The following is a 113,266-nucleotide window of genomic DNA, read 5'->3' on the forward strand; positions in this document are numbered from 1 at the left end:
AGCGGTGAGACCGCCCAACTAGCAAGCGGCCAAACCGCCCAACTGCCCGGCGCGACCATTCCGCTCCCCTTCCCGCCCCTGGCGCAACCCCCCGGCACCGCGATCATCGTGGGCATCCGCCCCCAACATGTCACCATCGCCGATGACCAAGACCCAACCGCCCTAAAACTCCAAATCGACCTCGTCGAACCCCTCGGCTCCGAAACCCTGATCCACGGCCACCTCCCCGATAACACCCCATTCGCCGTGCGGGTGCCATCCAACCCATCCCTGCTCACCCTAACCGAATGCCACGTGCGCCTCCCCCCCAACAATCTGCACCTTTTCGACGCCACGCACGGCAAAGCACTCTCTCGCCGCGCCACCCCCTAACGTCGCGCATCCGTCTTGGCTTTTGGATTATACGGCCCAAACGGCAAGCCCGTCGCCCGATTATAGAACAAGAATGCATTCGCCTGCGTTGCAGCAATCCGCCCCTGCACCGATTCCTTGCTGAGCATTTGCGACAAAGCCGCGCTAATCAACATCGCAAGCAGCGAGCTATCAGCACCCTGATTCGGGTCGTACGCATAGTCGATGCTACCTTTCCACAATAACGCCCCAGTCTTGGCGTCAACCAATCGGCTCGTCACATCAACAACCAGCACCGACTGCAAAATCTGATATTTCTGTCCAAAATGATTGATCGTCGTATAGAGCACCGCATCCGGGTGAAACACGGAATTCAATTTGCTCAGCTTGATCGCCTGAATCTGCGTGCCATTGGTCTCGCCATTCGCCCGCAAATAATGATCAACCAGCCAAACCGGAAACACATAATACCCCTCTTCAGCGAGAGGCCTTGTCACCGTTGATAAATAAACATCCCGCGCCTTAACATCGACGCTGTGATTGATCGGCGGCAACACCAAAATCGAGGTCGGCGGATGCGCCTGATACGCCGTATAATCATAGGGTTTAGACGCACAGCCGCTGAGCGCCAAAATTGACAGCAGCATCGCCGCGCCGATCATATACCACCGGCTCATGAATTGCCTCCCGCCCCAGACTGTGTCGTTGGCTGTGTCGTTGGCTGTGAAGCTGGCTCTGTCGCTGGCTGCTGAGGCTGCATTTTCGCCAATAGCCGGTCCATCAACGGCGCGGATGATGGATAAAGCTGCTTCTCCAATCGAAATTGCGCCGCGGCCTGCGCCATATCCCCCGCCTGATACTGCAAATAACCGAGTTCCGCATGTTCACCCGGCGGCACCCGCATACCCATCGACGCCGCCACCCGAATATTATTAGTCAAGTTGGTGATGGCCTCACTTGGATTCATACCACCGGGATTGGCATGCAACTTATACAAAACCGCCTGAGAATTGCCCCAATAATATAACGGCTTCGGCGGCGTGCAGCCCGCTAACAACCCAGCCCCGACCATGGCCGTCGCCATCGTCAACCACCGCCCCCGCACCGCCATAACTCTCACCTTATCGCTGCGGTCGCACGGGAGACCAAGCCCCGTTCAACATCCCCACCGTCAATTTATCAATCGCCTGCTCAATCGCCAGATTCAAAACCTTGCCGTTAATGATCGAATCATAGCCCGATGACCCGCCAAAACCCAGCAATTCCCGATTGCTCAGCGCGTACTCCCCCGCCCCTTGCACCGAATACAGCACTTGCGAGGTTCGCACATCCACAACATTCAAATCCACCTTCGCATAGACGGTCTGCGTCTTGCCCGCTCCCAAAATCCCATAGAGCTCCTGGTCACCCGTGGTCCTGCGGCCAAAATCAGTGATCGCCCCGGTAATCACCACCTGCGCGCCCTGCAACGCCTGACGCCGATGCCGCATCGCCGCCTCGCGCTGCAACTGCGCCATATTATTGCGATCAACCACATTAAACCGATTAGTCTCTTCCAAATCGGTCTCTAAAATCGCCTTCGCCTGATCGCCCAACACATCGCCATCACTGAAAATGCCAGTGCCATAGGTCGATTGATTGTCAAAACTCCCCAAAGCCACCGTATAGCGCGGCCCCGAATACCCCGTGCCCGCCATACTCACCCGCGACGGCTGCACCACCTGATGCGTCTCCGTCGCACACCCACTCACCAACAAAACCCCTAAAACCAACGCCCCGCGCGCAACCAACGTCCCGCGCGCAACCAACGCCCCGCGCGCAACCAATGTCATTTTGTCCCGGCAATCCATCAAACGCTCCCCATCAACGATCTAAAAATTTTCGCGCCGCACCGAACTCTATGTAGTCGTAATAACATACCAAAAAGTTAACGGACAGTCGTAAAAGAATCAACTTTTATTTCGCTCCTTTTTTCCCCTTTCGCACCCCCCTGCTCCTATGCCATGTTAGAGAAATGGAGCAGACCACTAACCCCCTCGCACAGAGTCTCGCCGACCGCTTCACCACCATCGCGCGCATGCTCCGCAAAACCCTCGGCGCCCCCGACTACGCCCGCTTTAATCTTTCGCTCAAGTGGGCCGTCTGGCACCGTATTTCTTTTCTCTCCCTCCGCTTCCGCGCCCTCGCCTGCAATCCCCGCCCCATCCGCGAACGGAAACCCGGCGCGAAAACTCAAACCGCGCCCGAACCCGCAGAAGCACCAGCACCAACCTCTCCAACCGGAGCAAAAAGGCGCGAAATTCCGGCGCAAAAAGGCTGGCTGTTGCAAACCTTCCCCGGCCATCACATCCCCTACGTCCGGGGTCATCTGATCCGCTTCCTCGAAGACCCTGGCTTGTCGCTCCTCCACAGCGAAAACCCACGCATCGGTCGCGTGCTACGCCCAATCTGCCACATGCTGGCAATTCCGCTGCCCAATTACCTTAAATTACCGCGCAAACCCCGCCCACCTCGCCCCAAATCAGCTCCCAAACCAGCGCGGCGGAGCGAAAAACCGGAGCCGTCATTTTACGACTATATGCTGGCAAAATATCCTGCTCCGCCGCCACGCCCCACGCTGCCCGGCCACATCTACGCACCCCCCGTCCGCGCAAAAATCAACTTCGAGCGCTAGGCGCGAAATTGCGACCTAATCGTTGCGTTTACATAACAAATAAATTCAACCGCCCTTCGGATTGGCCAAAAACTCATGCGCAGCGGGGTCCGGTCCAGGCGGCGGCGTCCAATTCGCCGGGGCGCCATCCGCCCCACCCGCGCCAGGACCAAATGGCGGTAGTTTTAACCCATGTGCCTTCATAAAGTCATAACATTTTAGTTTATAATAGTACCCCCAACTGTCAGGCGGCGGAAATGCACCGGCCTTACCCTTAAATAGATCAGGAAATGTCACAGGTTCATCAGGATAATCAAACTTGGCACCAAGCTGCAACATTTTCAAAACAACGTCCCAATCAACAGCCTCCGCTGCATATAATATCGCGGGTGACCCACCTTTCATGTCCCACCCACCAAAAGGTCGGCCCGCCATCCAATTCCCACCCTGATCAGGCGGTTGCGCACTGGCCCCACGAACGTTCAGATCAGCGCCATACTTCACCAACAACTCCAAGCCTGCGAAATCACGGTCGGCCAAGAAATGCTCAATCACAAACGAACCTCGGGGCGAAAACGTATTCGCATCACCCCCATGCGCCAACACCATCGGCAAAGGCTGCGGATCACGGGAAAACGCCCGCACCGCCAACGTCACCGCATTATCCCCACCCCGATCCCGCAAATTCGGATCAGCCCCCGCCTTCAATAACGCCTCAACAGCCCGATTCCGAAACTGCGCAACCGCATATTCCAAAATCGTCCCCCCCACCTCTCGCTCCCGCGCATTCACCGAAGCCCCATGCGCCAACGCCGCCGCAATCGCAGGTGGACTATCCGCATCCACCGCAAGCTGCAACGCAACATCCGAACCCTGAAAGTAAAGATTATTGGCCATGGCCGATCCTGGATGAGCAAAATTCACAGAAATCACTGCCAATACAACCAATGTCAGCCAGCGGATAAAACCCAATCCGGCCAAAAGCCTCACCGGCTCGCGCCAGGCGGTGGCCATTTTTTTTCTGCCCGAAGCACCACCACCTCCTTCGGCGGTGGTGGTGGCCATGGAAATCCAGCGCGTTTCAACCGCTCAATAACATCCGCCAAAGCGCGTCCCTGCGCGCTATCCGGTGCCACATGACTAAATTTCGCCGATAAACCAAGCGTGCCGCCCACGTCATCCGTTGCCCATAATGAGGCACCCCGATCCAACAAATACAGCACCATTTCCCAATTGTTCGTATCAGCCGCCGCTTCCGTGATCGGCTCACCAAGGCTATTGCGCGCGTTGATATCCGCTTTATGTTCCAACAATAAATCAACCGCACCACGTTGATTGAGCAGCACGGCGTTATACAAAGCGGTCTCGCCGCCAGCGCGGCCATTCGGATCAGCCCCCGCCTGCAACAACATCCGTGCGATCGTCAAATCACCCGCCATCACCGCCGTATAAAGTGGCGCATTGCCAGCCGCCCCATTCGGGTTCGCGCCAGCCCGGAGCAAAGCCGCAACTTCATCAGGGCGCAGCCGCGCCACCGCAATCAATAATGCCGTAATCCCATCCGGCGATGCCGTGTTGATCCCCTCCGGCAACCCTTTCGCCAACATCACCGCCCGATCAATTTCCCCCGCCGCAACCGCATCAGCAAACTGCCGCGCCGGTCCCGCTGGAAAATGATCCAAATCCAGAACAACCGGCCCATTGCGAACATACCGCGTCATTCTCACAATCCTTTCAAACCTTAACTTACCACTAGCCTGACCGCGCACCGCCGAAAGCGGAGCGATCAGCCACGACCACAAAAGTGGCCGACGTTTCACGTGCAACCCAACTCTCGTTGTTTGGCCCTAATCCCATTTTGCACCCACGGCATTTTATGGCGGTCAATCGGACTATACTTTGCTAACCCCGTTGTTCCGGCCGGCGGGTCCGCCGGCAGCACATAATGATGACCCGCAGCGGGCGGCAGAAGTTTGTTGCCTCGGATCAGCTTGATCGCCGCTAACAATGGTCCAAGAACAGGAACCATTCCGAGCGCAATGATTGGATGAGATTGGACCGCGTTAAGCACTTCCCCCGCGACATGGTAGGCCGTGATCTTACTCGTCGCCTGTGCAAAGCTCTCGTTCAGAGATCCTTGCATGGTAACACAGATAATGACAGCAAAAAGCCCCAGCAACACACCGCGCCATGGTGAAAAATATCCACCAGCACGGCCAATTGCCCCCCGTCCCCGATCAAGCCCCTTGCTCACCCAACCGCTCCTATGCCATGTTAGAGCCACGAAGATCTTTACTAACAAGCCCGAACCACATCTCGCATGGTCACTTTATCCCCGATCCTCCGGCTCAAAATCAGCTTTCGGCACAGGAGTCACAATATCAATAACATCAACGCTGCACCCAAATTCGGTTTACCCCGCCTTCGGATTGGCCAAAAACTCATGCGCAAACGGGTCCGGTCCAGGCGGCGGCGTCCAATTCGCCGACGCACCATCCGCCCCACCCGCACCAGGACCAAATGGCGGTAGTTTCAACCCATGCGCCTTCATAAATTCATAACATTTGAGCTTGTAGTAATAAAGCCAACTGTCAGGCGGCGGAAATGTTGCGCCGTTGCCCCGATACATGTCAGTAAAAGTTATCGGCTCGTCGGGATAATCAAATTTTGCTCCCAGCTGCAACATCTTCAAAACCACGTCCCAATAATCCGCGCTTGCTAGGTCCAATATCTCAGGTGGCCCCCCTTTCATGTCCCACCCGCCAAAGGGTCGTTCCGCCATCCAATTCCCGCCCTGATCAGGCGGTTGCGCGCTTGGCTGGCGCACATTCAGATCAGCGCCATACTTCACCAACAACTCCAAGCCCGCGAAATTACGGTCCGTCAAGAAATGGTCAATCACATACGAACCTCGCGGCGAAAACGTATTCGCATCACCTCCATGCGCCAACACCATCGGCAAAAGCTGTGGATCACGGGAAAACGCCCGCACCGCCAATGTCACCGCATTATCCCCATCCCGATCCCGCAAATTCGGGTCAGCCCCCGCCTGCAATAACGCCCCAACCGCCCGATTGCGAAACTGCGCAACCGCATATTCCAAAATCGTCCCCCCCACCTCCCGCTCCCGCGCATTCACCGAAGCCCCATGCGCCAACGCCGCCGCAATCGCAGGTGGACTATCCGCATCCACCGCAAGCTGCAACGCAACATCCGAACCCTGAAAGTAAATATTATGGGCCATGGCCGATCCTTGCGAGGCAACACAGATAAAGACAGCAAAAAGCCCCAGCAACACACCGCGCCATGGTGAAAAATATCCACCAGCACGGCCAATTGCCCCCCGTCCCCGATCAAGCCCCTTGCTCACCCAACCGCTCCTATGCCATGTTAGAGCCACGAAGACCGTTACTAACAAACCCGAACCACACCTCGCATGGTCACTTTATCCCCGATCCTCCGGCTCAAAATCAGCTTTCGGCAGAGGAGTCACAATATCAATGACATCAACGCTGCACCCAAATTCGGTTTATCCCGCCTTCGGATTGGCCAAAAACTCATGCGCAGCGGGGTCCGGTCCAGGCGGCGGCGTCCAATTCGCCGGGGCGCCATCCGCCCCACCCGCGCCAGGACCAAATGGCGGTAGTTTTAACCCATGTGCCTTCATAAAGTCGTAACACTTTAGTTTATAATAGTACCCCCAACTGTCAGGCGGCGGAAACGCACCGGCCTTACCCTTAAATAGATCCGGAAATGTCACAGGTTCATCAGGATAATCAAATTTTGCTCCCAGCTGCAACATCTTCAGCACCACGTCCCAATCACCGGCACGTGCAGCGTATAATATCTCAGGCGGACCCCCTTTCATGTCCCACCCGCCAAAGGGTCGTTCCGCCATCCAATTCCCACCTTGATCAGGCGGTTGCGCGCTTGGTTGGCGCACATTCAGATCAGCGCCATACTTCACTAACAACTCCAAGCCTGCGAAATTACGATCAGTCAAAAAATGACCAATCACATACTCCCCTCGGGGCGAAAACGTATTCGCATCACCCCCATGCGCCAACACCATCGGCAAAAGCTGCGGATCACGGGAAAACGCCCGCACCGCCAGCGTCACCGCATTATCCCCACCCCGATCCCGCAAATTCGGATCAGCCCCCGCCTTCAATAACGCCTCAACAGCCCGATTCCGAAACTGCGCAACCGCATATTCCAAAATCGTTCCCCCCACCTCTCGCTCCCGCGCATTCACCGAAGCCCCATGCGCCAACGCCGCCGCAATCGCAGGTGGACTATCCGCATCCACCGCAAGCTGCAACGCAACATCCGAACCCTGAAAGTAAATATTATTGGCCATGGCCGATCCTTGCGAGCTAACACAAATAAAAACAACAAGAAGCCCCAGCAACACACCGCGCCATCGCGGCAAGCCTGCAACAAAACGGTCGATCATCCGCATGATTGCATAAACCTTTGCAGTTTGCTTCGGTCCTTTTTAACAACGTTTTCCATCGGAGCCACAACATTGCTAATTTGATGTTGCGCCAAATGCCCCAGACTAGGCCCCTTGTCACCCGCACCCAAAAGCCGCCCCATGAGCGACATTGAATGCGGGATTGTATTGAAGCTTCCAGCACGAACCGGCGGAAATAATGATTTCGCATTTGGGTCATCCGCGAATTTCTGCATTATACCTTGCAGTTGTTGTAAAAAACCTGATCGTGCCTCTTGAAAAACTTGATTATCTTTGGCCACCTCCAGATAATTCGTATTGACGCCAAGCGCGTCAGCCGAATTCAAATCATCCTCTAGGATTGCCGACTGCGGATTTAAATAATTGATTTGGATCGGCGATCCACCCAGGAAAAATTTCTCAAGGGGTGAAACGTTCCCTGACAATTGGTTGTACAGATACGTCATGTTATCCAAATTCGCTTCATGCCCCGTCGTGTCATTCATCATCGTCAAAAAATCGCCTTGTGCACTGAAGGCTGTTGTTCTTGATTCAAGATTAGACATGGCATTCATTGGAAGAAACTGCGCCCAGGAATCAGATATTCCGGCACTATTGAAAACATTAACGATCGAATCAGGCGATGATAGACCACCGACTTGCGCTAAGCCACCACCTTTTGAGTAACCCGCGATATCAAAATCGGTGTTGGCGCTATGTAACGTCTTGGTCAAAGTTTCCATTGCCTTATATTGGGGTGTCTCCTCTCCTAATCCATTGTCAATGTTTGTTCTCCAATCAACCAATGAATGAGGTTCAGTATCGCGAGGAACTAAAATGAGCTTGCCGGTCGCTTGATCGCGAAATAATGCCGCTCGAAATCCGGATTTGTCATCGCGCAGCATCTTATTGGTAATCGTGCCTGGCGGTAATCCAAGTGCAGCATTCAGCGCCGCCGCATCTAACGGCATCCGCTCCAGACATGGGCCCACGGGCGTCTCTTTCGCGCCATCCGGCGAAGAATCGCCCAACGCGTTCATATTCTGCGCAGCGCGTGCCGAGGGTAATGCGTTTGAATAGGTTTGAAACTCGTTCGCGGTCTGGCCAATCGATGCCGCCTGTTCCTGACAGCGCGAGGGGCGCGCCCCCGGATGCTCCCGTTGTTGCGCCAGCAAATCATCAGCGCGCAGCCTCGCCGCTTTAGCCAGCTCATCATCCTTCGCCTTGGCATCGGCGCAAGCCTTCGGACATTCTTGAACCGGCTGGCTGGGAGCAAACGGCCACATTAGAGATCAAATTCCGAGAACCGCAGCATCCCAGACTCCTCAATCGCAACTTTCATCGGATAATCCGGTTGAGCCGCTCCAAGGCAGCGTGCGATCAGCTCATCCGTGGTATGACCATCCGTCTTCAAAAATCCCGCATCAAACAGCAACCCATATGTCAGCGTAATCACAACAAGATATTCCGGCAACTCGCGCAATTTGGGCCAGATCCGATCCCAAATTGACGCGGCAGCGTCTCGACGTTCCAAAAACGCCCTGAACTCAGGGCGCCGACCCCGCTCCAATAAAAATGCGAGTAGGCGGGAAAATAAATCAGCACGGGTAAAGGCTTCATATAAGCTGGGCGAAATCTGCATTTCACTCCGCGCCGGCACCTCAACCCCTTGAGGCCGATCCCACGCAATGCTCCGTCCCTCCGGCGACTCGCCATAGAAGGTGCGGATCGGGCCGAATAATCGGGCCTGCTCCAACGGCGTGCTATTCTTGATAAAAGTTTCCAGCACCCGCGGGTCCCAAAACCGGAACAGCACCAGCCTCCCATCAGGCAAGCGTACCCGCAGCAAGGTTTTCAAATGCAAGCGCAAAGCCTGCATCCCCACATCGCCCCGGCAGGCAATGCCATAGCTTTTGCCCCGCCCATTCTGCCGCCACCAATCCAGCAACAGGCCCGGCTGTGGCATCGCCATCACATGGGGGGAGGCCCGCCGCACCGCATCGGCCAATTCACCGCCGAACAAACATTGCGCATCCGGCGCCAGCACCGTCATCGTGTCGAACACAATCGGGTCGCGCGCCGGGTCGAGCACCGCGAACAAATCATTCGGCAAAGACCGATTAAAGGTATTATCAACCAGCATGGCAAATCGCGCAGAACGGCTTACCCAGCGCCGCCGCTTCGGTCAGCACTGCCGCCTGGGCTGCGCCATCGCCCGCACTGCCCAACTCCCCCATCGATGCCGCTGACCCGGTGCCGATCAACACGGTTGGGCACCCCAACGCAATCACCCCGCCATGCGCGGTTTGATCGCCCATTCGCGCCGCCTGCAACCCATTGATCAACACGGTCGGCGAACCCATCACAATCGTATCGGGCGGGCCAACGCAAGTGACGGTATCGCTCACCCGCGCCGCAGGCAGGCCCCCAATCAACACATTCGGCGAACCCAGAATGATCGGCCCGCCCACATGCGGCACCGGCCCGTCCGCCGCCGGGCATGTGTGCAAATCGGTAATCCGCGCTGCTGGCTTCTCGCCGGCCATATATCAACCCTCGATCAAAACGGCTCTTCCGCGCCCGGCGGCACCGGCACGTGAAACGCCTTGATGGTCATCGAAATCAACCCGTAATACCCTAAAATCCCCACCAGCTCGACCGTGCCGGCCACTCCCAACGCCGTCACTGCACGCTGATAAACCGGGTCGGACACCGCCCTCGTCTCCCATAATTCCCGCGCCAAATCATAAACCGCTTGCGACGCCTCATCGGCGAAATGCACCTTCTCTCCCGCTTTCATCGCCGCAATCGCTGCCGCACTCACCCCGGCTGCCTGCGCGATCGGGGCATGAACATGCCATTCAAACCCGGCGCGCCAATAAGCTCCGGTTACCAAAATCGCCAATTCTGACAAAGCCGGCGGCAGTGACGTGCCGAACCGGCAAAACGCCCCCAAAGCCTGCGCCCGCTCGGCCAATTCTGCACTCTGCAACCAAACCGCGAGCGGCCCTTCCACAATTTTGCGCGGGCCCGCCAAAATCGCTTCATAGGCAGCGCGCTGCTGCGGGTTCATCGCTTCAGGCGCCAGGGTCGGCACCCGTGGTTGCACGGCGCTCAATGCCGGAAATGCCGCATGCCGGTGAACACCATGGCGATCCCGGCTTTATCCGCCGCCGCAATCACCTCCGCATCCCGGATCGACCCACCCGGCTGAATAACCGCCGTGGCCCCTGCCGCAATCGCCGCTTCCAGCCCATCGGCAAACGGGAAAAACGCGTCCGAGGCGACGACCGACCCGGCAATGGCGTCCCCACCTTTCAGCGCTGCAATTTTCGAACTATCCACCCGGCTCATCTGCCCCGCACCAATTCCTGTTGTCGCCCCCGCCTTGGCGTAAATAATTGCATTCGATTTAACATGTTTTGCTACCGTAAAAGCAAATAGTAAATCATTAAGTTCGGCGTTGCTCGGCGCGCGTTGAGTGACCACCCGCAAATCCTCACGCCGCACCCGGCCAGTATCGCGGTTTTGGGCCAAAAATCCGCCCGCGACCGAGCGGATCATCACGCCCCCTGAAGCCGGGTCAGGCAAGCCGCCCGTCAATAACAGGCGCAAATTTTTCTTGCGCGCCAAAATCTCGACCGCCGCCGGCTCGGCATCCGGCGCGATGATCACTTCGGAGAAAATCTCAGCCATCAACGCCGCCGCCGCCGCATCAAGCGTGCGGTTCACCGCGATGATCCCGCCAAACGCGCTGACCGGATCACAGGCCAGAGCCTGCTCCCAGGCATGCGCCAAGTCACGCCCCATCGCCACACCGCACGGATTGGCATGTTTGACGATCACCACAGCCGGGTGGCTCAATTCGGCAACGCATTCGAAAGCCGCGTCAGTATCATTGATATTATTATAGGATAATTCTTTGCCCTGCACCTGCCGGGCCGTAGCCACACCGAACCGCGCACCATCGGCATAGAAGGCCGCCTGCTGATGCGGGTTCTCACCGTAGCGCAAATCCTGCTTTTTCACGCCCGCCACCGCGAGCCGTGCGGGGAAAATCTCGCCGGATTGCTGCGCAAACCATGCCGCAATCGCCGCATCATAGGCTGCCGTGCGGGCAAAGGCCGCCGCCGCCCAGGCCTGACGCTGCGCCAGCGACGTCCCACCATCGTTGAGGGTTTCGATCAGCCCGGCATATTGCGCCGGATCGGTGAGTACGCCGACGAAATCATGATTTTTTGCCGCCGCGCGGATCAAGGCCGGGCCGCCAATATCGATATTCTCCACGCAATCGGCAAAATCGGCCCCTTTCGCGACGGTCGCTTCGAACGGGTATAAATTGACCACCAGCAGATCGATCGGCTTGATCCGATGCGCGGCCATTTGCGCGACATGGGTTGGGTCATCCCGGCGCCCGAGCAGGCCGCCGTGAATTTGCGGGACCAGGGTTTTGACCCGGCCATCCAATATTTCAGGAAAGCCGGTAAAATCGGCGACCTCGACCACCGCGATCCCGGCGTCGCGCAACGCCCGCGCAGACCCGCCGGTTGAGAGAATTTCCACGCCCCGCGCCGTGAGCGCCTGCGCCAACGGCACTAGGCCGTTTTTGTCGGACACTGAAATCAAGGCGCGCCGGATTGCCAAAAGATCGTTCATCACCCGCTCCTATACCGAACCCACCCCACCGATTAGGGCGTTACCGCGACAGCCGATACCGCATTCGCCGGTGATCCGTGAATGATTTTGGTGCTGATCAGCAAATACACCACGGCCTTGTGGTCAGGATCGACAAAGCGATAAAGGTCGAAATGTTTGACCAGGAGCGATGCCGAAATCGAGCCGATTTGCTGGCGACGGGGCATATTGGCCGACAATTGCACTGGCCCGGTGGCAACACAGGACAAGCCGAATTTCGAGGGGTCGGTTGCGACTCCCAAACTGCCTTTGATCCCGCCGGTTTTGGCAAAGCTGGCATAGCACGCGACGTTCGGTAGCTTCGGATCATCCAGCCGCTCGACCACCACTTTATTATTGGCCCCCAGCAGCCGAAATTCGGTGGATGCCGCGCCAATCCGCGTCTGCGCCTGGGCGACCCCCGCCATCAGCGTGGCTCCCAGCAGCAATCCTGTCAGCATGGTTTTCATTCGCCGTTCTCCTGTTCGATCAAGCGTTGATAAAGCCTCAAGGTCTGCGTGCAAATCTCGGTCTCCGAAAAATTCGACAGCACCCGCGCACGCCCGGCACTGCCCATCCGTGTGCGCAAATCGGCATCGCCAATCAGCCGCGCCAAGGCACCTGCGAGTGCGGCTTCGTCCTGTGCTGGGACCAACAATCCGGTTTCCCCATCGATCACCGCTTCGCGGCAACCCGTCACGTTGGTGGCTACGCAGGGTAGGCCACTAGCCATCGCTTCGAGCAAAAATTTTGGCATACCCTCACGATAGGAGGGCAGGCAGGCAATATCGCATGATGCGAGCAAGCCCGCCATATCACCCACCGGGCCGAGCCAGCGCACGGGCGCCGCACCGCGTAATTCGGCCTCGCTCAGGGCGGCTGGGTTGCCGGGATCCGGCGCGCCGGCCAGCAGGAAATTGGCGGCGACCCCTTGCGCATGCAGTAATTTTGCCGCTGCGATGAATTCGCGGACCCCTTTATCGCGCAGCATGCGCGCACCGAGCACCACCTGCACCACTTTGTTGGACCGGGGTTGAGGCGTAAACTGGGTGATATCAACGCCGGCCCCGCGGATCAGCACCGTCTGCGCGGGCGCGATGGCACCGGCGGCGATCATTGCGGTGCGATCCTCGTCATTCTCGAACACGGCAACCGCGCCGCGCGCACCAATGGACGCGCGCAAGGCGATGCCAACAAAAGGCCGCAACAGCCGTGCTTTCAGCGTTGGCGAGGAAAACACAAAACCTTGGCCAACAGGCGCATTCACCACGCGGCGCAGCTTGGCGAGCCGAGCCGCGAGACTGCCCAGCAGAATTGGCTTGAGGGCGACATGATGCACAATATCAGGCTTGAGGGCGCGATAATGCCGCACGATGCTGCGCAGCAGCCGGAATTCCGCCAACGGGTTCAGCCGGGCGCGCACAAAATCGACGCCGATCACCGTGAAACCATCCGCGCGCAAGGACGACGAGGCGGCGCTCGCGGTGCGGGTGAGAACACTCACCCGCCATCCGGCAGCCTGGGCGGCGCGGGCGCGGGCGCGAAAATGCGAGGCAAAAAACCAATCCTCGCCGATTAAAAACACGATATGGCGCCCGGCAGGTTTAGGGTTGGCTGTCACGCACCGACCCGGTCTGCCAGCGCCACGCATCGCGGCACATATCTTCAATGCTGAACCGCGCCCGCCAGCCGAGAATTTCGGCGGCCAAACCTGGATCGGCATAGCATTCCGCCACATCGCCGGCGCGGCGCGGCGCAATCCGATAGGGCACTTTAACGCCGGTGGTCCGCTCGAAGGCGGAGATCATATCGAATACAGAATAACCTGTGCCAGTGCCCAAATTGACCGTCAACGCACCATCCTGGCGGAGCACATGGGCGATGGCGGCCACATGCGCCTCGGCCAGATCCATGATGTGAATGAAATCGCGCACCCCGGAGCCATCATGCGTGGGGTAATCATTGCCAAAGACCGCCAACTCGGCGCGCTGGCCAGCGGCAACTTGGCACAGGAACGGCATCAGATTGGCCGGCACGCCGCGCGGGTCCTCGCCGATCAGGGCAGAGGGATGCGCGCCGACCGGATTGAAATAGCGCAGCACGGCGGCGGAGCGCAGCGTGCGGGTGCGCACCAGATCCGTGATCATCCCCTCCATCACCAGCTTGGTGCGACCATAAACGTTGGTAACGCGCAACGGGGCTGTCTCGGTGATCGGGCACTGATCGGGCGCGCCGTAGACGGTGGCAGAGGAGGAAAACACCAGCCGCTCAATGCCTACACGGCGCATTGCCGCGAGCAGCCGCACCGTGCCGACGATATTGGTATCGTAATAAAGCAGCGGTTCCGCCTCGCTCTCGCCGACGGCCTTTTTGGCGGCGAAATGGATCACCGCGTCGATCTCGAACGCGGCGAGGCCTGCGCTCAGCGCCGCCTCATCGCGAATATCCACCTCGATCACCGGCAAGGTCACGCCGGTCAGCCGACGCAAGCGCTCAGGCACATCTCGCGCGGCGTTGGAAAAATCATCAAGCAGCACAACATCATAGCCGCGTTCAAGCAAGGCCACAGCCGTATGCGAGCCGATGAACCCTGCCCCGCCGGTCAATAAAATTCGCGCCATGCCCACACCTATTTCATGATCAATAACGCGCTGCTATCCGGCGTTAGCCCACTTTGGTCAACGCCCATTTCACCTGCTGCGCGCCATCGACCATGCCGGTGAGCACTAATTGCTCGGCCCGGCGCGGTTCCACGCCACCGAAATAAACGCTTTCCTCGATGCTGAGCGCCGCACCATCGGCGCGAAACCGCCAGCCTTGGCCACTTGGCAGGCGCAGCAGCGCACTGCCGCTATCTTGCTGCAAGCTGACCGTGACCGAGGGGTGCAAATGAAACCGCAAGCTGTATGGCTGGCCTTCATCAGCCTCGATGGCGTCTTCGCCGCGCACATCCTCGCCGCTTTCAGCGAGATAGAGACGGCGGCGATGCAGGGCGCCGAACAGGCCGCGCCAGCCATCATGGCTAAGTTCGAGCCAATGCGCGCCATTGGCCTCTTGGCGCTGCGCATCGACCTGGGTGGGGCGGCGACCCAAGCCGTTTGCCGTGAGTTCGGAGGAGGAGACGTCCGCGATCACCAAGGTGGAATGCGCGGCGGTGGCACGCAGCGCATCGTGCCATTCGCCGGCGGATGCCGGTGCGGCCCCGCAATTGACCACCACGCGCTCACGCCCGACCGAAAATTCGAATGACAGCGTGCCGGCATGAGCCAGCCGATCCGCACCCGATGGCGCAGGAACCCCGGCATCGACGATGATGACGCTTTTGCCGGCAGCGAGTCGGTGAAATCCGCTCACCGGCAAGGCATTGGAGCTGCGCCCGGTGCGCCCCGCCTGGCTGAGCACCAGATCGATCAAATTGGGCCAATCCTCGCGCGAGCCGTTGAACAGCGCCAAGCCACCATCGCCATGGCGCAGGGCGCGCAGGGCGACGGCCATACGTTCGATGGCGCCGGGCAAAGCGGCGGGGGCTTCGGCGCGGCCCGCTTGCAGCAAGGCGCGGATCTCGGTCAAATCCTGCAAGGCTTGTAAATGTGCCGCCGGGCTGCGTTCGACATGACCGCCATCGGCCAAGACTTGGCGTTCGATTTCCGGCGGTAAAAACCGCAAGGCGCGGGGCAAAAACACCGCATGTTCCGGCATCGCGACCGAGGCGGCGATCAGGCCTTTGAGCGCGGTTAATCCTGAACCATCGCGTGCTTCGGCGGGCAAGGCAGCGGCGAGGGCGCGCGCATCCGCGACCAGCCGCGCCATCATTGATTGGCGAAACACATCATCGGCAGAGGCTGCGAAGAAATCGTAATGGCCGAGCCAGGACGCCAAGCGCGCCCCGGTGACCGCTGGTTTCATGGCCCGCTCCGGCAACGACCCGCACTCGATCCAATCGGTGATCAAGGCCCGCGCTCGCGCCCGTGCGGCATCGGTGCCAAGCGCGCGCAAATCGCGCAGCCAGGTGAAGCCGTGAACATGATCGAGCAGCAAAACACTGCCAAGGGCATCAGCAAAGCTGCCGGGCACCAGGCGGCGTGCGGCGCCTCGATAATCGATATCGCCTTTGAGCAAGCGGGCGCCGTGGCCGGGATCACCAGGCCAGGGATCGCGGATTGATAAGGAGGGTGCGTCGGGGATGGCTGGCCCGCGCAATCCAGCGAATCGCGCGACCCATTCGCGGGGGCCGCTCATCGGTGGCGCTCCGCGCTGAATGACAGTCGCTTGGGCCGTCGCGTGCGATTAGGGTTCATCCGGTAGGCCATGGCGCATCTTAGAGGAGCGAATCGCTTCACCACAAGCGCCGCGGCGCAGCTTGTTGCGCGGGCTGGTTGGCCGCCGTTCAGCCTTGCCGGTGCTTTGCGTAAAAAACTATTGCAATCGATTGCAAACCCGTCTACCGATACTGGCAGCTGAGCAATTGCTGAGAGGCGTTAGTCAAAACGCACCAGATTCGACAGGGAGAGAACAATGATCCGCCATCGCGCACTATCACCGCACGCACCTTCGCTTTTTGTAACGACGGCGCTGGTCGCCACCATGTTGAGCTTCGCCTGCGCGCAAGCCCAAACCACCCAACCGGGCAATGCAACGGCCCCGGCCCAGGCTGCGAAATCGACCAAGCCCGCTGGAACCCAAGCGGGAAGCCAGACTGCAACCCACGCTGCAACGAATGTCAATCCGCTCAATCTGAGTGCGATCGTGGTCACCGGCACCGCCCATCATGTGACGGAAATGCAGTCCAGCGTGTCGGTGAGCACGCTAGGGGCAACGCAGATTAGGCGCACGGGGGCCAATTCGGCGACGGCGGTGTTGCGCAACGTGCCGGGCATTCACACAGAATCCTCTGGCGGCGAGGGCAATGCCAACGTCACTGCGCGCGGTTTGCCGATTTCGGCCGGCGGTACACGCTATGTGCAGTTTCAGGAAAATGGTTTGCCGGTCTTGCAATTTGGTGATCTCGACTTCGCCACACCGGATAGTTTCGTGCGCATCGATGGCCTGCTGAGCCGCGTGCAGGTGGTTCGGGGTGGCTCCTCCTCGGTGTTTGCGACCAACGCGCCGGGCGGCATTATCAATTTCATTGATCGCACCGGTCGCGATCAGAATGGCAGCGTTTCGGTGACGAGTGGGCTTGGCTTTGATGAACGCCGGGTCGATTTCAATTATGGCGGGCCGATTGATGCCAATGATCGCGCGGAAATCGCTGGTTTTTATCATGTCGGCACCGGCAACCGCACGTCCGGCTTGCAAGTGTTCAATGGTGGCCAGATCCATGGCAATTTCACCCATGATTTTTCCGGCGGCTTCATTCGGTTCCGCTTCAAATATCTGAATGATCAAACACCGACCTATCTGCCGGTGCCGGTGAGCACGGTGAATGGCCAGATTGTGCCGCTGCCGGGCATCGATCCGCGCTTTGCCAGTTTTTACTCGTCCAATCTTGGCTCGGACGTGACGTTGACGCCCTCGAACGGGCGTGCGGCGACCAATTTTGCGACCGGATTGTCAACCAAGACCAAATCGATTGGGTTTGAACTGCGCAAGACGTTTGATAACGGGTTTCGCGTGGATGATAATTTCGATTTTGCTGCAAATTCTGGGAATTTCTTGGGGATTTATCCGAGCGGCAACTCGATTGCCTTGACCGGCGCGACCTATGCGGACGGCCCGAATGCCGGTTTGCCGTTCACGGGTGCGGCGTTCCCGGCCGTGGTGTTCGATACCAAATTGAACAATCTCAATTTGCTCGCGAATAATCTGCAGGTTTCGCGTAACATCGCGACCGGCGGCTTTGGCACATTGACACCGAATGTCGGTTTCTATGCCTCCCAGCAGCGTGTTTTTGAAACCTGGAACTTCAACAGCTATATTTTCCAGGCGACGCAGAATAATCCAGCGTTGATCAACAGCACCACCTCGATCGGCGGTATCGGCAGCGGGTTTGGCGGCTGTTGCGAGCGGGTGATTAATAACACCTACGTCACCACCGCACCTTATGCTGACCTTGGCTGGCAGATTGGCCATTTCAATTTCGATGGCGGCATCCGCTACGATATGCAATCGGCCTCAGGCTATTATAATTTTGGCACATTGGGGCCGAACGGCGCGTTCTACACGCCGGCAAACCAGCAGCCGGTGAATTATAAAGTTCACCATCTGTCCTATTCGTTTGGCGGCAATTATGAGTTTGATCGTCATTTGTCGGTGTTTGCCCGGATTAGTAATGGTGTGTCGTTCAACGGTGACCGGTTGATTTCAGCGCCGAATAGTTCGCTGGATGGCACGGTGCCGATCCCGATCAATGTGGTGAAGCAATATGAAGGTGGCGTGAAATTCCGTCAGGATAATTTCAGCAGCTTCGTGACCTTGTTCAACGCCGATACTGCCGAATCGAACTATGATCTGACCACGCAAGTATCTTCGACCAATACCTATCGCGCCTATGGTGCCGAAGTTGATCTGGGATATTCCTACCACAATCTGACGATCAGCGGCAGCGCGACCTATACCCATGCGCGGATCACCAAGACCAATATTGCTGACACGCTCGGGCGGATTCCGCAGCGCCAAGCCAATTGGATTTTCCAAATCTCGCCGACCTATTACTATCATCACCTGACAGTGGGCGCGAATATCGACGGCACGACGTCATCCTATGGCGATAACCAGAATACCATCGTGATGCCTGGTTATGTGTTGTTTGGGGCGTTCTTGAATTACCAAATCACGCCGAAACTCTCGTTGTTGATCACTGGCAATAATCTTGCCAATGCCATCGCCTATACGGAGTTTGACAATATCAGCCCCGGTGTGGCCACGGCGGCGCGCGCTGCCAATGGCCGGACGGTCAAGGCCACGCTGCGCTACAAGTTCGATTAATGATGGCGTCCCGCCCGAGCGATCGGGCGGGATTTTTCAGGCCGGCAGCGCTGACGAGGCTCTGATCATCAGCGTTGTGGGCAATTCCACAGAATTCACGGCCTCGCCTTCGATCAGGCGAAATAATAGATCAACCATGGTGCGCGCACCCAAAGCGATGTCCTGACGCACGGTTGATAAAGCGGGCGTGTAGGCAGCCGCCACCATGATATCGTCAAATCCGACCACGGCAACATCGTGCGGCACTTTCAGGCCGTGCTGATCGAGCGCCCGGATCGCGGCAATCGCCACGATATCCGAGGCGGCGAACACCGCATCGATGGCGCGGTCACGATCGAGAAATCCGGAAATGGCAGCGAACGCCCCCTGCCGGTCAAATGGCACGGGCAGCAGCAAATCGGGCGCGACCGACAGGCCCGCCTCGTTCAAGGCCTGGCAATAGCCTTGATAGCGGGCGGCGACTTCGGGCAATTGCCGATTACCGAGGAATGCGATGCGCCGATGGCCACAGGCCAGCAAATGGCGCACCGCCGCTGCGGCACCACCCACATTGTCCGAGCCCACCGTGATGTAGCGATTATCGGGCTGGCGCGCGCCCCAGACCACCAAAGGTTGGTAATGCTGCGCCAATTCATTGATCAGATCATGTTGCGTGCTCTGACCGATCAGCAGCACACCATCGGTGCGGCCCTCGCGCAGCAGGTCGGTCAGCATGCGCGGCACGTCTGAGCGGATTTTGCGCAGCAACAAATCATAGCCCCGATTGCTCAACTCGTCCGCGAGATTGCCGAGCATTTCCAGAAAGAACGGATCGGCAATGCCCTGCTCGGATTCGTGCGAGAGCGGAAACACCACACTGATGGTTCCGGTGCGCGATAGCCGCAGATTGCGCGCCCGTTGATCGATACTGTAACTATGGCTCGCGGCGATGTCCTCGATCCGCTTGCGTGTGGCTGCGTTGACCAGCTTACTGCCGGCTAGAGCCCGCGACACGGTGGATTCCGAAACCCCCGCGAGCATTGCGATATCGGCCATTTTGACCTGGCCACCGACATCGCCCAATATCCCCGGATTCAATTCCGGTTCGGCGGCGAGCACGCGTTTTGATCTCTGGTTGGGCAATCCGTGATCCAATTCTGGTAAAAGCGAAGGCTTGCTCCGCGATGAACCATTAAGCGGTCATAACCGATCCATTCGCGACTGGGCAAGCGGGCCTAAGCGGGCGGCGCTCTTGCTGGGAAGCTGGGTCGCTGGCACGGTGCCGCGATCAACAGCGAGCTGGCCGGTGATTCGACCTGAACAGTAGGGAGGGCGCACTTGCAATCGATTGCAGTCGTGTTAAACCCTGGATTAGCGAGGATAGTCACGTAACGACCGGGCGAATAATGGGCTTGGATCAAGCCGGGTCGCGCCAAAACAAGGGGGAACGACGAGGGCATGATGCAGGAAGACGCCAAACCGGTTTTATCGATCTGGCGGATTATCCTGATGAATGTCGGTTTCTTTGGCATCCAGTTCAGTTTTGGCCTCCAACAAGGCAATATGGGGCCGATTTACAGCTATCTCGGCGCCAGCGAAGCCGCCCTGCCCTTGCTACAATTGGCGGGGCCGGTGACCGGATTGGTGCTGCAGCCGATCATCGGTGCGATGAGCGATCGGACGATTTCCCGGTTTGGCCGACGCGTTCCCTATTTTTTAATCGGCGCGGTTTTGTGTACCATCGGGCTGTTCGCGATGCCCTATAGCCCCGCCCTCTGGGTGGCGGCGGTGCTGCTATGGCTGCTGGATTCGGCGAATAATATCACGATGGAGCCCTATCGGGCGTATGTCAGTGATCGATTGAACCCACGCCAGCGCACGGCTGGGTTTTTGACCCAAGGTGCGTTTACCGGGTTGGCGCAGACCCTGGCATACATTGCGCCCACCGCTCTGGTGCTGCTGGGCATGCATCGTAACGCGCTGAGTGCCAATGGCATTCCCGCGATTACCCGTGCGGCGTTTGTGATCGGCGCGGTGATCTCGATCACGTCAATTTTATGCTCGGTGCTCACCGTGCCAGAACTCAAATCCAACGCCGCCGACATTACCGCGATCCGCGCGCAAAAGCCGGGCGTGCGGGCGACCTTGGCGGAAATCATCAGCGCCATGCGCGCCATGCCGGGGCCGATGCGGCAAATGGCTGTGATGAGCCTGTTTCAATGGTATGCGATGATGGCTTATTGGAGTTACGTGATTTATTCGATCGCACAGTCGGTTTACCATACGTCCGCGCCGGCGTCGGCGGGGTTTCGTGCGGCGGTGCTGACCAATGGGCAGATTGGGGCCTGGTATAATTTGATCGCGTTTGTGGCAGCGTTTTTGATGATGCCGCTTAGCCGCCGGTTCGGGGCGCGCCTATTGCACGCGGTCAGTTTGACCGCTTGTGCGATCTCGATGCTGACCATTCCGCTGATTGGCGATAAATCGATGTTATTCATCGCGGTGATGGGCATTGGCCTTGGTTGGGCAAGCATGATGGGCAACCCGTATATCATGCTGGCCAACTGCATTCCGCCGGCGCGCACCGGCGTGTATATGGGCATATTCAATATGTTCATCGTGGTGCCGATGCTGATCTTTGGCTTGACCATGCCGTTGATTTTTCATCCGCTGCTCGGGGGTGATCCGCGCAACGTGCTGCTGTTAGCGGGCGCGTTGATGCTGCTCGCCACACTCGCCACGCTGCGGATTCGCACGACTGCGCCGACAATTTTGCCGCTCCAACAATCGGATCATCATGCTGTCTAACATTGCTACAGCGCATACCAGCGCCATCACGCCGCCGCCCACTGAATGGTCCGGCGCAATCATTGCCCGCATCAAGCCCGATCCGGCGCGCACCGCGCCGATCATCAACGCAATCGATGCGCAGCCGATTTTACCCGATCTTGACGTGTGGGACATGTGGCCGCTCGCCACCGCCGATGGCACCGCGGCGGCAATTGCCACCATCGCGGGGACCGGCACGCTTTGGTTTGCGTTGGCGGCGCCAAAATGCCCCGACCCGATTGACCGGCACGGGCTTGCGCGCATCCGCCTGCTTTGGCGCGTGGCCGGAACCTGGCATGATGCTGGCAACGCACTGCCCGATTTATGGGCGCCGGGTAGCCGCGAATGGTCAGGCTCGGCCTTGCTTGATGCGGATGGGGTGACGGTGCATTTATTCTTCACGGCGGCGGGCACACGCGGTGAAGCGATTCTGACGGTGCAGCAACGGTTATTTCAGACCAAAGGCCAGCTCAATCGCACCGATACTGTGCCGCGCATTGATGATTGGCAGCCGGCGCGGGAAATTGTGGTGGCGGATGATGACATTTATTTGCGCGTGCCTGCGGAGCCGGGATTACCTGGTCACATCAAGGCTTTTCGTGATCCTGGGATTTTTTGCAATCCCGCCGATGGAAAAACCTATTTGGTCTTCGCAGCCAGCATCAAGGCCGAAAGCCATCGCGCTTGCGGCGCGGTAGGCCTCGCAGTGGCGCGCGATGCCAGCCTGGAGCACTGGGATTTACTGGCGCCGATTGTCACTGCGATTGGTGTGACCGATGAGCTGGAGCGCCCGCATTTGCTGTTTCGCGCCGGGCGATTTTATCTGTTCTGGTCCACGCAAAATCAGGTTTTTGCGCAGGGCGGCCCCGCAGGGCCGACCGGGCTTTATGGCATGGTGGCCGAGCAGATTTTCGGCCCCTATTGTCCGCTGAATGGCGACTCCCTAGTTATAGCGAACCCGGCGGCGGAAAAATTGCAGGCCTATAGCTGGTGGGTTTTGGGCGATGGCTCGGTGATCAGCTTCATCGATTATTGGGGTCTGCAAGGCCGTTCGCTCGCGGATCATCCTGCGTTGATCCGCAGCCAGTTCGGCGGCGTGCCTGCTCCGGTGTTGCAATTGCGCATCGAGGGGGAATCCGCCGTTCTCGACCAACCCGACTAACCGCCTGCGGAGCAAAAAATGAATTTTACTCAGCCGATCATTGATGATTTTGACTATATCGTGTTCGGTGGCACGGGTGATTTGGCACGGCGCAAGCTGCTGCCGGCCTTGTATCATCGCGATGCCGATGGACAAGTGCCCGCTGCCTCGCGGATCATTGGGTCGGCGCGCGCGGAACTGACGCGCCAGCAATTTCAAACTTTGGTGGAAAATAGCCTGACCGAGTTTGTCGGCGCACAAGCGCTCGACCCGGCATCGCTCACCCGGTTTCTGGAGCGGCTGCATTACGTGTCGTGCGATGCCACGGCTGAGCGTGGTTGGGCTGAGCTTGCCACATTGCTCAACACCGCGCCGCGCAAAGTGCGTATTTTCTATCTGGCCACGGCACCGGAGCTCTATGGGGCGATTGCCGATACGATCAAAAATTACCAGTTAAATACACCCGAAACCCGCATCGTGCTCGAAAAGCCGATTGGTCATGATCTCGCCTCGGCGCGCGAGATTAATGATCGGGTCGGGGCGGTGTTTGATGAGCGCAATATTTTTCGCATCGATCATTATTTGGGCAAAGAGACCGTGCAAAACCTGCTGGTGCTGCGTTTTGCCAACTCGCTGTTTGAGCCGGTGTGGAACCATAATGGCATTGACCATGTGCAAATCACCGTCGCTGAGACCGTGGGCGTTGAAGATCGCGGCGGGTATTACGATCATACCGGTGCGCTGCGTGATATGATCCAAAACCATCTGATGCAACTGCTTTGCCTCGTCGCGATGGAACCGCCCGCATCGCTGGACCGCGAATCGGTGCGCGATGAAAAGATCAAGGTGTTGCATGCGCTCGCGCCGATTACGGCTGCGGATATCGCGACCAAAACCGTGCGCGGGCAATATCGTGCCGGGGCGATCAATGGCAGCCCGGTGCGCGCCTATGCCGATGAGCATGATATTGCGCCTAACTCCAGCATCGAAACATTTGCCGCCCTCAAGGTCGAGGTGAAAAACTGGCGCTGGGCGGGGGTGCCGTTTTATTTGCGCTCGGGCAAGCGGCTACCTGAGAAATTATCGGAAATCGTGATCCAGTTCAAACCGGTGCCCTACTGGATTTTCCCGACCGGGTCGGATCAGGCGCAGCCTAATCGGTTGGTGATCCGGGTGCAGCCGAACGAGCATATCCGGCTGCATCTATGGACCAAGGAACCTGGCCCCGGCGGCCTGCGGCTGCGCAACGCGCCGCTCAATCTTAGCTTCGCCGAGACCTTCAAGGAGCATTTGCCCGATGCCTATGAGCGGCTGCTGATGGATGTGGTGCGCGGCAACGCCACCTTGTTCATGCGCCGCGATGAGGTGGAAGCCGCGTGGCAATGGACCGAGACCATTTTGGACGGGTGGAAAAATGCCGGGGATCGGCCCCGGCTCTACACGGCGGGCACCTGGGGCCCGACGGAGGCAATCGCGATGATTGTGCGGGATAATCGAAGCTGGTTTGATGAACAGGCTGGCGAGCCGATCCAATCATGATTATGGTATCAAAATGTTAGGGCGTTACCCTATCGCGGAGGCTGAGCATGGTGCTTGATCCGATTGCCCGTGTAACTGATCGCATTCGTGCGCGCAGCGCTGCCAGCCGCAGCGCCTATCTGGCCCGCATCGAAGCCTTGATTGCGCGCGGTGTGCATCGCGAGGCGGTAGGCTGCGCCAACCTCGCCCACGCGATTGCTGGATGCGCCAAGGCGGATCAGGATGATTTGAAACAAGGCGAAAAACCGAATATCGCCATTGTCACCGCGTATAACGACATGCTCTCGGCGCATCAGCCGTTTGAGGTTTATCCGGCGCTGATCAAAGACGCGATCCGTGCTGCGGGTGGCGTGGCGCAGGTGGCGGGTGGGGTGCCAGCGATGTGCGATGGCGTGACCCAAGGCCGCGAGGGCATGGAGTTGTCGTTGTTTTCACGCGATGTGATTGCCATGGCGACCGCCATTGCCCTGTCGCATGACGTGTTCGATGGTGCTTTGCTGCTCGGCGTGTGCGATAAAATTGTGCCGGGTTTGGTGATCGCGGCGCTGAGCTTTGGTCATTTACCGGCTATTTTTGTGCCCGCCGGCCCGATGCCGTCTGGCCTGTCGAACGGTGAGAAATCGCGCATTCGCCAGCTTTACGCCACCGGCGAGGCCAGCCGCGCCGAATTGCTGGACGCGGAAGTGGCGGCGTATCACGCGCCGGGAACCTGCACATTTTACGGCACCGCGAATTCCAATCAGATGCTGATGGAAATCATGGGGCTGCATTTGCCGGGCGCCTCGTTCGTCAACCCCAACACCGCGCTGCGCACCGCCCTCACCCAAGCCGCCGCCGCACGGATCCTCACCATTACCGCACGGGGCAATGAATTCACGCCGGTTGGCCTGATGATCGATGAACGCTCGATCGTGAATGGCATGATCGGCCTGCTCGCCACCGGCGGCTCGACCAATCATACCATCCATTTGATCGCCATGGCCCGCGCCGCCGGGATTCACATTACCTGGCAGGATTTTTCGGATTTGTCCGATCATATTCCGTTGCTGACGCGCATCTATCCGAACGGGTCGGCGGATGTGAACCAGTTTCAAGCCGCGGGCGGCATGGCGGTGCTGATGGCCACGCTGCTCGATCATCGCCTGTTGCATGGCGATGCGCGCACCGTGTGGAGCGATGAGGGGCTCAACGCCTATCGTCAGCGCCCGACGCTGGTTGATGGTGCGCTCCGCTGGGTGGCAGGCCCGGCTGAAAGCTTGGATACCGGCATTCTGCGCCCTGCCGACGCGCCGTTCAGTGCCGATGGCGGCTTGAAAATCATGCGCGGCTTGTTAGGCGAGGCGGTGGCGAAAATTTCCGCCGTCAAAGCCGAGCACCGCCTTGTTGAAGCGCCGGCGCGGGTGTTTCGCAGTCAGGAAGCAATGCAGGCCGCGTTCAAGGCGGGCGAGCTGCATCGCGACGTGGTCGTGGTGGTGACCCATCAGGGGCCGCAGGCCAATGGCATGCCAGAATTACACAAGCTGACGCCGCCGCTCAGCGTGTTGCAGGACCTTGGCTTTCGGGTTGCACTGGTGACCGATGGCCGCATGTCCGGCGCGTCGGGTAAAATCCCCGCCGCCATCCATGTGACGCCGGAAGCGAGCCTCGGTGGCCCGATAGCCCGACTGCGCGATGGCGATATCATTCGGGTTGATTGCACCACCGGCACCCTCACGGCTTTGGTTGATCCCGCCGAATTTGCCGCGCGGGCGCTGCCGGAGATTGACCTGTCCGCTTCCCATAGCGGGCTGGGTCGTGAATTATTCAGCAGTTTTCGCCAGGCTGTCAGCGGCGCCGCATCGGGCGCGAGTGTGTTCGCATGACCCAACAAGCCCGGCTCGCTGATTATCTCGCACTGGCACCGGTGGTGCCGGTGGTGGTTATTGATGATGCGATCCACGCGATCAGCCTAGCGGAAGCCCTGCTCGCGGGCGGGATTGGCATTATAGAGGTGACTATGCGCACCGAGGCGGCGCTGCCCGCCATCGCCGCGATGGTGCGTGCGGTGCCGCGCATGGTGGTGGGTGCCGGCACCATTCTCACGCCCAGCCAGTATGAACAAGCCTGTGCCGCAGGGGCGCAATTCATCGTCGCCCCTGGCGGCACGGCGCCGCTACTGGCCGCAGCATCGCAGAGCAAAATTCCGTTTTTGCCGGGCGCTGCCACGCCGAGCGAGGTCATGACGCTGCGCGATGCCGGGTTTTTGCTTCAGAAATTCTTTCCCGCTGAGCCAGCCGGCGGCATTCCGATGCTCAAGGCACTGGCCGCACCGCTCCCGGACGTGCGGTTCTGCCCAACCGGCGGCATTTCGCTGAGCAATGCAAGCGATTATCTCGCACTGGGCAATATTGCCTGCGTCGGCGGCTCCTGGCTGACACCAAGCGCCCTAGTTCGCGCCCAAAACTGGACGCGGATCAGTGAACTCGCCGCGCAAGCCGCCCAATTGCGACAGAGTCCCCCCCCAAGCTAATTTTGCGCTCCCTCGCGCTGGACGCGTGCGTTTTTGCTCCGTCACGCTGGATGCGTGCGTTTTTTCTCCGCCGCGCTGGAGCGGGTGCGATTAATCGTCGCGCTGGATGCGCTCCTGGCGCTCATGGCGTTCTTGGGCTTCGATCGACAAGGTGGCGATGGGGCGTGCCATCAGGCGGCGCAGGCCGATTGGCTCGCCAGTTTCCTCGCAATAGCCATAGTGCCCGGAATCGAGGCGACCGAGCGCTTGATCAATCTTGCCGATCAACTTGCGGGCGCGATCACGCGTGCGCAGCTCCAACGCCCGGTCGGTCTCCACGCTGGCGCGATCCGTTACGTCCGCCTCATGAATCCCGCCTTCGGACAAGCTGGCCAAGGTGCCGTTTGCCTCCATCAGCAAATCGCTCCGCCAGCGCAGCAAACGCTGCCGGAAGAACTCGACTTGCATCGGATTCATATAATCTTCGTCATCACTCGGCATATAGTCAGGTGCTAAAGTAACCAACATGAACGCCAATCCTCCGACTTGCGCGGCAGGGAGACACACTGCCAGCGCTATCTGACGCGGCTTATAGCGATGCCCTGTTGATCAGCCAAGCCACTTCCAACGCTCTTCATCATCCGGTCATGATTTTTCCAATAAAGCGGCTTGCACGCAACGCCGCCGCGCCAGCTCCACCTGCGCGCGCAGTTTGATTTCTGCCAAAATCGGTACCAAAGCCGGATCAGCCGGCGCGCTCATCGCCGCCAGCGCCTGATCGAGCGCGCTCAACCGCACCCCCAGCGCGCCATGAGCCTCGTCTAGCAAAGCCAACTGGATCGATTCCAGCGCGCTCAAAACCTGCTCGCCGCCCTGCCGCGCCAACCGATCACGCAGCACCGGGGAGGCATCATCCTGGAGCGCCAGCACGCCCCCCAGCCCTAACGGCGCCACGTTCGCCGTGGCAGCACCGGCGATTGGCGCCATCTGGAACCCCCCGACCGGACGCGCCCCCCGCACCATACCCAAGCGAACCCGCTCCGCCGCCCGCACGCCGCTGATCATACTCATCGCCGTTCACCCATTAAAATTTGCCGTTATCGCGAACACCGGTCGATTTTATCGGTAAATTGTTAACTTTTCCCTGCCATAACCCGATTCATGCGAACGATTTTTTTCTCCCGCTTGGTGCGCTGGCTGGCTCTGGTCCCGAGGCTGACGCTGGCTCTGCTCCTGCTCGCGTCGATTATCGGCGCAGCGCAGGCGCAGGTGCGGATCAAGGACATCACCGATATTCAAGGCATCCGCAACAACCAACTCGTCGGCTACGGGCTGGTTGTCGGGCTGAACGGCACCGGCGATTCGCTCAATAATTCCATTTTCACCAAGCAATCGCTGATCGGCATGCTTGAGCGGCTCGGCGTCAACACCCAAGACCAAGCGGCTTCGCTGCAAACCAAAGACGTGGCAGCGGTGATGGTCACCGCCAATCTGCCCGCCTTCACCCATAGCGGCGAGCAGATCGATGTGACGGTTTCGGCGCTGGGCGATGCGAAAAATCTCACCGGCGGCACCTTGCTGGTCACGCCGCTTTTGGGGGCGGATGGGCAGGTTTACGCGGTTGCCCAAGGCTCGCTGGTGACCGGCGCGATTGCCGCGCAAGGTGCCAATGCCTCCTTTACCCAAGGCGTGCCGACAGTGGGGCGGATTACCAATGGCGCTATCGTTGAGCGTTCGGTGAATTTTAATCTTGCCGGCGAAACGTCACCGAAACTGGAGCTGCGAAACCCTGATTTCAACACCGCCGCCCGCATTGCGCGGGCGATCAATCACCAGCTTGGCGGCGGCGTTGCCACGGTCGATGACCCGCGCACCATCACGCTCGCGCTCCCGAAAGGCGAGGTAGTGACTGATCTGACGGCCATTGAGGAGCTACGCGTCAAGCCATCAACCCCGGCGACGGTGGTGGTTGATGAGTCGACCGGCACAATCGTCATGGGTGCCGATGTGCGGATCAGCACGGTCGCCATCGCGCAAGGTGATCTGACGGTGCGCGTCACCAATACGCCAGAAGTCAGTCAGCCCAATGCGTTTGGTGCCGGCAAAACCGTGACGACCGCCCAAACATCAATCTCAGTCAGCAAAGGCAAAGGAAAACGCATGGATATTCTCACCGGCAGTGTGAGCCTGCGCGAGTTGGTCGCGGGGCTCAATTCGCTGGGCGTGGCGCCGCACGACATGATCGGCATTTTGCAGGCGATCAAGGCGGATGGTGCCTTGCAAGCCAAGCTGGTGGTCGAATGATCAAACCCATCGCTGCAGCGCTCAACCGGCTCCAGGCCCCGGCGCAAACCCCGCAAGCCATTCACGCCGAAGCCAAAAAATTTGAAGCGATGGCGATTGCACAGTTCCTCAAGCCAATGTTTCAAACCATGGGCCATGCCGAAGCGCCTTTTGGCGCGGGCAAACAATTTCAGGCGTTTCAGCCGATTTTTCTGCAAGCGGTGGCAAGCGATATGGAGGCGCGCGGCGGACTTGGCCTCGCGCCCGCGATTGAAGCCTCACTCACGGAATCGGCCCAACCCTCCCATCCCAAACCCTAGATCAAGGCTGCCGCAATGACCCACCCTGCTCTGCACGCCCTCACCACGAGCGCCACCACCTTGACCGCCTGCCTCAATCAAGAAACTGCCGCCGTGGCTTTGCAGAATTGGGCTGCGATGAATGATGCACTGGAGGCGAAACGTGAGGCGATTCGCCATTTTGAGCTGGCCTGGGCGGCGGCGGCACGTTGTACCGGGTTCGATCAAGCGCAATTGGCGCGCACACTTCGCCCGCTATGGGATCAGCTTGATCGGGCGATCACCGATAATCGCGACGGGTTGGCACGGGCAATCTCCGCGCAGGATGCCGTCATTGCCACGGTGCTCCACGCGCTGGATGAAGATCCCAGCTTCACGACCTATGGCAGCCCACAGAATAAGCCAGTTCGGGCGGTTGCACTGACCACACGCGCGTAAATTTTGCCTCTCGCGCTGGATAGTGGCAAGGCAGATTTATGCATGTTACGCTCGTCACCGAAGCCCCGTTCATCGCCGTCTCCGGCGCGTCCTTTTATCATCGCCGGATGCTGGCCGCATTTGAGCAGGCTGGCGATGACATCGAGATCATCGCGTTGGATCAGCCGGCACCGCCTGATCTCGCCGAAACAATCACCCCGGGCGCCTCGATTCTGGTTGAAGGCAGCGGGCTGCGTTGGCTCGGCGAGAGCATCGCACCCTTGCAGGCACGCGGGGCTTGCGTGCTGATCCATCATCCCAGCGCGCTTGAACCTGGCACGCCCGAGCCGGAGCGCACGGCGCTGAAGGCGCTGGAGCGTCATAGTCTGCCGGGTTTCCGTCGGGTGATCGCGGCGAGCGCGCCGATTGCCGAACGGCTTGCCCATGAATTCTGCGTCGATCCGGATCAGATCTGCGTGATCACCCCCGGCACGGACCGCCAGCCACGCCGCATGCTCGATCCCGCCCGTCCGGATGGCAGCCCCTGCACCGTGTTGAGCCTGGGCACTTTTGCACCGCGCAAAGGTCACGAGATTTTGCTACAGGCCCTCGCGACGCTCGCGGATTTGGACTGGCATCTGATCCTGGCGGGCGCTCCGCGCGACGCGGCTTACCATGCGCGCATTCTTGACCTGATCGATACGCTCGGTCTCGGCGCGCGGGTTTCGCTCCGCCCCGCCCTCGCTGGTGCCGACCTCGATGCGGCCTGGGCGCAAGCCGATCTATTCGCCTTGGCCACGCGCTTTGAAGGTTTTGGCATGGCGATTGCCGAGGCCATGGCGCGTGGCTTGCCCATTGCCATCACCAATGGCGGTGCGGCTGGCAGCCTGGTGCCCGCCGCCTGCGGCATCATCGCGCCGGTCGATGACGTCGCCCAATATGGCAAGGCGCTGCGCCGATTGGTCTTCAGCCCGTCGCTGCGCGCCGAGCTTGGTGCGCATGCCTACGCGCATAGCCAAGCATTGCCCGATTGGCCCCATCAGGCGGCGCTCCTGCGTGCGGCGCTGATCTGATCAGCCGACATGTTATTGCGCAATCAAGCGGCGTTCGCTAATTCTATGTGGAAATTCGGAGCAAAACCATGAGTTTTAAAGTTGCCGTCGTCGGCGCGACCGGTGCCGTGGGCCGCGAAATGCTGAAAACGCTGGCTGAGCGGAATTTTCCGGTCAGAGAAGTCGTGGCCTTGGCTTCGCCGCGATCAGCGGGTCAAATGGTCAGCTTTGGCGATGATCAGGTGCTCACCGTCAAGAATCTTGAAACTTTTGACTTCACCGGCACTGATTTCGCCCTGTTTTCGCCCGGCGCGGCCATTTCGGCGATCCATGCGCCACGCGCCGCCGCCAGCGGATGCATCGTGATTGATAACACCAGCCATTTTCGGATGGACCCGGATGTACCGCTCGTCGTGCCCGAAGTGAACCCTGAGGCGCTGGATAAATTCTTCGCCCGCGCCAATTGGCGCCGGATCATCGCCAATCCGAATTGCTCGACCATTCAGATGGTGGTGGCCTTAAAACCCCTCCATACCCGGTTCACGGTCAAGCGGGTGGTGGTTGCGACCTATCAATCCGTCTCCGGCGCCGGCAAAGAGGGTATGGATGAGCTGGAACGCTCGACCAAGGCCACCTATGTCAATGATTATAACAAGCCCGAGATCTTTACCAAGCCGATCGCGTTCAACGTCATCCCGCATATCGATCATTTCATGGATGATGGCGCGACCAAAGAAGAGTGGAAAATGGCGGTCGAGACCCGCAAAATCCTCGATCCTGATATCGCTGTGATCGCGACCTGCGTGCGGGTGCCGGTCTTTATCGGCCATGCCGAGGCGGTTCATGTCGAATTCGCGCGCTCCGCCCCGCTGGAGGCCGCACGCAGCGCGCTGCGCGGTGCGCCCGGCGTGATCCTGTTCGATGAGCGTGATGATGGCGGTTATATCACCCCGGCCGAATCGCAAGGTGAGGACGCGGTTTATGTCTCGCGGCTGCGGGTGGACCCCACCGTTGAGCATGGGCTCGCTTTCTGGTGCGTGTCCGATAATTTGCGCAAAGGGGCGGCTCTGAACGCTGTTCAAATCGCGGAAACATTGCTTGAACGCGGTTTGTTGATTAAGCGCGCCGCGTGAGCGCACCTGCGGCCACCGACCAGATCGCGGCGTGATCCTGCCAAAGACCGGTCTCGGTCGCGGTGCAAAAAACATGCATCGAGCCGCCCAGCACGTGATCGCGCAGGGCAGCTTGGCGGGTGTGATCCAAATGCACGAATGGTTCATCGAGCAATAAAACCGGCGGCGTGCCGCGCCAATCGCGCACCAATTCGGCGTGAAACAGAATAATCGCCACCAGCATCGCCCGCTGCTCGCCGGTCGAGGCCAGAGCGGCCGGCGCGCCGCGCGCATCCGCGATCGACAAATCAGCACGCTGCGGCGAAATCGGCGTATGGCCTGGTCCGCGCGTCGAGGCTAGGCGCGCCCGCAGCCGATCTTCCACCTCGACCGCCGGATGAGCGGCGAGCAAGCTGCCGATTTCGCACAGCAAATCGAGCCGAGCCGGCGGAAAAGCCGCCATCGCTGCGCGTGGTGCCATTGCTGCATTCAGCCGGGCGATCAGATCCAGCCGAGACGCCGTCATCGCGACCGCATGACGCGCCATCGAATCTTCCAAAATGCCGCACCAAACCGGATCGAACCGCCCCTGCTCAAGTAAACGGTTACGATTGGCCGCCGCCGCCTCGAACGCTGCCACCTGGCGGGCATGGCCTGGCTCCAGCGCCAAGGTCAGTCGATCCAAAAACCGCCGACGCGCCGACGCGCCCTCGGTAAATAGCCGGTCCATTTGCGGGGTTAGCCACACGGCGCTGAACAAGGACGCCGCTTCGGCGCTGGATACCGCTTGGCCGTCCACGAAGAATTTCCGGCGTTCGCGCTCGCCGGTGCCAACCGTGCTGGTCAGCTCGAGCTGCTCAGCCGGGCGATCCTGCGCGGTTATGGCGCCGGCCAGAGCAAAGCCGCCACCAGCATCCGGGGCGCGGCGCGCCAAATCGGCGAATTTCGCGCCGCGCAAGCCACGCCCGGGGGCGAGCAGCGAAATCGCCTCCAACAAATTGGTTTTGCCGGCACCATTCGGCCCGACCAGCACATTGACCCGCGCCTCAATCGTCCAGTCCAGCGCGGCGTAAGAGCGAAAATGGACGAGCCGCAACGCCGCCAGATGGGTCAATGCTGCATCACACCCGCGTCATGCGCGTATCATACGCGCATGGGCATCAGCACGAATACCGCACTTAAATCACCCGCATCGCGCACCAAGGTCGGTGTTGCGCCATCAGCGAAGCAAAACTCGACATCGCCAGAGATTTGCTCAGCTACATCGTTCAAATAGCGCGATTGGAAGCCGATTTCGATCGGCGTTGAGTCGTAATGCACCTGGCCGGATTCCAGCTCCTCGGTCGCGGTGCCCTGCTCGGGGCTGGTGGCAGAAAGCACCAGCATATCGCGCCCGACCGATAATTTGATCGGCCGGTTGCGCTCGGTCGAGATCGCGGAAACGCGGGCGACGGCGGCGGTGAAATCTTTTTTATCGACGCGCATGATTTTGTCGTTCCCGACCGGGATCACCCGGCTGTAATCGGGATAGGTGCCATCGATCAGCTTGCTGGTCAGGCGCATGGTGCCAAACTCGAACTGAATCCGCGTCTCCGACAAGGAAACGCCGATCTCGCCGCTGCTCTCGTCGAGCAATTTGCGAACTTCATTGACGGTTTTGCGCGGGATAATCACCCCCGGCATGCCCGTCGCCCCTTCTGGCAGCGGCTCTTCGACCCGCGCGAGACGATGCCCATCGGTTGCGACTGCACGCAACACCGGCGTGCCGTCGGTTTCAGCGACATGCACGTAAATGCCGTTCAGATAATAGCGGGTCTCCTCGGTCGAAATCGCGAATTTGGTGCGATCGATCAGCCCGCGCAGGGCCTGGGCGGGCACGGCGAAACGATGGCTCAGCTTGCCCGCATCGAGCTTGGGGAATTCATCCGTCGGCAACACGACCAGATTAGTGGCATAGCGCCCGGCCCGCAGCGCCAAAGGTGCGTCACCGCCCGGATGATCGAGCTCGATGGTCGCCCCCTCTTGTTGGCGGCGCACAATCTCATACAGGGTCGCGGCGGGGGCGGTGACCGCGCCATCGCGCATGGTCGTTGCCGGAATTTCCTCGATCAGCGCAATTTCCAGATCGGTGGCCGCGATGGTCAGCCGCCCCTCGCGCACGGATAAGAGCACATTGGCCAAAATCGGGATTGTGTTGCGGCGCTCAACAATATTTTGCACATGGGCCAAAGCCTTGAGCAATGTCGCGCGGTCTGCCTTGAACTTCATGGTGTCCTTCCAGTCTTCCCGGCCGGCAGCCGGCCTCGTATTTTGAGCTTCCGGTTTCACGCATAGCCTAGATTCGCGCCAGATAGAACAGGGGGATCGCAGGCTCTTCATCAAACCGCCATCATTCGCCGCGTGACAGGCCGCCCCACTCTTGATAAGGCACCCGCGTGGGTGGCTATGCCGGTCGCCAACTTCGTCTCACCTTAACCGCGAATAAACGGGAGCGCCCATGTCCAGCATCGCCCCGCCCGCCCTGATTCATGGCCGACGCTTACCCAATATCTGGGACGCGGCGGCCATTGCTGTGGTTTTGGCTATTCTGATCGGCGTGGCCAATGTCGCGCAAGGCACAATGGCGCCGCTCACCAGCGTGCAAGCAACGGCGATCCATCTTAACCCGGCTTACCTGCCCGGCTACGCGCTGCGCACCACCTTGCGGATGTTCGCCGCGATGATCGCCTCGCTGATTTTCACCTTCACCGTCGCCACCCTGGCCGCCAAAAGCCGCCGAGCCGCGATTATCATCATCCCGATTTTGGATATTCTGCAATCGGTGCCAATCCTCGGATTTCTATCCTTTACCGTCTTGTTTTTCTTGCATTTATTTCCGGGTCAGGAGCTTGGCGCGGAGCTTGCCGCCGTGTTCGCCATTTTTACCAGCCAAGCCTGGAACATGGCGTTCAGCTTCTATCAATCGCTGACCACCGAGCCCACTGATCTCGATGAGGCCTGCCGCAGCTTTGGCTTGACGCCCTGGCAGCGCTTTTGGCGGCTCGATGTGCCGTTCGCCGTGCCGGGCTTGGTGTGGAACATGATGCTATCCATGTCCGGCGGCTGGTTTTTCGTGGTTTACTCCGAATCGATTACGGTAGGTAACTCCACCTTCACCCTCCCTGGGATCGGCTCTTATGTGGCGGTCGCGTTGGGAAAGCGTGATCTGTTGGCGATTTTCTATGCGGTCATCGCGATGCTGGTGGTGATTTTGCTCTATGATCAGCTTTTATTTCGCCCGCTGGTCGCTTGGTCCGGCAAGTTCCGGTTCGAGACGGTGCAGGGCGCGGCAAGCAGCGAGCCATGGGTGCTGAAATTGCTCCGGCGCACATTTCTGCTGCGTCAGATTGGCGGCTGGGTTGGTGATCGGGTCGCGGTCATTGGCCGGATGCGCATGGGCCGCGCCGACCGCACCTTCCGCAGCGCGGGTGCAGCGGAGCGCTCATCGCTGCTGGCCGATGCGGTGTTTTATTTATTGGTCGCTGCAGCGGCTTGCTACGCGCTCTGGCAGGTGGTGGCGTTTTGTGCTGCCCATTTGCACTGGTCGGACCTGTTCACCTGCATTGAACTTGCCTGCTTTACGCTGCTGCGGGTGATCGCGGCGTTGTTGTTTTCCTGCATCATCTGGGTGCCCATCGGGGTTTGGGTTGGGTTGCGGCCCAAAGCGACCAAGCTGGTGCAACCGGTTGCGCAATTTCTGACCGCCTTCCCGGCGAACTTGCTGTTTCCGGTGATCGTGGCCGGGATCGTTGCGTTCAAACTGGCGCCCAATATCTGGCTGACCCCGCTGATGATCCTGGGCACTCAATGGTATATTTTGTTCAACGTGGTGGCTGGCGCCTCCGCTTTGCCGGGCGATCTCAAGGAGGTGGCGGCGAGTTTCGGCCTGCGCGGGGTTTTATGGTGGCGCCGCTTGGTGATCCCGGGAATTCTCCCCTATTTCATCACCGGCGCGCTCACCGCGACGGGTGCGGCCTGGAACGCCTCAATCGTCGCCGAAGTCGCGTCCTGGGGCAAGGTGACGCTGGTGGCGAATGGACTCGGCGCCTATATCGCGCAGGCCACGACCGCCGGCAACACCAGCAAAATCGTGCTCGGCGTCGCCGTTATGTCCGCCTTCGTGCTGAGTTTTAACCGGCTGATCTGGCGTCCGCTCTATGCCTATGCCAGCCGGCGCACCAATCTTGGGTAAGGAATCAACGATGGATCAACAGGCCAGCGCCACCATGTTGCTCGAGGTCAACCATTGCGGTCAGGCCTATCCGAAGGATTCGAACAACGAATTGATCGTGCTGGATGATGTGAACGTATCGCTGCGGTCAGGCGAAATTGTCGGGCTGTTGGGCCGTTCTGGCTCGGGCAAATCGACACTTTTGCGAATCATTGCCGGGCTGCTCCGCCCCACGCGCGGCGAGGTGTTGTGGCAGGGCAAACCGGTGCGCGGGCCGGTGCGCGGCGTCTCGATGGTGTTTCAGAGTTTTGCCTTGTTTCCCTGGCTCAGCGTGCAGGAAAATGTTGAGCTGGGGCTTGAAGCGCAGGGCGTGCCGCGCGCCGTGCGTGAAAGCCGTGCGGAGGATGCGATCGATTTGATCGGGCTTGGCGGTTACGAAAGTGCCTATCCCAAGGAACTATCGGGCGGCATGCGCCAGCGCGTGGGCCTCGCCCGCGCCTTGGTGACGCATCCCGATCTGCTGTTGATGGATGAGCCGTTTTCCGCCCTCGATGTGCTCACCGCCGAGACGCTGCGCACTGACTTGATCGATCTTTGGTCGGAACGAAAACTGCCGGTGCAATCGATTTTGATGGTTACCCATAATATCGAGGAAGCGGTGTTGATGTGCGACCGGATTTTGGTGTTTTCCTCTGATCCGGGGCGGGTTGCCCATGAAATGACCGTGCCGTTCGCCCATCCGCGCAATCGTTTGGCGCCAGATTTCCGTCAGATGGTCGATGATATTTATGCGGTGATGACGCGGCGCAAAACCCCGGCGGAATTGCGCACCCAACCCGCGCAAGTGGCCACCGGTTTTGCTACCCCGCTGCATCCGATTGGCACCAATTTGATGTCCGGGCTGTTAGAGACCCTGGCAGCCGACCCCTATCAAGGCAAGGCCGATCTCCCCGCCTTGGCCGCCGCCTTGCAGTATGAAGCCGATGAATTGCTGCCCTTGGGCGAGACGCTGCAATTATTGCGCTTCGCCGATTTGGAAGAGGGCGACATCAAACTAACCGAGCAGGGCAAGAACTTCGTCAATGCCGACACCGATACGCGCAAAAAACTCTTCGCCGAATCCTTGCGCGCCCATGTGCCCCTGGTCGCGGCGATCCGCCAAGTAATTGATGAACGCTGGAACCATCGCGCCTCCGCGGTGCGGTTTCGCGATGAGTTAGAGGATCATATGTCGCCGGAACGCGCCGAAGAAACGCTGCGCACCGTTATCGCCTGGGGCCGCTTTGCTGAGCTTTATTCCTATGATGAAGAAGCCCAGCAATTCAGCCTGGAGGACGTCGAGGAGGAGTAATCCGCCCTCGGTGCCTAACGGGGCATGCGACGGACGGCCTCAAGCCGAGTGGATCAATGATCCACCCGGCCTGAAGCGTAATGCCGCCGAAATCAGCCTCGTTGATTAACCTGAAACGCGACCACCGCCGGCATGGCGGCCCCGCTGCTCACCACGGCCCGCATGACGCTGACCACCCGGCGCTCCCGCGCGATGCGGCTGCCCACTCCGGCTATTATCACCCCGATGCTGGCCACCATTACGGTTTTGCCCCCCACGATTTTGCGGCGGACGCTGCACGCCATGCGGCACGCCGCCCGGAATGAGCTGGCGCCCGATCAGTTTTTCGATATCGCGCAAATAGGCCAATTCGGTTGGCTCACACAGCGAAATCGCAATGCCGGTCGCACCGGCGCGCGCGGTGCGGCCAATGCGGTGAACATAGGATTCTGGCATGTTCGGCAGCTCGAAATTGACAATGTGTGAGACGCCATCAACATCGATGCCGCGCGCCGCAATGTCGGTCGCGACCAGGATTTTCACCCGGCCCGAACGAAACCCATCGAGCGCACGCTCGCGCTGCGGCTGGCTTTTATTGCCGTGAATCGCCGATGCTGGCAGGCCAGCGGCTTCGAGATGCTGCGTCACTTTATCCGCGCCATGCTTGGTGCGGGTAAACACAATGGCGCGGTTCATTTCTGGCACCGCCAGCAATTCCACCAATTTCGCCCGCTTATCATTGGCGGACAGCAAAATCACCTGCTGATCGATCCGCTCAATCGGCCGCGATTCCGCACTCACCGCCACTTCGCGCGGATTGGTGAGGAATTCACTGGCCAAAGCGCGAATCGGCTTTGGCATGGTCGCGGAGAGCAGCATGGTTTGGCGCTGCGCCGGCAAACGCGCCAGAATTTGGCGAATGGCCGGAATGAAGCCCATATCCAACATCTGGTCGGCTTCATCGAGCACCACGGTCGTGGTTTGATCAAGGCGAATGGCGCCGGTGCCCATATGATCGAGCAGACGGCCCGGCGTTGCCACCAGCAAATCAACCCCGCGCAGCATTTGCTTGGCTTGCGGCCCATGTTTCGCGCCGCCAATCACAACAGCAATCGAGGGACGGACGAATTTGCCATAAACCCGCGCACTCTCAGCAATTTGCTGAACGAGTTCGCGCGTTGGCGCGAGGATCAATATGCGGCAGGTGCGATCGGCAGGGCGGCTGACATCATTGGCCAGGCGATGCAGCAATGGCAGCACGAACGCGGCGGTTTTGCCGGTGCCGGTCTGTGCAATGCCGACCATGTCATGGCCTTCAAGGATAATCGGGATGGCCTTGGCCTGGATCGGCGTCGGCGTGGTGTATGATTCTGCGGCAACGGCGCGCAGAACGGGCTCGGCGAGGCCGAGTTCGGTAAATAAGGTCAAAGGAATACTTTCAGAACAGACCGCCGATCCAAAAGGATCAACGGCGAGGAGAAGGGAGGCGGCATGCGTAAATCAGCAACCTGGACGATGCGCACCAAGAAATGGCGGCAAACCTGAGTAACGGCATGAGAAACTCAGTGAACAGGGCCTGCGGTGCGGTAAACCGAATTTACGAGCGCTGTTCTGTTGCCGCCGACTGAGCACGATTCCATCCCTGGCGCAACTGCGCCATCGGCAGCGCGGGCGCGCACTCGGTAGCAGCGCTCACCGAGCATCCCTGCCAATTCATTGATTTAATTTATTTTTGTATCAAACGACGCCATTAATGCCAATATTTGCATGGGTGGCCTGTGCGCCGCCCCGTGGCTCAGACGGTTTTGACGACCACGCCTTTCCAGAACGCAATCCGCCCTTTGATCGCAGCCGCCGCTGGGAGCGGTTCGGGATAATACCACGCCGCGTCGGGGTTCTGCGCGCCCTCGACATTGAGCGAGTGATAACGCGCCGTTCCCTTCCACGGGCAACGGCTGGTGGTGGCGGAGGGCGTCAGCACGCCCTCGATGATGGCGTTGGGCGGGAAATAATGATTACCTTCAACCACCACCGTGTCATCGGATCGGGCGATTAAACGACCATTCCAATAGGCTTCGATCATTGCAGAGCTCCTTTGTTCACCGTGATGAGGCTGCGCCTTGAAACAACGGTGCTGCCACGGCACATGGAAATCAAGTGGCGTCGAGCGCGCCGAACTCAACCCTGCGCCGGCCAGCCCCAAGGAGCAACCATGATTCCAAGCCTGTTCGTCAGCCATGGTTCACCCATGCTGGCTTTGACCGATACGCCAGCGCGCCAATTTCTCGCCGGCTTGGGGGCGAGCATGCCCCGGCCCCGCGCCATTGTCGTGGTCTCGGCGCATTGGGAAACGCCAACGCCGATGGTGAATGCGGTGGCCCGCAACACCACCATCCATGATTTTCGTGGCTTTCCGCCAGCACTTTACGCGCTGCATTATGAAGCACCGGGCGATCCGGCCTTGGCCGCACGCATTGAAGCGATGCTGACCGAAGCAGGTCTTGCCACGGCGATTGATCCACAGCGCGGCCTCGATCATGGCGCCTGGGTGCCGCTATTGATTGCCTATCCTGACGCCTCGATCCCGGTGTTGCAGGTCTCGGTGCAACCCCAGGCCGGGCCGGCGCATCATTACGCCCTCGGTCTGGCGCTGGCGCCGCTGCGCGCCGATGATGTGTTGATTCTCGGCTCCGGTTCCTTCACCCATGATTTACGCCGATTTCGTGGCCAAGCGGTGGATGCGCCCGAAAGCCCCGATGTTAGCGCCTTTGCCGCGTGGATGGACCGAGCGATCCTTGCGCATGATCTTCCCGCTTTGCTCGATTACCGCACCCGCGCTCCGTTTGCACGCGAACAGCATCCAACCGAAGAGCATCTGCTGCCGCTTTATGCGGCTCTGGGCGCTGGTGGCAGCACGGCAACCCATTTGCACCGTTCAGCAGAACACTCAATTTTACGAATGGATGCCTACGCTTTTGGTGATCGCGGGTAAGGCTGCCCAACGTCCGGCCGCTTCGCGATCCACCAGCCAAATCAAGCGACCTTGCGGGTTAAGGCGCGCCGCCGGCGCGGTTTGATCGGCCCCCGAGAGAATCGCATCAAGCATCGCGCGTTTACTCGCACCGGCAACGATGAACACCACGCAGCGGGCACTCTCTAACACCGGATAGGTCAAAGTCACCCGCGCTTCGGGCCGCCCCTCTGTCACCGGCAGCGCCCAGCGCGTCCGTTCCTCAAGCAAGGAAGGCTGGTTCGGCAACAGCGACGCGGTATGCCCATCGTCCCCCATACCAAGCAGGCAGAGATCGAAAAATGGCTTGGCCGGATCGAGCGTTTCCGCACCATACAGAGCGTGCAGTTGTCCCTCATAAGCACGCGCCGCCTGCTCCACACTCAACCCGGCAAACGGCACCGGATGCAAGAGCGGGTTCGGCGCGTCCGCCATCGCTGTGCGGATCATCTGGATATTCGCATCCGGATCATCCGGCGCCACAAATCGCTCATCCCCTAACACAAACTCGGTTCGCGCCCAGGGAATTAGGGCGCGGAATGCCGGGGATGCGAGGGCTTGATAAATCGGCTTGGGGGTTGATCCGCCAGCCAGCCCAATGATCGCGCGACCACGAGCCGAAGCGCAGGCCTGCGCGATCAACGCTGCACCCGCCTCGGCGAAACCCGCGCCGTCTGGCACGATCTGCAACTCACCGCGGCGCGGGATCATGGCGAGGCTCCAAGAATGAATTGATGGATCGCATTGGCAAACCCGTTTTCCTCATTGCTGGCGGTCACACAGCTAGCCGCCGCCTGCACATGCGCGCTGGCATTGCCCATGGCAATGGAGAGGCCGCTGCGCGCAAACATTTTCATGTCATTGTCGGAATCGCCAATCGTCGCGATTTGCGCGTGCGGGATATTGAGGGACCGCGACAGAAAATCGACCACAGCCCCCTTGTTCGCGCGCGCATTGGTGATGTCGAGATAATAAGGCTGCGAACAGCTCGCCGACACATGATCACCGAGCGTGGATCGCGCCTCTAACACCGCGCGCTGCAGAGCGGGCGCATCATCACTCACGCCAACAATTTTGATCACATGACCCAGATCGTGCTTCATAAAATCATCAGTGATTTCTGGATCAAACCCAACAGTTGTCGCTTCATGCGCCACATGCGGGGCGAATTTATCGCGCACCAGCCAACGCTGCCGCGTATAGACCCAGATATCAAGACCATGTGCGGCCAATAAATCCAAGGTTGTCGCAATATCATTGGCTGGAAACGCATGACATTCGATGATGCTGGCCAAATCCGGGCTGGTCAGCACACCGCCGTTAAACCCCGCGAGCGGCGTGCTGAGCTGCAGCTTTTGGCTAATGGCCGCCATGCCGCGCGGCGGGCGGCCACTGGTGATCGCGATTGCAATCCCAGCTTGCCGTAAGGCAGCCACCGCACCAAGTGACTCTGCCGTAAGTGATTTGTTATTTGTCACCAACGTTCCATCAATATCAGACAAGACGAGCTTGATGTTGCGATCCATCACGACGCCTTCTGCATTTGCGGCAATGCAATGGTGCGCCAGATGCGCTCTGGCGCATCATCACTCAGCAAGGCATCCGCCGCCGCCGGCCCCTGGTCACCAGAGCGATAGGTGGCGATTGGTGTTTGATCGGCGGCCCATAAATCCAAAACTGGCTGCACCACACGCCATGTTTCCTCCACCATATCGGCGCGCTGAAATAATGTCTGATCGCCAATCATGCAGTCATAGAGTAATGTTTCGTAGCCAATATTCGGCTGCGGCGTGAACCAATCCGCATAGCGAAATTCCATCGCGACGGGTGCGAGCCGCATGGTCTGGCCAGGATGCTTGGCTTCAAACTTCAGCGAAATTCCTTCATCCGGTTGTATGCGCAAAATCAGCCAATTGGGCGGCAAAGTCTCTAACGACATCTCTTGAAACGCCGCGAGCGGCGCCTGTTTAAAACGAATGGCAATTTCGGTGAGGCGCGCGGGCAAATGCTTGCCGGTGCGAATGTAAAACGGCACACCAGCCCAGCGCCAATTATTGATCCGCACGCGCATGGCGACATATGTTTCGGTCTTCGAATCAGGCGCAACATTCGGCTCCGCACGATAGGCGACGCAGGATTGCCCACCGATCATGCCAGCATCATATTGCCCGCGCACCACATCCTCAGGGCCGAGCGTTTGAAGGCCGGTAAATAAATCGAATTTTTTGTCGCGGATCGCTTCTGGCCGAAAGCCGGTTGGCGGTTCCATTGTTACCATGGCCAGGAGTTGGAACACATGATTGGGCACCATGTCACGCAGCGCTCCCGTGACATCGTAGAATTTTCCACGCGATTCCACGCCAACAGTTTCTGCTACGGTGATTTGGACATGATCGATCCGATCACGATTCCACAGCGGCTCAAACAGGCTATTGGCGAAGCGGAGCGCAAGAATATTCTGAACCGTTTCCTTGCCCAGAAAATGATCAATCCGATAAATCTGAGACTCGGCCAAGGATTGTAAAATTGTTTGATTGAGCGCCCGCGCCGAGGCCAAACTATGGCCGAACGGTTTTTCAATAACAACCCGGCGCCAAGGTTTCGCTCCATCGTCCTGCGCCGTCAATTTTGCCGCACCAAGGTGAGTTACAATCGGCCCGAAAAACCGGTCGGCAACCGCGAGATAGAACAACCGATTACCGACCGTTCCATGGTCTTGTTCCAATGCGCCGAGTTTGTCGGCAAGGGTGTGATAAAATTCATCCTTGGTGAAATCACCTTGGAGATAATGCATCCGCCCCGCGAGTTTCGCCCAAACTGCCGGATCGACGCCCCTGATTTGATCCTCAGCACTGGCGTTGCCAACGAATTCAGCGAGTGCCGCGTGCAACGAACTGGCCCATTCCTCGCTCTGTCGATCGGCGATGTCGGCACCGATGATGAGAAAGTTATCGGGGATTAAGCCAGTTTTTGCCAAATTATACAAAGCAGGAACCAATAATCGCTTGGTCAGATCACCACCCGCACCGAAAATCACCATCGCACAAGGATCAGGCTGTTTCATTGCGGGGGTTTCGGACATTATTTTTTGACCCCGCCGCCTTGCTCGATATGGCCGCCAAATTCCTGGCGCATGGCGGAGAGCAATTTTTCACCAAATGTGTGTTCCTCGCGTGACCGGAACCGCGCAAATAATGATGCAGCCAACACATTTGCTGGCACCGCCTCCTCAATCGCGGCATCGAGCGTCCAACGACCCTCGCCAGAATCGGCAACGTAACCGGAATAAGCGCTTAAAGCCGCATCATGGCTCAGTGCCGAGGCCGTCAAATCGAGCAACCAGGACGAAATCACGCTGCCGCGCCGCCACACCTCGGCAATATCCGCCATATCGAGATCATATCGTTGATCGGCTGGTAATGCCTCGGAATTCTTGTTGCGCAACACGTCAAAACCCTCGGCATAGGCCTGCATCAAGCCATATTCGATGCCGTTATGCACCATTTTCACAAAGTGCCCGGCACCATTTGGCCCCGCGTGAATATAACCCAGTTCGGCGCGCGGATCGCGACCCTGCCGATTGGGCGTTTTATCAATGGACCCCGCGCCAGGTGCGAGGGTTTTGAAAATTGGATCAAGATGCTGAACAATGTCGGTCTCGCCGCCAATCATCATGCAAAAGCCGCGCTCCAGCCCCCATACGCCGCCCGAGGTGCCGACATCGATATAATGAAGTCCAGCCTCCGCCAACATCTTTGCCCGACGGACATCATCTTTATAAAAACTATTGCCGCCATCGATGAGGATATCCCCTTTAGCCATTAATTTGGCGAGATCATTGACGGCATTTTCGGTAATCTCCCCCGCTGGCAACATCAACCAAATGGCACGCGGCGCACTCAGCGCCTGCACCATGGCTTGGACCGTATTTGCCCCCTCAGCGCCCTCTGCCACCAAAGTTTTCATCGCAGCTTGATTGGTATCAAAGACCACGCAATGATGACCATCACGCTGCAAGCGCCGCGTGATGTTGGCACCCATTTTACCAAGGCCGATAATCCCGATTTGCATCGCTGGTCTCCTTATGAAAGGGCTTGTTCGATCGCAATTCTCAACGTTTTCATGCCGACATCGAGATGATGCAAATGCACCCGCAGCGCACGCCGCCCTCGCTCCTCCAACACCCCTAAATCCCCCATGGCTTGCGCCGCCTTGACCACGCCAAAGCTATAGCGATGGCCGGGGACTGGCAGATCATGCGCGTCTTGGCTGGTGATTTGCAGGAATAGGCCGCTATTCGGCCCGCCTTTATAGGCCTGACCGGTGGAGTGCAAAAACCGGGGCCCAAAGCCAACACAGGTTGCAATGCGCAAATGATCCCGGATCATCCGCCGCATATGCGTCAGATGCTCGGTTTGCGTTTTGTTATGATCGATATAGGCGAGTAGCGCACAATAATCGCCCGGCTTTGCCGCCCGGAAATGAGCTTTCAGATACGCGCCCAGCGTATCATGCGAGCCCAGGCGCGCGCTATTCGCCGCATCGGCATAGAGCGAAATCCCATCGCCCTCAAAAATTGGCGCTGGGGCGGCAAGACTGCCGGTCTGCTCAAATCCATCGGTCAACGCACGGGTTTTGATTTTACTCGCCTCGACATCGGGTTGGTCGAACGGGTTGATGCCAATGATGGCTCCGGCAATCGCGGTGGCCATTTCCCATCGGAAAAACTCTCGGCCCAAGCATAAGCGATCAGTGACGCTGATTCGCACCACAGGATGCCCCGCGCGCGCCAACGCATCAAGTTCAGCATCCTGTCGCGCATTGGTCTCATCAGCCAGCGCCAAATGCACAAATACCCGATCATGGCCATAATACTCGCTCTTGCCGAGCGGTTCGCCATCAATGGGAATCAGGCCCCTGCCCTGCTTGCCGGTTGATTCCGCAATCAACTGTTCGAGCCAAGCCCCGAGATCAGCAATACCCGGCGAGGCGATGATGGTGATTTTATCGCGCTGAAACTGCATCGCTGCTGTGCCGAGCAAAATGCCAAGCTGCGCCGCCGCATTCAGCGCAACCGGCACATCAGGGCCAGCGCTAATCACCATATCACCGGTTTTGGCTAATAATTTTTCAACATCAATGCCAATGGCGGCAGCCGGCACCAAGCCAAATTTGGACAGCACCGAGTAGCGCCCGCCAATACTCGGCACGCCATGCATGAGATGCGCAAAATGCTGTGCCTTGGCCTGCTGTTCAAGCGCAGAACCCGGATCGGTCACGGCGGTGAAATGCCGCGCCCACACCGCCTCACCCACCGCTTCGATCATGCGCGCCCGATAATAAGCGAGCATGATATTCGGCTCCAAGGTACTGCCCGATTTGGATGAGACAATAAAATGCGTGGTTTTAAGATCGAGTTTAGCGTCGAGCGCTCGAATTTGCGCGGGGTCTGTGCTGTCGAGCATCAAGAATTCAGGATGGTTCGGCTGCTTACCAAAAACGGTCGCTAACACCTCCGGTCCAAGGCTCGACCCACCCATGCCGAGCAGCACGACATGGCGATAACCCGCTTCTCGGATAGTCTGCGCATAGCGCATCAGCGTGCCGACATGCGCGTGTTCATGATGAACAATATCAAGCCAACCCGTCCAATCTTGTTCACCCTGATTGGTCCACACGGTTGGATCGCTCGTCCAAATTTTCCGCAGCGTTCCGTTCACTTGAAATTCTTTTGTTTGAGCCGTCATCGCGTCCGTCAAATCGGCGTTCGCCTCAAGGCGCATCGGGTTAACCGGGTGCAACGCGGCACGCTGTTTTTCGACAGCGCCCAAGAGCTGATCAAAGGCCGCCGCAAATTGCCGAACCCCATCGGCAACGAGTGCAGTCGTGATCGCGTCAAGCGAAATGCCCGATTGGGCAATGGCCCGCAAAGTAAGCTCAGCTTCGCGCACATGCTCGGTAATGGCATGCGCATGCACCCGCCCATGGTCGCGAAATGCATCCATCGTCGCAGGCGGCATGGTATTGACCGTATCAGGACCAATCAGGGTTTCGACATAAAGCGTGTCTGGATAATGCGGGTTTTTAACGCTGGTCGAGGCCCATAATAGCCGCTGGGTCTGCGCGCCGCGCTGGGCGAGGGCCTGCCAACGCGGTGAGGCGGTTAGAAATTGATAGTGCCGGTAGGCCATTTTGGCACAGGCAATCGCCGTCTTGCCGAGATGCGCACGCAGCGCGGTATTGCCCTGATCGATGCGTGATTGCAGGTCGCGATCAACCACATTATCGATCCGGCTGATAAAAAAGCTGGCAACACTGGCAATGTTTGACAAATCACCGCCTTGCGCCGCCCGGTCTTCGAGGCCGGCGAGAAAGGCCTCAGCGACATCTTTATAGGCCTCAACAGCAAAAAGCAGTGTCACATTGATCGACAGCCCTTCGCTGATCAATGTGCGGATGGCCGGCACACCCTCTGGCGTGCCGGGCACCTTGATCATCACATTCGGGCGATTGACGTCGTGCCACAAGCGCCGCGCTTCCGCGATGGTGGCTGCCGTGTCATGCGCGAGATAGGGCGAAACTTCGAGACTGATATAACCATCGCGCTTGGCGGTTTCATGATAAACTGGCAGCAACGCATCAGCCGCATGCTGGATATCGGCAATCGCCAAATGTTCATAAATCGCCATCGGCGGATGGTTGCGGCGCTCGGTGAATTTGGTAAGCGCTTGGCGATAATCATCAGCCGAGCTAATCGCTTTTTCAAATATCGCCGGATTGGACGTCATGCCTTTCAGCCCATCGGTCTCGATCATCGCTTGCAACCGGCCCGAGGCGATCAAGGGGCGATCAACAAAATCAAGCCAGGGCGATTGACCGGCTTTACTGAGTTGACGGAGCGGATTCATGGCAGCATCCTTGGTTAGAAAATTCTGGGTATCAGATCAGTCAGGGATAAGCAGCGATAATCGAAATCATCAACCGAAATCGATCAACCCGAATGCGCGATACCATCCCACAAGCGCACACCGCCGGTGATCCCTGTCTCATTCGCGATCAGCTTGATATCTGGGGTGGGCGCGGTCTCGATCAACCGGGCATTGCCGCCGCCGATGTAAAGCATGTCGAAATTGGTGAGCACGCGGAGCTGTGCGATGACACGATCGACATGCTTGCGCCATTTTTTCGGACCAATTTTTTCAAGCACCGCATGCCCGACATAGTGATCATAGCTCTTGTTTTTATGGGCATTATGCTGGCCAAGCTCGAGATGCGGCGCGGCCACACCATCGGTAAACATGGCGAAACCCATGCCAGTGCCCAGCGTGATCACTGTTTCGAGACCCACGCCAGTGATTGCCCCCAGCCCTTGAATTTCGGCATCATTCGCGAGCCGCGCCGGCCGCTTGAGCCGGTGCTGCAATGCGCCGGCCAAATCAATCGCGTGCCATTCGCTGCCGTCATGCGCCGGATCGCACAAATTGGGCGCGGTGAGGATTATCCCCCGCCGCACCGCACCGGGAAAACCAATGCTGATCCGATCAAACCGCCCCAGCGGCTTGCTGAGCTGCTCGATCATGCCGATCAGCGTCTCCGGCGCACAAGGATGCGGCGTCGCGAGGCGAGCATGGTCGGATTGCATGGTGCCATCTTGCGTCACGACACCGGCTTTGACATGCGTGCCCCCAACATCGATGCATAAAGTGCGCTTGCGCGCAGAACCGGGTTGTTTGCTGGCAGCCATGGGATGAGGTCCTCCGTCTGTGCTGGTCCTGATTACTCACCGTTATCCGCCGGATTGCGCCGTTTGGCAAAACCAGCGTCCCGACAGGCTGACAGGCGCGCAAAATTGGCATAAAGGGCGCGTATGACGTCAACACCCACCGAACTGATCCGCAATTTTTCGATCATTGCCCATATCGATCACGGCAAATCGACCCTGGCTGACCGCTTGATCCAGGCCACCGGCGCCCTGACGGCGCGCGAGATGACCGAGCAAGTCCTTGATAATATGGACATTGAGAAAGAACGCGGGATCACCATCAAAGCGCAAACCGTGCGGCTGAGCTATCCCGCGAAAGACGGCAAAACCTACACCCTGAACCTCATGGACACGCCGGGTCATGTCGATTTCGCGTATGAGGTGAGCCGCAGCCTCGCCGCGTGCGAAGGCTCATTGCTGGTGGTGGATGCCTCGCAAGGGGTGGAAGCGCAAACACTGGCCAATGTCTACCAGGCGATCGATGCGAATCATGAGATTGTGCCGGTGCTCAACAAAATCGATCTCCCCGCGGCTGAACCGGACCGGGTCAAGCAGCAGATCGAGGACGTGATCGGGCTTGATGCCTCCGATGCGGTGGAGATTTCAGCAAAAACCGGCCTGAATATCGAAGCCGTGCTGGAAGCCCTGGTCACGCGCCTACCGCCGCCGGTCGGCGATGCAGAGGCCCCGCTGACCGCCCTGCTGGTGGATAGCTGGTATGACCAATATCTGGGCGTGATTATTTTGGTGCGTATCAAAAATGGTCGGCTGCGCAAGGGAATGCGCATTCGCATGATGTCGTCCGGCGCCGTCCACACGGTCGAGCAAGTCGGCGTTTTCGCGCCCAAATTGCGCCCCGAGGACGATCTCGGGCCAGGTGAAATCGGCTTTATGACCGCAGCGATCAAAACCGTGGCCGATTGTAACGTTGGTGACACCATCACCGATGATCGCCACCCGGCCACCGAGGCTTTGCCCGGTTTCAAACCCTCAATCCCGGTTGTCTGGTGCGGCCTGTATCCGGTTGATGCCGATGATTTTGAAAAACTGCGCGATAGTCTGGGCAAATTGCGGCTGAATGATGCGAGCTTTCATTATGAAGCCGAAACTTCTGCCGCCCTCGGCTTTGGCTTTCGCTGCGGCTTTCTTGGCTTGCTGCATCTGGAAATCATCCAAGAGCGCCTGTCCCGTGAATTCGATCTTGATTTGATCGCGACCGCGCCTTCGGTGGTGTATCGGATGCATAAAACCAATGGCGAGGTCCAAGAGCTCCATAACCCCGCCGATATGCCTGACGGGTCATTGATCGATTTCATCGAGGAGCCCTGGATCAAAGCAACCATCATGGTGCCGGATGATTATCTGGGCGCCGTGCTAGGCCTGTGTAATGAACGGCGCGGCCAGCAGGCTGATTTAACCTATGTCGGTAATCGCGCCATGGCGGTGTATCGTTTGCCGCTCAACGAAGTGGTGTTTGATTTCTACGATCGCTTGAAATCGGTCTCGCGCGGCTATGCCAGTTTCGATTATCAGATGGATAACTATGTCGAAAGCGATTTGGTGAAAATATCGATTCTGGTCAATCTCGAACCGGTCGATGCTCTGGCCTTCATCGCCCATCGCTCAGTCGCGGAGACCCGTGGGCGCTCGATTTGCGCCAAGCTCAAAGAGCTGATCCCCAAACAGCTTTTCAAAATCGCCATCCAAGCGGCGATTGGCAGCCGGGTGATTGCGCGCGAAACCATCGGCGCGCTCTCAAAAGACGTGACGGCCAAATGCTATGGCGGCGATATTTCGCGTAAACGCAAACTGCTCGACAAGCAAAAAGAGGGCAAAAAGCGCATGCGCCAGTTCGGCAAGGTCGAAATCCCGCAATCTGCCTTCCTGGCTGCGCTGAAAATGGATGCGTGAACAATGATGCCCATCAGCAGCGCCGCGCTCGCTGGCTTGGCCGTCATTGCCCTGGTGCTGATTATTCTTGTGGTTTTGCTGGTCAGGCTCGGCGGTCGGCTCGCTTCGTTGGAATCGCAATTATCCGGTCCCGTTGCCGCCAGCGTTGGCGATCAGGCGCGCGCCGCAGTGAGTGCCGGTTTTGATCGGCTGCAGGACGGCGCTCGCACCCAAGCCGATCAATCCGCCCGGAGCAACAGCGCGATCCATGGTGCCATCAGCGAACTCTCGTTGCTGGTTGCGGAAAAACTCGGCGCTGCCGAACAGCAAGCGCAGGCCAGCCGGGCGCAAGCGCTCAATGAAACCCTCGCCTTCATCACCCGCCTCACCGAAAGTCAAACCCAGCTTGCAGACCGGATGTCACGCGATTTGGCCGGCGTTTCGGTTGCTTTGCGCGAGGAGCAGGAGAAATTACGCACGCGGGTGGAACAGCAGCTTGAGATTATTCGATCCGGCAATGAAAAAAAGCTCGATGATATGCGCGCCGCCGTCGATGAGAAATTGCAATCGGCGCTGGAGCAGAAAATCGGCGAGAGTTTCAAGCGCGTTGCCGAACAATTTGCACAAGTGCAGCAAGCGATTGGCCAGGTGCAAAATGTGGCGACCCAAGTTGGCGATTTGAAGCGGCTATTCGCCAATGTGAAATCGCGCGGCGGCTGGGGCGAGCAGCAAATCCGCCAAACGCTGGATGACACACTCCCGCCCGGCACGTTCGAGGCGAATTTCCGTCCCGACCCGACGAATAACGACATGGTTGAATTCGCGGTGCGCATGCCGGTGCGCGATGGCGAAACCAGCGTCTATTTACCAATCGATGCCAAATTCCCCACCGAGGATTATGATCGCTTGCTGCTCGCCGCCGAGGCCGGTGATCGCGAGGCCGAGGCGCAAGCGATGAGCGGACTGGCGACCCGAATTCGCAATGAGGCGAAAAAAATTGCGCAAAAATACATCAAGCCACCGCGCACCACCGATATTGCGATCCTGTATTTGCCAAGCGAAGGGCTGTTTGCCGAAGTGGCGCGCGCCCCAGGCCTGATCGAGCAGGTGCAGCGCGACTATCGGGTGCTGATCCAAAGCCCAAGCCTGCTGCCGGCGTTACTGCACACCATCCGGGTCGGGCATTTCACGGTGCAGCTTGAGCGCAAAGCCGGTGAAATTGGCAAAATCCTCGGTGCCGTCAAAGGCGAATGGGGCAAATTGGGCGAAGCGATGGAGAGTTTGGCCAAACGCGCCGATTCGCTCAGCAAAGGCATCGAATCGACCCAAACACGGGTGCGCGCCGTCGGGCGCACGCTGCGCAGCATCGATGCCATCGAGGCCGAACCCGGCATGGTCGTGCCGGAACTCGCGGTCGATGACGCTGAAAGCTGACAATATCGGCTTTGTTGATCATTCGTTAAGGTTCATAGGGTAGGAGCGAGCGTGACATGACAGAGATGATGAAAGCCTGGGCAGTCGTGACCAACGGGGCGCCGTTGCAGGAAATAGCGCTGCCAATGCCCGAGCCGAAGGGCACTGAGATTCTGCTGGAAGTGACCCATTGCGGTGTGTGCCATTCGGATTTGCATATTTGGGATGGGTATTATGATCTCGGCAGTGCTGGCCGGTTCGATATCATCCAGCGCGGCATTTCGCTGCCCTTGGCGCTGGGGCATGAAATCGTCGCGCGCGTTGTCAAACTGGGGCCAGAAGCCAGCGGCGTGAAAATTGGCGATCAACGGATCGTCTATCCGTGGGTCGGCTGCGGGCAGTGCGAACGCTGCCGGGCGGGCGACGATAATCTCTGCGCCAAGCAGCGCTCCTTGGGCATTTACCAGCATGGCGGCTTTGCCACCCATGTCATCGCCGCCCATGCGGGCCATTTGATCGATCCGGGCGATCTCGATCCCGCCTTGGCGGCAACCTATGCCTGCTCAGGCATTACCGTGTTCGCGGCAATCAAAAAAATCATGCCCATCGCGCCGGATCGGCCCGTGGTGCTGATCGGGGCTGGCGGGCTTGGTCTATCCGCCATTGCGGTGCTCAAAGCGCTTGGCCATCGCGCGATCATCAGCGTCGATACCAGCCCGGAAAAGCGCGCCGCCGCCGAGCGCGCCGGTGCGAGCGCCACGGTTGATGGGGGGGCGGAACGGCTCGATAAAGCGATTATCGAGGCCTGTGACGGCCAGCCTTTGGCGATCATCGATCTAGTCAACGGCTCCGGCACCGCCCAAGCGGCTTATGCCAGCCTCGCCAAAGGCGGCAAATTGGTCATGGTCGGCCTGTTTGGCGGCGAATTGAAATTGCCCCTCCCGTTTGTTCCGATGCGGGCTTTAACCCTGCAAGGCAGCTTTGTCGGCTCGCCGGGCGATTTGCGCGAGCTGGTCGGTTTGGCGCAAGGCGGCAAGCTTCCGCCTTTGCCAATTGAAACGGTGCCCCAGCGCGAGGCCGATAGCGCCTTGCACCGGCTCAAAGACGGCGCCGTGACGGGCCGGCTCGTGCTGGTCGCTGACGCAGTGTGATCGACAAGCTCGATTATTTATTGGCGCTGGCGCGCGAGCGCCATTTTGGCCGCGCCGCAGAGAGCTGCGGCGTGACGCAGCCGAGCTTTTCGGCGGGGATCAAGGTTCTGGAAGACATGCTCGGCATGCCTCTGGTCGAGCGATCATCGCGGTTTCGGGGTTTTACGCCGGAGGGCGAACGCGTGCTGGAATGGGCGCGCCGCATTCTCGGCGATGTCCACGCGATGCGCGCCGATGTCAGCGCGCTCAAGCACAGCCTCACCGGCTTGTTGCGCATCGCCGCGATTCCAACCGCACTCGCCACCATCACCGAATTAACCACGCCCTATCGCGCCCGGCATCCGAATGTCCGCTTCTCGATCCAATCCTGTACCTCCAATGAGGTGCTGCGCCGGTTGGAGAATTTCGAGGTCGATGCCGGCGTGACCTATCTTGATAACGAGTCGATTGGCCACGCGCGGATGATCCCGCTCTACGAAGAGCGCTATCGCCTTCTCACCTCGGCTGACGCGCCGCTCGGCCATCGCGAGCAAGTTTCCTGGTCCGAGCTCGGCGAGATTCCGCTCTGCCTCCTGACGCCTGACATGCAAAATCGCCGGATTCTGGACCGGCTTTTGCAGAATGCCGGGGTTACCGTTGAACCAACTTTGGAAAGCAACTCCATCGTGGTCTTGGTCAGCCACGTGCAAACCGGGCGCTGGGCCTGTATTTTACCGGAAAAACTCGCGCTGATTTTCGGTCTCACCGCCAAATTGCGCATCATTCCGATCATCAATCCCGAAGAAGTTCACACGGTCGGGCTGGTTCTGCCCGACCGCGATCCGCTATCCCCGCTCGTCTCCAGCCTCGCCGCCTTGGCCCGGGAACGCGGAGGCTTGGCGTAAACGCCCCATTTGATAGTTATTTTCTATTACTTAACGGAAATTTGATCTTGTTTTGCCGCGTAATTCGCGGGAAACGATTGGCAGCTTAGAATGTAATAATTTGCTTTGGGGTGGGGTGAATGCCGAACACAACAGGCTTCGATGCGCGAATGATGCCACGGCTCCAGGAAATCATTATTCAGTTTCAACATGTTGACGGCGGGCTGCTGCCGCTGCTCCATGAAATCCAGTCCGCGTTCGGCTATGTCCCGCGGGAGGCGGAGCCTGAAATCGCCAAAGCCCTGAACCTCACTCGGGCTGATGTGCATGGTGTCATCAGCTTTTATCACGATTATCGGCGCGCGCCGGCGGGTCGCCATGTGCTGAAATTATGCCGCGCCGAGGCCTGCCAATCGATGGGGTCCGAAGCCCAAGCCAAAGCACTGCTCGATCATCTCGGCCTGAATTGGGGCGAAACCTCTGCCGATGGCCGGATCACCATTGAGGCGGTCTATTGCCTCGGCCTGTGCGCCACCGCCCCCTCCGCCCTGTTCGATGATCAGCCCATCGGGCGCACCAACGCGGGTCGATTGATCACATTAGCGGAGGCCGCAGCGTGATGGATATTTTCGTCCCTCAAGATATGGCCGCAATCGCTGTCGGTGCCAATCAGGTGGCCGATGCTATCATCGCCGAAGCCAAGCGCCGGAACATTCCTGTTCGCCTGATCCGCAACGGCTCGCGCGGCATGTTTTGGTTAGAACCGTTGGTCGAGGTTGCAACCTCCTCCGGGCGCGTCGGCTATGCCGATGTGCAGGCTGACGATGTCGCCAGCTTGTTCGATGGCGGCTTGGCCGAGGGCAAACCCTGCGGCAATTTTCTGGGTCTGATCGAGAACATTCCGTATTTTGCCAAGCAAACCCGCTTCGTGTTCAAGCGCGCCGGCGTGATCGACCCGTTATCACTCGATGATTACCGCGCGCATGGCGGCTGGCGCGGCCTGGAAAATGCGCTGAGCGCTGGCCCTGCCGCCATCGTCGCGGCGGTCAAAGCGAGCGGTCTGCGCGGGCGCGGCGGTGCTGGCTTCCCCACCGGCATCAAATGGGAAACCGTGGCGCGCACCGAGGCCGCGCAAAAATATATTGTCTGCAACGCCGACGAAGGCGATTCGGGCACCTTCGCTGATCGGCTGATCATGGAAGCAGACCCGTTCGCCCTGATCGAGGGCATGGTGATCGCTGGCATCGGTGTCGGCGCCACGCGCGGCTATATCTATCTTCGCTCGGAATACCCGTTCGCCATCACCATGATGAACCGCGCCATCGCCCTGGCCCGGGCTGGTGGCCTACTCGGCCCCTCCATCAATGGCAGCGCTCATGCCTTTGAGCTGGAGGTGCGCGTCGGCGCCGGTGCCTATGTTTGCGGCGAAGAAACCGCGTTGCTCGATAGTCTGGAAGGCAAGCGCGGCCAGGTGCGCGCCAAGCCGCCGCTCCCGGCGATCAAGGGCCTGTTTGGCCAACCGACCGTGATTAACAACACCATCTCCCTCGCCAGCGTGCCGTTCATTCTCGCCGAAGGTGCTTCTGCCTTTGCTGATGTTGGCTATGGCCGCTCGCGGGGCACCATGCCTATTCAGCTCGCCGGCAATATCCGCCACGGTGGCCTGTTCGAGGCTGCGTTTGGCCTCACTTTGGGCAGCTTGGTCGAGGATATCGGCGGTGGCACCCAATCGGGCCGCCCGGTGCGCGCCGTGCAAGCCGGTGGTCCGCTCGGCGCTTATTTTCCCCCTTCAATGTTCGACACGCCTTATGATTACGAGGCTTTTGCGAAATGCGACGGGTTGATTGGTCATGGCGGGCTGGTGGTCTTTGATGATAGCGTCGATATGGCGCGCATGGCCCGCTTCGCGATGGCGTTTTGTGCGCACGAATCCTGCGGCAAATGCACGCCGTGCCGCATCGGTGCCGTGCGCGGCATGGAAACATTCGATAAAATATTGGCCGGCATCGATGTGCATAAAAATATGTCATTGATCGAGGATTTATGTGAAACCATGAAATTCGGCTCGCTCTGCGCGTTAGGCGGATTCACCCCCTACCCGGTTTTGAGCGCGATCCGGCACTTCCCCGAAGATTTCGTCCCGGCGCCGCTGCGCCAGGCGGCAGAATAAGGAGAGAGACCATGGGTTTGGTCCACGAAATTGATTTCGGCACCAAAGCAGTTACCGCCGAAAATCTGGTGTCGCTCACCATTGATGGTGAAATCGTGCGCGTGCCCGAAGGCACCTCAGTTATGCGTGCCGCCATGATCATGGGCACGCAAATCCCCAAGCTCTGCGCAACCGATATGCTCGATAGCTTCGGATCATGCCGCCTGTGCCTCGTTGAAATCGAAGGGCGCGCAGGCACGCCCGCCTCCTGCACCACGCCGGTCGCCGAAGGCATGGTGGTGCATACCCAAAATGAGCGGCTCGGCAAGTTACGGCGCGGGGTCATGGAACTTTACATTTCCGATCACCCGCTCGATTGCCTGACCTGCTCGGCCAATGGTGATTGCGAACTGCAAGACATGGCCGGCGCCGTTGGCCTGCGCGATGTGCGTTATGGCTATGACGGCGAAAATCATCTGGCTCAGGCCAAGGATGTTTCCAACCCGTATTTCCAGTTTGACGCGTCAAAATGCATCGTGTGCTCGCGCTGCGTGCGCGCCTGCGAAGAGGTGCAAGGCACGTTCGCCCTCACCATCGCGGGCCGTGGTTTTGACGCCAAAGTATCGCCCGGCATGGAGGAAAAATTCTTCGATTCCGAATGCGTGTCGTGCGGCGCCTGCGTGCAGGCCTGCCCAACGGCCACCTTGATGGAGACCTCGGTCGTTGAAATCGGCCAGCCCGAGCATTCAAAAGTCACCACCTGCGCCTATTGCGGCGTCGGCTGCTCGTTCAAAGCCGAAATGCGCGGCGAACAGGTGGTGCGCATGGTGCCGTTCAAAGACGGTAAAGCCAATCACGGCCATTCCTGCGTCAAAGGCCGCTTCGCCTGGGGCTACGCCACCCATCAAGACCGGATCACCAAACCGATGATCCGTGCCACGATTACCGACCCGTGGCGCGAAGTTTCCTGGGATGAAGCGATTGCCCATACCGCCGCCGAATTCAAACGGATCCAGGCCCAATATGGCCGCAACGCCGTGGGCGGCATCACCTCCTCGCGCTGCACCAACGAAGAAACCTACCTGGTGCAAAAGCTGATCCGCGCTGGTTTTGGCAATAACAATGTCGATACCTGCGCACGGGTTTGCCACTCCCCCACCGGCTATGGTTTGAGCGCCGCCTTTGGCACATCGGCAGGTACGCAAGATTTCGATAGTGTCGAACAGGCCGACGTGATGCTGTTGATCGGCGCCAACCCGACCGATGGTCACCCGGTATTTGCCTCGCGCATGAAAAAACGCCTCCGCGAAGGGGCAAAATTGATTGTGATCGACCCGCGCCGGATCGATTTGGTGCGCACCCCGCACGTTCACGCGGCTTTGCATTTGCCCACCCGCCCTGGCACCAATGTGGCGATCCTCACCGTTCTGGCCCATGTCATCGTCACCGAAAATCTGGTTGATACTGAGTTTGTGCGCGCCCGCTGCGATGGCGATTCGTTCGGCCAATGGCAGGATTATGTCGGTCAGGCGCAAAATAGCCCTGAGGCGTTAGCAGCCGTGACCGGCGTCGCCCCTCATCTGGTGCGCGAGGCAGCACGGCTTTACGCAACGGGCGGCAATGGTGCAATCTATTATGGGCTTGGCATCACTGAGCATAGCCAAGGCACCACCGCCGTCCTCGCCTTGGCCAATCTGGCCATGGCGACCGGCAATTTGGGCCGCGTGGGCGTGGGCGTTAATCCGCTGCGAGGTCAAAACAACGTGCAAGGCAGTTGCGATATGGGCAGCTTCCCGCACGAGCTTCCCGGATATCGCCATATCAGCCTAGCGCATGTTCGCGAAAGTTTTGAGCAGGCCTGGGGCGTCACGTTGGAACCAGAACCGGGCTTGCGAATCCCGAATATGCTCGACGCCGCGATCGACGGCACGTTCAAAGGTCTGTATATCCAAGGCGAAGATATCGCCCAATCTGATCCGGACATCAAGCATATCACCGCCGGTCTCTCGGCCATGGAGTGCGTGGTCGTGCAGGATTTGTTCCTGAACGAAACAGCACAATTTGCCCATGTGTTCTTGCCTGGCTCCACCTTCCTCGAAAAGAACGGCACCTTCACCAACGCTGAGCGTCGCATCCAGCGTGTGCGCAAAGTGATGTCGCCAAAAAATGGGTATGAGGATTGGCAAATCACCCAATTACTCGCCAACGCGCTGGGTTATCCCATGTCCTATCAACATCCAAGCGAAATCATGGATGAAATCGCCGCCCTAACGCCAAGCTTTACCGGTGTGTCCTATGATTTGTTGGAGCGCGAAGGCTCGGTTCAGTGGCCCTGCAACGAAGCCGCCCCGCTGGGCACGCCGGTGATGCATATGGAGCATTTCGTGCGTGGCGAAGGCCGGTTTTTTGTGACCGAATATGTGCCCACCGATGAAAAAGTCGGGCCGCGTTTCCCGCTTCTGCTCACCACCGGGCGTATTCTCAGCCAGTATAATGTTGGCGCGCAAACAAGGCGCACCGAAAACACGGCCTGGCATCAGGAGGATTTGCTCGAAATCCATCCGTTCGATGCCGAACAGCGCGGCGTGATCGATGGTGCTTGGGTGAAAATCGCCAGCCGCGCTGGCGAGACCTCATTACGCGCCAAAATCACCGAGCGTGTGGCTCCGGGCGTGGTCTACACCACATTTCATCACCCGATGACGATGGCCAATATTGTGACCACCGATTACTCTGACTGGGCAACCAATTGCCCCGAATATAAAGTAACGGCGGTGCAAGTCTCGCTGTCCAACGGCCCAACCGATGCACAAATCGCTTACGCCACTCTGGGCCGCAATACCCGCCAGATCGAGATTGCCGCGGAATGACAGCGGCGCCGCATCAGGCTGTGCAGGTGCGCGCCGAGGCCTATCGCCACGGTCGTCATTCAATCATGGATCGCACGGTCCCTGACGAGGTCGCAATTGCGCTGAGCTATGACCGCGTTGGCTACGCGGTGATGATGGCGACACCATCCGACTTGGTTGATTTCGCCATCGGTTTCAGCCTGTCGGAAGGCATCATTGATCGCGCCAGCGATGTTCAGGATTGCGAATTAGTAACGGTTGAACAGGGCATTGAATGCCGCTTGCGCGTGGCGCATGACGTCGCGGCACGCCTAGCACAGCGGCGGCGCCATATGGCCGGCGCACTGGGATGCGGCTTATGCGGGTTGGAAAGTCTGGCCGAGGCAACGCGTGACATCCCGCCCGTGACCTCGGCCATGCGGTTTTCGGCCCGTGGCGTGATGGCGGCGATGCGCCAGATGGCACGGTTGCAAAGGCTGAATGCACAAACTCACGGCGTCCACGCCGCCGCTTTCTATCAGCCCGACCGTGATGAACTGTTGGTGCGCGAAGATGTCGGTCGGCACAACGCGCTTGATAAAATCATTGGCGCTTTGGCGCGCGATGGCCGCTCGGGCGCGGCGGGCGCCGTGTTATTGACCAGCCGCGTCTCAATCGAGCTGATCCAAAAATGCGGCCTGTTCGGCGCCCCGCTGATCGTTGCCGTGTCGGTGCCCACCGCCCACGCTATCCGCACCGCCAATGACGCGGGCATCACACTCGCCGCAGTCGCACGCGATGATGGGTTTGAAATTTTCACCCACCCGCAGCGCATCGAGATGGAGGAAATCGCGCATGTCGCATGAGCAACAAGACCAAAAGCTGGTCTATATGGCCAATCAAATCGCGACATTTTTCGCCTCACGGCCCGAACAAGAAGCGGTCACCGAGATTGCCGATCATTTGCGCAAATTTTGGGAGCCACGGATGCGCGCCAAAATCATCGATTTTACTGCCCATGGCGGTGTCGGCTTAATGCCGCGCGCTGAGGCCGCGGTAAAAATGTTGAGCCAATCAACAAAGCAATAGTCTGAGGCTTTTAAAAGGGGGGACTCATTAAGCAGAGCGAAAAAATGCTGGATTGGTCCAGCGAAACCGGTATGAACCGGAGATCAACGTCAGTACACAACATCAACAAAGGAGAACTTCATGGACTGGTTAAAGCCTTCGGCACTCGCCGCCGCAATGATCGAAACCGGCACGCGTAAAGCGAATTTACCCGCCAAAACCATTCTGATCACCGGCATCTTGTCGGGCATGTTTCTTGGTTTCACCACAACCTTATTTGTCTCGGCCTTTGTCGCTTCGGGCAATTTGGTGATCGGCGCGCTGTTCTTCCCGGTCGGCTTCATCCTGATCGTGTTGCTCGGCCTTGAGCTGTTCACCGGCAACGTCGCCTTGATCCCCTATGCAACCATGGCTGGCAAAGTGCCGGTCAATAAAATGGTTTCATCCTTGGTCACCGTCTATATCGGCAATCTGATCGGCAGCTTGATCTACGCCGCCATCTTTGCCGCCATTGACACCAAGTTCTTTACCGACGCGCCGGACGCCATCGGCACGAAAATCATTGCAATCACCGGGTTGAAAACCTTGGCCTATATCAAAGCAGGCGGCGCCGGCTGGGCCACCGCCTTTGCCAAAGGCATCCTGTGCAACTGGATGGTGAGCCTCGGTGCCGTCATGGGCCTAGTGTCACGCTCCACCATTGGCAAAATTTTTGCCATGTATATGCCGATCATGGCCTTCGTCGCTCAAGGGTTCGAGCACTGTATTGTCAACATGTTCGTCATTCCCTGCGGCATCATGCTCGGCGCGAAAGTGACCGTCGCCCAATGGTGGATGTGGAACGAGATCCCGGTCACGCTGGGTAATATTTTCGGCGCCGTGGTGATTACCGCCGCTGGATTGTATCTCTCGTTTGGCCGCACCGCCCAAGCCGAACCGGCTGGCGCCACCGTCGCTGCGGAATAATGAAACGCCCGGCGGGTTGCGCTGCAGCCCGCCGGTTTTTGCGCCTTCAGAGTATCTTCCCCTCGAACGGCGGCAGCCCGTCTGCCGCATCAAACTCAATCACCCATAAATCCGGGTCTTGTCGGCGCCGCCTCTCGACATACGCATCAGCACTTTGCTGATCGAGCGGCTCGGGGCTGGTGCGCAGCCAAGCCGGGTTACCCTGCCCGTCACGCGTCTGGCTGAGAATCGCAATGCCAACACGGCTGTGCAGCAGCACCAACACCCCGCCGGCATCCGCATCGCCCTTATGCAACACCATCCCCGGCTTGTTGTCCGCCGTGCCAAGCCGCAGCGCCATCTGCACCCAAAGCCCGGCCTTGATGCGCGGTTCCATATTATCCACTCCTATCGTCGATTTCTTAACTGATTTTTGACAATTCCGCGCTATAGCGAGACTGTGATGTCGGCCAATATCATTGGGAATCAAGGGCGGCTGCATTGGGGGTTGAGAATGAGCGTTTGGCGCAAAATCATCGTGCTGCTAGCGGCAATGCTGAGCCTGTCAGCACCCGTTGCGGCGCTGGCCGGAGCAAAACTGCAAAAAGTAACCTTCGGGCTGGATTGGCGGGCCGAGGCCGAATATGGCGGCTATTATCAGGCCGTCGCCACCGGCATTTATCGAAAATACGGGCTTGACGTCACGATCCGCCAAGGCGGGCCAGAGGTCAATAACGCCCAACTCCTGCTCGCCGGACGCCTCGATTTCGACATTACCTCCAACGGCTTCCTCGCATTCAATTTCGTCCACGAACATATCCCGTTCGTCGCCGTCGCCGCGATCTTCCAAAAAGACCCGGATATTCTGCTCGCCCATCGCAGCACCGGTGAGACCAGTTTTGCCAGCCTGCGAGGCCGCCCCATCGCCATTTCAGCCGATACCAGAGCGAGCTGGTGGCTGTTTCTGAAACATAAATACCATTATTCGGACAGCCAAATCCGCCCGTATGATTTCAATTTGGCCCCGTTTTTCGTCAATAAAAAACTCGCAGTCCAAGGCTACGCCACCTCTGAGCCGTTTCTGGTCAAGCAGAAAACCGGGCATTTTCCCGTGGTGCTCAGCCTGTCAAAGGCTGGTTTTGATGGCTATGCCCAACTGATCACCACCTCGGATCAACTGGTGCAGAAGCATCCCGATCTCGTTCGCCGCTTCATCGAAGCCTCGCAAGAAGGCTGGAAATCCTACTTGAACGGCAACCCCGCGCCGGCCTTCGCCGCCATTCGCCAAGCCAACCCCGATATGTCGATGGCGCTGCTAAAATTCGGCTATGATACCTTAAAAACCCAAGGCATCGTCCAATCAGGCGATGCGCTCACCCAAGGTATCGGCGCCATGTCGCCCGCGCGTTGGCAGTCTTTCTACGACCAAATGCAAAAATCGGGGCTCTATCCGAAAGGATTTGATTGGCGTGCCGCCTTCACCACTCAATTTGTCACGCCCGGCAAACCTTGATCCGGCAAAATTAATGTTGTCGGCTCAAGGTGTCTCGCGGCGCTTCACGGATGGCACGGTGGCGCTTGACGGCGTTGACCTCACCATCGCTGATGGTGCCTTCGTGGTGCTGCTCGGCCCCTCGGGCTGCGGCAAATCGACCTTGCTGCGCCTGCTCGCGGGGCTTGATCAGCCCGATACTGGCCGCATCCTCTGGGATGAAGGCGCCAAGCCCGGTCCCGGAGAAATTGGCTTCGTGTTTCAGGACGCGACCTTGTTGCCCTGGGCCGATGCCACGGAAAATGTATTTCTGCCGCTCCGCCTAGCAGGTCGTGCCCTGTCTGATTGTCGCGCGGACATCACGTCTTTGCTGGCCAAGCTCGGCCTCGCTGGCTTTGAGCGGGCCAAACCTGCCGAGCTCTCCGGCGGTATGCGCATGCGCGTCTCAATCGCGCGTGCCATGATCGCACGACCACGCTTACTGCTGATGGACGAGCCATTTGCCGCCCTCGATGAATTCACCCGCCACCGCCTGCAAGATGATTTGCGTGCCCTCTGGCGCGAAACCGGCATGACCGTGGTTTTTGTGACCCACTCAATCTACGAGGCCGCCTTCCTCGCATCGCACCTGGTGATCATGACGCCGCGCCCCGGCCAAATCGCCAGAATTCGTCCGGGCCTTGATCAAACCGCCGGGCCCCGCCGCACCGACCCAGCCATGGCCGCGCTGATCGGCGCGATCACCACCGATGTCTCGCGCATGATGCCACCATCATGAAAACCGAGCGTTGGGCGCCCATTTTATTCGGCGTGTTTGGCCTGCTGATCTGGCAAGGTGCCGTCATCGCCTTGCACGTACCCGTCTATGTGCTGCCCGGTCCCATCGCGATCATCCAAGCTTTTTTCGCGGATTGGCAATCCTTGCTGATCTCCCTGGTTGCAACCTTAGCGATTGCCGCCGCCTCACTTCTCGCCGCCGCCATGCTCGGCATGATGCTCGCCCTCGCGATGGCGGCAAGCCGATGGGCGCGGGCCGCAATCCAGCCTTGGGCCGTGGTGTTGCAAGTCACCCCGGTCGTCGCGCTAGCGCCGCTGATCATCATTTGGGTGCATCAACAATTTCTCGCGTTGGTCGTCTGCGCCACCATTGTCGGGTTCTTTCCGGTTTTATCCAACACAGCCGCCGGCCTCGCCGCAACGCCCCCCGCCTTGCTTGATTTATTTCGCCTGAACGGCGCCTCGCGCTGGCAAATCGTGTTTTTGCTCCGGCTACCATCCGCCCTGCCTTTTTTCCTCGCAGGCCTGCGCATCGCCGGCACGCTCGCGCTGGTCGGCGCCGTGGTCGCCGAATTCGTTGCAAGTTCAGGCGGCTTCGCCTCGGGCCTCGCTGGGCGCATTCTCGAAGCGGGCTACCGGCTCGAAATTCCGCGCATGTTCGCGGCCCTCACGCTGCTCGCCCTCGCCGGCATCGCGATTTACGCCGCCCTTGGCGCGTTCGAGCGCGGCATTCTCAAGCGCGTCGGCGCCGTCTCGTCACAGGATCACGCGCCCTGATGGGCTTGATGCGGCGCGCCACCTCTGGCAGATGCGGCTGATGAATCGCAAAATGACCGATGCCCAGTTGGATTATGAACGCAAACGCGCAGCCAAAGCCAATATGTCCTTGGATGAATGGCTGAAATCCAAAGCCGCGCAAGAAGCCAAAGCCGCACAAAAAAGCGCCCCGCCGCCAAAACCCAAGAAAAAAGGCTTGCTCTCGCGCCTGATTGATCGCGCCAACAAGCCGCTCTGAATCAGTTTACGCACAACCCCGTCAATCACAGCATCGCGCGGCCTCACTCCGAGCCGCGATTGCTCGCATCGATATCTGGCGCGTTGGGATTTTTCATCCCGACAATATGAAACCCGCAATCAACATGATGGATCTCGCCGGTCACGCCGCGCGATAAATCCGAGAGCAAATAAAGCCCGGACGCACCAACCTCTTCCAGCCCCACATTCCGCTCCAGCGGCGCATTATACTGGTTCCATTTCAGAATATAGCTAAAATCACCAATGCCCGAAGCCGCCAACGTCTTGATCGGGCCGGCGCTGATGCCATTCACCCTGATCGCGTTCGCGCCAAAATCCGCAGCAAGATAGCGCACCGAGGATTCCAGCGCCGCCTTCGCGACCCCCATGACATTGTAATGCGGCGTCACCCGCTCAGCCCCTAAATAGGTGAGCGTGACCATCGATCCGCCTTCGCTCATCAGCGCACTGGCGCGCTGCGCCGCCGCCGTGAAGGAAAAGCAGGAAATATCCATCGCCTGCAAAAACGCCTGCCGTGGCGTGTCGGCATAGCGGCCGCGCAAATATTGCTTATCCGCGAACCCAATCGCATGCACCAGAAAATCAATCTTTGGCCAGCGCGCCGCCACGCTGTCGAACGCCGCATCCAGGGCCGCATCCTCGCTCACATCGCACGGGATCAGCAAATCAGCGCCAATCGATTCCGCCAGCGGACGAATCCGCTTTTCCAACGTCTCGCCCTGATAGGTAAAGGCGAGCTCACCGCCCTGCGCCGCCACCGCCTGCGCAATCGCCCAGGCGATCGAGCGGTTATTCGCGACCCCCATGATCACACCGCGCTTGCCTTGCATCAACGTGCCGGTGAGGGGCAATGTTGGACCCGGTTCGTGCATATCGCTCTCCAATCTGGCCTCGATAAAATGAGTGCCTGAGGGTGGTGGCACAAGCCAGCATCCCATATCAAGTGCCAGCAAGTTTGGAGAACCCTGCCATGATCGATTTAGCGAGCGACCCGTTCACCCTGTTCGGCACCTGGATCGAGGCCGCCAACGCCTCGGAATTGAACGATCCAAATGCCATGACCGTAGCCACCACCACCCTAGATGGCCGGCCCTCGGCGCGCATCGTGCTGTTGAAATCATGGGATCGTGATGGGTTTGTGTTTTATACCAATTTCGAGAGCCGCAAATCGGTTGAAATCGCCACCAATCCGCACGTCGCTCTGTTGTTTCACTGGAAAACCCGCAAGCGCCAAGTGCGAATCGAAGGCGTCGCCGCGCCGGTAACCGCCGCCGAGGCCGATGAATATTTCGAAACCCGCCCACGCCTCTCACGCATCGGCGCCTGGGCGTCCGATCAATCACGCCCCTTGCCTGACCGCCGCTTGCTGGAACAGCGTCTGGAAACCGAGATCGCCCGCTATGCGAATCACGATGTCCCGCGCCCGCCGCATTGGTCAGGCTGGCGGGTCCGCCCCGAGGCCATCGAGTTCTGGGAAGATCGGGATTTTCGGTTGCATGACCGCGTGACCTTCACCCGCAGCGCTGCAAGCTGGGACGCGACCCGACTTTACCCCTGATTTTAACGATTTATCCAAAAATGCACGTTTTGGTGGCTGGCGAGGGCGCGAAAATTAACTTTATCTTGAGGAATGGCTCTCATACTGATCCTCATGATCGCAACCGCATCCCTCGCCGCCTTCTCCTCCCCGGTCCGCACCGGCGCCGATGACGCGCCACCCCTCAGCATGCGGCCATCCGCCAAGCCCCAACCGTCCACGCCGCCAACAGCGCCACCATCACCCGAACCCGCGGTTGTGCGCCTCGCGAACCAGCCGCCGCGCCCAGTCGCGCCCGTGACGAGTCCAGCTAGGCCGTTTCAAGCGCATCTGCCGCGCGGCTCGGTGTTAAATCTGCATGTTTAGTCGAAAGCCCCAAAGGGCCAACGCACCAGCCTTGATTTTCGCCCACGACTAGCCCAAGGTGTGGAAATTCAGTCTCCTTCGCGGGAGAGTGCGGCCTGATCGGGAGCGATCCCGCAGCGCCGCCGCCGAAGGCGCAACCGGCCCCCGGAAACGCTCAGGCAAAAGGACCGCGCAGGCTGTGAATCTCTGGAAAGCCGGCGTCCGCGCCGCACCCACGGGGTAAGGTCTGAACATCGTTCGGCCCAATCTCTCAGGTTCCGCGACAGAGGGGGGTCAGATGGAACGGTTCTGCACCCGTTCGCTGACCGCGTGGAGAGATCTATGTCCGATTCTGACCTATTGACCACGCCCCTCGATGCGCTGCACCGACAAGCAGGGGCGCGCATGGTTGATTTCGCTGGCTATGCCATGCCCCTGCAATATCAGGGTATTCTCGCCGAGCATTTGCATTGCCGCGCCCAAGCGTCCTTGTTCGATGTCTCGCATATGGGCCAAGCCATGCTCACCGGCCCCAATCAAGCGACCGCGCTGGAGCCGGTGGTCACCGGCGACATTGTTGGCCTGAAACCCGGACGCCAGCGCTACAGTCTATTAACCAACGGCTCGGGCGGCATTGTCGATGATTTGATGATCGCCAATCTCGGCACCGGCCTGCTGCTGGTCTTTAATGCCGGGCGCAAACATATCGATACCGCGCATATTCGCGCCGTCCTGCCGCCCGGCGTGACGTTGGAGACCCAGTTTGATCGCGCTTTGGTCGCCCTCCAAGGGCCATCAGCCGCAGATTGTCTCGCCGCCATCATGCCAGCCACCCGCTCCATGCGGTTTATGGATGCGATCACGCTCGATTGGCACGGCGCCCGCACCACCATCACCCGCTCTGGCTATACCGGCGAAGACGGATTTGAAATCGGCGTGCCCGCCCACGCCGCCGAGGCGCTGGTAACGCAGCTCCGCGCCGATCCCCGTGTGCAATGGGCCGGCCTCGGGGCGCGCGATTCGTTGCGCCTGGAAGCCGGCTTGCCGCTCTATGGTCAGGACATCGATGAAACCACCTCGCCGATCGAGGCCGGGTTGGGCTTCGCCATTGGCAAGCGGCGGCGAGAAAATTGGGATTTTCTGGGGGGCGCTGCGATGCGCGCGATGCATGATCATGGCCCCGCCCGCCGCCTCGTTGGCTTGCGCGCCGAGGGGCGTGCGCCAGTGCGCGCCGGCGCCGCCTTGCAGAATAGCCATGGCGCACCGCTCGGGCACGTCACCTCAGGTGGCTTTGCGCCAAGCCTGCAAGAACCCATCGCCCTCGCCTATGTCCGCACCGATCATGCCGAGGACGGCACCGAAATTTTCGCCGATCTGCGTGGCCGGTTGGTCCGGCTGCATGTAACCCCCCTGCCCTTCGTTCCTCACCGCTATCATCGTTGAAAGGCTTTTGAGCATGACCGAAACACGTTTTACCCAAGATCATGAATGGGTTCGCCTCGATGGCGCGGAAGCGATTATTGGCATCACCGATCACGCCCAATCGGCGCTGGGCGACGTGGTGTTCGTCGAACTGCCCGAACCCGGCCGCAAAGTCGCCGCCGCCGAAGCCTGCGCAGTGGTCGAGAGCGTCAAAGCCGCATCCGATATCTACGCGCCGTTAGCGGGCGTTGTCAGTGAAACCAATCCCGCCCTCACCGATGATCCGGCCTTGGTCAATAACGACCCCGAAGGCAAAGCCTGGTTTTTCAAGCTACGCCTCGATGACCCCGCCGCCTTCGCCACGCTGATGGATGCGGCTGCCTACGCTGATTTGGTGAAGTCCCTATGAGCACCGGTGCCCAAACCCACGAAACGCTGGCCGGTTTTGACGCGCTGCTGGCCGAAGATCGTTTCGCCTTGCGCCATATCGGCCCCAATGCAGCCGAACAGCAGGCTATGCTGCGCGAATTGGGCGATTCCTCGTTAGAATCGCTAATTGCCCGCACCGTCCCAGCAGCGATTCGCAATCTGCAATCACTGGATTTGCCCGCACCGCTGACCGAAGGCGAGATTTTGGATGATATGCGCCAATTCACCGCGCCGAACCAAGTCAAGCGCAGCCTGATCGGGCTTGGTTATCATGGCACGGTGACACCGCTGGTCATTTTGCGAAATGTTCTGGAAAATCCAGGATGGTATACCGCCTATACCCCCTACCAGGCCGAAATTGCGCAAGGACGACTGGAAGCCTTGTTGAATTTCCAGACCATGATGGCCGAACTCACCGGCATGGCAATCGCCAATGCCTCGCTGCTCGATGAAGCGACCGCCGCCGCCGAAGGGGTTGCGTTAGCGCATGCCGTGCATCGCGCCGGATCAAGCGTCATTGCCGTCGCCGCCGATTTGCATCCGCAAACCCGCGCGGTGATTGCAACCCGCGCCGCACCACTGGGCTGGACGTTAGTGGATATCAAGCCCGGCAACGCAGCGGATATTGCCCGCGCCAAACCATTCGCCCTGGTGCTGCAATATCCCGGTAGTACGGGCGCCGTGCGCGATTTGACCGAGGAAATTGCCGCCGCACACCAAATTGGCGCGTTAGCAATCGTCGCGGCTGACCCGCTATCGCTGGCACTGCTCACCCCGCCCGGTGAAATGGGGGCGGATATCGTGGTCGGCTCAAGTCAGCGTTTCGGCGTGCCGATGGGCTTTGGCGGGCCGCATGCTGCGTTTTTTGCCACCCGTGAATCACTCAAACGGCACATGCCCGGACGGTTGGTTGGCGTTTCTGTCGATGCCGCCGGCGCACCGGCGATGCGGCTCGCCTTGCAGACCCGCGAACAGCATATCAGGCGGGAAAAAGCGACCTCGAATATTTGCACGGCCCAGGTCTTGCTTGCCGTGGTCGCTGGATTTTACGGCGTTTGGCATGGGCCAGAAGGGCTCACGCGAATTGCCCAGCGTGTGCATCTGGCCACGCGGCTGATCGCAGGAGCAGCGCAGGCGGCAGGATTTTCGCTCCGTCACGCCGTGTTTTTTGACACAATCACCATTGAGACCGGACCTGCGACCGACCGCATCGTCGCGGTAGCGTTAGAGGCTGGGTTCAATTTCCGGCGCGTCGGTGATGATGCGGTGGGGATAACGCTCGACGAGACAGTGACCCACACGGAAATCGAACAGCTCGCGGCCGTGCTGGGCGGCACCCTGCGGGCCGTGCCGGTATCCTTGGACGGGCTGGTGCGCCATAGCCATTTCATGACGGCGCCGGTTTTTCAGGTTCATCGCTCCGAGCATGCGTTGCTGCGCTATATCAAACATCTGGAAGACAAAGATATCGCTCTGAACCGGAGCATGATCCCCTTAGGCTCCTGCACGATGAAATTGAACGCGACAGCAGAAATGATCCCGATGACCTGGAGGGGCTTTGCCGATATCCATCCGTTCGCGCCCGCCGCGCAAACGCGTGGCTACCTCGCCTTGATTGAGCGTTTGAGCCGCGATCTTGCGCGGATCACCGGGTTTGCTGGCGTCTCACTGCAACCCAATTCCGGGGCCCAAGGCGAGTATGCTGGGTTGTTGACCATTCGCGCCTACCAGCAAGCGCGTGGCGAAGGGGCGCGGGATATTTGCCTGATCCCGAGTTCGGCGCATGGGACCAATCCAGCCTCGGCCACGATGGCAGGGTATAAGGTGGTGGTGATTGGCTGCGACAAGGCCGGAAATATCGATCTTGCCGATTTGGCCGCCAAAATTGCCGAGCACCGTTCGCGGATTGCAGCCCTGATGATCACCTACCCATCGACCCATGGGGTGTTCGAGGCCAGCGTGCAGGATATTTGCGCGATGGTGCATGAGGCTGGCGGGCAGGTTTATATGGATGGGGCCAATATGAATGCGCAGGTTGGGTTGACCAGCCCGGCAGCGATTGGCGCGGATGTTTGCCATTTGAATTTGCATAAGACGTTTTGCATCCCCCATGGCGGCGGAGGGCCGGGCGTTGGGCCGATTGCGGTGGCCGCGCATTTGGTGCCCTATTTGCCGAACCATCCGATGCGTGATGATGCCGGGCCGGCGAGCGGGTTTGGGCCGGTGAGTGCGGCGCCGTTCGGCAGTGCGGCGATTTTGCCGATCCCGTATGCCTATATTCGGATGATGGGTGCTGACGGATTGGCGGAAGCGACGATGGTGGCGATTTTGAACGCGAATTACATCGCGCATCGGTTAGCGCCGCATTATCCGATCCTCTATACCGGCACCCAAGGGACGGTGGCGCATGAATGCATCATCGATTGCCGAGGGTTTCAGGCTGAGGCTGGGGTGATGGTCGAGGACATTGCCAAGCGCTTGCAGGATTACGGGTTTCATGCGCCGACCATGTCATGGCCGGTGCCGGGGACGTTGATGATCGAGCCGACGGAAAGTGAGAGCAAGGCGGAGATTGATCGGTTTTGCGATGCGATGATTGCGATCCGCCGGGAGATTGCCGCTATTGCGGCGGGCGCGTTACCGCATGATGATAACATGCTGAAGAATGCGCCGCACACGGCCGCTGAGGTGATGGCGAATGAATGGCACCATGCCTATAGCCGCGAGCAAGCGGCGTTTCCGTTGCCGTTTGTCGCGGCGGCGAAATATTGGCCGCCGGTCAAAAGGGTGGACAATGTTTATGGTGATCGGAACTTGGTGTGTAGCTGTGCGGGGGTGTCTTCATACGCGGCGGCGGCCTGACGGCGGATCGGGCGTTCGGCTTGGGCGATGTAGTCGCGCGTGAGGGGAACCGCGTCTTGCCGGCGGGCGAGTTGGATTTGGAAGACCATGTGGTCTTGCACGCTGAATGCCAATTCGGAGCCGGCAAGATACATCTCGAACATCCGGCAGAAACGCTCATCATAGATCGAGGCGATGGTATCGCGGTTGGCGGCGAAGCGGCGGCGCCAATGCGCGATGGTTTTGGCGTAGTGCAGGCGCAGGATTTCGATGTCCATGCTGCGCAAGCCTGAACGTTCGAGCGGGCCGAACACTTCGGACAAGGCCGGCGAGTAACCGCCGGGGAAAATATATTTAGTCAGCCACGGGCTGGTAGCGGCGGGACCATCGAACCGGCCGATGGCGTGCAGGAGTGCTACACCATCGGGTTTCAGGCAGCGATGGATGGTGTTGAAGAAGGTTTGGTAATTCGGGAGGCCGACATGCTCGAACATGCCGACCGAGACGATCCGGTCGAATTGTTCCGTGACCAGACGGTAATCGAGCAGCTCGAAGCGGACCCGGTCGCTTAGCCCTTCGGCTTGGGCGCGGTTGCGGGCTTCGGTGAGTTGTTCGCTGGAGAGGGTGATGCCAAGCACTTTGGCACCATAATCGCGGGCGAGCGCGATGGCGGTGGCCCCCCAACCGCAGCCGATATCGAGCACGGTGCGACCGGGTTGGTCGAGCAGGAGCTTTGCCGCGATGTGACGGATTTTGGCTTGTTGGGCGGCTTCGATGGTTTCGTCACCCTTGGGAAAATAGGCGCAGGAATAAAGACGCTCGCGATCGAGGAACAGGGCGTAGAGCCGACCATTCAAATCATAATGATGGGCGACGTTGCGGCGGGCGCGGCTTGCGTTGTTGAGCTGTAAGAGCGGGCGGAGGCGATGCAGGAGGGAGGCATGTAGGCGGAGGAGCCAAATTTCGTTTTGGTGATATTCGACGTTTTCGAGCATCACGCGGAGGAAATCATAGATGCTGCCGGATTGGATGGTCAGGCCGCCATTCATGTAGGCTTCGCCGATGCCCATCCAAGGATTGCGGGCGATGGCGCGGACGGTCTGCCCATCGGTGATGTGGATGGCGGCGCTCGGAGGACCGCCTGAGCCGTAGCGGGTGATTTGGTTATCGGGCCAGCGGACGGTGAGTTCGCCGTCTTGGACCAGGCGACGCAACAGCCAATTGACGATTGGGCGCATGATTATTTCTCTCCGAAAAGATCATCCCGGAACAGAAATAGGTAAGCGGCAATGTCGGATAAAGGGGGTTTTGGGAAAAAACGACCGGGCCGTCAGGCAGGAGGCTGCAAGACGGCCCGGTTTTGGGGCTAATTAGGCGTCGTCGTCTTCGGCGGTGAATTCGCCGAGGATCAGCTTTTCGCCATCATCTTCGTCTTCTTCACGGGTGATCGCTTCGCCACGCGCTTGCTTTTCCGCTTCTTCGGCGGTGCGGGCGACGTTGATGGTGACGGAGATGATCACTTCTGGGTGAAGCGCCACGCGGGTTTTGGACAGGCCCAGGGTTTTGATCGGTTGATCGAGTTTGACTTGATCGCGATCGATGGTCAGGCCGGCTTCACCGCAGGCGATGGCGATGTCACGCGCGGTGACCGAGCCGTAGAGGGAGCCAGCTTCGCTCGCCTGACGGATCAGCATGACGCTGAGGCCGTGGACGCGCTCGGCCACGCGCTCAGCTTCGGCGCGGCGTTTCAGGTTTTGGGCTTCGAGCTGGACCCGTTCACGCTCGAAGCGCTCGCGGTTCTGCTTGGTGGCGCGGACCGCTTTGGCCTGCGGGAGCAGGAAATTGCGGGCGTAGCCAGGGCGGACTTTAACGACTTCGCCCATTTGGCCGAGATGCTCGACGCGCTGGAGCAAGATCAATTCAACTTGTGCCATGATCTATTCTCCTCAATCGACCACATAGGGGAGCAGGCCGAGAAACCGCGCGCGCTTGATGGCTTGGGCGAGTGCGCGTTGCTTTTTTGCCGAGACGGCGGTGATCCGGCTGGGCACGATTTTGCCGCGCTCGGAGAGAAAGCGCGACAGCAGCCGCACGTCCTTGTAATCAATGGCCGGGGCGTTCGGGCCGGAGAACGGGCAGGATTTTTTGCGCCGATAGAACGGGCGGCGCGCGCCAACGGCGGCGCGGCGGCCGGCGGGGCTGGTATCAGTAGCTTCCGACATTTTTATTCCTCCTCGATCAGATCATCATCGCGATCGGCGCGGAACTCGTCACGCGCGCGGAATTCTTCGCGATCATCCGGGCCACGGCGGCGGCCACTGTCAAAGCGCCCGGCGGGCTTGGGGCCACGGAAGCTGCGTTCACGGTCATCGCGGCGCGATAAGGGCGCGGACGGGGCTTCTTCGATTTCATCGACCTTGACGGTGAGAAAACGCAGAACGTCTTCGTTCAGGCGAAGCTGGCGTTCCATTTCATTGATCGCGGCGGGCGGGGCATCGAGACCGAGGAGCACATAATGGCCCTTGCGGTTCTTTTTGATGCGATAGGCCAGGTTGCGCAGGCCCCAATATTCGCGCTTTTTGACCTCGGCGCCATCGCTTTCTAGCTGGGCGACGACGGCATCGAAAATCGTATCGACCTGTTGTTGCGTGATTTCACTGCGCGCAATCAGCACGCTTTCATATAACGGCATTCTGCTCCCCCTCTGGCTTGTTCAACCCCAGCACGCCGACCGGAATTGGTGGCGGGCCATTTTCCACAATGGAAACGGGTATAGCCGGGCGCGATGCCACGCGCTCGGCAGGGAATTTGCTCCTGACAGGAATGGGGGTGGGACGCAAGGGGGCGCTGGCAGGGCTGGGCTGAATTTTTGCCGCGCCCGGGTGGTATTGGGGGCGGTATTGGGCGGGTTTAGGCCGAGTTTTTAAAGGGTGGGGGATCATGATAGAGATGGCCGGGTAAGCGCGGGCGGAATTTGGGGCCGGGGGGCGGGTATTTTGCGAGCATGTATTCGTAAAAGGTTGGTGCGGGTTTTGGCACGCGTTTTTGCGCCGGTTTGGGGTGGGGCGGCCGCGGTTTGCGGGGTTTTTTGGGTAATTTCAGGTAATCGGGGAGCGGGATTGCCAGCATCGGGCACATGGGGCGCAGGATGCGGCCCAGGCTCGGGTTTTCGGCGAGGAGCGGCACCATCGCGGGTTCGGCGAGGAGTTGGAGGAGCTGGCCGCGGGCGAAGCGGGTATAATGGCAGGGCAGCAGGGTGAGCAGCCAGCCTTTGCGCTCCCTTAGTTCGGGTTTGGGGCGTTCGGGTTTTTGCGCCGGGGTGGGCGTGGGTTTGACGGTGCGGCGGTGTGGGCGGGGTTTGGGGGGATTGGTGTGGAGGGCGCGAAAGCGGCGGGCGAAATAGCGCAGCCGGTGCCAGATGGCCCATTTCAGGCCGAGGCTGAGGCGGTTCACGTGCTCTGGGTGGCCGATGATTTGGCGGAGCAGCCGCATGATCGCGTCGAGGCGGTCCACTACAGGCAGCGCGGTGTTGTTAGCGAATTGCTCCATTTGGTTATCATGGCACAAGGGCGGGGGGCTGCGAAAGGGGCAAATTAGGGAAGGTTGGGGTGGTGAGACATTGTTAGCTTTGCCCGCGATCGATGATTTGCTGTTGATGGTTGATGGAGCCGAAGAAAATGGCGATGATCCTGACTTCGGATAAAAGATCATCGACCTCAAAATAATAGATAAAATTCTGGTTGGTGACGGTGCGGAGTCCCGCGCGAATTTCGGTGTGAATGGTGCCGCGATGCGGGTAGGTGACGAATGTGCGCATATAGGCCAGGGCTTCGTTAATCCGGGACGCGGCGCGCGCGACCGCACTGGCAAATTCCTCGCCGAATTCCTGGTAGGTTTTAACCAGATGGTCTTCGATGAGATCAAGGTCGCGGGTGACATCCGCCGCGCGGCGGACGCTGTATTGTTGCACTGTTAAGACGCTGGCGTGTGGCGCTTGCGCATGATCATTGCGCGGGTTTCGGCCTCGCCCATTTCGAGATCAACGAATGGGCCCCGACGCCGCTGGTCGATCAACGACCGGAGGGCCTGGAGTTCCGCATCCTGGATTTCGCGATCACGCCGCAGCATTTCTAGCCCGCGCTGGAGAACGGCGCTCAGGCTGGAAAATTGCCCGCTCTCAACCAGGGAACGCGCATAGGCTTGCTGGTCATCGGTCAGCGATATCGATGTTTTTGCGGTCATGTTTCCCTCGTGCGCGATAATACTACTGAGTGGCACCGAGGGTCAAGAAGCGGTTCACGGTCAATTTGGCGCGGAGACTCAAGCGGGGCGGCGCAAACGGGGCTATCGTCTGGGTGGCGCGCGGGATATAGCGGCGGCGGAGCAAAATGAGGGGATGATGGGGCCGGTTTCGTTATTATTATTTGTGCCGACTTATACGGCGATTGCGCTCTCACCGGGGCTGTGCATGATGTTAGCGCTGAGCTTGGGCATGAGTTTGGGCGTTCGGCGGGTGGTGTGGCTGATGGTGGGCGAGCTGGCGGGGGTGATGCTGGTGGGGCTGGCCTCGATGGCCGCGATTTTTGCGGCGACGACGGCGTTTCCGTTGGTGCTGGTGTTGTTGCGGTATGTGGGCGGGGGTTATTTGCTGTATGTCGCGGCCTCGATGATCCGGGCGGGATTCGCGCCGCCGGTGGCGGGTTCGGCTGGGGGGATTGTGGTCTCGCGCCGGGGGTTGGTGGGGAGAGGATTTTCCACGGCGGTGACGAATCCGAAAGGGTGGGTGTTTTTGATTTCGTTTTTGCCGCCGTTTTTGAATTTGGCCCGCCCGATGTTTCCGCAGGCGGGGGTTTTGCTCGCGATGATGCTGGTGATTGAGGCGCTTTCGCTCGTTGCCTATGCGAGTGCGGGGGCGATGATGGGCCGGCTGACCGGGTGGGGCGATGGTGCGCGGTGGGGGCGGATTGTGCCGGGGGTGTTGATTGGGGTGTTGGGGATTTTGCTCCTGGCGGGGGTGATTTGAGGGGGTGGGTTGGCGCGGATGGTGGGCGATTGGGGGGTGGTTGATCGGAAATAAGCAGCGCTGATCGCCTTGTCGAAGATGTCATCGGCGTGGTAGCGATTTGCTGTGAATTAATTTCATTCGAGTGGTTAAATTGGAAAAAACGGTCGGTTTGAGCCTCTCGCATTTCCCGCCGATGCCAGCCTTGTTGCTGGACTCAATGAATGGCGAAGGCGAATTTCTGGTTATGCCGGCCCGGAATGCGGTCGCAGCGCGCCGCTTTCAAATTAGGGATCAGGGGTTCGATCAAAGTCATATTGGTACGGTCAAGTTTGAGCAATTGCTCAGGGCCTTGAAATACGGCCAGCCAACATTCGGCTGGAACGGTATCGATATTGGCAAAATTCGCCATTTTTACAGTATGCTCGCTCCTGCGATCGCCAGTGAACCCACGCCTGCTTTGATCGACCGGCTCTATAGCGATGTCGTGGGTGGTCTGTTGGCTGTGTTCTACTTTGAGCGTCACCCGACGCTGACGATGAGCCGTTATGGTCGCGCGAGGCTGACAGGCGAAGCGGACGGGCCGGTCATCACCTGGACTGCCGAACATAAGATCGTGGCGATGCTGAAGGCGGTGCCGGAACATTTAGTGGGTGCTGCGCGGGAGCAATTCGAGGCGTTTCTGACACCTGAAAACCTCGCCATTATGGCGGCGACGATGGCGGTGCTTGGCGGCATCCAGGCGATCCCGGGGGCGGATGCCGTTGTGGATACGTTGATGGTGGGTTTAGCCTGGTATCAGTTTGGCTGGGCCGGGGTTGTGGCCTGCAAAGAGCTTATCGAAGCGTTCATTATGGCGATCCGGGCTAAGTCCCGGACCGATATTAAGACGGCGGCCAAGCTGGCGGCAACGGCGGTTCTGGCGCTTGGCGTTACGGTGTTGCTGTATAAAATCATTGCTCGCACGCGTCAGGGTGAGGGCAATACGGGGGGCGCGACAAAGTCAGAGGGTGAACCGCAGCCAATTTCCCGAAGCAACGGTGAAACCGGTCTTTCCGGACGACGCGGCAACCAGTTGGAAAACCCGAAGTATCAGCCATCAAGAAATACGCCTGCGACGATAAATGGTCGTGAGTTCTCAGGACACGCGCTGGACCAGATGCAAAATCGAGGTATCCCGCCTTCGGCTGTTGAAAATGCCATAAAACCTGGTAATCTTTTTAATGTAAATGAAGCCAAAGGGACCTATGGTTATTTCGATCAAACTAATAATCTTCGTGTGATAACGAATATTAAATCGGGCCGCGTTGTAACCGTTATACCAGGATCGCCATGACAAACGACAACGAAGCAATTTCACTATTCGGAGAAGCCGTAAGCGATATCCTATGGAATGACTGGGACCCCATTGGCGTCAGTTCGTTTTCAAATGCTCGTGATGAATATGATGCCTATGTTATGCCGATCTGCCGCCTGCTGGCTGCAAGGCCGACTGAAGCAGCGATCCATGAGGAACTCGTCCATTTGGCCCGAGACATCATCGGCCTGGATGTCGTAGACCCCGCCAGCACAAGCAAGGCAGCCCACAAACTTTATCTGCTTACGGTATAAGCTCGATTTTTTGCAATTAAGGTTGCTCGGCACAGAGCCTTTGCGAATCGTTTTAGTGAGCAGATACCATCAATTTGAAGGTGGACAATTGATGTCAGTTGATTCTGATCGCGACGCGAGAGTTCTTTCGTTACTCCGGTATGCCCGGGCGCGTCGTGGGGTTTCTGAGAATGCCTACTTTATTGGACAGGAAGGGCAGGAGAAGACGCAATATGACAAGCTGTGTCTATTGAAAATGAAGGCTGGAAGCTGGGTTGTTTTGTTCATTGAGCGAGGCAATGTCAGTCAAAGGGTTGAACATCCGTCAATTCGAGATGGTATTCAAGATTTATTCTGGAAGTTGTATAGAAAAGATACGCCGTGGGATTTTCGCGAAGATTGGGAAGCTGAGACTGGCCAATCGCTTTGATCGCTGTTTTTGCATGCGGGTTTTATGGCGGACTATGGGGCGGATTGTGCCAGGGGTGTTGATTAAGGTGTTGGAGGTTTTGCTCCTGGCGGGGGTGATTTGAGTGGGGATGAATTGACGCGTTTTGGCCGGAAGCGGACCGGAAGGTCTTGAGTAGGTCGGAGCAAAAAGCTGAAGTTCGCGTGTGAAATCATCATCTGATAGCTTCCGACCAAATTTGGTCATTAAAAATATTTGGCCACATTTCCAAGAGCGGGCCTTGGATGGCAAGTTTGTTGATGGCATGGTGCCTTACGTACAACGAAGTCTGTGAGACCAGAAGCAATGATAGGAATATTCTTATGCCAATAGGCTCTGGGCCAATTGGAAACTCACCAATTGGGGGCACCCCACCCCTCGGGACCACCGCCGATGCGGCGCTTATTTTGACCCCTCGCTTTCCAAATGGGATTCGCCTCACCGACATTCGAAGCTACTCGGATGCTGTGCAGAAGGAAACCATGGTGGCTTGGTTTCTAGCGACACATGCACCTGCGACCGGCGCCTACTTCGGATTTAGCGGCCCCGCATCGTCAGGCGCCCCACAGGAAAGTAGCACGGAGGTTAAGGTTACTTCTAAGGAAGACCCTCTTATCGTGGGATTTAACCAAGGCTCCTTTTTCAATGGCGGCCGGGCTTCAGAGCTGCTGGTAAGTCTTTTCGGCACGACCGTCGCAGCAAATTTGATTGATGAAGTTGCCGCTCTATTCGAAGGCTTATGGGAAAGGAGAGCAGGAGCTTCGCAAGTTTCATCGACGTTCGCTGACGCGCAGTCTGCTTTGGTCGCTACGTTAGACTTACTCAGAGCAGATATCGAGAAATTCTCGCCCCAATACGGTGGCATTGGCCATAATCAGCCGCCCGATGACGAACTGCCCATAACGAGGGACGAGCAAGCGAGCACGCTCCGGGCCATCGAAGGGATGCGGCTGGCGGTTTTGTCTGGCTCCGACTATTCGGTACTCGACGACGCTTGGCATGGCATATTGCAAATCACCACAAAGCTTGGTTCATGGGCACTGAATCAAACAAATGTCTTCATAAGCGGTATGGTAGAGGAAGGAGGCAAGGCGATCGGGAAGAAACTTCCTTACCTTATCTGCGCTGGGCTAGAAGCATGGCACTACGGGAACAGCATTCCAAATCTTGTTGAAAGGCTTATTGACGCGCTCAAATAAATCATATTGTGTTCGGGAGTATTAGCGCGTAGGGCGGCAATTTCTTTTACGCTGCGCCGACTCGCCACGGCGACAGTAAAGAAATACGTTCCCCCTTCGACGCGATTTTGCCGGTAATCTGGGCATTCATCCACCAATTCATGTACCGTCGCCAGTATGACACCGGAATAGTGGGGTGCGGAAGAGTATCCCGCCCTACTGCCCGCTTCCAAGCAATCGCAAAATGAGTGTTAACGTCCGCCACGAGCGCATAGCCGTCGGTCGAATGCTGGAATTGTGTGCGGAACGTGAACGTTTGCCCCCTTCGTGCATAGTCATCGACCCACCTCATTCATCCCGTCCAGTCGCGGCGAAGAAGGCCGTAGATTTTGGAGTCGGTTATTTCGTCGTTGACGATGCAATCTTCGCGGAGGGTGCCTTCGTGGATGAAGCCGAGTTTTTCGAGCACGCGGTTTGAGGCGATGTTGTCGGGGTGGGTTTCGGATTGGACCCGGTGCAGGTTGAGGGCGCGAAAAGCCCAGTGGAGGAGGGCGCGGCAGGCTTCGGTGGCGATGCCTTGGCCCCAGGCGGTGGTGGTGAGGCTGTAGCCGAGTTTGGCGTTGCGGTTGGTTTGGTTCCAGTTGAAGATGTTGCAGGTGCCGAGGAATGCGCCGTCGGTTTGGCGTTCGATGGCGAGTCTGGCGCCCCTGCCCTCTTGCGCCATTTCTTGGCTAACGGTGATGAAACGCTCGGCTTGGGCTTGTTCGGTCCAGGGTGGGCGTTCGGCGTAGCGCATGACGATGGGGTCGCTTTGGAGCGCAAAAATGGCCGCAATGTCGGCTGGGGTGAAGGGGCGCAGGCGCAGGCGGGGGGTTTGGAGCGTGGGGGTTGGGAGGGGCGGCATGATTTGAGGTTAGGCGGGATTGGTGGGGTGCTCAAGGGGGCGCGGAACGCCATTGGCTGAGGATGACGCTGGCGATGATGAGGGCAGCGCCGAGGATTTGGAGGGCGCGGAAGGTTTCGCCGAAGGTGGCGCCGATGAGGGCGGCCCAGACGGGTTCCATGGTGTAGATGATGGTGGCGCGGTTGGCGGAGACGAAGCTTTGCGCCCAGTTTTGGGCGACCATGATGAAAGCGGTGGCCATGCCCATGACCAGGATGCTGAGGGCGAGGCCGGTTGGGGTGATGGTGGGGAGTTGGGATGGCGGGTGGGGGAGACGGAGCAATAAGCCGGTGGTGAAGGCGAGGAGCGAGACGGTGATGAGTTCGACGAGGGCCATGCGGCGCGGGTCGGTGCCTTTGGCGAGGCGGCTGATGAGGACGATTTCGATGGCGGCGGCGAGTGCGCCGCCGAGGGTGAGGATTTCGCCGATATTGATCGTGAGATGGTGGAGATTTTGGCCGGAGACCAGGATTAGGCCGAGGAAGGCGGTGGCGATGCCGAGGGCGGCGACGGGCTGGGGGCGGCGGCGGAAGGCGAGGAATTCGATCAGGGGGACCATCGGCACGTAGAGGGCGGTGAGGAAGGAGGATTGGGCGCTGGCGACGGTGCGCAGGCCGATGGCTTGGAGGCCGTAGCCGAAGAACAGGGTGAGGCCGATGATGAGGCCGGCGGCGATGTCGCGTTTGCGGAGCGAAAATAGGTTGGGGCGAAGGAGGGTTGCGAGCAGGAAGGCGGCGACGCCGAAGCGGGCGGCGATGAAGAAGAGCGGGTTGATCAGAGTGAGGGCGTTGCGGGTGATGATGAAGGTGCCGCCCCAGAGCAGGGTCATGAACATCAGCACATAGTCGGGTTTGGGAAGGGTTTTGGGCAGGCGCATTTGGGGGGGTGGGAAAGATTAGGCGAGGTTGAGGCGGGCTTCGATGATGTCGGCGTCATCTTGGCTGTGGTGGAGCGAAAAGCCGAGATGTTGGACGAAGGCGAGCATGGGCGTGTTTTCGGCGAGGACCTCGCCGATGATGGTTTGCACGCCTTCGGTGCGTGCCCAGTCGATCAGGCGGTGCATCAGGGCTTCGCCGAGGCCGAGATGTTTGGCGGCGGGTTCGACGAGGATGGCGAATTCGGCTTGGGCGCCATCGGTGTCGGAGCCGACGAGGCGGGCGACGGCGTGGGTTGGGGGATGGGGCGCGTCGGGGGTTGGGGGGTCGGTGGCGATGAGGGCGAGTTCGCGGGTGTAGTCGATCTCGGTCATGCGGATGATTTGTTCGGGGGTGAGGCTGCGCATGGCGGAGAAAAAGCGGCGACGGATGTCTTCGGCGGGGATGCGGGCGAAGAGGTCCGCGTGGGCGGCGGCGTCTTCGGGGCGGATCGGGCGGATGATGAAGGGGCGGTTATGGAGGGTGAGGAATTCGACGCGGTGGGCGGGATAGGGGCGGATGGCGAGGGGGATGGCGGGTTCGCCTTCGGGGCGCAGATGGATGCGCGCACTGGCGGCGGCGATGCCAATGGGGGTGGCGAAGAGTGGGTCGATCTCGATGGAGGCGATGTTTGGCCAGTCGATGATGAGTTGGCTGGTGCGGACCAGGGTGGTGGCGAGGGCGTCGCGGTTGGCGAGGGCGAGGCCGCGGCGCAGGCGGAGCAGATTATCGCCGCCGGCGCGGGTGATGAGGGCTTGGGCGAGGGCGAGGTTGAGGGGCAGGAGTTCGACGGCGTTGTCGCTGCGTTCGGTGGGGTCGCGTCCGCCGGGGCCGAGGCTGATGATGGGGCCGAAGATGGGGTGGGATTTGACGCGGATCGAGAGTTCGCGGGCGGGTTGGATTTGGGATTGGACGACGAATAGGGCGCCGTCCGGCCAAGCGCCGCGTTGCTGCAGGCGGGTGGTGATGACGGTGGCGGCGGCGTGGGCGGAGGCTTGGTCGGGCAGGTCGAGCGCGACGGAGCCGTGCGGGCGGTGATGGGCGAAATCGGGGTGGGAGAGTTTGACGACGACGGGGAAGCCGAGTTCGGCGGCGGCGGCGGCGACGCCATCGGGGTCGGTCGCGATGCGGTAGGGCGGTGCGGCGATGCCGTAGGCGGCGAGGAGGGAAAAGGCTTGGCTTTGGCCGAGCCAGGTTTGGTGGGCGCGGGTGACATCGGCGAACAAAGCGCGGATGGTGGTGGCGTCCGGGGTGATTTCGACGATGGTGGAGGGCGGGAGTTCGCGGGCGGTGGCGCGGGCGTCGCGATGGCGGAGCAGGTCGGCAAAGCCACTCACGGCGTCTTCGGGGGTGGCGAAGGCGGCGAGGCCGGCGGCGCTGAGGCGATGGCGGAGCGGGCCGCCGGTGGATTCGCCGAGGACGGCGACGAGGAGTGGTTTGGTGATGGAGCGCGCGCAGGCGATGAGGGCGTCGATCGCCGCGTCATCATCCTGGTTATGGGAGGGGGCGTGGACGACGAGGATGCCGCCGACTTCGGGGGCGCCGGCGAGCAGGGCGGCGAGATCGGCGAGTTTGGTGCCGGCGACATCGAGCACGGCGATGGGGCCGGAGGCATCGGGCGCTTGGGCGAGGCCGAGGCTGAGCACGCGGCGGGTTTCATCGGTGAGGGTGGTGAGGGTGAGGCCGGCGGCGAGGGCGGCATCGGCGGCGAGGCGGGCGACGCCGAGGCCGTTGCCGAGGATGGAGAGCGAGCTGCCTTGGGCGGGGCGCGCGCGGATCAGGGTTTCGGCGGTGGCGAGGAAGGCATCGAACCGGGTGGTGAGCAGGATGCCGGCGCGCGAGAGGGCGGCTTCGTAGGCGCGCAGGCCGAGCGCGCTGGGATCGGCGAGGCGCGCACCGGGGGCGAGGGCGATGATCGGGCGCAGACGGGCGGCGGCGCGGGCGGCGGAGAGAAATAAACGCGGATCGCGCAGTTGGGCGATGTCGAGCAGGATCAGGCCGGTGCCGGGATCACGGGCGAGATTATCGAGCAGGCGGCCAAAGCCGATATCGGCGTTGCTGCCGATGCCGACGATGTGGGAGAAGCCGACGCCGTTGGGCTCGGCCCAATCGATGACGGCGCGGGCGATGGCGGCGGATTGGCTGAGCAGCGCGACGCGACCGGGTGGTGCGGGGCGCGGCGCGAGTAGGGCGTTCAGGCCGATGGCTGGGTTGGCGATGCCGAAGGAGCGGCCGCCGATGACGCGGATATGGGCGGCGCGGGCGGCGGCGCGCAGGGTTTCGGTGTCGATATCGGCGTAGATGATGGCGGGGCCGTTGAGTTTGCCGGTGAGGCGGGCCAGGGCCTTGGGGACGTCATCCGCGTGATCGGCGATTAAAGCGAGGTCGAGTTGATCGGTGACGGTTTCGGTGAGAGTGCCGGTGAACGCGCCCGCGGCGAGGCTGTGGCGGAGCGAAATGCCGTGTTTGGTGGTGGCGCCGGACAGCAGGATGCGGGTGGGGTGCAGCAGGGATTCTGGCTGCATTTGGTCCAGGCTAGAGGTGCCGATGGGTTGCAACGGGCGTTACGAGCCGGGGCCGATGATGCGGGGGGTGGGCAGCGACGCGCCGGCGCCGACATAGGCGGGGTTGGCGAGTTGCAGGCAGTTTTTGATCCGGTCATCGCGCGCGTGCAGTTCGGCGAGATGGTTGCTGATATATTGTGGGTCCGGCAGGCCGGAGAGCGGCGTGGCGAATTGATCGGGCCGGGAGAGATGGGCGAAGTGGCGGGCCGCGTAGATCGCGTTGGCTTGTTGGGTGCAGACGGCTTGGTCGGCCTGCTGGCTGGCGGAGGGTGGCGGGGCGTTGAAACTGCAGGCGGCGAGTGGGGCGATCAGGCCGAGCAGCAGGAGCGAGAGGCGGGGCATGGGGGACTCCGGGTTCAGGATGGTGAGAGCGGGTGGCGCAAGAGTAGATTTTGCACGGCAATCGGGTCGAGCGCGCCATCGGGATTGAGTGTGGCGAGGGCGGCGGCTTTGAGCAAGCGCGCATCGACCGGGCAGCCATCGCCGCGAAATTGCACATGCGGGCTGCACCATTCGGCGGCGGCGATCAGGGCGATCAGACCAAGCAGCCGCAGGCAGACCGAGATTCCGTGCGCGGTGGAGAGATCGGATGATTGATCGATGGCGCTGGCCCAGAGCCGGGCATCGTCATCGGTGAGGGTGATGGCGGCGCCGGTGGCAAACCGAAAGGCGCGGCGGGGGGCGGATTTTTGCTGTTTGGCGGCGTGGTGGGCGTGGCGGTGGGCTTCGTGCCAAGCGCGCTCAAGATCGCGCCCGGCGACTTTGGGCAGGCGCTCGGGGGCGAGCGGGACGAGATGCAGGGTGGCCCCGTCGGGGCCGGTGACGCGCTCGATCAGCGGCATGGCGGTTAGATGGCGATGCGCACGCCGAGTTCCACCACGCGATCCGAGGGGATTTGGAAGAATTCGATGGCGGAGGTGGCGTTGCGCAGCATGAACAGAAACAAAGCGCGGCGAATGAAGCCGAGCTTGGGCACGGTGGCTGGGACCACGGTTTCACGGCCCAGGAAATAGCTGGTTTGCATGGCGTTGAACGGGATGTTCTGCTCGCGCAAGAGGTCCAGCGTGCGGGGAATATTGGGGGATTCCATGAAGCCATAGGAGACGATCACCCGGTAGATGCCCGGCACCAGCTCTTCGGCGCGCACGCGATCATCGAGCGGGGTGATGGGGATATCGAGGTTGCGCACGGTCACGAAAAACACTGTCTCGTGCAGGACTTTGTTATGTTTGAGGTTATGCAGCAGCGAGGCCGGGGTATATTCGGGGTTGCCGGTGAGAAACACGGCGATCCCGGGGACGCGGACGATGCGCGATTGCGGCAGGCGCTTGAGGAATGAGGCGAGGGGCAAACTATCTTGCTGCCAGCGGGCGAAGAGCAGACTGCGACCGCGCCGCCAGGTGGTCATCAGCAGCACGATAGAGAGGCCGATGGCGAGCGGCACCCAGCCGCCTTCGACGATTTTCAGGGTATTGGCGCTGAAGAAGGCAATGTCGATCAGCATGAAAGCGCCCCAGACCGCGATGGTGCGCCAGAGCGGCCAATTATAGAGCCGGTAATAGACGATCGCGGCGAGGATGTTGGTGCAGAGGAAGGTGCCGGTGACGGCGATGCCATAGGCCGAGGCGAGGGCGTTGGAGGAGCCGAAACCGAGCACCAGCACCACCACGCCGGTGGCGAGGGCGGCATTGATTTGCGGGACGAAAATCTGGCCTTCTTCGGTCTGGTTGGTGTGGCGCACTTCCATGCGCGGCAGCAGGCCGAGCTGGACGCATTGGCGGCCCAGGGTGAAGGCGCCGGAGATGACGGATTGGCTGGCGATGATGGTGGCGATGGTGGCGAGGATCACCAGCGGGATCAGCCATTGATGCGGGGCGAGCAGATAGAACGGGTTGTCGGCGGCTTTATGATCGATGATCACCAAAGCGCCTTGACCGAGATAATTCAGCATCAGCATCGGCAGCACGAAAAACAGCCAGGTCAGGCGGATCGGGCGGCGACCGAAATGGCTCATATCGGCATAGAGCGCTTCCGCGCCGGTGACCGAGAGCACCACCGCGCCGAGGGCGGTGAAGGCCAGAAAATCATGCCGCAGGATGAAACGCAGGCCGTAAGTGGGGATCAGCGCGCGCAGAATGATCGGGTGGAGCAAAATTTCATGCAGGCCGAGTGCGCCGATGGTGAGAAACCAGAGCACCATGACCGGGCCGAAAAAGCGACCGACGGCGGCGGTGCCGCGCCGTTGCACCATGAACAGCCCGACAATCACGCCGATGGCGATGGGCATCACGAAGCGGTTGAAGCTGGGCGAGGCGACGCTCAGTCCTTCGACCGCCGAGAGCACGGAAATCGCCGGGGTGATCACGCCATCGCCCAGAAACAGGCCGGCACCGATGATGCCGATCAGCATCAGCGCGGCACGGGTGCGGTTTGAGCGGACGACGCGCTGGGCGAGCGCCATGAGCGCGAGAATGCCCCCTTCCCCATCATTATCGGCGCGCATCACGAAGGTGACGTATTTCAGGGTGACGGTGATGATCAGCGCCCAGAAAATCAGTGAATCCAGGCCGAAAATATCCTCATCATGCATACCGCCTTTGGTGACATAGCCGAGGCAGGCTTGCAGCGCGTAGAGCGGTGAGGTGCCGATATCGCCATAGACGATGCCGAGCACACCGATCAGGCCGGGGAGGGTTAGGCGGTCGCGCTCAGCGTTCATGATTTTGGCGCGCCGATCGGCGGGAGGGTATCGGTGATGCCGGCGAGGATTTCGGCGACGTGGCGGACATTGATCCGCTGATTGTCACGGGTGAGGGTGCCGGCGAGATTGAGCAGGCAGCCAAGATCGCCCGCGAGCAGGGTTGGTGCGCCGGTTGTGCGCGCATCGGCGGTTTTATCGGCGGCCATGCGGGCCGAGATGTCGGGATATTTGATGCAGAATGTGCCGCCAAAGCCGCAGCAGACTTCTGGTTCGGCCATTTCGACCAGCTCTAGCCCCTCGATTTGGCTGAGCAAGGCGCGGGGCTGGGATTTGACGCCGAGTTCGCGCAGGCCGGCACAGCTATCGTGATAGGTGACTTGGCCGGGATGGCGCAGGCCGAGCCCTTCAAATTTCATCACATCGACCAGAAAGCTGGTGAGTTCGAAGGTTTTGGCAGCCAGGGTTTCGGCGGCTTCGCGCAATTCGGGATCGTTGGTGAACAAATCGGGCATATGTTTGCGCAGCATGCCGGCACAGGAGCCAGAGGGAGCGACGACGTAATCATAGCCGGCGAGGGCTTTGATCAGCCCGGCGGCGAGATCGCGCGCGGTGGTGTGATCGCCGGAATTATAGGCGGGTTGGCCACAGCAGGTTTGCGCGCGCGGCACTTCGACCGCGCAGCCGGCGGCTTCGAGCAGCGAGAGGGCGGCAAAGCCGACGCTGGGGCGATAAAGATCAACAAGGCAGGTCACGAACAGCGCGACGCGGGGTTTGGGGACTGGGGTCATGGGATTAACCGGCGTTGGATGGGCTGATGGGACGGGGGAGCAAGACGTAGATTTGGCCGGTTTGCAAAAATGCACCGGCGGTGGCTTCGGCTTTGGCGCCGATGCCGAAGAAGATTTGTGCTGCATCCGCGCCCTTGGCGTCTACATCGATATCCTGGGCGGCGGTGAGACGGGCGAAGCCGGGTGCGCTGACATAGACTGGCGCGCCGAGCGGGATGGCGCCGGCGGCGACGGCGAGCGAATGGCGCGGGGTGAGGGGCACGCCGAGCGCGCCGGGCGCGCCGAGATGATGGGGGATATTTTTGATCCGCTTGAAGAACACGTAATTGCGATTTTGGTTCATGATGGCGGTGGCTTGGTGCGGATGGGCTTGCAGCCAAGTGATGATGGATTGCACCGAGAGGTCATTGGCCGGCAGATCGCCTTTGGCGGCGAGGATTTTGCCAATCGGCGTGTATTGTCGGCCATTGGTGCCATCGAACACCAGATCGACCAGCGTGCCATCGGGCAGGCGCATGCGGCCAAAGCCTTGTAATTGCAGCAAATAGGCATCCGATGCGGAGCGCAGCCAGCCGACCGCGTGGCCGCTGCCATTGAGGGCGCCCTGATTGATGGCGGCGCGCGAATAATAGGGGACCAGCTTTTGCAGGCGCAGCCGCCCCGTGAGGGTTTGGCCCTTCAGCGCCGGTTTGAAGCGACCGAGATTGATGGTGACCAGATCATCGGGCTTGCCATAGACCGGGAAATTATAGCCAGCGAGCGGGATTTCCGAGCCTTTGAACGACGGCTCGAAATAGCCGGTCAGGCGGGTGGCGGCGTTGCTGGCATAGGGAGCAAAATAGCGGGTGAAGAAAGTTTCGGCGGCGGCGGCATTGCCGGGCGGCACGGCTTTGGCGGCTTGGCAGGCGGGACGCCACGCGCCCGCCTGATTGATGGCGGGGATGCCGAGATTGGCACCGCCGAGTTTTTGATCTTCGGGCAAGACCGACAGGGCCGCGCAAGAGCGTTGGAAGGCGCGCAGCCCTGCTTGCGCTTGGGCGGCGGACCAGCCCGACAGGGTGGCGAAGCGGGTGGGGTGAAAGCCGGATGGGGCCTGTGCGCCGGTTTGCGCCTGGGGCAATTGGCACCCCGCGAGACCGAGGACGGCGAGGCTGGCCAAGGCACTTCGGATCAGGTTTTTTCGAGACTGCACGATTGGTCTCCCAAACAGCATGATTCGGGTTATCAGGGTCACGCGGCGCGATTAACCGCTGCGGGCGGCGGCGAGGCGCCAGACCGGATCGGCGCTGTTGAGCGTGCGCTCGAACGTCCAGAGATCGATCATTTCCACCACCGATTCGGAGCCGGCGATGACGACATTTTGGGCGTTGCGGGTGAAATTTTCCTGGTCTGAGATGATGCGCACCACGATGGCGGCGTGGCCTGCGATGATGTCCGCCTCATCGATCGTGGCTTCGACGATGGCTTTGATGCGGGTGATCTGGGTATCGCCCGCTTCATGGCGGGCGGTGATGGCTTGTTCGAAGGTGGTGTAGACTGGCGGGGTGAGCAGGGATTGCAGGAGCGGAAGGTCGCCACTCGCGAAGGCGGTGACGATTTGTTCGAAGGCGCGCACCGCTTGGTCGAGGAAGCTGACCGGCTCGAAGCGGGGATCGGCGGCGGCGATGCGGGCCAGGGCTTGGCCGACGATGGTGTGCGGCGGCGGGATGGGGCGACCGGGTTTGGGGCGCACCGGCTCGGCGATGCCATCGATCACCGGGCTGAGGCTGCCGCGCAGATCCAGGCTTGGCTGTTCGGGCAAAGGCGGGCGTTCGAAGCCGGTGCGCTTGCCGAGCACGCTGCGCAGGCGCAGCAGCAGGAAGGCGGCGACCAGCACCAGCATGACGATTGCGACGGGAAAGCCCTTATCCATGATCGATCCTTAGGGTGGCCGCACATGCGAGCATGCACGGGTGGGAGCGGGCCAGAGGCCCCGATTCAGCCGGTGGTGGCGGGTGAACCGTGAAAACGCGGCCTCTGTGTACGCCGGAGACGGGGGCTTCGCAACCGAGGCCTGCCGATGGATCAAGCATCTGTGGGTTTACAGTGCGGGGCGGCGGATTGTATCGCTACGGGATGATCCTGCTGCGCCACGGCCAAAGCGAGTTTAATTTGCATTTTTCAGCGACGCGGCGTGATCCGGGATTAATCGATCCGGTGCTCACGCCGCTTGGCCATGCGCAGGCCGAGGCGGCGGCGGCGGCGCTGGCCGACGCGGCGATTTCGCGGGTTATTGTGTCGCCTTACACGCGCGCCTTGCAGACGGCGGCGCCACTGCTGGCGCAGCGTGGGGTGCGCCCGGAGATTATACCCCTGGTGCGCGAGCGATTCGCCTTTAAATGTGACATTGGCAGTGCGCCTGCGGTGCTGGCGGAGCGGTTTCCATCGCATGCGCTGGATCATTTGCCGGTGCAATGGTGGCCGGAGGAGCGGGAATCGGAAGAGGCGGTGATTGCGCGGGCTGATCAGTTTCGGGCGATGATGGCGGCGGCGGATGATTGGCGCGAGACGGTGCTGATTAGCCATTGGGGGTTTATTTTGGCGCTGACCGGGCAATCGGTGATGAATGGGCAGTGGATCCGGTTTGATCCGCATGCGCCGCGACCGGAGGCGATTATCTGGCATCCTTAGGGGGGGTGATCGCTCAACTTGACATGGCGCTGTTACAATCGGGTTTTATACGCAAGGAACGACATGGCGGCAAAACAAGCGAGCAGCGCGGTGATGCGGTTGAAGCAAGGCGGGCCAATGCTGGGCTGGCCAATGCTGGGCTGGCCAATGCTGGGCTGGGCGGTGTTGGGCTGGGCGGTGTTGGGCTGGGCGGTGTTGGGATTGGCCGGTTGCACGGTGGGGCCGGACTTTCATCCGCCACAAATTTCGGTGCCGAGCCGGTTTGTCGCCCGCAGCAAGGCCGCACCCGCATGGCCGAAGCCGGGCTGGTGGCGCAATTTTGGCTCGCCGGAATTGGACCGGCTGATGGCGGCGGCGCGGGCGCATAATTTCTCGGTGATTGAGGCGGTGGATCAGTTGGAGGCGGCGAATGCGCAAATTCGCGTCTCCGGCGCGCCGCTGTTGCCAAGCATTACCGGCTCGGGCAGTGGCAATTTCCAGCAAGAAGGCGTGGGTGCTGCGGGGGCGGGTTCGAGCACGGGCGCGGGTGCTGGCGGGTTGCGGGGGGCGACGATTACTTCGCATCATTATAGCGGGTCGTTCTCGGCATCGTATGAGCTTGATTTTTGGGGCAAGAATCGTGATGCGCTGCGCGCCGCGCAGGCAAATGCGGCGGCGGCTGCGTTCAATGAAAAAACCGTGGCGCTGACCGAGGAAGCGGCGGTGGCGACCACCTATTTTCAGGTGTTAGCGGATGAGGATCAGCTCCATATTGCTGAGCAGAATTTGGCGGCGGCTTCGGCTTTGCTCAAGCAATTACGGGCGGAATATAAAGCGGGGGTGATTGATCAGCCGACGGTGGCGCAGCAGGCGGCTTTGGTGGCGGCGCAGCGGGCGACGATCCCGAATTTGACCTCGGCATTGCGCCAGCAGGCGATTGGGCTGGGGATTTTGACCGGCCAGGCGCCGGAATTTTTGCGGGTGCAGGGGGGTTCGTTAGCGGCATTGCATGTGCCGCCCTTGCAACCGGGATTGCCCTCGCAATTATTGGCGCGGCGGCCCGATGTGGCGCAGGCGACGGCGAATTTGATTGCGGCGAATGACAATGTGCGTGGCGCGATTGCGGCGTTTTTTCCCTCGATCAGCCTGACCGGGTCCGCGGGGTGGCAGAGTGCTGCGTTGAATACGCTGATTTCGCCGGGATCGTTGTTGCTCTCGGCGGCGTCATCGATCAGTCAGCCGATTTTTGAGGGCGGGGCGTTGAGTGGCACGCTCGCGGTGGATCGCGCGACCTATCGGGAGGATGTGGCGAAATATGAGCAGAGCGTGGTGCAGGCTTTCACCGATGTGGAAACGGCGATGACGGCGCTGCATTATGCCACGGTGCAGGAGCATTTACAGCGCATCGCGGTGCAGCGCGCGCAGGCGGCGTTAGCGGGGGCGGAGGCGCAGTTGCAGGCGGGGACTGTGGATGTCAGCACGGTATTGAACGCGGAGCAAACGGTGTTATCCGATCAGAATACGCTGGTGCAAGCACGGCTGACGCGGTTTCAGGCGGCGGTCAATCTCTATAAAGCGATGGGTGGCGGCTGGATCGGGCCGGGGGCCGCAGGTGATGCTGCGGCGCGTTCACAACAGATAGGGCGTTGAGATGGCACAGAGACGGCGGCGGGTTATTTTTCTTGGCATTATCGCCCTGCTGGTGGTGATTGTGGTCGTGCGGCTGGTCGCGGGGGGTGGGAAAAAGCACAAGCCCAAGGTTTTGGCGATCCCGGTGAAGGTGACGGCGGTTCGGCGGCAGGATGTGCCGGTTTATCTGACGGCGTTGGGCACCGTGGTGGCGTATCGCACCGTGGTGGTGCAGCCGATGATTACCGGGCCGCTCGCAAAAGTGCTTTTCCATGAGGGGCAGTTTGTGAAGGCCGGCCAATTATTGGCCGAGATTGATCCGGCCCCGTATCAGGCGGCGTTAGAGCAGGCGGAGGCAAAACTCGCGCAGGATCAGGCGAGCGCCGCCAACGCTGCTTTGCAGGCGCGGCAATATGCTTCGCTGGTCAAGCAGAATTATACCTCCAAGCAACAGGCGGCGACGGCGCAGGCGACGCTGCTGGAGGCGCAAGCGCTGGTCAAGCAGGATCAGGCGACGATTGCGACCGACAAGATTAATTTGGGCTATACCAAAATCAGGGCGCCGATTTCGGGTAAGACCGGGATATTGCAGGTGGATGCTGGCAATATCGTGACGCCGAATTTGACCAATGGGATTGTCACGATCAACACGTTGCAGCCGATTTCGGTGCAATTCAGCTTGCCACAGCAAGATTTGATGGTGCTGCGCCAGGCGATGAGCGCGGGGCCAGTGACTTTATTGGCGAGTGATGAGGGGGGTGGGGCGAGCGGCAGCAAGGGGGCTGCGGAGCGCGGGGTGTTATCGGTTTTGGATAACACGATTAATAGTTCGACCGGCACGCTGACGGCCAAGGGGCGGTTTGCCAATCAGGATGAGGGGCTGTGGCCGGGTGGTTTTGTCAATGTGCAGGTGTTGGTGAAGTCGATTGCGGGGGCGATGGTGGTGCCGCCGGATGCGGTGGAACAGGGGCCGGATGGTAGTTTTGTCTATTTGATTACGCCAGCGGCTAAGGACGCGAAAGCTCCAGCGGCCCAGGACGCAAAAGCTAAGGTGCAGCCTGTGAGTTTGGGCTATCAGGGGCGTGATGCGGTGGTGATTACCAAGGGGTTGAAGCCGGGTGATCAGGTGGTGACGGAGGGAGGTGCGCGCTTGAGTGATGGGTCGCCGGTGCAGATTGTCACGGCGGCGCCGCATCAATCATGAATATTTCGGCGCCCTTTATTGGCCGGCCCGTAGCGACTACGCTGCTGGCGATTGCGGTGTTGTTATTGGGGATTTTGGGGTATCGCGCCCTGCCCGTCTCATCATTGCCCTCGGTTGATTTTCCGACAATCCAGGTGATCACCAAATTGCCGGGAGCGTCGCCTGATACGGTTTCGAAATTGATTACCGCGCCTTTGGAGCGGCAATTTGGCGAAATTGCTGGGTTGGCGGCGATGAGTTCAATCTCGAGCCAGGGCACCAGCGCGATTACGCTGCGGTTTGATTTGAGTTTGAATATGGATACCGCCGCGCAGGATGTGCAGGCGGCGATTAATGCGGCCTCGGGCACGTTGCCGCCGAATTTGCAATATCCGCCGGTCTATAATGAAGTTAATCCGGCGGATGCGCCGATTTTGACGCTGGCTTTGACCTCGAAGACGGTGGCGATCGATCAGATTGCCAATGCCGCGCAAACATTGCTGTTGCAGAAATTATCGCAGGTGCGCGGCGTGGGTTTGGTGACGATTGAGGGCGATTTGCGCCGGGCGGTGCGCATTGAGATTGATCCGGTTCGGCTAGCTTCCTACGGATTATCGCTCGAAGATGTGCGCAATGCGATTGCTAATGCCAACCAGAATGGCGCTAAAGGCGGGTTTGACGGCAAAAATCAGGCTTATGCGCTGGGGGCCAATGATCAATTATCCTCGGCGCAGGATTATCGGGATGTGATTATTGCGTATCGCAATGGTGCGCCGGTTAAATTGAGTGCGGTGGGCACGGTGCGACAGGGGTTGGAGAATAACCTGGTCGCGGCGAGTTTTAACGGTGTTCCCGCGGTATTGGTGAATATCCAGCGCCAGCCGGGGGCGAATATTGTCTCGACCGTTGCGCGGTTGCAATCGACGTTGAAATCGATCGACGCGACCTTGCCGGCGGGTGTGAAAATTCAGGTGGTGGCGAACCGGACGGCGACGATCAAGGCCTCGGTGCAGGATGTGCAGATTACGCTGATTATTTCTGCGTTGTTGGTGGTGTTGGTGATCTTTTTGTTCTTGCCCAATCCACGCGCGGTGCTGATCCCGGCGGTGGCGCTGCCTTTATCGATTGTTGCGACGTTTGCGGTGATGAATGAGTTAGGGTTCCAGCTTGATAATTTATCATTGATGGCGTTGACCGTGGCCTCTGGCTTTGTGGTTGATGATGCGATCGTGATGATCGAGAATATTGTGCGCTATATTGAGGCGGGCGAGCCACCGCTGCGGGCGGCTTATTTGGGATCGCAACAAATTGGCTTTACCATTGTTTCGCTGACGGTGTCATTGATCGCAGTGTTTATTCCGCTGCTATTCATGCCGGGGGTGATTGGCCGGTTGTTCAGTGAATTTGCGGTGACATTGGCGGTGGCGGTGGTGATTTCGGCGGTGGTTTCACTGACCTTGACGCCGATGATGAGCGGGCGATTGCTGCGCCCGGCGGCGGAATCGCATCCCGGCAAGGTGGCGCGCGGGGCTGAGGCGGCGTTAGTGCGGGTGCGGGAAACTTATGAGCGGGGGCTGAATTGGAGCCTTGCGCATCAGCGTTTGATGATGGTGATTTTTGCGCTCACATTGGTGATCACCATGCTGATGTATGTGGTTATTCCCAAGGCTTTGCTGCCGCAGGAGGATACGGGTGAGATTGTTGCGGTGACGCAAGGGGCGCAAGGCGCCTCGCTCGCGGCGATGACGCGGTTGCAGGCGCAGGCGATCACGATTATCCGCGCCAATAAGGCTGTGGCGGGTGTTGCGTCGTTACTCGGCAGCGGGGCGACCAATCCGACGCCCAATACCGGGCGATTGACCATTGTGCTCAAGCCGATTGGTCAGCGCCCTGCCCTATCGGTGGTGATGACGCAGTTGCAAAATGCGCTGAAGGGCATTGCCGGTTTGCAGTTTTTTATGCAGCCGGTGCAAGATATTACCCTGTCTTCGCGCGTGTCGCCGACGCAGTATCAATATACGTTGACCGACACAAATCAGGCGGAATTGACGCGATGGTCGGCTAAGATTGAGGCGGCGATGAAGGCCTTGCCGCAACTGCGCGATGTGGTCAGCGATCAGCAGAATGAAGGGCTGGAGACGTATGTCGATGTGCATCGCACGGTTGCGGCACGGCTCGGCATTAGCATGGCGGCGGTGGAGAATGCGCTCTATGATGCGTTTGGCCAGCGGCAAATCTCGACGATTTATGCGCAGAATGCGCAATATCGGGTGGTGCTCGGGCTTGATCCACGGTTCATGACATCGCCGGCAGCACTTGCGGATATTTATATTCCGACCGGATCGGTCAGTAGTGCGTCGAGCAGCGGCGCGGTGGGGCCGGGTGCGGGGGTGAGTGGATCAGCGACCTTGAGCAGCACCACATCATCGAGTTCGGCGACCGCGCAGGTGCCGTTGGATCAGGTGGCGCAGATTAAAGAGATCAAAGCACCGCTTGCGATTTATCGGGAGGATCAATTTCCAGCGGTGACGCTCAGCTTTAATTTGGCGCCCGGCGTGTCATTGGGTGCGGCGGAGAGTGCCATTGCCAAGGCGCAGCAGAAATTGGCGGTGCCGGAGGGGATTAATGGGGCGTATGGCGGGGCGGCGGCGCAGTTTCAGGCCTCGCTGAGTGAGGAGCCGTTGCTGATTTTGGCAGCGATTGTGGTGATCTATATCGTGCTCGGCGTGCTTTATGAGAGCACGATCCATCCGATCACCATTCTCTCCACCCTGCCCTCCGCCGGGATTGGCGCGATGCTGGCGCTGATGCTGACCGGCACGCAATTTACCTTGGTGGCGTTGGTGGGTGTGGTGCTGCTGATGGGCATTGTGAAAAAGAACGGCATCATCATGGTAGATTTCGCGATTGAGGCGGAGCGGGTGCGCGGCTTGGCGCCGGTGGCGGCGATTACCGAGGCGGCGTTGCTGCGGTTTCGCCCGATTATGATGACCACGATGGCGGCGTTGTTTGGCGCGGTGCCGCTGGTGCTTGAAGGCGGTGCGGGGGCGGAATTGCGCGCCCCGTTGGGCATTACCATCATTGGCGGGTTGTTATTGAGCCAGGTTTTGACCTTGTTTACCACGCCGGTGATTTATCTCGCACTTGATCGCACGCGCCGCCGGGGACCCGCGATGGATTTGACACCCGTGGCGCAACCGTGAGTTTTTCGGCCCCTTTCATTCGGCGACCGATTGCGACCGGGTTGCTGGCGCTCGCGATTTTGCTCGCGGGGGGCTTGGCGTATCGGCTGTTGCCGGTCGCACCACTGCCGAGCATTGCGGTGCCGGCGATCGTGGTGTTTGCCTCCGAACCGGGCGCTGATCCGGCGACGATGGCGAGCACGGTGGCAGCCCCGCTTGAGCATACGCTGGGGATTATTCCAGGGGCGGACGAGGTGGATTCCACGAGTTCGGTGGGCAGCACCTCGGTTGTTTTGCTGTTCAGTACCAATACCAATATCGATGCCGATGCCCATGCGGTGCAGGCGGCGATTAACGCGGCGCTGCCGAATTTACCCTCGGATATGCCGAGCCGGCCTTATTATAAGGAGTTCAATCCGGCGGCGCGACCGGTATTGACCATGTCGCTGACCTCGAAGACGATTGCGCTGCCGAAGATTTATGATGTGGCGAATACGGTGCTGGTGCAGCGCCTATCGCAAGTGCCGGGGGTGGCGCAGGTTGATTTGTTTGGCGGCGAATCCCCTGCTGTGCGCATTCGCTTGCATCCACAGGCGCTGGCGGCGGCGGGGCTGACCGCGACGGATGTTTATAATGCGGTGAAAGGAGCAAATAGCCTGTCCCCGTTGGGGGTGATTGAGGGGCCGAACCGGGCGCATGTGATTGCGATCAATGGCCAGATCAGCCGGGCCTCGCAATATCGCAAGCTGGTGCTCAAGACCAGCAACGGTTCGATCATCACGCTCGGCGACGTGGCCTCGGTGATTAATGGGGTTTCCAACACGCAAGTCTCTGGCACGGTGAATGGCAAGCCGGGCTTGGTGCTGGCGGTGACCAAGACCGCCTCTGCCAATGTGATTGCGACGGCGGATGGGGTGAAAAAACTATTGCCCGAATTGCGGCGATTTATCCCGCCGGGGATGAAGCTGACGGTGATGACCGACCGGACCACCACCATCCGGGCGAGTGTGAATGATATTCAATATACGATTTTGATCACGATTTTATTGGTGCTGGCGGTGGTGACCTTGTTCATGCGGCGCTTGACGCCGACCATCGCCGCTGGGGTGACGGTGCCGTTATCGCTGGCGGGGACGTTAGCGGCGATGTGGGCGCTGGGGTTTTCGCTTGATAATTTCTCGCTATTGGCGCTGACGATTTGCGTGGGATTTGTGGTGGACGATGCGATTGTGATGATTGAAAACATCGTCACTCAACATGAGCAGGGCTATACTGGGATTGAGGCGGCGCTGCGCGGGGCGCGGCAAATTGGCTTCACCGTGTTTTCGATTACCGTCTCGTTGATTGTGGTGTTCTTGCCGATGACGCTGATGGGCGGGATTATTGGCGGATTATTCTATGAGTTTGCGATGACCATGTCGGTCGCGATTGCGATTTCGGGCGTGGTGTCGCTCACGGTGACGCCGATGGTGTGCGGGCATTTTATGGGGCGCACGCCGAAAGTGGGGCGCGATAGTGCGTTTGCGCGGCGGATTGACCGGGCGTATCGCGCGACGTTGGAGAGCTATATGCGCAGCCTTGATTGGGCGCTGGCGCATCGGATTTTGATGCTGCTGGTGTTTTTCCTGACCATTGGCTTGACGATTTTTCTTTATATCAAGGTGCCGAAATCGCTGATGCCGGAGGAGGATACCGGGTTGGTGATTGGCCAGACCATTGCCTCGCCGAACGTGTCATTTGACCGGATGCAGCGGCTGCAGGCGCGGGTTGTTGATATTATCCGCGCCGATCCGGCGGTGGCCTCGATCAGTTCGCGGGTGGGGGTGGCGAATGGGTTTTCTACCGCCAATCGCGGTCATATGTTTATCGGGTTGAAGCCGCGCGCGGATCGGCCCTCCGGGCAGGCGGTGATTGCGGCGCTGCGGCCCAAGCTGGCGCGGATTGCCGGGATTAGCACGCAATTGCAGGTGGCGCAGGATTTGTTCATTGGCGGGCAAAGCAATGGCGGTGAGTATAGTTTTTCGGTGCTGTCGCCCTCGGTGAGTGAATTGGAGACGGTGAGTTCGACGATTGAACGGCGGCTGCGGCAATTGCCGGGGATTGATAATATCTCCAGCGATCAGAACAAGGCGCAGACGCAGATTGAACTGGATATTGATCGGCGGGCTGCGGCGCGGTTGGGTGTCACAGTTGCGAATATCGATGGTGCTTTGGAAAATGCCTATGCGCAGCGCCAGATTTCGCGCATTTACCAAGATACCAATCAATATACGGTGGTTTTGAAAGTGCCAGCACCGCTCGATCAATCGCCGGTTGATCTGGATCATACTTTTGTGCCGGGACGCAGTGGGCCGGTGCCGTTGCGCGCGGTGGTGCGGGTGGGGCGTAGCACGGCGCCACTCTCGGTGACGCATGTGGGCGGGTTGCCCGCGGGAACGGTGAGTTTCAATGTGAAGCCGGGAACCACGCTGGGGGCAGCGGTCAGTTCGGTGAAGCAGGCGATTGCTGGAATGGCGTTGCCGCCGGGGGTGCGAATTCAGTTTGGGGGCAATGCTAAATATTTTCTGAAATCACTGCAGGATGAGCCGTTATTGATCCTGGCGGCGTTGGTCGCGATTTATATTGTGCTCGGCGTGCTGTATGAGAGTTTGACCCAGCCTTTGACGATTTTATCGACCCTGCCCTCGGCGGGGGTGGGGGCGTTGCTGGCCTTGCTGATTACCGGGATTCCGCTTTCGGTGATTGGGATTATCGGGATTTTCCTGTTGATGGGGATTGTTAAGAAAAACGGCATCATGCTGGTTGATTTCGCGCTGGAGGCGGAGCGGGTGCGCGGGCTTTCGCCGCGTGAAGCGATTGTCGCGGCGTGTGAAGAGCGATTTCGCCCGATCATGATGACCACGATTGCGGCGATGCTCGGCGCGTTGCCGCTCGCGCTGTCATTTGGCACGGGCTATCAATTGCGGCGGCCATTGGGGGTGGCGGTGATTGGCGGGTTGATCGTGTGTCAGGCGCTGACGCTCTATACCACGCCGGTGATTTATCTGGCGCTGACCGGGTTTGGCAAAAGGCGGGCGCGGAAAATTGGGATCATGCCGGATCAGACGCCCGCACCGGCAGAGTGACCGGCGCGGGGTTTGGGCGCGGGGTTTAGGCGCGAAATTATTCTGCAGCGTCGAGTGGTTCGGTTTTGGTTTCGTCTTTATTGGTGTGGAGTTCGGCCAGTTTTTTCTGAACATGGCTTGAGAACACATATTCGGCGGGCCGTTGGTGATCGAGGGGAATGTCAGCCGCCATCGGGCCTTCGGTGCGAATGCCTTGGATGGCGAGTTTCGCCATTTTCCAGGGGCGTTTCACCGAATCGACCACGGCGGTGGCCTCGAAGCCGGAATGGACCATGCAATCGGCGCATTTTTCGTAATTGCCGACGCCATATTTGTCCCAATCGGTGGTTTCCATCAGCTCCTTGAAGCTGCTGGCATAGCCTTCGCCGAGTAGATAGCACGGGCGCTGCCAGCCAAAGACGTTGCGCGTCGGGTTGCCCCAGGGGGTGCATTTATAGGTTTGGTTGCCCGCGAGGAAATCGAGGAACAGAGGCGATTGGTTGAATTTCCAGCTTTTGCCTTTGGCTTTGCGTTCTTTGCCCTGACGGAAAATGGCGCGGAACAATTCTTTGGTGCGCTGACGGTTCAAGAAATGCTCTTGATCGGGCGCGCGCTCATAGGCGTAGCCGGGCGAGGTCATCACACCATCGACGCCGATTTCATTGACCGTATCGAGGAAGCCAGCGACGCGGGTGGGATCAGTGCCATCGAACAAGGTGCAGTTGATCGAGACGCGGAAGCCTTTGGCTTTGGCGAGCTTGATCGCGGCGACGGCGCGGTCATAGACGCCTTCCTGGCTTACGGCATGATCATGCATGTCCTTATCGCCATCGAGATGGATGTCCCAGCAGAAATTTTTATGCGGCTGGTACTGATCGATCTTTTTTTCGAGCAGCAGCGCGTTGGTGCAGAGATAGATGAATTTGCCACGCGCGAGGATTTTCTCGACGATTTCCGGCATTTCCTTGTGCAAGAGCGGCTCGCCGCCGGCGATGGCGACGACCGGCGCGCCGCATTCATCGACCGCGAGCAGGGCATCGGCCACCGACAGGCGCTGATTGAGGATTGGCGCCGGATAGTCGATTTTGCCGCAGCCTGAGCAGGCGAGATTGCAGCGGAACAAGGGTTCCAGCATCAGCACCAGCGGGTAGCGCTTGCGACCGGTCAGATGCTGCTTGAGCACATAGGCGCCGACCTTGATCGCCTGGTTGAGCGGAACCGCCATGGAGAACTCCTTATATTACGCGAAATAGAGAAAAATCAGACGCCGATAACTTCAGACATCGGCCACTTTAGACATCGGCCACTTCGGCCGGCAATTTGAAGCGGACATCTTCGGGCGTGCCGGGCAAGGTTTCGATTTCGACGGTGCCGAATTGGCGCAGCCCTTCGAGCACGCCGCGCACCAGCACTTCCGGTGCGGAAGCCCCGGCGGTTACACCGACGCGATGAATTCCTTTGAACCATTCGGCTTTGAGATGGCCCGCATCATCGATCAGATAAGAGGGGCGGCCTAAATCCTCGCCAATTTCGCGCAGGCGGTTGGAATTGGAGGAATTGCGGCTGCCGACCACGAGGATCAGATCGACCTGTTCGGCGAGATGGCGCACGGCTTCCTGGCGGTTTTGCGTGGCATAGCAAATATCGCGCACATCGGGGCCGTTGATGGAGGGGAAGCGCTCTTGCAGCGCGGTGATGATGCCGCGTGTGTCATCCACCGAAAGGGTGGTTTGGGTGATATAGGCCAGTTTATCGGGGTCGCGCACCGTGAGAGCGGCGACATCCTCGACGGTTTGCACCAGATAGACCGTGCCATCGATTTGGCCGATGGTGCCTTCGACCTCGGCGTGGCCAGCATGGCCGATGAGCACAATTTCGCGCCCCTGGCCAGCATAGCGGCGGCCTTCGGCATGGACTTTGGCGACCAGCGGGCAGGTCGCATCGATCACCGGCAGGTTGCGATCGGCGGCGGCGCGCTGGACGATGCGGGCGACGCCATGGGCGGAGAACACGGTGATCGCGCCATCGGGCACTTCGGCGAGTTCATCGACAAAAATCGCGCCACGGGAGCGCAAATCCTCGACCACGTGGCGGTTATGCACGATCTCGTGGCGGACATAGATTGGCGGGCCGAATTTCAGCAAGGCGCGTTCGACGATGTCGATGGCGCGTTCGACGCCGGCGCAGAAGCCGCGCGGCTGGGCGAGCATGACTTTCATGGCGGGCAGCGCGCCCGCTGCTGAGTCGGTCGGCTCGTGCAGCGCCATTGTGGGGTGATCCATCGCTCTATCGACCTTTCGCCGTTACATCTTTGCCGTTACATCTTTGCCGTTACGATTCACGCTGTTACACCATGCGTCAGCTTTCCCAGAATCGATATTTGGGATGATGCGACATACAACAACCCCAATAAGTCATTGGATATGCGATCCGCAAGGGCGAAATTGCCCCAGATGGCTGCAATGCGGGCTGGTGCGGCTGGCGGGTGGCGCTGGCTGGCGGGGCTGGCAGATGCGGCAAGGCGGCGTTGCGCGGGGGCTAGTTTTCTTTCGTGACACTGTCTTATATAACGAGAGGAATAGAGTCGCGTTGCCTTGACTCCGGTTATCTGCCGGAACCGTCGGCACATCGGAGCAAGTCGGAGTTCGGTATGATGATCATCAATAAAGTGGCCGCGATCGGTCAAGTTGCACGTTTGCCGGGGGCCGTGCGATGACGCCGCGCACGCCTTTATTAGACCGGGTGAAGCTGCCCGCCGATTTACGTAATTTTTCGACCGATCAGCTCAAGCAGCTTGCTGATGAGCTCCGCGCGGAGACGATTGATACGGTCGCGACCACGGGCGGGCATCTGGGCGCTTCGCTCGGCGTGGTCGAGCTGACCGTTGCGATCCATGCGGTGTTTGATACGCCGCGTGATCGGCTGATTTGGGATGTGGGGCATCAGGCCTATCCGCATAAAATTCTGACCGGGCGGCGGGATCGGATTCGCACGCTGCGCCAGCCGGGTGGCTTGTCGGGTTTCACCCGGCGGAGCGAAAGCGAGTATGATCCGTTTGGCGCGGCCCATTCCTCGACCTCGATTTCAGCGGGGTTGGGCATGGCGGTGGCGCGTGATTTGAAGGGCGAGACGCCTAAGCGCAATGTGATTGCGGTGATTGGCGATGGCGCGATGAGTGCCGGTATGGCCTATGAGGCGATGAATAATGCCGGGGCCAGCGGGTCGCGCTTGATTGTGGTGCTCAACGATAATGATATGTCGATTGCCCCGCCGGTGGGGGCGATGAGTGCCTATTTGTCGCGCTTGATTTCCTCGCGCAGCTTTTTGTCGTTGCGCGATTTTGCCGTGCGGATGGCCAAGCGGTTTCCGCGCCCGCTTGAGCGGACGGCGCGGCGGGCAGAGGAATATGCGCGGGGGATTTTGACCGGCGGCACCTTGTTCGAAGAGTTGGGCTTTTATTATGTCGGGCCGATTGATGGGCATAACATGGAGCATTTGCTGCCGGTGTTGCGCAATTTGCGCGATGCCGAGGGCGATGGGCCGGTGTTGCTGCATGTGGTGACCCAGAAGGGCAAGGGCTATGCGCCGGCGGAAGCCTCCGCCGATAAATATCATGGCGTGTCGAAATTCAATGTGGTGACCGGCGAGCAGGCCAAGGCGCCGCCCGGCCCGCCCTCCTATACCAAGGTGTTTGCCCAGGCGCTGATTGCCGAGGCGGAGGCGGATTCGCGGATTGTTGCGGTGACGGCGGCGATGCCGGGCGGCACCGGGCTTGATGCGTTCGGCAAGAAATTCCCTGAGCGGACGTTCGATGTGGGCATTGCCGAGCAGCATGCGGTGACGTTTGCCGCCGGGATGGCGACCGAGGGTTTGGCGCCGTTTTGTGCGATTTATTCGACATTTTTGCAGCGCGGCTATGACCAGGTGGTGCATGACGTGGCGTTGCAGAATTTGCCGGTGCGCTTTGCTATGGATCGTGCCGGGATGGTCGGCGCGGACGGGGCGACGCATGCGGGTGTTTATGATTTGGCCTATCTCGGCTGTTTGCCGGGCATGGTGATCATGGCGCCGGCCGATGAGGCGGAATTATTCGATTGCGTGGCGACGGCGGCAGCGATTGATGATCGGCCTTCGGCGTTTCGCTATCCGCGTGGCGAGGGCATCGGGCTAGAGCTGCCGACGCGCGGGCGCGTGTGGGAAATGGGCAAGGGCCGGGTGCTGCGCGAGGGGAGCAAGGTGGCGATTTTATGCTTCGGGCCGCGCCTCTATGACGGGTTGAAGGCGGCGGACGCGCTGGCTGCGCGCGGCTATTCGACCACGGTGGCTGATGCCCGCTTCATGAAGCCGTTGGATACGGCGCTGGTTGATCAATTGGCGCGGCATCATGAGGTGCTGATTACCATTGAGGATGGGGCGATTGGTGGTTTTGGCTCGGCGGTGGCGCATCATTTGGCGTGGACCGGGGCGTTTGATCGGGGTTTGAAATTCCGGCCGATGACGCTGCCGGATCGGTTCATCGATCATAATACGCCGGCGGCGCAGCTGATCGAGGCGGGGCTGACGGCCAATGATATTGTCACCCATGCGCTGAACGCACTGAAAGTTGATGAGGCGTCGCAAGCGCGCCCCAACCCGGTCGCATTTTCGGCGCAATGATCGGCTGATCTTAGGGTCATGAATAGACGAGCAATGATGGCCGCCGGATTGGCGGGATTGATAGCGCCGGTGATGGCGCGGGCGGCGGCTGGTGACGGTGATGTGGCGGTGCTGGCACCGATTAAGACGCTCGATGCCGCGTTGATCACGCTGATGCAGCAGGCCAGCAAGGGCGTGAGTTTCAAGCAGCGCTATGACACGCTGATGCCGGTGGTTGCCAAGGTCTATGATCTGGACCTGATTTTGTCGGTGTCGGTCGGGTTGTTATGGGCGCAGGTGCCTGCGGCGCAGCAGGCGACGCTCAAGCAGGTTTTTGCCGCCTATACGGTCGCGACCTATGTGAAGAGTTTTGATCGCTATGATGGCCAGCGCTTTGTCGAGCAAAAGAGCGTGCGGATGTTGGGGCCACGGCGGATTGTGGCGACGCAGTTTGTGCCGAAATCCGGCAAGCCGGTGGAGCTTGATTACGTGATGACCGAGACCAACGCGGGTTGGCGGGTCAGTGATGTGCTGTTTGATGGCACGATCAGCAAGGTGGCGACCCAGCGCTCGGATTTCAGCGGGCTGGTGATGCCGGGCGATGCAACCAAGCTGATTGCGGCATTGCGCAAGAAGGTAGCGACTCTCTCTGGCGGCATGATCAAGGCCGGATAGAGGATGGTTGCGCTGCTGGCCTTGGGCGCGGGCGCGCTGGCGGCGGCGGGATTGGTGCAGCAAGCCGTTGGCTCCGCTTTGGCCGCACGAATGGTGCGCAATGCTGCGATTGGCGCGACGACTTGGCCGCCAGTGACGGTGTTAAAGCCGCTGCATGGCTCGGATCCGCTGCTGGAATCGGCTTTGGAATCCTGGTTTGTGCTTGATTATCCGGCGTTGCAATTGGTTTTCGGGGTGGCCGATGCGGCCGACCCGGCACTCGCCGTGCTCGCGCGGTTGCAGGCGCGCTATCCGCATTTGGATGTCGCGGTGGTGATTGATGCGACGCGGTATGGCAAGAACCGGAAAATTGGTAATTTGATCAATATGATGCCGGTGGCAAAGCACGATATTTTGCTGATCGCCGATGCGGATATGCATGTTGCCTCGGATTATCTGCGCGCGGTGGTGACGGCGTTGCAGGCGCCTGGCGTGGGGTTGGTGACCACGCTCTATACCGGGTTGGCGGGGAGCGAGACGCTGGCGGCGCGGGTTGGGGTGGCGCAGATAAATTATGGATTTCTGCCGGCGGCTTCGTTGGCGCGGCGGCTCGGGCGGCAGGATTGTTTGGGTGCCACGATGGCGCTGCGGCGCGAGACTTTGGCGGCGATTGGCGGGTTGGCGGCGCTCGTTGAGCATTTGGCGGATGATAATGTGCTCGGGCGGCTGGTGCGGGCGCAGGGTTTGCGAATTGATTTTGCGCCCGTGATACCGGCGACCGGGGTGATGGAGACAAGCTTGCGCGATTTATGGGCGCATGGGTTGCGCTGGGCGCGGACCATTCGCGCTTTGGTGCCTATCGCGTATTTTGGGGTGATTTTACAGTTTCCGTTGTTCTGGGCCGGGTTGGCGTTGCTGCTGAGCGGGTTCAGCACTGGCGGGTTGATTGGATTCGGGGTGTTGCTCTTGCTGCGCTATGCGCTGGCGCGGCGGCTGGAGCGCGCGCTGCGGTTGCGCCCCTTAGTGACGCCTTGGCAGCTCTTGGTGAGCGATATGCTGGCCGCTGCATTGTTTTTGGCCAGTTTTTTCGGCGATCAGGTGATGTGGCGCGGGCAGATGATGCACGCCGATAATGGTCAGCCGAAAAATGGTGGGCGTTGACAGATAGATTTTGCAGCATGGCCACCAATATGGCAAAGGATGTCGGGGTTGGCGCGATCAGGCGGGCATTATGCCTGATGATCGTTGGCTGATGATTGTTTAAGGATGAGTGCGATGATGAAAACCTTGTTTTTGCAGCCCCCGTCATTTGACGGGTTCGATGGTGGTGCGGGTTCGCGCTATCAGGCGAAGCGGGAGATCCGCTCATTCTGGTTTCCGACCTGGTTGGCGCAGCCAGCGGCGTTGATCCCTGGCTCCAAGCTGATCGATGCGCCGCCGGCGGGCCTGACCATGGCCGATGTGCTGCCGCATTCGAACGCGGCGGAGCTGGTGATTATTCATACCTCCACGCCATCTTTCGCCAATGATGTGAAAGTGGCGGCGCGGATCAAGGAGCAGAATCCGCACGTGATGATTGGCATGATCGGCGCCAAGGTTGCGGTGCAGGCGCAGGAAAGCCTGGAGCGGGCGGCACCGGTGGATTTTGTAGCGCGCAATGAGTTTGATTTCACCATCAAGGAAATTGCCGAGGGCCGCGATTTTGCCGAAGTGGATGGGATTTCCTATCGCGATGCGGCGGGTGCGATTATCCATAACAAGGATCGGGCGGTGCTTGAGGATATGGACAGCCTGCCGTTCGTTTCAGATGTGTATAAACGGGATTTGCGGATGGAGGATTACTTCATCGGCTATTTGATGCATCCGTACGTGTCGTTGTACACCGGGCGGGGCTGCAAATCGCGCTGCACCTTCTGCTTATGGCCGCAAACGGTGGGCGGGCATCGCTACCGGACGCGCTCGGTTGAGCATGTGATCGCTGAGGTGAAGCAGATCCAGCGCGATTTCCCGCAAATGAAGGAATTATTCTTCGATGACGATACCTTCACCGATAATTTGCCGCGCGCTGAGGCGATTGCGCGGGAATTGGGCAAGTTGGGGGTGACCTGGTCGTGCAATGCCAAGGCGAATGTGCCGCGCGATACGTTGAAAGTGCTGCGCGATAACGGCTTGCGGCTGTTATTGGTGGGCTATGAATCGGGCAACCAGCAGATTCTGCATAACATCAAAAAAGGTATGCGGATTGAGGTGGCGCGGCAATTCACCAAAGATTGCCACGATTTGGGCATTAAAATCCACGGCACGTTCATTCTGGGTCTGCCCGGCGAGAGCCATGAGACGATCCAAGAGACGATTAAGTTCGCCAAGGAGATTAATCCGCATACGATCCAGGTTTCATTGGCGGCGCCGTATCCGGGCACGTTCCTGTATGATCAGGCGGTGGAGAATGGGTGGCTCGATGTCGCGAATGCTGAGTTGATTGACGATCATGGCATTCAGATTGCCCCCCTGCACTACCCTGATTTGAGCCATACTGAGATTTTTGAGAGTGTGGAGCTGTTCTACAAGAAGTTTTACTTCCGCGCGCCCAAGATCATGTCGATTGTCAATGAAATGATCCGCAGCCCGCAAATGATGAAGCGGCGGCTGCGCGAGGGTGTGGAGTTTTATCAATTCCTGCGTGAGCGGCACGCTGCCTAAAATTAGCGATATTGTTTTTTCCGCAGACGATTTCGGACTGACCGAGAGCGTCAACGAGGCTGTGGAGCAGGCGCATCGCGACGGGGTGTTGACCCAGGCCAGCCTGATGGTGGCGGGGTCCGCGGCGGCGGATGCGGTCACCCGGGCGCGGCGCTTGCCGGGGCTACGGGTTGGGTTGCATTTGGTGTTGGTGGAAGGCGCTTCGGTGCTCGGACATGCGGCGCTGCCGGATATTACCGAGCCGGACGGGCGGTTTGGCCGCGATCAGGCTAAGTTGGGTGTGCGGTATTTTTTTTCGCCGGCGGCGCGGCGGCAGCTTGCTGCGGAAATTCGGGCGCAATTTATGGCGTTTCGCGCCACTGGCTTGGCGCTGCATCATGTGGATGCGCATAAGCATATGCATTTGCACCCGACAGTGGCTGGTTTGCTGATTGAGATTGGCCGGGAATTTGGGCTGACGCGGGTGCGGGTGCCGCGCGAGCCGCCGCCGGTGCTGGTGGCGTGCGGGCATCGGCCACGCTGGGGCGATTACGCGCTGTATCGATGGTCCGGGGTGCTGCGCGGGCAGGTGCGGCGGGCGGGGCTTGCCTGCGATGAGCAAGTGTTCGGGATTGCCTGGTCTGGGCAGATGACCGAGGCGCGGGTGCGGCGCTTGCTCGCGCGTTTGCCGCCGGGGCGGAGCGAGATTTATTTTCATCCGGCCACCGAGAGCGATAAGGTGTTGCGCGCGCTGATGCCCGATTATCAGCATCGTGCGGAGTTTGAGGCGTTATTGGGTCTGAAAAATCAATAAAATTGACCTTAGGTTGTAATTTCCAAAGTTTGAATGGCGTTAGGTCGGCATTGACCGGTTGTTAACCGGCACTCGGTAGCAAACCTGCCGGGTTACCGCCATTTCAACAGGAGATTTTCCATGTCAGGCAGTCAGACGATTGATCTTGTGACCGTGCAAAGCGGCATCGGTCAGGTTCAGCAATTCGCGATCGATGCGGCGTCAGCCGGTGCGATCCAGGCCGAGCTGACCAAGGTGATCAGCACCGCCGTGATTGAGCAGACCAGCTATAATCCGGTGAGTGCCACCATGCTGACCATCAATGCGGATGGCAGTTCGAACGCGGCGGGCCTGAGCGTGCCGGGCGGGGCGAATGCCTATGCGCTTTCGGATTATGTTTATGTGACCGGCACGGTGAGTAGCGGCGCGAGTTTGGCGCTGCCGAGCATCACGGTGGGGACTGATCGCGGTTTTGCCGGATATGTGTTTGGCTTTGATGGCAGCGAGACGGTAACGGGCGGGGCGGGGTTGAACCAGCTTGCGGTGACCGGGGCGACGACCAATTTGACGTGGGACCCGCAAGGCGGGGTGGGGCTGGATACGATCATGACCGGGGGTGGGAATAATCAACTCACCCTGGATGGCAAGAATTATACGGTGGTGATTGCCAGCGGCAATAACACGATCAATGCGGTTGCCAATGTTGCTGGCGGGCAGAGCTATAATACGATTTCAACCAGCGGCGGCCATAATCAGATTACGCTGAGTGCGGGGGATAATACCGTGATCTCGGGCGGAAATGATCATGTGGCGGTGCTGGATAATAACAACACGATGACCATGACCGGCAGCGGATTTGTGGGCTTGCATGCGGGAACTTCTGGCAATTCGTTATTGGCGGCGGGTGGCGGCGTGGTGAATATAAACGGCACCCGGCAATCGGTGACCTCGACCGGATCGAGCCAGATTAATATGGGGAGCGATGCCAGCACGCTGAGCATCAGCGGGGCGTTGGATGCGTTGATCACCGGCAATGCCAATAGTGTGACATCGAGTGCCACGGCGCCGATGGCGGTGTTTGGCCAGAATAATGTGATCCAAGGCGGGCCGCTTGGCGATATTTTCGTCTATGGGTCTGGCAATAGCGTGGTGGGGTCTGGCGCCGATACGATTCTGGGCAATGGCAGCAATAATCTGATCACTGATAGTGCGGGCGGGGTGATTTTTGCAGCGGGGACCAATGATTCGATTGTGGCGACCGGGAGCGCGTTTGTGGTGCTCGGCGGGGCGGGGGCTTTTGATGTTGCCACGTTGGGCGGCACGGCGTTTGGGTATTTGGAGGGCAATACGCAGGTGGATGCGACCGGCTCCAACGCGTTGTTATTCGTCTCCGGCGCGAATGTCGCGACCGTCGGGGCGGGCGGCTATGCGTTTGATTTTGGCGGGAGCAACACGGTGCAGGCGAGCGGTTCGACCGTGATTTATGGGGGCCGGGGGAGTGTGGATTTCATCAATACCGCCAATGCCAATGCGCTGATTACCCGCGGGACAGGCAGTGTGACCGCCGAGGGCGGTGCGGGGAGTTTGCGCGCCTATGGCGGCACCAACGGCAATAATTTGCTGGTGGGTGGCACTGGCTCGACGATGCTGGTGGGCGAGGGCAATGGCGATACGCTGATAGCGGGGACGGGCACGGTGAATGCGCTCTATGCCGGTTCCGGCAATGAGACGCTGAGTGCGGCGAGCACCCCCGGTGCGGTGACGATGACCGGTGCCTCGAACAATTTTGCCAGCACGCTGATGGTGGGAGGGGCTGGCACGAATATGTTCGTTGCCGATTTGGGGGCCGCGACGATGATTGGCGGGGCGAATGCGGTGTTGAACAATTTTGTGTTCGGCGCCGCCGGCCAAGGGGCGACCGATTTGATCAGTAATTTCCGGGCCGGCACCGATACGCTGACATTGAATTCGGGCGTGACGATTGTGACCGAAACGCGTGCGACCACCGGGACGACCCTGCAGCTCAGCGATGGCGCAAGCGTGACATTGAGCGGGGTGACTACGGCGTTGACCGGCACGATGACCAATAATGGCAGCGTTTGGACCTAGAGTGCGATGACATTAAGATGAACCGCTCGCGGTTCAACTTAATGTCTGAATCGCCCTCTAAGCGGTGATTTAGAGGCGGATTCAGACATTAAATCGGATCGCAAAGCGCTTCGATTTAATGTCATCCGGCTCTAGAGCGAAACTACCCAGAGCGAATCTGTCGATCCAACCTAAACCAATATCGATCGGGTGGCATGCGCCGCATGACGGTGGGAATCAGCTCGATTAGCTTGGGTTGTAGGCGCTGTCTGCCACAGGGTCGAGCCATTCGACCGATGAGCCGTTGAGCCGTTCCTGGATGGCGATATGGCTCATCGCGGTGGTGGCGGTGGCGCCGTGCCAATGTTTTTCGCCGGGGGCAAAAAAGATGACGTCGCCAGGGCGGATGGTTTCGATGGAGCCGCCTTCGCGCTGCGCCCAGCCGCAGCCGGACGTGACGATCAAGGTTTGGCCCAGCGGATGGGTGTGCCAAGCGGTGCGGGCGCCTGGCTCGAACGTGACCAGCGCGCCGCCGACCCGTGCCGGCTCTGGCGCGGTGAATAGCGGGTCGATCCGCACCGTGCCGGTGAACCAATCTGCCGGGCCGTTGGCTGAGGGCTGGGTGCCTGCACGTTTAATGTCCATTGATCGCTCCTGACCGCTGGGAAATTGGTTAAACCGGGATTTCGCTCATTTAGAGCAATATCCGATCAGATGGAATTATCTGATCGAATGTTGCGCGCCAAAACAAGGCTCTGGGGGCGTCTGGCGGGTTGGGAAAAGGGTGCAGTGCGGATTGCATGATTGGCTTGGCGGCGCGCGGAGGTGGCGCTAAACTCGCCGCATGAAGCAGTGGGCCAGCGTGCAAAATTCCCATCGGGCGAGGTCGGTGCTTCTGGTGATCGCGCTGAGCGCGGCGCTGACGGGCTGTGCGGGACAATCGCCGCAGAGCTATTATCGCAAACATCCTCATGGGCTGATGCGCGAAGTGGTGAAATGCGAGAATAATGGCGGGGCATTGGCCGCAACGCCCGCCTGTCAGGCGGCGCTGCGGGTGAATAATCAATTGTTCAATTAGATCAATGTGTTATGACTGATCAAAGCGGGTGATCAGCGAGGACGTATCCCAGCGCTTGCCGCCTTTGGCTTGGACATCGGCGTAGAATTGATCGACCAGGGCGGTGAGCGGTAGCGGGGCGCCGCTGGCGCGGGCTTGATCGAGGCAGATGCCGAGGTCTTTGCGCATCCAATCGACCGCGAAGCCGAAATCGAATTTGCGCTCGGCCATGGTTTTCCAGCGATTTTCCATTTGCCAGCTTTGGGCCGCGCCTTTGGAAATCGCGCCGATCACGGTGGCGACATCAAGCCCGTTAGCTTGCGCGAAATGCAAGGCTTCGGCGAGACCTTGGACTACGCCGGCGATGCAAATCTGGTTAACCATTTTGGCGAGTTGGCCGCTGCCCGGCCCGCCAATATGGCTGATATTGGCGCCGAAACAGCCCATGGGTTCACGGGCTTTGGCAAAATCGGCCTCGGTGCCGCCGACCATCACGGTGAGGCGCCCGGCCTCGGCACCCGCTTGACCGCCGGAGACCGGCGCATCGAGGAAGCCCAGCCCCTGCTTTTGCGCAATGCTGTGCAATTCGCGGGCGATGGTGGCGGAGGCGGTGGTGTGATCGACGAACATCGCCCCTTGGGTCATGCCGTGAAACGCGCCGTCCGCGCCGGTGGTGATGCTGCGCAGATCATCATCATTGCCAACGCAGGCAAAGACGATCTCCGCGCCGCGCGCCGCCTCCGCCGGGGTGGCGGCGGTGGTACCGCCGAATTGACTGGCCCAAGCCTCGGCTTTGGCTGTGGTGCGGTTATATACGGTGACGCTGTGATGACCTTTGGTGACCAGATGGCCCGCCATCGGATAGCCCATGACGCCGAGACCGAGAAATGCCAATTTCGCCACTATTTTGCTCCTGGTGGTTCGAGAAATTCAGATGATGATGTGATCGTGACGCAGCTGGGCGATGGCTTGATCGTCATAGCCCAGCTCGGTGAGAATATCGGTGTTATCTTGGCCGGGCGCTGGAGTATCGTAGCGCAGCGACGTGCGCGCGCCATCAAAGCTGATCGGCAGGCCGGGGATTGGCATGGCGCGGCCATCGGGCAGGGTGATGGTGAGCAGGCCGCCCGATTGGGTCAGATGCGGATCGTTGAACAGATCGGCGGGTTTGGCGATCGGCGCGAAAGGCAGGCCGAGCGTTTCACAGCGGGCGGCGAGATCGGCACGGGTGAAGCCGCGAAAACAAGCGGCGATGATTGGCAGGGTGCGCGCGCGGGCGGCGCGGCGGGCGGCTTGGGTGGCGAGGGTGGGATCATCGGCCAAGCTGATGAGGGCAAATTCGGTGCAGAGAATTTGCCATTGGCTATCGGTGACCACGCCGATGAAAATGCGCTCGCCATCCGCCGTGTCGAAAATATCATAGACCGGCCAAGCGACATCGCGCACGCTCATGGGCTTAGGTTCGGTGCCGGTGATGAAGCCTTGGGCCATGTGCTGGGCCATCAGGAGTGCGACCGATTCGAACAGGCCCGATTGCACGTGCTGGCCACGCCCCGTGCGGGTGCGCTCGGCGAGGGCGGCGAGGATCGCAACGACCCCGAACGTGCCGCCCATAATGTCGATGACCGAGGCCCCCGCGCGCAAGGGCTGGCCGACCGGGCCGGTCATGTAGGCGAGGCCGCCCATCATTTGCACGACTTCATCGAGCGCGGTGCGATGCTCATAGGGGCCGGCGAGAAAGCCTTTGAGTGAGCAATAGATCAGGCGCGGATTGAGCGTTGAGCAATCTTCATAGCCCAAGCCGAGTTTATTGAGGGCGCCGGGGCGGAAATTTTCGGTCAGGATGTCGGCACGGCTGATCAACTGGCGGGCGATGGCAAGGCCAGCGGGAGATTTCAAATCGAGCGTCAGGCTGCGCTTGTTGCGGCTGGTCATCGGGAAAAAGCCGATGCCGGAGCCTTCGAGGCGGCGGGTATTATCGCCTTCGGGGGCGGGTTCGATTTTGATCACATCGGCGCCGAGATCGCCCAGGATCAGGCCGGCCATTGGGCCCATCACCATATGGGCGAATTCGACCACACGCAGCCCGGCCAGCGGGGTGGCGCTCATGCCGCAGCGCGGAACGTGCGGGGGATGCCGGCCTTGGCGACTTGACCATGCATCGGCTCGGCGGGCAGGCCTTGATGCAGGATTTTACGGGCCTCGATCAAAGCCGGGAGATCGATGCCGGTGCGCAATCCCATGGATTCGATCATGAACACCAAATCCTCAGTGACGATATTGCCGGACGCGCCGGGGGCGAACGGGCAGCCGCCGAGGCCGGCCAAGGCGGCATCGAAATCGCGAATGCCTGCCTCTAGTCCGGCCAGCGCGTTGGCGAGGCCGAGGCCCATCGTGTCGTGCAGATGCAGCCCATGCAGCACCGGGCCGATTTCGGCGCGCACGGCGCGGACCAACGATTTGATCGCATCGGGATTGGCGTAGCCGACCGTATCAGCCAAGCCGAGCGACGTGACGCCGGCTTGCGCGAGGGCGGTGACAATGCGCAGCACCTGGGCATGCGGGATCACACCATCGAACGAGCAGCCAAAGGCGGTGGAGCAGGCGACCTCGAGTTCCGCCGGATGATTTTCGCTGTGCAGCCAGGCGACGATGCGGGCGATTTCCGCCACCTGTTCATCGGGCGTGCGGTTGAGATTGGCGCGCGAATGCCCCTCGCTGATTGAAACCGGGACGCTGATGCGGTGCGCGCCGGCGGCAACAGCGGCTTGGGCGCCGCGCAGATTGG

106 protein-coding genes and 1 riboswitch (2 of these 107 only partly in view) are annotated in these 113,266 nt (G+C 59.7%); of the genes, 52 read left to right on the forward strand and 54 right to left on the reverse strand.

Annotated features, from left to right (window positions below):
• Positions 1 to 372: the 3' end of an ABC transporter ATP-binding protein gene (locus tag ACYUCQ_RS02355; protein WP_460252892.1), read on the forward strand. It extends 768 nt beyond the left edge of the window; the window shows 372 of its 1,140 coding nt (coding positions 769–1,140); the start codon falls outside the window, past its left edge; its stop codon occupies positions 370 to 372.
• On the opposite strand, the gene ACYUCQ_RS02360 is transcribed toward ACYUCQ_RS02355, so the two are convergent.
• The 3 genes from ACYUCQ_RS02360 to ACYUCQ_RS02370 are packed head-to-tail and all read right to left on the reverse strand — an operon-like array spanning position 369 to position 2,201.
• Positions 369 to 1,028, reverse strand: a complete 660-nt coding sequence (locus ACYUCQ_RS02360; protein ID WP_460252893.1) for a DUF799 domain-containing protein — start codon at positions 1,026 to 1,028, stop codon at positions 369 to 371. The two genes, ACYUCQ_RS02355 and ACYUCQ_RS02360, sit on opposite strands and share 4 nt — an antisense overlap.
• Positions 1,025 to 1,435 (reverse strand): DUF4810 domain-containing protein, encoded by a 411-nt coding sequence (locus ACYUCQ_RS02365; protein WP_460252894.1) that lies wholly within the window; start codon positions 1,433 to 1,435, stop codon positions 1,025 to 1,027. Before ACYUCQ_RS02365 ends, ACYUCQ_RS02360 begins: the two co-directional genes overlap by 4 nt.
• A 37-nt stretch (positions 1,436 to 1,472) precedes the next feature.
• Entirely contained in the window at positions 1,473 to 2,201 is a 729-nt protein-coding gene (locus ACYUCQ_RS02370) for a CsgG/HfaB family protein (RefSeq protein WP_460252895.1), read from the reverse strand.
• Positions 2,202 to 2,365: 164 nt separating this feature from the next.
• On the opposite strand from ACYUCQ_RS02370, the gene ACYUCQ_RS02375 reads away from it, so the two are divergent.
• Complete coding sequence (locus ACYUCQ_RS02375; protein ID WP_460252896.1) at positions 2,366 to 3,025, forward strand: hypothetical protein; 660 nt, start codon at positions 2,366 to 2,368, stop codon at positions 3,023 to 3,025.
• Between the two features lie 45 nt (positions 3,026 to 3,070).
• Here the strand turns inward: ACYUCQ_RS02375 and ACYUCQ_RS02380 are convergent, their stop codons facing one another.
• The 14 genes from ACYUCQ_RS02380 to ACYUCQ_RS02445 all read right to left on the reverse strand — a co-directional run bounded on the left by ACYUCQ_RS02380 (position 3,071) and on the right by ACYUCQ_RS02445 (position 16,373).
• Positions 3,071 to 3,901: a hypothetical protein gene (locus ACYUCQ_RS02380; protein WP_460252897.1), complete on the reverse strand. Its 831-nt coding sequence runs from the start codon at positions 3,899 to 3,901 to the stop codon at positions 3,071 to 3,073.
• 89 nt (positions 3,902 to 3,990) lie between these two features.
• Positions 3,991 to 4,725, reverse strand: coding sequence for an ankyrin repeat domain-containing protein (locus ACYUCQ_RS02385; RefSeq protein ID WP_460252898.1), 735 nt, complete (start codon positions 4,723 to 4,725; stop codon positions 3,991 to 3,993).
• A 95-nt stretch (positions 4,726 to 4,820) separates the two neighbouring features.
• Positions 4,821 to 5,258 (reverse strand): hypothetical protein, encoded by a 438-nt coding sequence (locus ACYUCQ_RS02390; RefSeq protein WP_460252899.1) that lies wholly within the window; start codon positions 5,256 to 5,258, stop codon positions 4,821 to 4,823.
• A 159-nt stretch (positions 5,259 to 5,417) separates the two neighbouring features.
• A complete protein-coding gene (locus ACYUCQ_RS02395) occupies positions 5,418 to 6,374 on the reverse strand; it encodes an ankyrin repeat domain-containing protein (protein WP_460252900.1) in 957 nt (318 codons plus the stop codon).
• A 159-nt stretch (positions 6,375 to 6,533) separates the two neighbouring features.
• Positions 6,534 to 7,364, reverse strand: a complete 831-nt coding sequence (locus tag ACYUCQ_RS02400; RefSeq protein WP_460252901.1) for an ankyrin repeat domain-containing protein — start codon at positions 7,362 to 7,364, stop codon at positions 6,534 to 6,536.
• Between the two features lie 92 nt (positions 7,365 to 7,456).
• Positions 7,457 to 8,746: a hypothetical protein gene (locus tag ACYUCQ_RS02405; protein ID WP_460252902.1), complete on the reverse strand. Its 1,290-nt coding sequence runs from the start codon at positions 8,744 to 8,746 to the stop codon at positions 7,457 to 7,459.
• Positions 8,746 to 9,603, reverse strand: a complete 858-nt coding sequence (locus ACYUCQ_RS02410) for a DUF4123 domain-containing protein (protein ID WP_460252903.1) — start codon at positions 9,601 to 9,603, stop codon at positions 8,746 to 8,748. The genes ACYUCQ_RS02405 and ACYUCQ_RS02410 overlap by 1 nt, the downstream gene beginning before the upstream one ends.
• Entirely contained in the window at positions 9,593 to 10,006 is a 414-nt protein-coding gene (locus ACYUCQ_RS02415) for a PAAR domain-containing protein (protein ID WP_460252904.1), read from the reverse strand. Before ACYUCQ_RS02415 ends, ACYUCQ_RS02410 begins: the two co-directional genes overlap by 11 nt.
• 14 nt (positions 10,007 to 10,020) lie before the next feature.
• Positions 10,021 to 10,533: a carboxymuconolactone decarboxylase family protein gene (locus ACYUCQ_RS02420; protein WP_460252905.1), complete on the reverse strand. Its 513-nt coding sequence runs from the start codon at positions 10,531 to 10,533 to the stop codon at positions 10,021 to 10,023.
• Positions 10,534 to 10,574: 41 nt separating this feature from the next.
• A complete protein-coding gene (gene purH, locus ACYUCQ_RS02425) occupies positions 10,575 to 12,116 on the reverse strand; it encodes a bifunctional phosphoribosylaminoimidazolecarboxamide formyltransferase/IMP cyclohydrolase (RefSeq protein WP_460252906.1) in 1,542 nt (513 codons plus the stop codon).
• Between the two features lie 32 nt (positions 12,117 to 12,148).
• Complete coding sequence (locus ACYUCQ_RS02430) at positions 12,149 to 12,604, reverse strand: CreA family protein (protein ID WP_460252907.1); 456 nt, start codon at positions 12,602 to 12,604, stop codon at positions 12,149 to 12,151.
• Positions 12,601 to 13,755, reverse strand: a complete 1,155-nt coding sequence (locus ACYUCQ_RS02435; RefSeq protein WP_460252908.1) for a glycosyltransferase family 4 protein — start codon at positions 13,753 to 13,755, stop codon at positions 12,601 to 12,603. Before ACYUCQ_RS02435 ends, ACYUCQ_RS02430 begins: the two co-directional genes overlap by 4 nt.
• A complete protein-coding gene (gene galE, locus ACYUCQ_RS02440) occupies positions 13,739 to 14,755 on the reverse strand; it encodes a UDP-glucose 4-epimerase GalE (protein ID WP_460252909.1) in 1,017 nt (338 codons plus the stop codon). Before galE ends, ACYUCQ_RS02435 begins: the two co-directional genes overlap by 17 nt.
• A gap of 43 nt (positions 14,756 to 14,798) precedes the next feature.
• Positions 14,799 to 16,373: a heparinase II/III family protein gene (locus ACYUCQ_RS02445; RefSeq protein WP_460252910.1), complete on the reverse strand. Its 1,575-nt coding sequence runs from the start codon at positions 16,371 to 16,373 to the stop codon at positions 14,799 to 14,801.
• Between the two features lie 276 nt (positions 16,374 to 16,649).
• On the opposite strand from ACYUCQ_RS02445, the gene ACYUCQ_RS02450 reads away from it, so the two are divergent.
• Positions 16,650 to 19,061 (forward strand): TonB-dependent siderophore receptor, encoded by a 2,412-nt coding sequence (locus tag ACYUCQ_RS02450; RefSeq protein ID WP_460252911.1) that lies wholly within the window; start codon positions 16,650 to 16,652, stop codon positions 19,059 to 19,061.
• A gap of 36 nt (positions 19,062 to 19,097) precedes the next feature.
• Here the strand turns inward: ACYUCQ_RS02450 and ACYUCQ_RS02455 are convergent, their stop codons facing one another.
• The gene (locus ACYUCQ_RS02455) at positions 19,098 to 20,096 is read right to left on the reverse strand and encodes a LacI family DNA-binding transcriptional regulator (protein ID WP_460252912.1); all 999 of its coding nucleotides are present in this window, start codon (positions 20,094 to 20,096) and stop codon (positions 19,098 to 19,100) included.
• Positions 20,097 to 20,498: 402 nt separating this feature from the next.
• Here ACYUCQ_RS02455 and ACYUCQ_RS02460 point away from each other — a divergent pair, with 402 nt between their 5' ends.
• The 5 genes from ACYUCQ_RS02460 to eda are packed head-to-tail and all read left to right on the forward strand — an operon-like array spanning position 20,499 to position 27,058.
• Positions 20,499 to 21,848, forward strand: coding sequence for an MFS transporter (locus ACYUCQ_RS02460; RefSeq protein WP_460252913.1), 1,350 nt, complete (start codon positions 20,499 to 20,501; stop codon positions 21,846 to 21,848).
• Complete coding sequence (locus tag ACYUCQ_RS02465; RefSeq protein WP_460252914.1) at positions 21,838 to 23,031, forward strand: glycoside hydrolase family 68 protein; 1,194 nt, start codon at positions 21,838 to 21,840, stop codon at positions 23,029 to 23,031. The genes ACYUCQ_RS02460 and ACYUCQ_RS02465 overlap by 11 nt, the downstream gene beginning before the upstream one ends.
• Before the next feature lie 18 nt (positions 23,032 to 23,049).
• Positions 23,050 to 24,549, forward strand: a complete 1,500-nt coding sequence (gene zwf, locus ACYUCQ_RS02470) for a glucose-6-phosphate dehydrogenase (protein WP_460252915.1) — start codon at positions 23,050 to 23,052, stop codon at positions 24,547 to 24,549.
• Positions 24,550 to 24,596: 47 nt separating this feature from the next.
• Positions 24,597 to 26,411, forward strand: coding sequence for a phosphogluconate dehydratase (edd, locus tag ACYUCQ_RS02475; protein WP_460252916.1), 1,815 nt, complete (start codon positions 24,597 to 24,599; stop codon positions 26,409 to 26,411).
• Positions 26,408 to 27,058 carry a bifunctional 4-hydroxy-2-oxoglutarate aldolase/2-dehydro-3-deoxy-phosphogluconate aldolase gene (gene eda, locus ACYUCQ_RS02480; protein ID WP_460252917.1) on the forward strand — a complete coding sequence of 217 codons (651 nt, stop codon included), beginning with the start codon at positions 26,408 to 26,410 and terminating at the stop codon, positions 27,056 to 27,058. Before edd ends, eda begins: the two co-directional genes overlap by 4 nt.
• 90 nt (positions 27,059 to 27,148) lie before the next feature.
• Here the strand turns inward: eda and dksA are convergent, their stop codons facing one another.
• Together dksA and ACYUCQ_RS02490 are read right to left on the reverse strand one after the other, a co-directional pair.
• Positions 27,149 to 27,562 (reverse strand): RNA polymerase-binding protein DksA, encoded by a 414-nt coding sequence (dksA, locus tag ACYUCQ_RS02485; protein ID WP_460253220.1) that lies wholly within the window; start codon positions 27,560 to 27,562, stop codon positions 27,149 to 27,151.
• Positions 27,563 to 27,682: 120 nt separating this feature from the next.
• Entirely contained in the window at positions 27,683 to 28,108 is a 426-nt protein-coding gene (locus ACYUCQ_RS02490; protein ID WP_460252918.1) for a flagellar assembly protein FliX, read from the reverse strand.
• Positions 28,109 to 28,198: 90 nt separating this feature from the next.
• Between ACYUCQ_RS02490 and ACYUCQ_RS02495 the strand changes: the two genes are divergently transcribed.
• The 5 genes from ACYUCQ_RS02495 (at position 28,199) to ACYUCQ_RS02515 (ending at position 32,221) form a co-directional block, all read left to right on the forward strand.
• Complete coding sequence (locus ACYUCQ_RS02495) at positions 28,199 to 29,341, forward strand: flagellar basal body P-ring protein FlgI (protein WP_460252919.1); 1,143 nt, start codon at positions 28,199 to 28,201, stop codon at positions 29,339 to 29,341.
• On the forward strand, positions 29,338 to 29,640 hold the full coding sequence (locus ACYUCQ_RS02500) for a rod-binding protein (RefSeq protein ID WP_460252920.1): 303 nt from the start codon (positions 29,338 to 29,340) through the stop codon (positions 29,638 to 29,640). Before ACYUCQ_RS02495 ends, ACYUCQ_RS02500 begins: the two co-directional genes overlap by 4 nt.
• A gap of 15 nt (positions 29,641 to 29,655) precedes the next feature.
• Positions 29,656 to 30,057, forward strand: coding sequence for a hypothetical protein (locus tag ACYUCQ_RS02505; protein ID WP_460252921.1), 402 nt, complete (start codon positions 29,656 to 29,658; stop codon positions 30,055 to 30,057).
• A gap of 38 nt (positions 30,058 to 30,095) precedes the next feature.
• On the forward strand, positions 30,096 to 31,109 hold the full coding sequence (locus ACYUCQ_RS02510) for a glycosyltransferase family 4 protein (RefSeq protein WP_460252922.1): 1,014 nt from the start codon (positions 30,096 to 30,098) through the stop codon (positions 31,107 to 31,109).
• 68 nt (positions 31,110 to 31,177) lie between these two features.
• Positions 31,178 to 32,221, forward strand: a complete 1,044-nt coding sequence (locus ACYUCQ_RS02515) for an aspartate-semialdehyde dehydrogenase (RefSeq protein ID WP_460252923.1) — start codon at positions 31,178 to 31,180, stop codon at positions 32,219 to 32,221.
• Here the strand turns inward: ACYUCQ_RS02515 and recF are convergent.
• Together recF and dnaN are read right to left on the reverse strand one after the other, a co-directional pair.
• A complete protein-coding gene (recF, locus tag ACYUCQ_RS02520) occupies positions 32,205 to 33,314 on the reverse strand; it encodes a DNA replication/repair protein RecF (RefSeq protein ID WP_460252924.1) in 1,110 nt (369 codons plus the stop codon). The two genes, ACYUCQ_RS02515 and recF, sit on opposite strands and share 17 nt — an antisense overlap.
• A gap of 29 nt (positions 33,315 to 33,343) precedes the next feature.
• Positions 33,344 to 34,468 carry a DNA polymerase III subunit beta gene (gene dnaN / locus ACYUCQ_RS02525; protein ID WP_460252925.1) on the reverse strand — a complete coding sequence of 375 codons (1,125 nt, stop codon included), beginning with the start codon at positions 34,466 to 34,468 and terminating at the stop codon, positions 33,344 to 33,346.
• Between the two features lie 229 nt (positions 34,469 to 34,697).
• Here dnaN and ACYUCQ_RS02530 point away from each other — a divergent pair, with 229 nt between their 5' ends.
• Entirely contained in the window at positions 34,698 to 36,431 is a 1,734-nt protein-coding gene (locus ACYUCQ_RS02530; RefSeq protein WP_460252926.1) for an ABC transporter permease, read from the forward strand.
• 10 nt (positions 36,432 to 36,441) lie between these two features.
• Positions 36,442 to 37,761, forward strand: coding sequence for an ABC transporter ATP-binding protein (locus ACYUCQ_RS02535; protein WP_460252927.1), 1,320 nt, complete (start codon positions 36,442 to 36,444; stop codon positions 37,759 to 37,761).
• Between the two features lie 105 nt (positions 37,762 to 37,866).
• Here ACYUCQ_RS02535 and ACYUCQ_RS02540 read toward each other — a convergent pair whose 3' ends face one another.
• Positions 37,867 to 39,168, reverse strand: coding sequence for a DEAD/DEAH box helicase (locus tag ACYUCQ_RS02540; RefSeq protein ID WP_460252928.1), 1,302 nt, complete (start codon positions 39,166 to 39,168; stop codon positions 37,867 to 37,869).
• 367 nt (positions 39,169 to 39,535) lie between these two features.
• On the reverse strand, positions 39,536 to 39,823 hold the full coding sequence (locus ACYUCQ_RS02545; protein WP_460252929.1) for a DUF427 domain-containing protein: 288 nt from the start codon (positions 39,821 to 39,823) through the stop codon (positions 39,536 to 39,538).
• A gap of 129 nt (positions 39,824 to 39,952) precedes the next feature.
• On the opposite strand from ACYUCQ_RS02545, the gene ACYUCQ_RS02550 reads away from it, so the two are divergent.
• Positions 39,953 to 40,732, forward strand: coding sequence for a DODA-type extradiol aromatic ring-opening family dioxygenase (locus ACYUCQ_RS02550; protein WP_460252930.1), 780 nt, complete (start codon positions 39,953 to 39,955; stop codon positions 40,730 to 40,732).
• On the opposite strand, the gene pgl is transcribed toward ACYUCQ_RS02550, so the two are convergent.
• The 6 genes from pgl to ACYUCQ_RS02580 all read right to left on the reverse strand — a co-directional run bounded on the left by pgl (position 40,694) and on the right by ACYUCQ_RS02580 (position 48,494).
• Positions 40,694 to 41,461: a 6-phosphogluconolactonase gene (gene pgl, locus ACYUCQ_RS02555; protein WP_460252931.1), complete on the reverse strand. Its 768-nt coding sequence runs from the start codon at positions 41,459 to 41,461 to the stop codon at positions 40,694 to 40,696. The genes ACYUCQ_RS02550 and pgl overlap by 39 nt on opposite strands.
• Complete coding sequence (locus tag ACYUCQ_RS02560) at positions 41,458 to 42,276, reverse strand: Cof-type HAD-IIB family hydrolase (RefSeq protein WP_460252932.1); 819 nt, start codon at positions 42,274 to 42,276, stop codon at positions 41,458 to 41,460. The genes pgl and ACYUCQ_RS02560 overlap by 4 nt, the downstream gene beginning before the upstream one ends.
• Entirely contained in the window at positions 42,276 to 43,814 is a 1,539-nt protein-coding gene (zwf, locus tag ACYUCQ_RS02565; RefSeq protein ID WP_460252933.1) for a glucose-6-phosphate dehydrogenase, read from the reverse strand. The genes ACYUCQ_RS02560 and zwf (ACYUCQ_RS02565) overlap by 1 nt, the downstream gene beginning before the upstream one ends.
• Positions 43,815 to 43,831: 17 nt before the next feature.
• Entirely contained in the window at positions 43,832 to 44,821 is a 990-nt protein-coding gene (gnd, locus tag ACYUCQ_RS02570; protein WP_460252934.1) for a phosphogluconate dehydrogenase (NAD(+)-dependent, decarboxylating), read from the reverse strand.
• An 11-nt stretch (positions 44,822 to 44,832) separates the two neighbouring features.
• Complete coding sequence (locus ACYUCQ_RS02575; RefSeq protein WP_460252935.1) at positions 44,833 to 47,658, reverse strand: bifunctional transaldolase/phosoglucose isomerase; 2,826 nt, start codon at positions 47,656 to 47,658, stop codon at positions 44,833 to 44,835.
• A gap of 83 nt (positions 47,659 to 47,741) precedes the next feature.
• Positions 47,742 to 48,494, reverse strand: a complete 753-nt coding sequence (locus ACYUCQ_RS02580) for an ROK family protein (RefSeq protein ID WP_460252936.1) — start codon at positions 48,492 to 48,494, stop codon at positions 47,742 to 47,744.
• A 123-nt stretch (positions 48,495 to 48,617) separates the two neighbouring features.
• Here ACYUCQ_RS02580 and lepA point away from each other — a divergent pair, with 123 nt between their 5' ends.
• From lepA to ACYUCQ_RS02630, 10 genes are all read left to right on the forward strand, one after another.
• Positions 48,618 to 50,423, forward strand: coding sequence for a translation elongation factor 4 (lepA, locus tag ACYUCQ_RS02585; RefSeq protein WP_460252937.1), 1,806 nt, complete (start codon positions 48,618 to 48,620; stop codon positions 50,421 to 50,423).
• Between the two features lie 3 nt (positions 50,424 to 50,426).
• The gene (locus ACYUCQ_RS02590) at positions 50,427 to 51,836 is read left to right on the forward strand and encodes a DNA recombination protein RmuC (RefSeq protein WP_460252938.1); all 1,410 of its coding nucleotides are present in this window, start codon (positions 50,427 to 50,429) and stop codon (positions 51,834 to 51,836) included.
• 56 nt (positions 51,837 to 51,892) lie between these two features.
• Positions 51,893 to 52,966 (forward strand): alcohol dehydrogenase, encoded by a 1,074-nt coding sequence (locus tag ACYUCQ_RS02595; protein ID WP_460252939.1) that lies wholly within the window; start codon positions 51,893 to 51,895, stop codon positions 52,964 to 52,966.
• Positions 52,963 to 53,850 (forward strand): LysR family transcriptional regulator, encoded by an 888-nt coding sequence (locus ACYUCQ_RS02600; protein ID WP_460252940.1) that lies wholly within the window; start codon positions 52,963 to 52,965, stop codon positions 53,848 to 53,850. The genes ACYUCQ_RS02595 and ACYUCQ_RS02600 overlap by 4 nt, the downstream gene beginning before the upstream one ends.
• Positions 53,851 to 53,969: 119 nt before the next feature.
• The gene (locus tag ACYUCQ_RS02605; protein ID WP_460252941.1) at positions 53,970 to 54,449 is read left to right on the forward strand and encodes a formate dehydrogenase subunit gamma; all 480 of its coding nucleotides are present in this window, start codon (positions 53,970 to 53,972) and stop codon (positions 54,447 to 54,449) included.
• The gene (locus ACYUCQ_RS02610; protein ID WP_460252942.1) at positions 54,449 to 55,999 is read left to right on the forward strand and encodes a formate dehydrogenase beta subunit; all 1,551 of its coding nucleotides are present in this window, start codon (positions 54,449 to 54,451) and stop codon (positions 55,997 to 55,999) included. The genes ACYUCQ_RS02605 and ACYUCQ_RS02610 overlap by 1 nt, the downstream gene beginning before the upstream one ends.
• A gap of 11 nt (positions 56,000 to 56,010) precedes the next feature.
• Complete coding sequence (gene fdhF, locus ACYUCQ_RS02615) at positions 56,011 to 58,848, forward strand: formate dehydrogenase subunit alpha (RefSeq protein ID WP_460252943.1); 2,838 nt, start codon at positions 56,011 to 56,013, stop codon at positions 58,846 to 58,848.
• A complete protein-coding gene (gene fdhD / locus ACYUCQ_RS02620; RefSeq protein WP_460252944.1) occupies positions 58,845 to 59,672 on the forward strand; it encodes a formate dehydrogenase accessory sulfurtransferase FdhD in 828 nt (275 codons plus the stop codon). Before fdhF ends, fdhD begins: the two co-directional genes overlap by 4 nt.
• Positions 59,662 to 59,895 (forward strand): formate dehydrogenase subunit delta, encoded by a 234-nt coding sequence (locus ACYUCQ_RS02625; RefSeq protein WP_460252945.1) that lies wholly within the window; start codon positions 59,662 to 59,664, stop codon positions 59,893 to 59,895. The genes fdhD and ACYUCQ_RS02625 overlap by 11 nt, the downstream gene beginning before the upstream one ends.
• Before the next feature lie 120 nt (positions 59,896 to 60,015).
• Positions 60,016 to 60,840, forward strand: coding sequence for a formate/nitrite transporter family protein (locus ACYUCQ_RS02630; protein ID WP_460252946.1), 825 nt, complete (start codon positions 60,016 to 60,018; stop codon positions 60,838 to 60,840).
• Positions 60,841 to 60,886: 46 nt separating this feature from the next.
• Here the strand turns inward: ACYUCQ_RS02630 and ACYUCQ_RS02635 are convergent, their stop codons facing one another.
• On the reverse strand, positions 60,887 to 61,216 hold the full coding sequence (locus ACYUCQ_RS02635; protein WP_460252947.1) for a DUF1491 family protein: 330 nt from the start codon (positions 61,214 to 61,216) through the stop codon (positions 60,887 to 60,889).
• Positions 61,217 to 61,282: 66 nt separating this feature from the next.
• Between ACYUCQ_RS02635 and ACYUCQ_RS02640 the strand changes: the two genes are divergently transcribed.
• The 4 genes from ACYUCQ_RS02640 to ACYUCQ_RS02655 are packed head-to-tail and all read left to right on the forward strand — an operon-like array spanning position 61,283 to position 64,103.
• Entirely contained in the window at positions 61,283 to 62,332 is a 1,050-nt protein-coding gene (locus tag ACYUCQ_RS02640) for an ABC transporter substrate-binding protein (protein ID WP_460252948.1), read from the forward strand.
• On the forward strand, positions 62,289 to 63,089 hold the full coding sequence (locus tag ACYUCQ_RS02645; protein WP_460252949.1) for an ABC transporter ATP-binding protein: 801 nt from the start codon (positions 62,289 to 62,291) through the stop codon (positions 63,087 to 63,089). Before ACYUCQ_RS02640 ends, ACYUCQ_RS02645 begins: the two co-directional genes overlap by 44 nt.
• A complete protein-coding gene (locus ACYUCQ_RS02650; RefSeq protein ID WP_460252950.1) occupies positions 63,086 to 63,865 on the forward strand; it encodes an ABC transporter permease in 780 nt (259 codons plus the stop codon). Before ACYUCQ_RS02645 ends, ACYUCQ_RS02650 begins: the two co-directional genes overlap by 4 nt.
• A 52-nt stretch (positions 63,866 to 63,917) precedes the next feature.
• A complete protein-coding gene (locus ACYUCQ_RS02655) occupies positions 63,918 to 64,103 on the forward strand; it encodes a hypothetical protein (RefSeq protein WP_460252951.1) in 186 nt (61 codons plus the stop codon).
• 43 nt (positions 64,104 to 64,146) lie between these two features.
• On the opposite strand, the gene fabI is transcribed toward ACYUCQ_RS02655, so the two are convergent.
• Positions 64,147 to 64,995 carry an enoyl-ACP reductase FabI gene (gene fabI, locus ACYUCQ_RS02660; protein WP_460252952.1) on the reverse strand — a complete coding sequence of 283 codons (849 nt, stop codon included), beginning with the start codon at positions 64,993 to 64,995 and terminating at the stop codon, positions 64,147 to 64,149.
• Between the two features lie 98 nt (positions 64,996 to 65,093).
• Between fabI and pdxH the strand changes: the two genes are divergently transcribed.
• The 5 genes from pdxH to gcvP all read left to right on the forward strand — a co-directional run bounded on the left by pdxH (position 65,094) and on the right by gcvP (position 70,718).
• A complete protein-coding gene (gene pdxH / locus ACYUCQ_RS02665) occupies positions 65,094 to 65,681 on the forward strand; it encodes a pyridoxamine 5'-phosphate oxidase (protein ID WP_460252953.1) in 588 nt (195 codons plus the stop codon).
• A gap of 93 nt (positions 65,682 to 65,774) precedes the next feature.
• Entirely contained in the window at positions 65,775 to 66,026 is a 252-nt protein-coding gene (locus ACYUCQ_RS02670; protein WP_460252954.1) for a hypothetical protein, read from the forward strand.
• Positions 66,027 to 66,097: 71 nt separating this feature from the next.
• Positions 66,098 to 66,206: riboswitch (glycine riboswitch) on the forward strand.
• A 141-nt stretch (positions 66,207 to 66,347) separates the two neighbouring features.
• Positions 66,348 to 67,448, forward strand: coding sequence for a glycine cleavage system aminomethyltransferase GcvT (gcvT, locus tag ACYUCQ_RS02675; protein ID WP_460252955.1), 1,101 nt, complete (start codon positions 66,348 to 66,350; stop codon positions 67,446 to 67,448).
• A 13-nt stretch (positions 67,449 to 67,461) separates the two neighbouring features.
• Positions 67,462 to 67,836 (forward strand): glycine cleavage system protein GcvH, encoded by a 375-nt coding sequence (gene gcvH / locus ACYUCQ_RS02680; RefSeq protein ID WP_460252956.1) that lies wholly within the window; start codon positions 67,462 to 67,464, stop codon positions 67,834 to 67,836.
• Positions 67,833 to 70,718 (forward strand): aminomethyl-transferring glycine dehydrogenase, encoded by a 2,886-nt coding sequence (gcvP, locus tag ACYUCQ_RS02685; protein WP_460252957.1) that lies wholly within the window; start codon positions 67,833 to 67,835, stop codon positions 70,716 to 70,718. Before gcvH ends, gcvP begins: the two co-directional genes overlap by 4 nt.
• On the opposite strand, the gene ACYUCQ_RS02690 is transcribed toward gcvP, so the two are convergent.
• From ACYUCQ_RS02690 to ACYUCQ_RS02720, 7 genes are all read right to left on the reverse strand, one after another.
• Positions 70,655 to 71,935: a class I SAM-dependent methyltransferase gene (locus ACYUCQ_RS02690; RefSeq protein WP_460252958.1), complete on the reverse strand. Its 1,281-nt coding sequence runs from the start codon at positions 71,933 to 71,935 to the stop codon at positions 70,655 to 70,657. The genes gcvP and ACYUCQ_RS02690 overlap by 64 nt on opposite strands.
• 132 nt (positions 71,936 to 72,067) lie before the next feature.
• The gene (gene rplI / locus ACYUCQ_RS02695) at positions 72,068 to 72,631 is read right to left on the reverse strand and encodes a 50S ribosomal protein L9 (RefSeq protein ID WP_460252959.1); all 564 of its coding nucleotides are present in this window, start codon (positions 72,629 to 72,631) and stop codon (positions 72,068 to 72,070) included.
• A gap of 12 nt (positions 72,632 to 72,643) precedes the next feature.
• Positions 72,644 to 72,919, reverse strand: coding sequence for a 30S ribosomal protein S18 (rpsR, locus tag ACYUCQ_RS02700; protein ID WP_460252960.1), 276 nt, complete (start codon positions 72,917 to 72,919; stop codon positions 72,644 to 72,646).
• Between the two features lie 2 nt (positions 72,920 to 72,921).
• Complete coding sequence (gene rpsF / locus ACYUCQ_RS02705) at positions 72,922 to 73,389, reverse strand: 30S ribosomal protein S6 (protein ID WP_460252961.1); 468 nt, start codon at positions 73,387 to 73,389, stop codon at positions 72,922 to 72,924.
• 218 nt (positions 73,390 to 73,607) lie between these two features.
• The gene (locus tag ACYUCQ_RS02710) at positions 73,608 to 74,246 is read right to left on the reverse strand and encodes a hypothetical protein (protein WP_460252962.1); all 639 of its coding nucleotides are present in this window, start codon (positions 74,244 to 74,246) and stop codon (positions 73,608 to 73,610) included.
• Positions 74,247 to 74,319: 73 nt separating this feature from the next.
• Positions 74,320 to 74,667: a hypothetical protein gene (locus ACYUCQ_RS02715; RefSeq protein WP_460252963.1), complete on the reverse strand. Its 348-nt coding sequence runs from the start codon at positions 74,665 to 74,667 to the stop codon at positions 74,320 to 74,322.
• A 2-nt stretch (positions 74,668 to 74,669) separates the two neighbouring features.
• Positions 74,670 to 74,939: a ribbon-helix-helix domain-containing protein gene (locus tag ACYUCQ_RS02720; protein ID WP_460252964.1), complete on the reverse strand. Its 270-nt coding sequence runs from the start codon at positions 74,937 to 74,939 to the stop codon at positions 74,670 to 74,672.
• Between ACYUCQ_RS02720 and ACYUCQ_RS02725 the strand changes: the two genes are divergently transcribed.
• From ACYUCQ_RS02725 to ACYUCQ_RS02745, 5 genes are all read left to right on the forward strand, one after another.
• On the forward strand, positions 74,938 to 75,720 hold the full coding sequence (locus ACYUCQ_RS02725; RefSeq protein WP_460252965.1) for a LysE family translocator: 783 nt from the start codon (positions 74,938 to 74,940) through the stop codon (positions 75,718 to 75,720). The genes ACYUCQ_RS02720 and ACYUCQ_RS02725 overlap by 2 nt on opposite strands.
• A gap of 124 nt (positions 75,721 to 75,844) precedes the next feature.
• Entirely contained in the window at positions 75,845 to 77,035 is a 1,191-nt protein-coding gene (locus ACYUCQ_RS02730) for a DUF4258 domain-containing protein (RefSeq protein ID WP_460252966.1), read from the forward strand.
• A complete protein-coding gene (locus ACYUCQ_RS02735; RefSeq protein WP_460252967.1) occupies positions 77,032 to 77,310 on the forward strand; it encodes a hypothetical protein in 279 nt (92 codons plus the stop codon). Before ACYUCQ_RS02730 ends, ACYUCQ_RS02735 begins: the two co-directional genes overlap by 4 nt.
• Positions 77,311 to 77,401: 91 nt before the next feature.
• Positions 77,402 to 77,719, forward strand: a complete 318-nt coding sequence (locus ACYUCQ_RS02740) for a hypothetical protein (RefSeq protein ID WP_460252968.1) — start codon at positions 77,402 to 77,404, stop codon at positions 77,717 to 77,719.
• Between the two features lie 425 nt (positions 77,720 to 78,144).
• Complete coding sequence (locus tag ACYUCQ_RS02745; protein ID WP_460252969.1) at positions 78,145 to 78,936, forward strand: hypothetical protein; 792 nt, start codon at positions 78,145 to 78,147, stop codon at positions 78,934 to 78,936.
• 331 nt (positions 78,937 to 79,267) lie between these two features.
• Here ACYUCQ_RS02745 and ACYUCQ_RS02750 read toward each other — a convergent pair whose 3' ends face one another.
• Genes ACYUCQ_RS02750 through ACYUCQ_RS02790 form a run of 9 tightly spaced genes read right to left on the reverse strand, consistent with a single transcriptional unit; the run spans position 79,268 to position 88,737 of the window.
• A complete protein-coding gene (locus tag ACYUCQ_RS02750; RefSeq protein ID WP_460252970.1) occupies positions 79,268 to 79,819 on the reverse strand; it encodes a GNAT family N-acetyltransferase in 552 nt (183 codons plus the stop codon).
• Positions 79,820 to 79,850: 31 nt separating this feature from the next.
• The gene (locus ACYUCQ_RS02755) at positions 79,851 to 80,735 is read right to left on the reverse strand and encodes a DMT family transporter (protein WP_460252971.1); all 885 of its coding nucleotides are present in this window, start codon (positions 80,733 to 80,735) and stop codon (positions 79,851 to 79,853) included.
• 18 nt (positions 80,736 to 80,753) lie between these two features.
• Complete coding sequence (locus ACYUCQ_RS02760; RefSeq protein WP_460252972.1) at positions 80,754 to 83,297, reverse strand: bifunctional acetate--CoA ligase family protein/GNAT family N-acetyltransferase; 2,544 nt, start codon at positions 83,295 to 83,297, stop codon at positions 80,754 to 80,756.
• Positions 83,298 to 83,336: 39 nt separating this feature from the next.
• Entirely contained in the window at positions 83,337 to 83,678 is a 342-nt protein-coding gene (locus ACYUCQ_RS02765; protein WP_460252973.1) for a hypothetical protein, read from the reverse strand.
• 14 nt (positions 83,679 to 83,692) lie between these two features.
• Complete coding sequence (locus tag ACYUCQ_RS02770) at positions 83,693 to 84,178, reverse strand: hypothetical protein (protein ID WP_460252974.1); 486 nt, start codon at positions 84,176 to 84,178, stop codon at positions 83,693 to 83,695.
• A gap of 5 nt (positions 84,179 to 84,183) precedes the next feature.
• Positions 84,184 to 86,055, reverse strand: a complete 1,872-nt coding sequence (locus ACYUCQ_RS02775) for a potassium transporter Kup (RefSeq protein WP_460252975.1) — start codon at positions 86,053 to 86,055, stop codon at positions 84,184 to 84,186.
• Positions 86,052 to 86,825 (reverse strand): (Fe-S)-binding protein, encoded by a 774-nt coding sequence (locus tag ACYUCQ_RS02780; RefSeq protein WP_460252976.1) that lies wholly within the window; start codon positions 86,823 to 86,825, stop codon positions 86,052 to 86,054. The genes ACYUCQ_RS02775 and ACYUCQ_RS02780 overlap by 4 nt, the downstream gene beginning before the upstream one ends.
• Before the next feature lie 4 nt (positions 86,826 to 86,829).
• Positions 86,830 to 88,017, reverse strand: coding sequence for a murein transglycosylase A (gene mltA, locus ACYUCQ_RS02785; RefSeq protein ID WP_460252977.1), 1,188 nt, complete (start codon positions 88,015 to 88,017; stop codon positions 86,830 to 86,832).
• A 51-nt stretch (positions 88,018 to 88,068) separates the two neighbouring features.
• Positions 88,069 to 88,737, reverse strand: coding sequence for a Tim44/TimA family putative adaptor protein (locus ACYUCQ_RS02790; RefSeq protein WP_460252978.1), 669 nt, complete (start codon positions 88,735 to 88,737; stop codon positions 88,069 to 88,071).
• A gap of 203 nt (positions 88,738 to 88,940) precedes the next feature.
• Here ACYUCQ_RS02790 and ACYUCQ_RS02795 point away from each other — a divergent pair, with 203 nt between their 5' ends.
• From ACYUCQ_RS02795 to ACYUCQ_RS02815, 5 genes are all read left to right on the forward strand, one after another.
• Positions 88,941 to 89,495, forward strand: coding sequence for a histidine phosphatase family protein (locus ACYUCQ_RS02795; protein ID WP_460253221.1), 555 nt, complete (start codon positions 88,941 to 88,943; stop codon positions 89,493 to 89,495).
• A gap of 63 nt (positions 89,496 to 89,558) precedes the next feature.
• A complete protein-coding gene (locus ACYUCQ_RS02800; protein WP_460252979.1) occupies positions 89,559 to 91,124 on the forward strand; it encodes an efflux transporter outer membrane subunit in 1,566 nt (521 codons plus the stop codon).
• A 1-nt stretch (position 91,125) separates the two neighbouring features.
• A complete protein-coding gene (locus ACYUCQ_RS02805) occupies positions 91,126 to 92,307 on the forward strand; it encodes an efflux RND transporter periplasmic adaptor subunit (protein WP_460252980.1) in 1,182 nt (393 codons plus the stop codon).
• A complete protein-coding gene (locus ACYUCQ_RS02810; RefSeq protein ID WP_460252981.1) occupies positions 92,304 to 95,489 on the forward strand; it encodes an efflux RND transporter permease subunit in 3,186 nt (1,061 codons plus the stop codon). The genes ACYUCQ_RS02805 and ACYUCQ_RS02810 overlap by 4 nt, the downstream gene beginning before the upstream one ends.
• Positions 95,486 to 98,593 (forward strand): efflux RND transporter permease subunit, encoded by a 3,108-nt coding sequence (locus ACYUCQ_RS02815; protein ID WP_460252982.1) that lies wholly within the window; start codon positions 95,486 to 95,488, stop codon positions 98,591 to 98,593. Before ACYUCQ_RS02810 ends, ACYUCQ_RS02815 begins: the two co-directional genes overlap by 4 nt.
• 37 nt (positions 98,594 to 98,630) lie before the next feature.
• Here ACYUCQ_RS02815 and hpnH read toward each other — a convergent pair whose 3' ends face one another.
• Together hpnH and ispH are read right to left on the reverse strand one after the other, a co-directional pair.
• Positions 98,631 to 99,797, reverse strand: a complete 1,167-nt coding sequence (gene hpnH / locus ACYUCQ_RS02820; protein ID WP_460252983.1) for an adenosyl-hopene transferase HpnH — start codon at positions 99,795 to 99,797, stop codon at positions 98,631 to 98,633.
• 67 nt (positions 99,798 to 99,864) lie between these two features.
• Entirely contained in the window at positions 99,865 to 100,854 is a 990-nt protein-coding gene (ispH, locus tag ACYUCQ_RS02825) for a 4-hydroxy-3-methylbut-2-enyl diphosphate reductase (protein WP_460252984.1), read from the reverse strand.
• A gap of 430 nt (positions 100,855 to 101,284) precedes the next feature.
• Here ispH and dxs point away from each other — a divergent pair, with 430 nt between their 5' ends.
• The 6 genes from dxs to ACYUCQ_RS02855 all read left to right on the forward strand — a co-directional run bounded on the left by dxs (position 101,285) and on the right by ACYUCQ_RS02855 (position 109,442).
• Complete coding sequence (gene dxs, locus ACYUCQ_RS02830) at positions 101,285 to 103,228, forward strand: 1-deoxy-D-xylulose-5-phosphate synthase (RefSeq protein ID WP_460252985.1); 1,944 nt, start codon at positions 101,285 to 101,287, stop codon at positions 103,226 to 103,228.
• 18 nt (positions 103,229 to 103,246) lie between these two features.
• Positions 103,247 to 103,882: an ABC transporter substrate-binding protein gene (locus ACYUCQ_RS02835; RefSeq protein WP_460252986.1), complete on the forward strand. Its 636-nt coding sequence runs from the start codon at positions 103,247 to 103,249 to the stop codon at positions 103,880 to 103,882.
• 3 nt (positions 103,883 to 103,885) lie between these two features.
• A complete protein-coding gene (gene hpnI / locus ACYUCQ_RS02840) occupies positions 103,886 to 105,022 on the forward strand; it encodes a bacteriohopanetetrol glucosamine biosynthesis glycosyltransferase HpnI (RefSeq protein WP_460252987.1) in 1,137 nt (378 codons plus the stop codon).
• Positions 105,023 to 105,136: 114 nt separating this feature from the next.
• Positions 105,137 to 106,561: a hopanoid biosynthesis associated radical SAM protein HpnJ gene (gene hpnJ / locus ACYUCQ_RS02845; RefSeq protein WP_460252988.1), complete on the forward strand. Its 1,425-nt coding sequence runs from the start codon at positions 105,137 to 105,139 to the stop codon at positions 106,559 to 106,561.
• Positions 106,542 to 107,354, forward strand: coding sequence for a hopanoid biosynthesis-associated protein HpnK (gene hpnK / locus ACYUCQ_RS02850; RefSeq protein WP_460252989.1), 813 nt, complete (start codon positions 106,542 to 106,544; stop codon positions 107,352 to 107,354). Before hpnJ ends, hpnK begins: the two co-directional genes overlap by 20 nt.
• Positions 107,355 to 107,474: 120 nt before the next feature.
• Complete coding sequence (locus tag ACYUCQ_RS02855) at positions 107,475 to 109,442, forward strand: beta strand repeat-containing protein (protein ID WP_460252990.1); 1,968 nt, start codon at positions 107,475 to 107,477, stop codon at positions 109,440 to 109,442.
• 225 nt (positions 109,443 to 109,667) lie between these two features.
• Here the strand turns inward: ACYUCQ_RS02855 and ACYUCQ_RS02860 are convergent, their stop codons facing one another.
• Entirely contained in the window at positions 109,668 to 110,066 is a 399-nt protein-coding gene (locus ACYUCQ_RS02860; protein ID WP_460252991.1) for a (R)-mandelonitrile lyase, read from the reverse strand.
• Positions 110,067 to 110,265: 199 nt separating this feature from the next.
• Between ACYUCQ_RS02860 and ACYUCQ_RS02865 the strand changes: the two genes are divergently transcribed.
• Positions 110,266 to 110,499, forward strand: coding sequence for an EexN family lipoprotein (locus ACYUCQ_RS02865; RefSeq protein ID WP_460252992.1), 234 nt, complete (start codon positions 110,266 to 110,268; stop codon positions 110,497 to 110,499).
• Positions 110,500 to 110,508: 9 nt separating this feature from the next.
• Here ACYUCQ_RS02865 and ACYUCQ_RS02870 read toward each other — a convergent pair whose 3' ends face one another.
• The 3 genes in view from ACYUCQ_RS02870 to ACYUCQ_RS02880 are tightly spaced (at most 27 nt apart) and all read right to left on the reverse strand, a layout consistent with a single transcriptional unit that may run on beyond the window.
• Positions 110,509 to 111,381: an NAD(P)-dependent oxidoreductase gene (locus ACYUCQ_RS02870; protein WP_460252993.1), complete on the reverse strand. Its 873-nt coding sequence runs from the start codon at positions 111,379 to 111,381 to the stop codon at positions 110,509 to 110,511.
• A gap of 27 nt (positions 111,382 to 111,408) precedes the next feature.
• A complete protein-coding gene (locus tag ACYUCQ_RS02875; RefSeq protein WP_460252994.1) occupies positions 111,409 to 112,587 on the reverse strand; it encodes a CaiB/BaiF CoA transferase family protein in 1,179 nt (392 codons plus the stop codon).
• On the reverse strand, positions 112,584 to 113,266 hold the 3' portion of the coding sequence (locus ACYUCQ_RS02880; RefSeq protein ID WP_460252995.1) for a hydroxymethylglutaryl-CoA lyase. 238 nt of this gene lie beyond the right edge of the window; only the last 683 of its 921 coding nucleotides appear in the window; the start codon falls outside the window, past its right edge; the stop codon is at positions 112,584 to 112,586. Before ACYUCQ_RS02880 ends, ACYUCQ_RS02875 begins: the two co-directional genes overlap by 4 nt.

The organism is Acidiphilium sp. MT5, assembly GCF_054767495.1.

What these genes read in the sequence shown, in the direction of transcription:
- ACYUCQ_RS02360 (WP_460252893.1), bottom strand. Translation starts at nt 1,028, where the DNA reads ATGAGCCGGTGGTATATGATCGGCGCGGCGATGCTGCTGTCAATTTTG.
- ACYUCQ_RS02365 (WP_460252894.1), bottom strand. Translation starts at nt 1,435, where the DNA reads ATGGCGACGGCCATGGTCGGGGCTGGGTTGTTAGCGGGCTGCACGCCG.
- ACYUCQ_RS02370 (WP_460252895.1), bottom strand. Translation starts at nt 2,201, where the DNA reads ATGGATTGCCGGGACAAAATGACATTGGTTGCGCGCGGGGCGTTGGTT.
- ACYUCQ_RS02375 (WP_460252896.1), top strand. Translation starts at nt 2,366, where the DNA reads ATGGAGCAGACCACTAACCCCCTCGCACAGAGTCTCGCCGACCGCTTC.
- ACYUCQ_RS02380 (WP_460252897.1), bottom strand. Translation starts at nt 3,901, where the DNA reads ATGGCCAATAATCTTTACTTTCAGGGTTCGGATGTTGCGTTGCAGCTT.
- ACYUCQ_RS02385 (WP_460252898.1), bottom strand. Translation starts at nt 4,725, where the DNA reads ATGACGCGGTATGTTCGCAATGGGCCGGTTGTTCTGGATTTGGATCAT.
- ACYUCQ_RS02400 (WP_460252901.1), bottom strand. Translation starts at nt 7,364, where the DNA reads ATGGCCAATAATATTTACTTTCAGGGTTCGGATGTTGCGTTGCAGCTT.
- ACYUCQ_RS02405 (WP_460252902.1), bottom strand. Translation starts at nt 8,746, where the DNA reads ATGTGGCCGTTTGCTCCCAGCCAGCCGGTTCAAGAATGTCCGAAGGCT.
- ACYUCQ_RS02410 (WP_460252903.1), bottom strand. Translation starts at nt 9,603, where the DNA reads ATGCTGGTTGATAATACCTTTAATCGGTCTTTGCCGAATGATTTGTTC.
- ACYUCQ_RS02415 (WP_460252904.1), bottom strand. Translation starts at nt 10,006, where the DNA reads ATGGCCGGCGAGAAGCCAGCAGCGCGGATTACCGATTTGCACACATGC.
- ACYUCQ_RS02420 (WP_460252905.1), bottom strand. Translation starts at nt 10,533, where the DNA reads ATGAACCCGCAGCAGCGCGCTGCCTATGAAGCGATTTTGGCGGGCCCG.
- purH (WP_460252906.1), bottom strand. Translation starts at nt 12,116, where the DNA reads ATGAACGATCTTTTGGCAATCCGGCGCGCCTTGATTTCAGTGTCCGAC.
- ACYUCQ_RS02430 (WP_460252907.1), bottom strand. Translation starts at nt 12,604, where the DNA reads ATGAAAACCATGCTGACAGGATTGCTGCTGGGAGCCACGCTGATGGCG.
- galE (WP_460252909.1), bottom strand. Translation starts at nt 14,755, where the DNA reads ATGGCGCGAATTTTATTGACCGGCGGGGCAGGGTTCATCGGCTCGCAT.
- ACYUCQ_RS02445 (WP_460252910.1), bottom strand. Translation starts at nt 16,373, where the DNA reads ATGAGCGGCCCCCGCGAATGGGTCGCGCGATTCGCTGGATTGCGCGGG.
- ACYUCQ_RS02450 (WP_460252911.1), top strand. Translation starts at nt 16,650, where the DNA reads ATGATCCGCCATCGCGCACTATCACCGCACGCACCTTCGCTTTTTGTA.
- ACYUCQ_RS02455 (WP_460252912.1), bottom strand. Translation starts at nt 20,096, where the DNA reads ATGGCCGATATCGCAATGCTCGCGGGGGTTTCGGAATCCACCGTGTCG.
- ACYUCQ_RS02460 (WP_460252913.1), top strand. Translation starts at nt 20,499, where the DNA reads ATGATGCAGGAAGACGCCAAACCGGTTTTATCGATCTGGCGGATTATC.
- ACYUCQ_RS02465 (WP_460252914.1), top strand. Translation starts at nt 21,838, where the DNA reads ATGCTGTCTAACATTGCTACAGCGCATACCAGCGCCATCACGCCGCCG.
- zwf (WP_460252915.1), top strand. Translation starts at nt 23,050, where the DNA reads ATGAATTTTACTCAGCCGATCATTGATGATTTTGACTATATCGTGTTC.
- edd (WP_460252916.1), top strand. Translation starts at nt 24,597, where the DNA reads ATGGTGCTTGATCCGATTGCCCGTGTAACTGATCGCATTCGTGCGCGC.
- eda (WP_460252917.1), top strand. Translation starts at nt 26,408, where the DNA reads ATGACCCAACAAGCCCGGCTCGCTGATTATCTCGCACTGGCACCGGTG.
- ACYUCQ_RS02490 (WP_460252918.1), bottom strand. Translation starts at nt 28,108, where the DNA reads ATGAGTATGATCAGCGGCGTGCGGGCGGCGGAGCGGGTTCGCTTGGGT.
- ACYUCQ_RS02495 (WP_460252919.1), top strand. Translation starts at nt 28,199, where the DNA reads ATGCGAACGATTTTTTTCTCCCGCTTGGTGCGCTGGCTGGCTCTGGTC.
- ACYUCQ_RS02500 (WP_460252920.1), top strand. Translation starts at nt 29,338, where the DNA reads ATGATCAAACCCATCGCTGCAGCGCTCAACCGGCTCCAGGCCCCGGCG.
- ACYUCQ_RS02505 (WP_460252921.1), top strand. Translation starts at nt 29,656, where the DNA reads ATGACCCACCCTGCTCTGCACGCCCTCACCACGAGCGCCACCACCTTG.
- ACYUCQ_RS02510 (WP_460252922.1), top strand. Translation starts at nt 30,096, where the DNA reads ATGCATGTTACGCTCGTCACCGAAGCCCCGTTCATCGCCGTCTCCGGC.
- ACYUCQ_RS02515 (WP_460252923.1), top strand. Translation starts at nt 31,178, where the DNA reads ATGAGTTTTAAAGTTGCCGTCGTCGGCGCGACCGGTGCCGTGGGCCGC.
- dnaN (WP_460252925.1), bottom strand. Translation starts at nt 34,468, where the DNA reads ATGAAGTTCAAGGCAGACCGCGCGACATTGCTCAAGGCTTTGGCCCAT.
- ACYUCQ_RS02530 (WP_460252926.1), top strand. Translation starts at nt 34,698, where the DNA reads ATGTCCAGCATCGCCCCGCCCGCCCTGATTCATGGCCGACGCTTACCC.
- ACYUCQ_RS02535 (WP_460252927.1), top strand. Translation starts at nt 36,442, where the DNA reads ATGGATCAACAGGCCAGCGCCACCATGTTGCTCGAGGTCAACCATTGC.
- ACYUCQ_RS02545 (WP_460252929.1), bottom strand. Translation starts at nt 39,823, where the DNA reads ATGATCGAAGCCTATTGGAATGGTCGTTTAATCGCCCGATCCGATGAC.
- ACYUCQ_RS02550 (WP_460252930.1), top strand. Translation starts at nt 39,953, where the DNA reads ATGATTCCAAGCCTGTTCGTCAGCCATGGTTCACCCATGCTGGCTTTG.
- pgl (WP_460252931.1), bottom strand. Translation starts at nt 41,461, where the DNA reads ATGATCCCGCGCCGCGGTGAGTTGCAGATCGTGCCAGACGGCGCGGGT.
- ACYUCQ_RS02560 (WP_460252932.1), bottom strand. Translation starts at nt 42,276, where the DNA reads ATGGATCGCAACATCAAGCTCGTCTTGTCTGATATTGATGGAACGTTG.
- zwf (WP_460252933.1), bottom strand. Translation starts at nt 43,814, where the DNA reads ATGAAACAGCCTGATCCTTGTGCGATGGTGATTTTCGGTGCGGGTGGT.
- gnd (WP_460252934.1), bottom strand. Translation starts at nt 44,821, where the DNA reads ATGCAAATCGGGATTATCGGCCTTGGTAAAATGGGTGCCAACATCACG.
- ACYUCQ_RS02575 (WP_460252935.1), bottom strand. Translation starts at nt 47,658, where the DNA reads ATGAATCCGCTCCGTCAACTCAGTAAAGCCGGTCAATCGCCCTGGCTT.
- ACYUCQ_RS02580 (WP_460252936.1), bottom strand. Translation starts at nt 48,494, where the DNA reads ATGGCTGCCAGCAAACAACCCGGTTCTGCGCGCAAGCGCACTTTATGC.
- lepA (WP_460252937.1), top strand. Translation starts at nt 48,618, where the DNA reads ATGACGTCAACACCCACCGAACTGATCCGCAATTTTTCGATCATTGCC.
- ACYUCQ_RS02590 (WP_460252938.1), top strand. Translation starts at nt 50,427, where the DNA reads ATGATGCCCATCAGCAGCGCCGCGCTCGCTGGCTTGGCCGTCATTGCC.
- ACYUCQ_RS02595 (WP_460252939.1), top strand. Translation starts at nt 51,893, where the DNA reads ATGACAGAGATGATGAAAGCCTGGGCAGTCGTGACCAACGGGGCGCCG.
- ACYUCQ_RS02605 (WP_460252941.1), top strand. Translation starts at nt 53,970, where the DNA reads ATGCCGAACACAACAGGCTTCGATGCGCGAATGATGCCACGGCTCCAG.
- ACYUCQ_RS02610 (WP_460252942.1), top strand. Translation starts at nt 54,449, where the DNA reads ATGGATATTTTCGTCCCTCAAGATATGGCCGCAATCGCTGTCGGTGCC.
- fdhF (WP_460252943.1), top strand. Translation starts at nt 56,011, where the DNA reads ATGGGTTTGGTCCACGAAATTGATTTCGGCACCAAAGCAGTTACCGCC.
- fdhD (WP_460252944.1), top strand. Translation starts at nt 58,845, where the DNA reads ATGACAGCGGCGCCGCATCAGGCTGTGCAGGTGCGCGCCGAGGCCTAT.
- ACYUCQ_RS02625 (WP_460252945.1), top strand. Translation starts at nt 59,662, where the DNA reads ATGTCGCATGAGCAACAAGACCAAAAGCTGGTCTATATGGCCAATCAA.
- ACYUCQ_RS02630 (WP_460252946.1), top strand. Translation starts at nt 60,016, where the DNA reads ATGGACTGGTTAAAGCCTTCGGCACTCGCCGCCGCAATGATCGAAACC.
- ACYUCQ_RS02635 (WP_460252947.1), bottom strand. Translation starts at nt 61,216, where the DNA reads ATGGAACCGCGCATCAAGGCCGGGCTTTGGGTGCAGATGGCGCTGCGG.
- ACYUCQ_RS02640 (WP_460252948.1), top strand. Translation starts at nt 61,283, where the DNA reads ATGTCGGCCAATATCATTGGGAATCAAGGGCGGCTGCATTGGGGGTTG.
- ACYUCQ_RS02650 (WP_460252950.1), top strand. Translation starts at nt 63,086, where the DNA reads ATGAAAACCGAGCGTTGGGCGCCCATTTTATTCGGCGTGTTTGGCCTG.
- ACYUCQ_RS02655 (WP_460252951.1), top strand. Translation starts at nt 63,918, where the DNA reads ATGACCGATGCCCAGTTGGATTATGAACGCAAACGCGCAGCCAAAGCC.
- fabI (WP_460252952.1), bottom strand. Translation starts at nt 64,995, where the DNA reads ATGCACGAACCGGGTCCAACATTGCCCCTCACCGGCACGTTGATGCAA.
- pdxH (WP_460252953.1), top strand. Translation starts at nt 65,094, where the DNA reads ATGATCGATTTAGCGAGCGACCCGTTCACCCTGTTCGGCACCTGGATC.
- ACYUCQ_RS02670 (WP_460252954.1), top strand. Translation starts at nt 65,775, where the DNA reads ATGATCGCAACCGCATCCCTCGCCGCCTTCTCCTCCCCGGTCCGCACC.
- gcvT (WP_460252955.1), top strand. Translation starts at nt 66,348, where the DNA reads ATGTCCGATTCTGACCTATTGACCACGCCCCTCGATGCGCTGCACCGA.
- gcvH (WP_460252956.1), top strand. Translation starts at nt 67,462, where the DNA reads ATGACCGAAACACGTTTTACCCAAGATCATGAATGGGTTCGCCTCGAT.
- gcvP (WP_460252957.1), top strand. Translation starts at nt 67,833, where the DNA reads ATGAGCACCGGTGCCCAAACCCACGAAACGCTGGCCGGTTTTGACGCG.
- ACYUCQ_RS02690 (WP_460252958.1), bottom strand. Translation starts at nt 71,935, where the DNA reads ATGCGCCCAATCGTCAATTGGCTGTTGCGTCGCCTGGTCCAAGACGGC.
- rplI (WP_460252959.1), bottom strand. Translation starts at nt 72,631, where the DNA reads ATGGCACAAGTTGAATTGATCTTGCTCCAGCGCGTCGAGCATCTCGGC.
- rpsR (WP_460252960.1), bottom strand. Translation starts at nt 72,919, where the DNA reads ATGTCGGAAGCTACTGATACCAGCCCCGCCGGCCGCCGCGCCGCCGTT.
- rpsF (WP_460252961.1), bottom strand. Translation starts at nt 73,389, where the DNA reads ATGCCGTTATATGAAAGCGTGCTGATTGCGCGCAGTGAAATCACGCAA.
- ACYUCQ_RS02710 (WP_460252962.1), bottom strand. Translation starts at nt 74,246, where the DNA reads ATGGAGCAATTCGCTAACAACACCGCGCTGCCTGTAGTGGACCGCCTC.
- ACYUCQ_RS02725 (WP_460252965.1), top strand. Translation starts at nt 74,938, where the DNA reads ATGTTTCCCTCGTGCGCGATAATACTACTGAGTGGCACCGAGGGTCAA.
- ACYUCQ_RS02720 (WP_460252964.1), bottom strand. Translation starts at nt 74,939, where the DNA reads ATGACCGCAAAAACATCGATATCGCTGACCGATGACCAGCAAGCCTAT.
- ACYUCQ_RS02735 (WP_460252967.1), top strand. Translation starts at nt 77,032, where the DNA reads ATGACAAACGACAACGAAGCAATTTCACTATTCGGAGAAGCCGTAAGC.
- ACYUCQ_RS02740 (WP_460252968.1), top strand. Translation starts at nt 77,402, where the DNA reads ATGTCAGTTGATTCTGATCGCGACGCGAGAGTTCTTTCGTTACTCCGG.
- ACYUCQ_RS02750 (WP_460252970.1), bottom strand. Translation starts at nt 79,819, where the DNA reads ATGCCGCCCCTCCCAACCCCCACGCTCCAAACCCCCCGCCTGCGCCTG.
- ACYUCQ_RS02755 (WP_460252971.1), bottom strand. Translation starts at nt 80,735, where the DNA reads ATGCGCCTGCCCAAAACCCTTCCCAAACCCGACTATGTGCTGATGTTC.
- ACYUCQ_RS02760 (WP_460252972.1), bottom strand. Translation starts at nt 83,297, where the DNA reads ATGCAGCCAGAATCCCTGCTGCACCCCACCCGCATCCTGCTGTCCGGC.
- ACYUCQ_RS02765 (WP_460252973.1), bottom strand. Translation starts at nt 83,678, where the DNA reads ATGCCCCGCCTCTCGCTCCTGCTGCTCGGCCTGATCGCCCCACTCGCC.
- ACYUCQ_RS02770 (WP_460252974.1), bottom strand. Translation starts at nt 84,178, where the DNA reads ATGCCGCTGATCGAGCGCGTCACCGGCCCCGACGGGGCCACCCTGCAT.
- ACYUCQ_RS02775 (WP_460252975.1), bottom strand. Translation starts at nt 86,055, where the DNA reads ATGAACGCTGAGCGCGACCGCCTAACCCTCCCCGGCCTGATCGGTGTG.
- ACYUCQ_RS02780 (WP_460252976.1), bottom strand. Translation starts at nt 86,825, where the DNA reads ATGACCCCAGTCCCCAAACCCCGCGTCGCGCTGTTCGTGACCTGCCTT.
- ACYUCQ_RS02790 (WP_460252978.1), bottom strand. Translation starts at nt 88,737, where the DNA reads ATGGATAAGGGCTTTCCCGTCGCAATCGTCATGCTGGTGCTGGTCGCC.
- ACYUCQ_RS02795 (WP_460253221.1), top strand. Translation starts at nt 88,941, where the DNA reads ATGATCCTGCTGCGCCACGGCCAAAGCGAGTTTAATTTGCATTTTTCA.
- ACYUCQ_RS02800 (WP_460252979.1), top strand. Translation starts at nt 89,559, where the DNA reads ATGGCGGCAAAACAAGCGAGCAGCGCGGTGATGCGGTTGAAGCAAGGC.
- ACYUCQ_RS02805 (WP_460252980.1), top strand. Translation starts at nt 91,126, where the DNA reads ATGGCACAGAGACGGCGGCGGGTTATTTTTCTTGGCATTATCGCCCTG.
- ACYUCQ_RS02810 (WP_460252981.1), top strand. Translation starts at nt 92,304, where the DNA reads ATGAATATTTCGGCGCCCTTTATTGGCCGGCCCGTAGCGACTACGCTG.
- hpnH (WP_460252983.1), bottom strand. Translation starts at nt 99,797, where the DNA reads ATGGCGGTTCCGCTCAACCAGGCGATCAAGGTCGGCGCCTATGTGCTC.
- ispH (WP_460252984.1), bottom strand. Translation starts at nt 100,854, where the DNA reads ATGGATCACCCCACAATGGCGCTGCACGAGCCGACCGACTCAGCAGCG.
- dxs (WP_460252985.1), top strand. Translation starts at nt 101,285, where the DNA reads ATGACGCCGCGCACGCCTTTATTAGACCGGGTGAAGCTGCCCGCCGAT.
- ACYUCQ_RS02835 (WP_460252986.1), top strand. Translation starts at nt 103,247, where the DNA reads ATGAATAGACGAGCAATGATGGCCGCCGGATTGGCGGGATTGATAGCG.
- hpnI (WP_460252987.1), top strand. Translation starts at nt 103,886, where the DNA reads ATGGTTGCGCTGCTGGCCTTGGGCGCGGGCGCGCTGGCGGCGGCGGGA.
- hpnJ (WP_460252988.1), top strand. Translation starts at nt 105,137, where the DNA reads ATGATGAAAACCTTGTTTTTGCAGCCCCCGTCATTTGACGGGTTCGAT.
- ACYUCQ_RS02855 (WP_460252990.1), top strand. Translation starts at nt 107,475, where the DNA reads ATGTCAGGCAGTCAGACGATTGATCTTGTGACCGTGCAAAGCGGCATC.
- ACYUCQ_RS02860 (WP_460252991.1), bottom strand. Translation starts at nt 110,066, where the DNA reads ATGGACATTAAACGTGCAGGCACCCAGCCCTCAGCCAACGGCCCGGCA.
- ACYUCQ_RS02865 (WP_460252992.1), top strand. Translation starts at nt 110,266, where the DNA reads ATGAAGCAGTGGGCCAGCGTGCAAAATTCCCATCGGGCGAGGTCGGTG.
- ACYUCQ_RS02875 (WP_460252994.1), bottom strand. Translation starts at nt 112,587, where the DNA reads ATGAGCGCCACCCCGCTGGCCGGGCTGCGTGTGGTCGAATTCGCCCAT.